We start from the raw sequence: 96,413 nt of genomic DNA on the forward strand, positions 1-96,413 counted from the left end.
ATACGGCGCCACCGCTGGCACGTCCCCGCCATGGTCCGTTTCACACATATGGGGAGAAATCATGAAACGCACCTTAGCCACACTGGGGGTGGTTGGGCTCGGCCTGATCAGCCTCACGGCGCCCGCCATGGCCGCGGGGGAGAAAGTCACCGTTTGCCACAGCGACGGCAGCACCTGGGCACCTTTGGAATTCAGCATCAACGGGCTGGGCGGCCACGACCAGCATCCGCTGGACATCATTCCGCCGACGTCCAATACACCGGGCAAGAACTGGACCAGCGCCGGAAAGGCACTCTACGTCGCCAAGTGCGCGCCGCTGCCGCCCGGCGAGGTGCTCGATCCCGTGGATCCGCCCGTCGTCGTCGACCCTCCCGTAAGCCCTCCCGCCACGCCGCCCGCCGAGGAACCCCCGGTGGTGGCGCCTCCTACGGAGCAGCCGCCCGTGGTGACCCCGCCGGCCCAGGAGACGCCCGTCGTCGTCGACCAGCCCGCGGAACAACCCGTGGTGCAGCCTCCGGCGGAAACCCCTGTAGCGGAAACCCCTGCGGTGGTGCCGCCGGCCGCGGTGGCCCCGGCAGCTGTACCCGCCCAGGCAACGCCTGCCCAGCAGGCCGCGGCTCCGAAGGCAGCCCCCGCCGCAGCGGCCGCCAGTGTGGGGACCAACCAGGGCTACAACGCCCAGACGGCTGTGGGTTCCGTTGACGGCGCGCCCGGCTGGCTTGCAGGTGTGGGAGCGCTGGCCGCCGCGGGAGCAGCAGTGGCAGTACGCCGCCGGCCACGTCCGCTGCACACCGCCGGCTAGCCCGGCATCCGCCACTTCCCGTGGCTTCCCGACAAGGAAGGCGTCCTGCCAGTGCCCGGCAGGGCGCCTTCCTTCCCATCCAGCCCAACCCTTAAGGAATGCCATGCCACAGGGGAACGCCAAGCGACAGGACCGACGCCGGCACGCAGGGCCCGGGCGAAGCATCACCAGGCGGCAGTCGTGGCGGCGGTGGAACCGGGGCGACCTGGCCATCCTTTGTTGCGGCATCCTCGCCTTCCTGTCCTTTACGGTTGGCGCTCCCCTGTTCCACCCGGCTCCGCTGCTGGCCGCCGGCAGCGTCTCCGCTTCGGCCCGCAGCGTTCCCGTTGCCGCCGGGTCCCCTGCCGCCGGACCCCTCGGTGCCGCGGCTCCCATTGCGGAAACCGGCGTGCCACAGCCGCCAGCCGCGGCCGCCCAGGCTCCGGCCCCACCGGCGGCGGACGCACCTGACCTTCCGCCGGCCGCCCCGCCCCTGCACATCCGCTACCCGGCAGCCGCCTTCGACGTAGCCGTCCAACCCCTGGACCTGGACGGCGAAGCCCAGTCCAGCCGCACCATAGAGCCCCCTGCCACCAAGGACGGGTACTGGCTCACGGCCTTCGGCATCCCCGGAAAGGGCTCCGGCAACACCACCTACGTCATCGGCCACAGCTGGGAGGGCGCGGACGCCCCCTTCAACCATTTGAGCTCGGCGGCCGCCGTTGGCGACCTGCTGGATGTCCAGACTCCGGCCGGAACCATCAGCTATCACGTGGACAGCGTCACGACCTACCTGAAGTCCGGCCTCAAGGACAGCCCGGTCTGGGACATGGTGCCCAACCGGCTGGTCCTCATCAGCTGCTACACAGAGGATCCGTGGGGCAAGAACGTCGTGGTCACCGCCTCCCCCGCCGTTCCCTAGCACCGCACCCCGTTTTCCCGGGACGAGCCCGGGCCTAACTTAACTGTTCAGGCGGCCTTGGGCGGGCGGACAATGGGCAGCATGACGTGGGAACATTTCGACGGGGCCCCGCTGCTGGTGGGGATCATGCCCAAACAGCACCCGGAGGTCATCCAGACCGCGGCCGTCCTGGCTGCCCGGCTGGGCGCCCCCCTGGTCTGCGCGTACGTGGATGAAGCCAGCTACCTCGTGGAGTGGGACCCGGCCCGCTCCGCCCACCGCCTTTCCCGCCACCCGGACGCTGATGACAACATGCTGGAACTCGCAACGGAGCTGAAAGCAGTGGTCCAGGCCACCGTGGACAAGCTGCCCGGCGGCAGCCCCCCAGAGTGGTCCTTCCGCACCCTTACGGGAGACGCGGCCCGTGCACTGGGGCAGCTGGCCGCGGAAGTGGATGCCCCCATGATCATCGTGGGAACCTCGGAACGTGGATTGTCCCATCGCCTCTCCGAGGCTTTGGGCGGGTCCGTTGGGTCTTGGCTCAGCCACCATCAAAGCCGGCCGGTGCTGGTGGTTCCCTACCGGATGCCGGCCCATGAGGACCGGCCATGACCGGCGCAGCCGGGGCAAAATGCCTCCGTTCCGGACGTGATTAAAGTAAAGCGAAAGTAGTTATTCGCGGTGCTGGCGCAGCCCCGTACCAGCCAGTAAGCTGATTCAAGCAAGGCCGATCCACCCAGGTGGAAGCCGGAATTGCCCAAAAGCTGCTCCGGAGTGCGTATCCCCCAATAACGCACTCCGGAGCTTTTTTGTGCCCTGACGGACCGGGGACCTGCGCCTGCCCCAGCATCCCTGCGCATACCCCCAGGGGGTACTTGCGCTGATACCCCCAAGGGGTATATGTTGGCTCCATGAACGCTATCGAAAAAGCCGTTGCGGCCGCCGAACAGCCGGCCGGGGAGGATGGCGCTGCCCCGCAGCACGGGTACACGGGAAACAAGGACGCGTACCTGCGGCGCCTGAAGCGCATTGAGGGCCAGGTGCGGGGCATTGCCCGGATGGTGGATGAGGACAAGTACTGCATCGACATCCTCACCCAGGTTGCCGCCGTCACCAAGGCCCTGCACGCCGTCAGCCTTGGGCTGGTCGAGGAACACATCGGCCACTGCGTAGTGGGGGCGGCCTCCGAGCCGGACCCCGACGCACGCGCAGAAGCCATCGATGCCAAGGTAAAGGAAGCTGCCGACGCAATCGGCCGGCTGCTTCGCTGACACAACCTTTCGCTGACACACCCTCACACCAACCCGGCCACCGCCGGCACCACATGAAGGAGCAAGCCATGAGCACCACCTCCCCCACCACCACAACCATCAGCGTCTCGGGCATGACCTGCGGACACTGCGTGTCGGCAGTCAGCGAAGAACTCGAAGCCCTTGAAGGCGTTGAAGCAGTGAGCGTGGACCTGAACGCCGGCGGCATTTCCACCGTCACCGTCACTTCAGCCACGGAACTCTCCCCCGCGGAAATCGGCGAAGCCGTAGCCGAAGCCGGCTACCTGGTGGTTGCCAACGAAGCCTAGAAACCCTTCCACTACCGGAAAGCTGACAATGAGCCACCAGGAACTGCTCCACCCGCCGGGCACCCGCGTCGTCGAACTCGACATCGAAGGGATGACCTGCGCGTCCTGCGTCAACCGCGTGGAAAAGAAGCTTGTCAAGCTCGACGGCGTGGCTGCAACGGTCAACCTGCCACTCGAGTCGGCCTACGTCACGGTCCCGGACGGTGTCACCGACGAACAGCTGGTGGATACGGTTAACGCGGCCGGCTACAAGGCACATGTGCGCCAGCAGCGCCCTACGGGCCCGGAAGCCGGGGCCGCGGCTGAACCCGCCCCAATCCCCGCGTCCCTGCTGCGCCCGCGCCTCATCCTTGCGGCGGTCCTGACCGTCCCGGTGTTCCTGGTCAGCATGGTCCCGGCGTTCCAGTTCGCCAACTGGGGCTGGGTGGCGGCGGTGCTGGCGCTGCCGGTGGTCACGTGGGCTGCGTGGCCCTTCCACCGCGCGGCGGCCATCAACGCGCGGCACTTCGCTTCCACCATGGACACCCTGGTGTCCCTCGGGGTGGCGTCAGCGTACCTGTTCTCGGCCTGGGAGCTGCTGGCCGATCCGCGCATGACTGAGCACCCTGGCATGGAGGGCATGTCCGGCGGCCTGTACTTCGAGGTGGCGGCCGTCGTCACCACCTTCCTGCTCCTGGGCCGGCACCTGGAGGCCAACGCCAAGCAGAAGGCCGGCGACGCCCTCCAGGCCCTGTTGAACCTGGGTGCCAAGGATGCCACGGTCCTGCGCAACGGCAACGAAGAGAAGATCCCCGCCGACCTGCTGCAGGTGGGCGACGTCCTGGTGGTCCGCCCTGGAGAGAAGATCGCCACCGACGGCGTGGTGGTGGACGGCGCCTCGGCCGTTGACGCCTCACTGGTGACGGGTGAATCAGTCCCCGTGGAGGTGGGGCCGGACAGCCGTGTCACCGGCGCCACCATCAACACGTCCGGCCGCCTGCTGGTCCGCGCTACCCGGGTTGGTTCCGAAACCACCCTTGCCCAGATGGCGCGGCTGGTGTCACAGGCCCAGACCGGCAAGGCACCGATTGCACGGCTCGCGGACCGGATCAGTGCGGTCTTCGTACCGGTGGTCCTGGCACTGGCGGTCGTGACGTTCGTGCTCTGGCTCCTCCTCGCCGGCCCGGCCGCTGACGGCGACCACCTTCGGCAGGCGTTTACGGCCGCCGTCGCCGTGCTCGTCATTGCCTGCCCCTGCGCACTCGGCCTGGCCACGCCCGTGGGCCTGCTGACGGGCACCGGCCGCGGCGCGCAGCTGGGCATCCTGATCAAGGGCCCGCAGGTCCTTGAAGACACCCGCACCGTGGACACCATCCTGCTGGACAAGACAGGCACGGTCACCACCGGCGTCCTGGCCGTGGACGCCACGGCAGCATTCGCGGGTTTCCAGGACCAGGACGTCCTCCGGCTGGCCGGAGCCGTAGAGGCAGCCTCCGAGCACCCGGTGGCCCGCGCCATCGCTGCCGCAGCCGCCGCGGCCCCGTCCACGGGCGCCACGGACGACGCCGGCACGTTGCCTTCCGTGCAGGGGTTCAGTTCCGCGCCGGGCGGCGGAGTGTCGGGAACCGTTGAGGGCAGGGCCGTGATGGCCGGGCGGCGCGGCTGGCTGGAGCAGAACGGGATCGTCCTGGACGCCGGCCAGCGGGCCACGCTCGGATCGGCGGAAGCGGGCGGCGCAACGGCGATCTGCGTCGCCGTGGACGGGAAAGCCGCCGGAATCATCAGCCTCAGGGACACCGTCAAGGCGGGGTCCGCGGCCGCCGTCGACCGGTTGAAGGAACTGGGCCTGCGGCCCATCCTGCTGACCGGTGACAACGCCGCCGTGGCCGCCCAGGTGGCCGCCGCCGTCGGCATCGCTCCGGACGATGTCTACGCCGGCATCCTGCCGGAAGGAAAGGTCGAGGCAGTCCGGAAGCTTCAGGCCGGCGGTGCCACGGTGGCCATGGCCGGGGACGGCGTCAATGACGCTGCGGCGCTGGCGCAGGCCGACTTGGGAATTGCGATGGGGTCGGGCACGGATGTGGCCATCGAAGCCGCGGACCTGACAGTGATGGGCAACGACCTCGCCCAGGTGGCGCAGGCCATTGAGCTGTCCCGGAAGACCCTGGGCACCATCAAGACCAACTTGTTCTGGGCGTTCTTCTACAACGCGGTGGGCATCCCGGTGGCCGCCCTGGGGCTGCTCAATCCGATGATTGCCGGCGCCGCCATGGCCGCCAGCTCGGTCCTGGTGGTGACCAACTCGCTGCGGCTGCGGAGCTTCGGCAAGTAACCGCAGCCCCGGCAGGCAGCCGCAGCCTGGGCAATCAGCAGCAGGGGCTTAGGCCGCGCCGTACCGCACCGCGGTACGCGCCTTGGCCTTGGCCGCTTCCGCGTCCCGGTCCTTGGGCGGCGCCTGCGTTACCAGCGCATCCAGCAGGTGCTGCGTGATGTGCGCGATCTCATGCACGGCGTCGTCAAAGGCCTCCTGGTTTACCTTGGACGGCTTGGTGCTGCCGCTGATCTTGCGGACGTACTGCAGCGCGGCCGCGTGCACTTCCTCGGACGTGGCATGTGGCTCGAAGTTATGGAGGGTTCGGATATTCCGGCACATAACGCCATGCTAGGCTCTTCCAACGCCTGGGATCGACCCTTTTTTCATGGTCTTCACCCGGCGTCCATGGGGAGCCCGGCATGGGCAGGGCTGCCCATCGACACTGTTTGGGGGCCGGGATAGGTTTTAGGCAATGGATCTTCCGGATGAGCCGGGGGGCCGCTGGGGATGCCGATCTGGTTCGGATCCACACCTAACAAGGAGAAACTGATGGCTATTTGGGGTGCAGACGTTGAGCAGCTTCGCCAGCTCGGCAGCAAGCTTCAGGCAGGTGCGTCCGAGATCGAGACGCAGAAGTCCACTCTCACGAAGGTTCTGAGCAGCACCAACTGGGAAGGTCCGGACGCCACCAAGTTCCGCAACGAGTGGTCCGGTACCCACACCGCCATGCTGACCAAGGTTGCCGAGGCACTGAAGGAAGCCGGCTCACAGGCCAAGCGCAACGCCGAAGAGCAGAGCCAGGCCTCCCACTAGGCTTTACCGCCAACAGGCGGGGGCAGGGACACCACCAGGTGTCCCTGCCCTTTTGTGTTTGCCCACGACGACGGCGCGCGCGTGCTTAAGGGACGGGCTCGACGTCGTTCGCGTGCTCCAGCGGCGACGCCTGGACATTCATACCCGCTTCGCCTGCGGAGGCGCGAAGCTCGTCAAGCCGGACCAGGATCACACCGCCGACAATCAGGACTCCCCCGAGGAGCTGGATGGCGCCGGGAAGTTCCCCGAGCAGCAGCCACGCCCACAGGACGGCGAACAGGACCTCGGTGAGCGAGACGAAGGATGCCACTTTGGAACCGAGGGCGCGGGCGGCCATGACGCCGGAAACGTAGGCCAAAACGGTGGCCAGCACCACCAGCCCGGCCAGGGACACCCACCACGGCGTGGTCCAGGGTCCAAGCGTGGTGTCCGCGGTGCTGAAGGCCATGGGCAGCAGGCCGGTGGCGGCCGCAAGCCACATCACGGCAGCGCCCGTCATGAGCCCCCCTGACGCCAGCACGATGGGAGGCAGGGTGTCGTTTTCCTTGGCCGTGATGAAGAAGTAGATGGCCAGGCAAACGGCGGCCGCCATCCCCCAAAGGACCCCCACCAGATCCACCTTGACGGCTCCCGTGAGGTCCAGGACCAGCACCAGCCCGGCCAGGGACAGCAGTGTCCCCCCGGAGGTCAGCAGCCGGGGGTGCCGCCGGCTCGCGGCCCAGAGCCACAGGACGATGATCACCGGGGCCAGGTACTCCAGCAGGAGTGCCACGCCCACGGACAGCCGTGCCACGGCATTGAAGTAGAACAACTGGCAGGCCGCCACGCCAATGAGCCCGAACAGCACGATGGTGAGCCAATTGTCCCTCAGCTGATGCCAGCGGCCCTTGAGCGCGACGGCAGCCGGCAGCGCAAGGATCAGGGCTGCACCCGTCAGGCGGGCGGTGACGGCAGCTCCCGGCGACCAGCCGGTCTCCAGCAATGACTTGGCAAAGGAGCCGGACAGGCCGAAGACCGCGGAGGAGAACAGCGCAATCCCCAGCCCGGATGCCAGGAAGCCGGGGCGACCGGCGGGCAGCTCGGTGGTGGGGAGGTGGTTTTTGGCGGCAGGCACCGTCGCCTCCTGTCAGGAGTAAAGTGGGGTAATGCTCATGACATTACGCCCGGGCACTGTAAGGAGTCAACATGGTTTTCGCCCCTGACACCGAAGTGGCGCTGCGGACAGTGGTGAACCTCATCAATACGGCCGCGAATGGCAGGGAGGGGCTGTCCTCGGTTGCGGACCTGGATGCCTTCCTGGCCGCCGAGGGATTTTCCGGGGGGCGGGCCCGGGATGCCGCGGAGCTGGAAAGTGTGCGGCAGCTGCGCCGTGAACTGGCAGCGGTGTGGACAGCGGATGAGGATGCCGCCGTTGACACCGTCAACCGGCTCCTGCGGGACGCGAACGCACTGCCCCAGCTGATGAAGCACGACGGCTGGGACTGGCATCTGCATGCGACGGCACCGGAGGCTCCCCTGGCGGACCGGATGAGTACCGAGGCGGCCATGGCGCTGGCAGACGTGATTCGCGGCAAAGAGATGGAGCGGCTGCGCACCTGCGAATCCGAGGACTGCGATGCCGCCGTGCTGGATCTGAGCCGCAACCGGTCAAAGCGGTATTGCGACACGGGGAACTGCGCCAACCGGGCCCACGTTGCGGCCTACCGGGCCAGGCAGGCGGCCGCGAACTAGCAGGCCGGCGCGGCCCGCGTTCCGTTGTGCGCCGCTTTGGCCCTAGCGCTGGGGCGTGCCGTCGGCGCCGTCGCCGGATGCCGGCGGGTTCTGACTGCCCGGAGCACCGAAGCCGTGGCCGGACCCTCCGTGGGGGGATGCCTTGGGCGCCGAGCTCAGGTTCACGCCCGAACCCTTGCCCAGGTGTTCGGCGTTCTCCTTGTAGCTCATCGAGAGCATGGCCGCGATCACCAGGGTCACGATAAAGGCGATGCCGGCCGCCGTGAAGGCGAGGTCGAAGCGGGGCGCCCGGGCACTTCCCCCGGAGGCGAAGATCAGCACTGCAACGAAGGCGACGACGGCCCAGAAGGCCGAAAACATCAGCGGCCCCTTCACCGAGGTCCGCAGCTTGCGCGGTTTTCCTTGATGCTGGTCAGCCACGGTGGTTCCTCCCTGCAGGCGGCGCACGGCCGGCCTGGTGTACGAATTGCGGTTTCGCACCCGATTTTCTACAGAAAGTAGAAGGGCGCTCCTCCTAGTTTACGGCTTTCCTGCGCCGCCCCGGGCATCGTGCCGCAGCGTCAGGCCGGACAACACCCACAGGACACCGGAAATGATCGCCCCTCCACCGGCCACGCCCAGCAGAGCGTGGGCGCCGAGGTTGATGAAGAACGGCAGCAGCACCGCTGTTCCAATCCCGATGATCCCGGACGCTATCCAGTCGCGCGCCAGGACGTGACGGCCTCTGTGCCGCAAGCCGCAGGCAAGCTCGAGGACACCGGCCACACCGAGGCCCAGGGCGGCAATCACCCCGAACACCAGGTCGCTGTGCAGCAGGAGCACCACCACGCCTGCGCCGGCGGAGGAGGCCCCGGCGAAGGACAACATTTTCCCCGGCGCCGACTTCTGCGCGATCCCTGCCGCGGGGATGGCGCGGAGGGAAACCACGCCGGTGGCCAGGAGATAGAGGCCGCCGGCCCAGCCCATGACCTCCACGGAAGGCGAAGTCCAAAACACCGTCACGGCACCGAATGCCAGGGCAGCAGCCGAGCGCAGCAGGACCGGCTTCCAGAGGTCGTTACGGGGGGCAGTTCCCGCGGCAGCGCCGGCAGGGGTGGATGGTTGCGTCACCGGTCCAGTTTAGTGGGGGCTGCCGGAAGGTCGAACCGGGCACTGCGCCCGGGCACAGCAAAGCTGTTCAGGCGGAGCCCAGGACCATCCAGCGGTCGGACCGGGCGCGCACGCCCAGCGTGAGTGCCCGCGCAGCCATGTACCCCACGCCGAAAGCGGCCCACAGCCAGCCCAGCCCTGCGGCGCCGGTGGCACCAGAGATTGCCACCCAGGCCAGCAGCGGCACGTAGACGGCGATGTTCACCAGCCCGGCAAGGGCGAGGTACCGGGCGTCCCCCGCGCCGATCAGCACCCCGTCCAGGACGAAGACGTAGCCGGCGATGGGCTGCCCGGCAGCCAGGACCCAGAGGGCGACCGTGAGCGCCGACTGCACCTGGGGATCCGGGGTGAACAGGGCCCCCGCCCAAGGGGCAACCACGGCCAGCAGCAGGCCCGTCACCACGCCGAACCCCGCGCCCCATCTGATCATGGTGCCGGTCAGGAGCCTGGCCCTGCCGGCATTCGAAGCGCCCAACTCCTTCCCGATGAGCGCCTGCGCGGCGATGGCCAGGGCATCCAGGGCGAACGCCAGGAAGGAAAAAATGGTCATGGCCAGCTGGTGGGCGGCGAGGTTGACCTCACCCTGGGCCGTCACCACCAGCACCGTGGCCAGGATGGCTGCCCGCAGGCTGAGCGTGCGCAGCATGAGCCAGGATCCGACGCGGGTCATGCTGCGGATCCCCCGCCAGCTGGGCAGCAGGCTTACGCCGTGGCGTACGGCGTTCCGGCGCACCATCACCACATAGACCGCAGCCATGGCCCATTGGGCGACGCTGGTGCCGATCGCCGAGCCGGCCACGGACAAGCCCAGGCCATAGACCAGCCACAAGTTCAGCACAATGTTCACACCGAATCCGGCCGTCGCCACCACCAGCGGGGTCCGGGTGTCCTGCAGCCCGCGCAGCACACCGGTGCCGGCGAAGATCAGCAGCATCGCCACCAGGCCCGGCATGGACCAGCGGAAATAGTCGATGGCAAACGTACGGGCACTGCCTTCCGCGCCCAACAGGTCGATGAGCGGTTCGGCCGCGGCGAACCCGGCCACCGCCAACAGTACGCCGAGGAGGGCTGCCAGCCACACGCCGTCGCGCCCTGCCGCCAGCGCCTTGCCCAGCTGCCCTTCGCCGATGGCACGCGCCACGGCGGGCGTCGTGGAGTAGGCCAGGAAGACCATCAGTCCGACGGCGGTCTGCAGCACGGCTGATGCCAGCCCCACCCCCGCGAGCTGGGCGACGCCGAGATGCCCCACGATGGCGGAGTCAGCCACCAGGAAAAGGGGTTCAGCCACCAGCGCCCCGAACGCAGGGACTGCGAGGCGGAGAATCTCGCGGGCAGGGGCGCGGGTGCCGGCCGCGGCGGCAAGGGCAGGTTGTTGGGGCACGTTGCCAGCTTAACCGCGCCTGCCGGCCGGAACGCGTCCGGCATGACAAACCCCACAATCAGGGCAACTTAGTTGACACTTCAACTATATATGGGGAACAGTGGAAGGCATGAACAAGCAAGCACTGACCACGACCGCCCTTGCCGCCCTCCGCATCATCCTTGGCTTCCTCTTCGCAGCCCACGGCTGGCAGAAGTTCAATGAATGGACCATCGCCGGCACCCAGGCTTCCTTCGCCAAGATGGGCGTTCCGGCCGCCGACGTCATGGCCCCTGCCATTGCGGTCCTGGAACTTGCCGGCGGTATTGCCCTGATCCTGGGGATCCTCACCCGCGTGGTGGCCGCCCTCCTCGTCCTGGACATGCTGGGCGCCCTGTTCCTGGTGCACGCGCCTGCCGGCGTGTTCGCGGCAAACGGAGGCTACGAACTCGTGCTGCTGCTGGCCGCGGCATCCTTCGCCCTGGCCCTCACCGGAGCCGGCCGGCTCTCCCTGGACCGCGCCCTCTTCGGCCGCCGCCCGGAGTCCCGCCTGGCGGTCCTCGCCTAGCAGCTCCCGCATGACCCGAACGACGGCGGCAAGGCACCCACGGTGCCCTGCCGCCGTCGGACTTTTAAGCTGCGCCCTGGCTTTGTTGCAGCGCCAACCGGCCGGTAACCGGGGCCGCCAGTAGGATCGCAGCATGACTGAGACCGGCCGTCCCAACTCCGTAACCCTCCGCTTCCTCGCCGCTCCCACCGACGTTGGGCACAGCGGCTCGGTGGATGCCGGCACGGTGCTCGAGTGGGTGGACAAGGCCGCCTACGCCGCAGCGGTGGGGTGGGCCAAGTCCTACTGCGTAACCGCCTATGTGGGAAACATCCACTTCGCCGATCCCGTCAACAGCGGGGACATGGTGGAGGTGGAAGCGACCATCGTCTATACCGGCCGGTCCTCCATGCACATCCACACCGTGGTCTCTTCCGGGGATCCGAAAGGCGGCCCGGCCACGATGCGCAGCCAGTGCATGGTGATCTTCGTGGCGGTCGGGGCGGACGGCAAGCCCATCCCGGTGCAGCAGTTTGAACCATCCAGCCCTGCCGAGATCGAGCAACGGGACCACGCGCTGGCCCGGATCAAGGTCCGTGAGCAGATTGTGGAAGCTATGAACCGGCAGGAATATACGGACGCGGGCACGGCCGAACGCGTGACGCTGCGGTTCATGGCCGCCCCGACCGACGTGAACTGGGGCGGCAAGGTCCACGGCGGCATCGTCATGAAGTGGATCGACGAAGCCGCGTACGTCTGCGCCTCCCGCTACTGTGGCCGGGACACCGTGGCGGTCTTCTCCGGCGGCGTGCGCTTCTACCGGCCCCTGCTGATTGGCCACGTTGTGGAGGTGGAGGCACGGCTGGTGTACACGGGGACCAAAGGCATGCACATCGCGGTCCACGTCCGTTCCGGCGATCCCAAGGGCCGGGAGTTGAACCTCACCACCTATTGCCTCACCGTGATGGTGGCGCGCGACGACGACGGGAACTCGGTGCCCGTCCCGGCATGGGTGCCGGTCAGCGAGGAAGACAAGCGGCTCCACGCCCATGCCCGCGAACTCCTCGAAATCCGGGGCACGGCACCGGGGAACCGCCTGCCGAACCACCTTCTCGCCCCAGCGGGACCTGCCGGCAGCGCCCCGTCCCGCTCCGGGAGCGAAGGCTCCTAGAAGCCGCCACCGCCGCCGGCGTCGCCCGCCATATTGGCAAAGCGGGAGTAGTGGCCCTGGAATGCCACCACAATGTCCTTGGTGGGGCCGTTACGGTGCTTGGCCACCAGGATGTCCGCCTCCCCGGCGCGGGGCGATTCCTTGTCATATACGTCTTCGCGGTGGAGCAGGATGACCATGTCGGCATCCTGCTCGATGGAACCGGACTCACGGAGGTCCGACACCATGGGGCGCTTGTCCTGGCGCTGTTCCGATCCACGGTTCAGCTGGGACAGGGCGATCACGGGAACCTGGAGTTCCTTGGCGAGGAGCTTCAGCGCACGCGAGAACTCGGAGACTTCCTGCTGGCGGGACTCCACCTTCTTGCCCGAGCTCATGAGCTGCAGGTAGTCGAGGATAACCAGCTTGAGGTCATGCTGCTGCTTGAGCCGGCGGCACTTGGCCCGGATTTCCATCAGGGACATGTTCGGGCTGTCATCGATGAACAGCGGGGCATCGTTCATCCTGCCCATGGTGGTGGCAATCTTGGACCACTGCTCGTCCTTGATGGTTCCCTTGCGGAGGTCCTGGAGCCCAATGGTGGCTTCGGCGGACAGGAGGCGCATGGCGATCTCGTTCCGGCCCATTTCCAGGGAGAACATGACCGTGGAGAGGTTGTTCTTGATGGCCGCGGACCGGGCGAAGTCCAGGGCGAACGTTGACTTACCAACGGCGGGGCGCGCAGCGATGACGATCATCTGTCCGGGGTGGAGCCCGTGGGTCAGCTCATCGAGTTCGTAGAACCCGGTAGGGACACCGGTCATGCCCTCCCCGCGGTGGCCGGACGCCTCTATTTCGTCCACCGTGGACTCCATGACGTCCTTCAACACCACGTAGTCCTCGGCGGTGCGGCGTTCAGCCACGGCGTAAACCTCCGCCTGGGCCTGGTTGACCAGGTCCTCCACCTCGCCGTCGGAGCCATAGCCCAGCTGGACGATCTTGGTGCCGGCGTTCACCAGGCGGCGAAGCACCGCACGTTCGGCCACGATCTCGGCATAGTAGCCGGCGTTGGCTGCAGTGGGCACGGTCTGGATGAGCTCGTGCAGGTAGGCCGGGCCGCCGATCCTGTTGATCTCGGCACGCTTGGTCAGTTCATCGGACACCGTAACGGCGTCCGCAGGCTCCCCGCGGCCGTAGAGGTCGATGATGGCCTCATAGATGGTCTCGTGCGCCGGGCGGTAGAAGTCCTGGCCGCGGAGGATTTCAACAACATCCGCGATGGCGTCCTTGGAGAGCATCATGCCGCCCAGGACCGATTGTTCGGCGGCGATGTCCTGTGGCGGCTTCCGGCTCGCGTCCGATCCACGGGTTGCCTCAACAGGGTCCAGATGCGCGATTGACAAAGCTGCCGTCCTCCATTTGTTCCGGGCGTTCGGCCCGGTGATCCATCCTGTTCACGGCCTCCGACAACCGGATCCGCCACCCATCCAGGTCTACCCGCAGGCCCTGACAATCAAGCTCCGGGGTCCGGAAACCAGCTCCGGGCCGGAGTTATCCCCAATATCCACAGCTTTTCCACAGAGAGACGTGGGAGGCGGCGCGAAGAGCCCCGAAAACCGAACTGGGGGCCCTGTTTCGACTGTGGAGAACAGGTACCCCGCTACGCTAGCCCCCACGGCGCCACCCGCAAAGCCGGCAAGACGCACGTTCTGTGGATAACCTGTGCAGTATGCGGCATAGCTTGTGCACAGCCTGTGGGGAACTCTGTGGATACCAAATTTTTTTGGCCCGCTTTCCGCGTCTGACCTGCGAAAACAGGATTGCCGGCTTGTGGAGTAAATATTTCCTCCAAGGAATTTCATCCACAGGCGCTGAAGGGGATATGCAGCGGCAGGAGGGTTGCAGGGTCCCCGGAGCGTGCCTCTCCGCGGGCTCGTGGTGCTCCTCATATTCCATGCCGAAAGTTTGACTGCCGAGCGCCCGGCCCTGTATGCGCACAGTTGAATATTGCTGTGGATAAACCCAATCTGGATTAAGCTCTACATATGGGCGATCTCCTGCTGGTGCTGTTGCCGGCGATAGCTTTAGTGGCGCTCATCTGGGGCATTGCCACCGCGTTACGGCCCCGTGATGCGGGAACGTCGGAAGCCGACAAATACCAGCGCGAGCTTGCCGAGCGCTCGGCACGCCACTACGCAGCCCAGGTCCAGGCTGCCACCGCCGCCCGGGCCCGCCTGGCGGCGGCCACCCACCCCAGCCAGAACGCCCAGCAGCACAACCAGCAGCAGGAACATATCCGGGCGGGTGGCCAGCAAAGCAACGGCACCTGGCAACGGCCAGGAAGTACAAAGAACGGCTCATGAAAATGGAATCCCTTATGGTCCCCGTCCTAATCCTGCTCGCGGTGGTTGCGGCGGTCCTGGTGGCATACAGCGCCGCCCGCAGGCGCAAAGCAGCACACGGCGCGGCCCCGTCCCAGCCCGGCGCCACACCCCAGGAACTGGCCCGGACAGCTGCCGGGCGCCTGACGGAGGAGCAGCACCGGCGGATCTATGCCCTGATCGCGCAAGGCCAGGCCATGGCCGCCATCAAGCTGTACTACGAAGTCACCGGTGAGGGGCTGCGGGCTTCGCGCGACGCGGTGGGCGCGTTGGCGGCACACCCCCAGCCCTACCTGAGCGAGGAGCCCGCACAGGTCATCGAGGAGGACGACGACGAGCCGCAGCGGTTCCCGTACCGCTACCGGGCGATCGCCAGCAAAGGCGACGTGACCCGGGAAGTCAGCAGCAACATGCTCAATGACGAGATCTACGGGAGGATCCGCACGCTGGCCCGGAGCGGCGACACCGAGGCGGCGGCCACGGCGCTGACGCGGCACTCCGATATCTCGCTGAAGCAGGCGCGGGAATTCATCGCGCTGCTGGACGACTAGCGGGATCCGGAAATACCGGCCAGCAACTGCTCGAATGGGAGGGATTCCAGCGGGGCGGACTTCCGGCCCGGCTGAAGCCCCTCCAGCAGGCGGGTGAACTCGCCGGCGGCACGTTCGATCCGGTCCGCGAGGGATGCCCCGCCTTCCTCGGCGGTTCCCCAGTCCTGGGGCCCGGCGAAGACGCCGGTGGCCGCAATGCGCGTCCGAAGGTAGCTGAACAGAGGCCGCAGAGCGTAGTCCAGCACCATCTGGTGCCGGTCCGTTCCGCCGGTGGCGCCCAGCAGGACTGCCTTGCCGTCCAGCGACTTGGGATCCAGGACGTCGATGAAGGACTTGAAGAGACCACTGTAGGAGGCGCTGAAGACCGGGGTCACGGCTATGATTCCGTCCGATGCCTCCACCCCCGCGATGACGTCCGCCAGCCTCGGAGCGGCGTAGCCGGTGACGAAGTTGTTGGCGATGTCCACGGCCAGGTCGCGGAGCTCGACGACGTCCACCGCCACCTGGTAGCCGCCTGCCTCAAGCTGCCTCGTGGCGGCCGCCGAAAGCTGGTCGGCCAGCAGCCGGCTCGATGAGGGTACGCCAAGTCCTGCGGAGAGGACGGTGATGCGGCGGGTTTCCATGGCATTCTCCTGGTGCTCGTTCAAATCCATCATACATGCGTTTGCATCTATACCGTTGAACTGCCGCAGGCGGCGGAGTATTCCCGGAGGCCCTGCCGCGACCCTGATCAGAGCAGAACGGTTCCCTGGATGCACGTGGTCGATTCGCCACCCACCCAGATGTCCCCGTCCTCAGCGCTCACGTGGATGCGCCCGGCGCGGCCCAGCACGGTCCCCTGCGAGGCCACATACTGCTCCGGCGCCCTGCCGGTTCCCATCAGCCACTGGGCTGCACCGGCATTGAAGCTGCCGGTGACGGGGTCCTCCGCCATCGCATCACCGGGCAGGAACGTGCGCACCTCAAAGTCGGCGCCGGCGCCGGGAGCGTGTGGCCCTATGACGCCGATTTTAAGGTCGCCCATGGCTGCGTGGTCCGGCTCCAGGGCCAGCACCTGCCCGGCAGACTCCAGCAGGACACCGATCCATTCCGGCCCGTTCACCAGCCAGCACGCGTCAAGGATGTCACCTGGGGCCACCCGCAGCGCCGCTGCCAGCTGCCGGCGGACGGGCTCCTCCACGGGGCCGGATCGCGTCAGGGGCGGCGCCGCGAAAGCCAGCCTCCCGCCGTCGCGCTTGATCCGGACCAGCCCCGCAGCGCATTCCTGCACCACGCAGCCGTCGGACTTTGGCACCCCTCCGCTTTCCAGCCACGTATGGGCAGAGCCCAGCGTCGGGTGGCCCGCAAACGGGAACTCCTCGGTCCCGGTAAAAATCCTGACCCGGTAGTCGGCGCGGGAATCCCGGGGAGGCAGCAGGAAGGTGGTTTCCGAGAGGTTGGTCCAGTTGGCGAAGTGCTGCATGGTTGCCGCGTCCAGGCCTTGGGCGTCCAGCACGACGGCGAGCGGATTGCCACGGTAGGCCAGGCCGGCGAAAACATCCACTTGGTGGAAGGGGCGGTGGCGGGGGTTCGGGTTCACCGGAGCAGGCTACCACCGCACAAACGAAAGACCCCCGCCGCCGGAGTCCGGCGACGGGGGTCGTAACGTGGAGTGGGGAAATTACTTTCCTGCCACCACGTCCAGTTCGATCACAGCGGCAACGTCAGCGTGGAGGCGGACGTTGGCCTGGTAGGAACCAACCGACTTGATGTGTGCGGGCAGTTCAACCTTGCGCTTGTCGATCTTGCCAAGGCCAGCGGCCTCAACAGCGTCGGCGACGTCGCCCTGCTTGACGGTGCCGAACAGGCGGCCGGACTCGCCGGCCTTGACGACCAGCTTGACCGGCTTGGCGGACAGTGCAGCGGCCTGCTTCTGAGCATCTTCCAGGGAAGCGTGCTCGCGGGCGGCGCGGGCAGCCTTGATGGACTCAACCTGCTTCTCGCCACCCTTCGACCAGGTCAGGGCGAAGTTGCGGGGCAGCAGGTAGTTACGTGCGTAACCGTCCTTGACCTCGACAACATCGCCGGCAGCACCGAGACCGGTGACTTCGTGGGTCAGAATGAGCTTTGCCATGTTAGTTAATCCCTTCCTTAGCCGCGGCCAGCGCCGGAGTAAGGCAGCAGAGCAACTTCGCGGGCGTTCTTGATTGCCTGGGCGATCTTGCGCTGTTCCTGCACCGTGACGCCAGTGACGCGACGGGCGCGGATCTTGCCGCGGTCGGAGATGAACTTGCGCAGCAATGCTACGTCCTTGTAGTCGATGACAGTGATGTCAGCGGCCTTCAAGGGGTTGGACTTTGGTTTGGGCTTACGGAGTTCAGCCTTAGCCATCGTGGAGCTCCTATTCTAGGGAGCCCGTGGATGTTGATCCACGGGATGGTGGTGGTCCGACGGCGGCAGTGCCTTGGGTGCGTGGCGCACCCGGGCAGTCCCGGAGCCGGGCCGATATTTGGGTTTTAGAAGGGAGGTTCGGAATCGGGGCCGTTGCCCCAGCCGCCTGCGTTGGATACACCGGGCGTAGCCCAGGGATCGTCCTGTGCAGCCTGCTGGTTGCCGCCGCCCCAGCCTCCACCGGAGTTGCCACCCTGGTTTCCACCAGAGTTGCCGCCTCCGAAGCCACCGCCGCTGTTGCCGCCGCCGAAGCCGCCGCCACCCTGTCCGCCGGAGCGCTGGGTGCGGTTGACCTTGGCATTGGCGTAGCGCAGGCTGGGGCCGATTTCATCGACCTCAAGCTCGATAACGGTGCGCTTTTCGCCTTCTTTTGTTTCGTAGGAACGGCTCTTCAGGCGGCCGGTCACGATCACGCGCATGCCCTTGGTCAGGGATTCGGCGACGTTCTCGGCTGCTTCACGCCATACGGCAGCGCGGAGAAACAGGGTTTCCCCGTCCTTCCACTCGTTGGACTGGCGATCAAAGGTGCGGGGGGTGGAAGCGATGGTGAAGTTCGCTACTGCCGAACCTGACGGTGTGAACCGCAATTCCGGGTCATTGGTGAGGTTACCGATGACCGTAATGGTGGTCTCGCCTGCCATCTACTGCCTCCTTGTTCGATCCTGGGTGAAGAGTGCGTTTCCTGCGGGGTAAAGAATGAAGACGGTGCTGAATTACTCAGCAACAACCTTCTGCTCTTCGGGGCGGGTGATCTTGGTGCGCATGATGGTCTCGTTAAGAGACAGCTGGCGGTCAAGTTCCTTGGCGGTCTCCGGCTTGGCGGTGAAGTTCACCACGGCGTAGATACCTTCGGACTTCTTCTTGATGTCGTAAGCCAGACGGCGACGGCCCCAGATGTCAACCTTTTCGATGGTTCCACCATCGTTGGTGATGACGTTCAGGAACTTCTGAAGCGACGGCTCAACGGTACGCTCTTCGACCTCGGGGTCGATGATTACCATCAATTCGTAAGGACGCATATGTGAACCCACCTCCTTTGGGCTAAGCGGTTACGGCATTTCCGTAACAGGAGGTTCATTTGCGATTCCGTGCAATGCCTTGCCGCCGGAACGGAGGCAGGACGCAGCACAGACTTCAATATCCTAGTGCATTTGGACCCGATAGGCGATTCGCGCTTGACCCAAGGCTAGCCCCGCTGGAGGTGGGCAGCAGCCGGAGGTTCAGCCATGTGGAAAACCTGCAGCCAGCGGCGTCCGTTACCAATGCACTTTCGCCGACCGGGCAGCGCCACGCCAACGCAGTGAGGTCCGTTACCTAATTGTGATTCTTGGAGCCCTTTCGTGTACGGTCGTCCGGGGGCCGCCCCCAGCCGGCTCCAGTCCCGGATGCCGCCCAACTCTGCCGCGTCCGTGATTAACACCAGATACCAGGCAGAGGCGGGGGACCCGAGCGTCCCGGGCGAGGCCACGTGCCCGCCCTTGGGGTGAAGCCGCAACCCGCGGCCGGATGCCCTCATCCGAACCCGACAGCTAACTCCGCAGGCGATGAGAGGTAGCTTTTCCATGCCCGCACCCCGCAAAGGCAGCGCCAACCCAGCGCACCGTTATCAAAATGAGATAGATCCTGCCGGGACATCCCCGGCCTCCCGGTCCGGTGCTCCAGCCCAGGCGCGCCGTCGCTGGCCTCTTGCCGCCGGTCTTGCCGCAGCACTCCTCGGCCTAGGTTCCCTGGGCCTGGGCCTGACCCACGGTGACGGAACCGCGGATGTGGCGCGGGTGGCAAGTGCCGAGGATGCCGGCAGCGCCGTACCCAGCCAAACTCCGGACGTTCCGGTTCCCGCTCCAACGCCCGTCCCCGCAGTCGAGGCCGCTCCTGCCGCCGCTCCTTCCCCGGCAGAGGCACCGGCACCTGCCCCCGCGGCAGTGCCGGCACCCGCCGCGCCTGCCCCTCCCTCCGAATCCCCGATCGCAGTGGCGCCGGCAGCGGCACAGCTGGCAAGCAGCGGGACGCCTGCGCCCGCCGGGGTCCCCGGGAACTGGACCATGACCTTCGCCGACGAGTTCAACGGGGCCGGACTGGACGCCGCGAAGTGGTCCGGCTGCTGGTTCTCCCCCGGCTGCGGAACCATGAACAAGGTCTCCACCAGCCCGGCGAACGTCTCCGTGGCCAACGGCAACCTGGCCCTGGGCCTCAGCTCATCCACCTCCGGCGGACTGGTATCCACCAACCCGAGGGGCGGGGCGGGGACCGGCTTCCAGTTCACCACCGGCTACGTCGAGGCCAGGATCAAGTTCCCGGGCAACGCCAACGGCCTCTACAACTGGCCTGCCTTCTGGACCACCGGACAGTCGTGGCCGGCCACCGGCGAGAATGACATCGCCGAGGTGCTGCAGGCCAGGATGACCGTGAACTACCACTCCGGTTCCGGCTCCCACAACCAGGGCGGCGTGGGCGGCAACTGGGCCAACGAGTACCACACCTTTGGCCTGCACCGGATGCCAAACACCTCGGACGTGTACTTCGACGGCGTAAAGGTCAAGTCCTACCCCACCGACGACGGAAATGCCCCGCAGTACATCGTGCTGAATGTTGGCGCCTCCTCCACGAACCCGGCCTACGGCGCACCGTCCCAGATGATGGTGGACTACGTGCGCGCCTGGCAGTAGCAGGCCACGCACCCAGGTAAGAAGGGCGACGGCGGAACCTCCCGCCGTCGCCCTTTTTCGGCTTCCCTCAAGGTTGCCTAAAGCAACCCTCCGGGGACTATGTGATCCAGTACACTCTTGCAATGAAGCTCCTGTACGTGACGGAAAGCGTGCCCAACCGGGATCCGGAACTGGGGGATGGAAGCTCGATGATCCCGTACGAAGTGATCCTGCACCTCCCCCCTGACGTTGCCGTCACGCTGCTGACCTTCTCGGGTCCTGTTCCGGTTCCGGCAGAAATCAGGAACCGCTGCGATACCGTGTACGAACTGGCCCCGCGGGAAGAACTTTCGGCCTTTGCCCGCTCCATGGGCGGCCTTACGGGACTGGGAAAACACCGGCGGTCCACCCCGTCTGCCCGCGCAGCCGCCGCCCGGTTGTCCGCAAGCCGGGACGCAACCCTGATCCATGGCCCCCACGCCCTTTTCCTGTCCCACTGCATCACCGGTCCCTTGGTGCTGCAGACAGTGGACCCCTGGTCCATCCGGGCCGGCATGGATACCGCGATCGCACGCACCTTCCGGCCCGCCTACCGGCTGCGCGAACAATTGGCCGCCCGCGCTGAGCGGCAGCTGCCGCCCCGGGCCAGGCTCCTGACCGTCGGAGCCCAGGACGCAGCGGCCTGGTCCGCCACGCTCGGCAGGGCGGTCACGAGCATCCCCAACGGCACGGCGGTGGCCACCGGTCCCCGCCGGGAGCGGAAGGCCCCCGTGGTGTGCTTCGCGGGCAGCCTGAACTACGCGCCCAACGCGGACAGCGCGACGGTACTGGTCAACAGGATCGCGCCGCTGGTGTGGCGGGAGGTCCCGGACGCCCGCTTCGTCATCGCAGGGCGGCGCCCCACACCGGCGGTGCAGGCGCTGGCCGGACCCCGGGTGGACATCCTGGCCAACGTGCCTTCCATCCTGGACGTGTTCCAGGGGGCGGATGTGGCGGTTTTCCCGGACGAGCACGGCGTAGGAATCCGGAACTCCGTCCTGGAGGCCCTCGCCGCGGGTCTGCCCGTGGTGGCCACCCCGGTGGCCGCGAGGGAACTTCCCGCGCATCCGCTGCTGGCCGTTCGGGACAGCCAGGATGCACTTGTCCGCGAGGTGGTGGAACACCTCACCGCTCCCAAGCATCCGCCCGGGCCTTCCCACGGCGCTGCGGGAACGGCGGCCGCAGGCGCAGTCCGCACCTGGGACACCGTGGCAGGCGAATACCTGGCGGAAGTCCATGCGGCCATGGCTGGTTTATCCCCCGCGGGGGAGCTTACCCGGACGAACAGGCAACCATGACGTACGCGCCGGGGGAACTGGAGCGCAAGGGAGTCCGGGGAGCCCTGTGGCAGGGGCTCGCCTTCGCCTCGGGCAGGGTGATCGTGCTGGTGACCACGGTGGTCCTGGCACGGCTGCTCTCGCCTGAGGAATACGGCCTGGTCGCCCTGGCGCTGGTGCTGATGGCCTACGCCGAAACCATCGCCGATGCCGGGGTGGGACAGGCCTTGGTTTACCTGCCCAAGACACCGGTCATCGCCAGATCGGCGCTGCTGCTTTCCGTTGCCCTGGGCGCAGTGCTGGCCTTGGCCGCCCTGCTTGCTGCTGACGCGGTGGAGGACCTTCTTGGGCTGGACGGCGTGGCCCCGCTGGTGCAGGTCCTTGGCGTTTCGGTGTTTGCCACGGCCTGCGGCGCCGTCCCGGAAGCCATCATGCGCCGGGACCTGAAGTTCAGGCAGCTCACGGCGGCTCCGGTACTGCGCGCCGCAACCATGGGAACGGTGACCCTTTACCTGGCGTTCACCGGCCACGGCGCCTGGTCACTCGCCGTCGGAACGGCTGCCGGGTCCGTGGCCTATGCCGCCACCTGCTGGTTCCTGGTCCGCCGCGAGGCGCCCTGGCAAATCTGGCGTGTGAGCAAAAGCGCCATCGGGGAAAACGTCCGCTTCGGCGCTCCCGTGGCCGGCAGCACCATGCTTGCCAGGGCGATCTTCGACGTCGATTACCTGGTCATCGGCATTGTGCTGGGCGCACACGCCCTGGGTCTCTATACCCTCGCGTTCCGGCTGCCGGAGGCCCTGATCCTGAACGTGTTCTTTGTCCTGTCCACCGTCCTGTTCCCCCTGTACACGCAGGTCCGGGGCGACCGGCAGCGGCTGCGGGACGGCTACCTGAAGAGTGTCACCGTGCAGGCGCTGTACGGCATCACGGCAGGTGTGGGCCTGGCCGTGGTGGCACCCGTCCTGGTCCCGGTCCTTTTCGGGCAGCAATGGGAGGAATCGGTCACGCCCCTGGTATTCCTGGCCCTGTACGCGGCCGCCCGCTCCCTGGGCGCCGGGGCCAATGATGTCTACAAGGCGATGGGCCGCCCCGGTCTGTCCATCTGGATCTCCGTGGTCCGCCTGGTGGTCCTCCTCCCGGCCCTGATCTTCGCCACCCAGTGGGGCATCGTAGGTGTCGCCTGCGCCCAGATGGTGGTGGCCGTGGTCTTCGCCTTCGGCATGCAGGCAGTAGCCGCCAAGGTCATGGGCACAAGGATGCGCCGGATGATGCGGGCCGCCGCTCCGGGCCTGGTGTGCGGCGCCGCGGTGGGCCTGGGGGGCCTGGTCAACCTGGCACGGCATGCCCTGGGACCGGTCCCCACGCTGGTTGTCATGGTGGTGGCCGGAGTGGGCGCGGTATACGCAGTGCTGCGGTTCGGCTACCGGGACCTGCACGACGAGATCCTGGGTCTTTTCCGGCACAACCACGAAAACCCGGGAGCGGCGGACAGCCGGACCTCCTAGCGGGTGGCCGCCCTACGCGGCTTCCACAACATGGCGCCACAACCAGAAGTCCCTGTCCGCCTGGAGGGCGGCCCGGACTTTCCCGTTTCCCTGCGTCGGATCAGCCTCCGCCTCCTGCGCCAGCCGGTCGGCAAGCGTGGCGGTGGAACGCGCCCACGTGGCGATGACCAGCAGCGGGAGGAGTGAGTGGTCCACTCCCCGCATGCCAAGGTGGCTGGACAGCGGCTCCAGCGCCCAGCCGCCCTTCCCGAAGGCCTTGTCAAAGGCCGCCATCTGGGCCTCCCGGGCGAACGCCTGCTCGCTGGATTCGCTCAAGTACTGGAGGTAGAACACCAGGTCGTGCCCGGGGACTCCATCCGTGAGCGAGCGTTCCCAGTCCATGACCTGCAGGGCGCCGCCGGGTTTAACAAGCAGGTTGGGATGGCTCAGGTCGCCGTGTTCGATGACCGCGGGCAGTTGCGAGCTGCGCAGCGGGGCAAGGAGTTCGTGCGTGCGCCCAACGAGCTCATTCGTCCGGGCATCCGGGCCGGCCAATCCTTCCAGGGCCGCCAATGGCGCGGCAACGGCGCGCTGGTACCAGTCCACGTTGCCGGCGGCGGGCTGCGTGCAGGGAAGTGCCCCCACGAATGCGGCTCCGGTGGCGACGGCGGCAGGCAGGTCCGCTGCCACCGTCCTGGGATCCAGCGGCAGGCCGGTCAACGCAGTTTCGACCAGGACCGTGTACGGCCCCACGTCCCGGATTCCCACCAGTCGTGGAACACCGGCGCCTGAGTCGCGGACGGCGGCGGAGAGCTGGGCCAGCATGGCCGCCTCACGGCGGACGCCGCTGTTGTCCCCGGGCTGCCGCGGCACCTTCACCACCAGGGCCGGTTCGCTGTGCCGGAACGGGAAGACCAGGGCCACCACGTGCCGGGAGGTTGCAAACCGCGGGGTCAGCAGCAGAGTCTCCCATCGCTTGCCCAGGCCGTACTGGTCGAGGGCGAACTCGTCGAAGTGGTCCCGCAGGAACTGGTCTATGAAGCTCATCGCTCCGCAATCCTCTCCGGAAGCCGGCCCGTGACGGTGCCCTCGGGGACCAGGAGGTCGAAGACATGCAGTGCCAGGGCCATGTGCACCGCAGCCGCTTTGAGGGCCCCGAAGCGCACATCCTTGCGCAGGGCCAGGGTGTCCCGGATGGACACGCCGGACCGGACCGGAACCAGCCTGGCTGTCCGCTCCCGGTTGGGGGCGTTCCAGTACAAGGCAACGTCCTGGTACCCCCGGCGCTCCAGCGTCCGCTTCCACCCTCTCAGCGTCCGGGGTCCGGAACGCTGGAGCAGGGAGCGGCTGGCCTCCACGCAAATCCAGCCTCCCGGTTCCAGTGCCAAGCCGGCGCTTTCGATCTGGCCGGGGCCCGGCGAGGCCAGCAGCACCACGTCACATGTCCTTCCGCCCGGCCCGGTGTCCGGCTCGTCCAGCCGCACAGCCTGCGGGTCCAGCAGGCGCAGTGCCGATTCTGTTTCCGCACTCACCCTTCCGGCGAAGCCCAGGGTGCGCGGCTGCAGGACCGGAAGCAGGAACCGCCAGTCCAGGAGCCGCCAAAGGTGCAGGGACAGGGCCTCGCCGGCGACGGTTTCCGCCGCGGCGGGGCTCGGGGAAGCGGGGCCGACGGCGGTGGTGCGGTGCAGGGCGCGCCTTGCGGTGGTTGCCCTCCCGGCAGCCGGGGAGCACATGTCCCAGATGATGCCGGTAGCCACCCGCTGCACGGCCTCCACCGGCTGGGCCGCATCAACCACCCGGCTGCCGGGAAGCCGGCCTGCCAGCCGGAGGTAGTCGTTCCGCCACGATTCCAGGAGCTCCGGGCTGTGTTCACCTTTCCGCTCGAACATCACCGCGCCGGGAACATCAAGCACCAGGAGCACGTCCGGGGCAGGGATGACGGCCAGGGCCAGGGCGTTGCTGATCCGTGCCAGGGGACCGCCGCCGGGGCCGGCAAGCAGCGCGTCGTACGCCACGCGGTCCATCAGCACCACCTTGCCCATGCGGCGGTAAAACCTGGCCAGGACTCCGCCACGGACCAGCCGGTACACCTTCTTGGCCGTCCTTCCGCCCGGAATCCGGTTGAGCACCGCATCAAAAGGCCCCGCGCCCCACAGGCCCATGTACACGTATTTGGTGGGCAGCGGCACGTCGGCGTGAAGCCCGTTCAACAGGGTGGTCTTGCCCGCTCCGTCCGGAGCCATGACGCCCAGCAAGGGAGTATGCCCCCGGAGCCGGGCGCCCGAGCGCCTCAGTGTCCGCCTGACCGCTTCCATGAACGCAGGGCTCGCCCCGCCACTCCAGGACGCCCTCATTTGGGAGGCCATGGCGGGAGCATCCCCGAACCGGCCGGCGAGGACCAGGTTCAACATGTCCGTTGCCAGCCCCGCACCCACCCTGCGCCGGACCGACTCCGCAATCCTGCCGCCGTCGGCCGCCACCCTGGCAGCCGCCCGCGCAGCATCCTGCCGCGCCGGCGTAATTCCACCCTTGTCCATGAACAGATGCAGCAGCAGCAGCCAGGCCTGGTCCGCGGGGTCGGGCATCCAGTAGGAGCCGTGCCGGATCCTTCGCCGCAGGCAGCGGGCCGCCCACGGGGTGCGCCACTGCTGGCAGGAGCCGAACTCCAGGTCGGAGACGACGTCAAGCTTGATCCAGGCTCCGTCGCCGGGTGAGTAGCTGAAGTAGAACCTGTGGCTGCCGTGGCCCCAGGCAAGGACCCTGCAGAACCCTGCTGCCGCCATCACGTCGTCAAGCCGGGAAAGGAGGTGCTTGTCCACGAGGATGTCCACGTCCCCCGCGGGCAGGGCCAGATCGTCCTCGCCGCGGAGCAGGAGCCATGGCAACCCGGTCCCGTCGAGGGTGTCGAAGACCGCTGCCACCCGGGGGTGGATCTGTTGCCTCGCGGCGACTTCGGGCTCCGTCAGGGCACCGGGGTGACCCAGCTCTTCGGGAACCGGAAGGTCACTGGTGATATCCATGGTGCAATCCCCCAAATCGTCCTAAACCGCGGTCGCGGCACTTGGTTCGTTCACGGTGTGTAGGCATACTGGGCCACCCAATCAACCTGCAGGTGCCCCGCTGTGCCGGCGGCCGGAAAGGTTGCTTTGGCGTCATCGGCGGTCTCCGCCTGGAGCGTCCAGCGCATGGGCGTGTTCGGCACACCCTTGGGTTTGGTTGTCTGGTCCACCAGCTCGCCGTCCAGGAACCACTGGACCAGGCCGGGGCTCCATTCGATGGTGGCAACATGCCATTGGCCTGCGCGGGAGTCCGAGTACTTCTTGTCGGCGGGATCGAAGTCCATCCCGTCGGTCGTGCGGGTCCCTTTGATGGCGGAGTTCCCGTAGAGGGATCCGTCCAGGGCTCCTTCCGGCCAATCGATCTCTCCCTCGTTCCAGTCGTCGCTGGCCGGCCAGAGGAGGAACGCGATCTTGTAGCCCGGGATGGAGTCGTACCGGAACCTCACCGAGTACCTTCCGTACGTCTGGCCCGTATAGCCGAAGGGAATGACGCTGGCCACCCGCGGCCTGCTGTTCGAGTAGTGCAGGTAGAAGTCGAGGTAGCCGTCGTGGACCGAAAGGACATCGTCCGGCGTGTACGTGCCAAAGCCCGATGAGTCGGAAAAGCCGGAATATCCACGCATGTCCTGCCCGTACACCTGGCCCACGGCCCCCAGCGGGGCCGGGACATCGAAGTCCTGGACCATGGTCTGCCGCCAGGACGGCAGATCCCCTTTCGGGGCCCCGGCAACCTTCGAGGAATCCGCGTGGAGGGCCAGCAGCGCAGCCCCGACGATGGACAACGACGTTACCGTGACGAGCGACAACTGGTACACCCGGCCGCTACCTTCCCCAGTCAGCACGGGAAACCTCGTAGATCCGCACCGACTTGTTCTCAAACACCAGCTCGGTGCCCCTGGCCACGTTCAGGTCATGCTCAAGCGGGACCAGGACATCCTTGGAGAACTGGCGTGGAACGCCGGTGGATGTGCGCTGCTGCAGGTCCGAGACCACCACGAAGACCCGGTCCGAGGGGCGCAGCTTGGCTGCTGCCCTGGTCTTGTCAACGTAGGCCAGCATGTCATCCCCCGTGAACGGCTGGGCAGAGTTGTGCAGCTTCGACGCAACCGAAACAAGCTGCCCGGTGCGGAGGTAGAAGGCGTAGTGCGAGCCGACCAGCAGCGGCAGGTGGTAGTTCGTTTCCACTACTGCGTCGCCCCGCCGTACGTTGGAGTCGAGCCAGCGGCTGGCCGATACGTCTGCAGCCGGTACCCGGACGTTCGCTTCGTTCTGGAAGTACACGGCCGTAAACAGCACGGCCATGACCGAGATGGCCGAGGTTGCGCCCACTACGGCCTTCCTGCCCGGGAGTTTCCCGGACCAGAAGAGCCAGGCTGCGCCGATGGCAAGCCACGGAAGGGCGAACATGAAGACGCGAAGCCTGCCCTCGCCGCCGTAGGACGTGCCGAAGAGTCCAATGATGGGGGTTGCCGCAAGCGTCCCCACGATCAGGGTGGTGCGGACGTTGCCCCGGAGGATGTTGCGGATGAACCCCAACCCTGCAAGCAAGGCGGTGAAAAGGGACAACGCCAGTGCTTCGCGTGCCAGCCACCGTCCGGAGAGGAGGGACGGACCATCCGCGCCGCTGGAGGCTTTATAACCGGCGTTGGCCAGGAAATCGAAACCGCTGAGCAGGCCGTACTTGTCCTTGACGAACTCGGCGTTGGGAAGGAGGTAGAGCAGGGCCATCAGCAGCAGCGCGGGCGCTACCCAGGCCGGCTTGAAGTAGCGGGCCAGGAAGAGGGGGAAGAGCCCCAGGATGGCGAGGTATGGGGTCAGCTGGTGGCTCATCACAATCATTGCCTGCAGGACCAGGACTGCAGCGATGGCCATTGCCTGCTGGCGGCCGCTGTACGTCTTGACCTCCTCCGGCTCGGGCGCCTCTTTTGAGAAGCGGCCGGACAGCCGGCCCTCAAGCCTGAGAACCCAGGGGGCCGGGTTGCCGCGAAGATAGGTGAGGATCAGCAGGCACATGGTCAGGTGCAGCGTGTAGGCGAAGGCCTGCGGCGAGTAGTAGTTTTGGTTCAGCCAGTTGGAGAGGGCGAAAACCAGCGCACTCGTCCAGTAGATCCGCGGGTTCTTTGTCAGGGTCCTGGCGATGGCGAGCACCAGAACCACGTTTATCAGCGCGAATACCGGCTCGGCCCCTCCGGCATAGGCCATGGCGTCCTTGTAGCCGCTGGATTCACCCAGGAACGCGCTGAACAGGAAGAAGCCGGGCCAGCGGTTGTAGATGTCAATATCCGGGTCGAACTGGCCGGTGGTCTGGATCAGGTCCGTGACGGCTATGTGCTTATAGGTCCAGGGCAGCCGCGGGACGTTCGTCAGCAGCCCGGCGGAAGAATAAAGGATGACCACCAGCCCCGTAATGGAGGCGCCGGTGAGCCACCCGGAGTGCTCGCCCTGGCGGACGATGCTCCAGATGCAGAGTGCCACCACGAGGGCCAGCGTAATGTACCAGGTGGCAGGGAAGGCGGCGAGCAGGCCGAGGTCGCCGAGGTGGGGATTTGTGAGCCCCAGTGTGGCGGCCCATGTGACCATGGCGGCCAGGAGAACCAGCCAGGGTGCATAGGTTTTGAGCTCCGGACGGGGCAGCCGGGCTGCGTCGGCCCGGGTGCTGGGGGGCCGCGGCACCAGCAGGGCGGCCGCGGATACCAGCATGATGCCGGCGACGGCGGGCCGGGGATTCCAGAGCTGGAGCCACCCCATGACGGCGGCGGCCAGGGCCAGTGCAGTGGCGCCGGCGACGATGGTGAAGATCAGGCGCGCCACCGGGTCCACATTCCGGACCCACCGCACCAGTGCCCAGCCCGGAATGAGGAGGCACACCAGGAGTTTGGCGCCCGCAATGGACTCTCCCCCGACGTCGAACAGGATCAGGACCGCCGTCACGGCACCGAGCAGAGCCAGGACGTAATCGGAATACCCTGGCCTGCGCCGGCGTGAAGGGCGGGAGTTCATCGGGCCGGACACGTCACCCCTGATGAGAAGCGCCATACTGTTTCAACTCCTGGATTGCTTGCCGCTGGTGGAGCGACCCTCCGCCAACGGCCCCAACTGTGGACTGTTGTCTTAGCTGCCCGCGGCAGCCCTGCGCGATTGCAAATATTTGTAGGGACCCAGGGCCACAGCCAGCAGCTGCAGCCAGACGAGCCGGTCGACCTGGGACTCCAGCGAACTGTGGATCGGCGGCCCCTGGAGCGCCGGCTGGCCGGCCTGTTGCCGCCGGTTCAGGAACTCGAGTCCAACGCCCCAGCTCCTGGCAAGGGCCAGCCTCGCGGTACGGGGGTCCATCATCACCTTTGTCATCCAGGCCCCAAGTCCGTTGCCGTAGCCCCGCGCCTGTACCCGCAGGTCTTCAAGCCCGTCCCGGTGGCGGTGCCAGACAATAGCGGCCGGCTGGACCACCAAAGCGTGCCCCGCCAGGATGACCCGGGTGAACATGTCGATGTCTTCCCCGCCGCCCGTAGGAGTTCCCACCCCCAGGGCGGGATCGAACCCGCCAAGGCGAAGTGCCGGCTGGCGCCTGAGGGCAAAATTGGCCCCCGTTCCGAAAGCTCCGGGGCTGAAGGGGAACTTGGGGAGCGCGGCGGGCGGGTTGGCGAGCGAGTAGACCTGCGGAACCAGGCTCCGTGACCAGCTGACCTTCGAATCGAAGTAGCCCTGGGTGGGCGTGCGGAGCTCTCCCGCGGGAACCAGCCCCGTCACGCAGGCAGCCCCGGGAACGGCTTCGAATGCCGCGGCGATCTCCCGCAGCCAGGACCTGTCCACCACCACGTCATCATCGGTGAAGGCCACGAGGTCTCCCCTGGCGTGCCGAAGGCCGGTGTTCCTGGCATGGGAGAGGCCTGGAACGGGTTCGGTTACCAGCCGCACCCGCTGGTCCCTGAACTCGCGCCGGACCAGTTCTTCAGTGGCCTGCGTGGCGGGGGCGTTGTCCACCACCACCACGTCAAAGTGCGGGTAGTCCAGGGCAAGGATGGTCAGCAGCGCACCCCGTAACTGCAGGGTGCGGTCCCTGGTGCACACCACCACCGTGATGTGCGGGGTGGTCACCGCCGGCGGGAACGATGCGACTGGCGGCAGGGCCGCCAGGGCGTCCTCGAAGACAGTCCGATCCACGATTCCCGCCGGCGACGGCACGTCGACAAATCCCCGCACAGCCCCCGACGCACGCACCAGCAGCCGTGCCCGCTCGTATCCAGCATGGTTCTCCAGTTCAAAGCGCGAACAGTCCGCGAGGTCCTCCAGGTCCACCGACCCGATCCACCGCGCCCCCGGCCAGGCCGGCGGCAACAGCGACTCCATGGCGGGCACCAGGATCAGCGCCTCGCCCTGGAGATCCTCAAGCACTTGGCCGGCACCTTCGCTCATTGCACTTCCCTCCACTGTGCGCCGGCCGGGACCAGGACCACGTCCTCTTCCTCCGGGCCCGTCCAATGCTGAAGCCGGCGCCCCTGGAAGTACCCGGCTGCGGTGCAGGCCAGGACCGCAATGACCGCGCCGGCACGGCCCAGCCCGTCGGGACTGCCATCGCGCCCCCACGACTTCAGGCCGGTGAACACTGCGCGTGGGAGCACGCTGCGGACATAGCGGCGTTCCGGGCCCAGCGCCCGTTTGTGGCCCACCAGCTGGCTGACCTGGGCTTTGGACAATCCCTCAGCCCAGGACCTGGACATCATGTAGCGCCACGTCCCGCGGGATGCGGGAACGTGGTGGTGTACCAGCGCCGCGGGTTCATAGACAATGCGCGAACCCGGCAAGCCCATCCGGGAGCGGATGCAGATTTCGGTCTCCTCACATCCCAGCGGCAGCGTGCCTTTGCGGCCCAGCGACTGGTTGAAGCCGCCCACCTGGCGCAGCACCTCAAGCCGGAAGGACATGTTGGCGCCGATCACATTGCGGACTTCCGAAGCGACGCGGGGCAGGCCGCGGTGGCTGCACCCCACGATCCAGTCCAGTTCCTCCGCGAAGTAGCCCGGCCGGCCGGATTCCCACAGCGGGACCACCTTGCCGCCCACCCCCAGGACATCCGGATCGTCGTACAGCGCAACCAGGCGTTCGAGCCAATCCGGCGCCGCCTCGGCGTCGTCATCAAGGAAGGCGACGATGTCCGATTCGGCGAGCCCGACGCCCGTGTTGCGGGCCCCGGACAATCCGGGAAGGCCGGCGCTCTCAACCACCGTGACGTCATCGACGATCTCGATGAGCCGCTCGTAGAGGTCCTCGTTGTGGTCGATGACCACCAGCACCTGGTCCGGGGCAAGCGTCTGGTTGCGGACCGATTCGATGACGTCGAGCAGCATGCCCCACCGCTCGGAGGTATACGCGCAGATCACCACTGACACGGACAGTGGCTTGATGCGGTCAAGCATGCTGGCTCACCGCCGCAACGAGGGTGTCCTGCTGTTTCACGGCCGGGGTGAGGACGCTGTGCGGATCCACCGGAAGCCGCGGGAAGTGGACGTTGGAGTAGGTGTACTTCACCCGGCGGAGCGCTTCCGGGCGGGCACCTGCCGTGGGTGCCTCCCACAGCGTGCATTCCCGTGCCAGCGTGTGCAGTACGCGCCACCCGTCACGGAACGTTTGCAGGTTTGATGCTCCCGAAATCCGGTCCAGCTCAAGGCTTGGAACTTCGGCAATCCTCAACCCGCCCTTGGCAGCCCGGACAATAAGTTCCGTCTCGATCTCGAAGCCGTCCGACTGCAGCTCCAGCACCTGCAGGCATTCCCGGCGGAAGGCGATGTACCCGTAGCAGAGATCCGAGTAGTTGCTGTGCAGTACAGCATTCGCGAGTCCGGTCAGCGCCCGGTTGCCGGCCTTCCGCAGCCGGGTCAGGTCTTCCGACCCGCCGCCGGTGACGTGCCGGGAGCCCTTCACGAAATCAAAATCGTGCTGGAGGGGTGCAACGAACCACCCAATCTCCTGGGGGTCCATGCTCCCGTCCGCGTCCAGCATCACGATGATGTCACCCTTGGCGGCGTTGAAGCCGGCGCGGAGAGCCACACCCTTCCCCTTGCGTGTTTCATTGACCACCACCACGTCCGGGCGCAGGGCCTTGGCCACTTCAACAGTCTTGTCCTGCGAGCGGCCGTCGACGATGATCACCTCATCGACGTAGGAGGGCATCCGGCGGAGAACCCAGGGGAGGTTCTTTTCCTCGTTCAGGGTGGGAATGACCACGCTGATTGAGGCTTGTGGAAATAAATGTCCCGGCTCGGAAAAGAGAGCTGGAAGTTGGGGGGAAATCGACAATTGCCTCACCACTTCATGACAGTTCGGATTCTTGACAAGGCCGCCGGCCGTTCTGGCGGTGGCACTAACGCTTCATCCGGTCATGGTCTGGTCGCTGACCCCCCAGCAAACCGTCGCCAATCCTCTGGCCGTTCAGGAAGACTACCCCCTACCTAATGCGGGTATCACGAGTAGTAGGTACTCACTTTTTACCTGGGGTTCACCCCCTGTTAGGCAAGTAAAGGGCTCGGGGGAGGCCAAAAAGATTAGGTATAGGGGGAACCGGGTGCCGGGAAAACATTAGGTAGGGGGATGGTAGAAACCCCTATTTAGGTATGGCACTTGCATTGCCCCAGCTCCTGTCCGGGCATACGCTTCTCGGTACTTGGGGGCTGAGAGCTCTTTGTGACTGGGCCAAACGGGCGGACGTTCCCCGAATTCTTCCTATGCCCCAGGAGTTCCCTTATGAAGCTCAGACGCAGACACTTTTTCAGCCGGACAGGTGAGGCCCTTGCCGTTGCAATGGTTCTGGCGGCCTCCATCCTCGGCTTGCCCGGTACGGCCGTAGCGGATCCCGTCTATGGCACCCAGAGCATTGCCTATTCAGGGGTGTCCAATCCGCCGACGTCGGACAAGCCGCAAAGCAAGCTGTGGTGGAATGACGGATCGTGGTGGGCCGACATGTGGAAGTCCGGCACCGGATGGAGCATCTACCGGCTGGACCGGGCCTCCAACAGCTGGGTGGACACCGGGGTGGTCAATGACACCAGGGGAAGCACCCTGGCGGACACAATGTGGGACGGGTCCCACCTCTACATTGCCTCCCACGTGGTGACCATCACCGGCGATGGAACACCCAAGCCGTCACTATCCAAATCCCCGGCCAAGCTCTACCGGTACAGCTACGCCGGCGGCAAGTACACGCTCGACAGCGGTTTCCCCACCACCATCACCAACAATTCCAGTGAATCGATGACGATCGACAAGGACACCACCGGCCGGGTCTGGGCGACCTGGACCCAGGTTGCCGGGAATTCGACGTCGGGATACACCAACACCGTGTACATGAACGCCGCCACCAACAGCGGCGCCTCCTGGGGGACGCCCTTCGTCCTTCCCGTCAGCAACCCGAACCCCGCTCCGGATGACATCTCCGCGGTGGTGGCCTTCGGCAACGGGCAGGTGGGTGTCATGTGGAGTGATCACAAGTCCGACACCGTCTGGTGGGCCACGCACAAGGATTCAGATGCTGCCAACTCCTCCTGGAAACTGCAGCCGGCCCTGCGCGGCAACGGCCAGTCCGATGACCACATGAACCTCAAGACGCTGCAGGCGGACACCAGCGGCCGGGTCTTCGCGGCGGTCAAGACGAGCCTGAATGACATTTCCAGTGACAAGACGCTGCCGCAGCTGATCCTCCTGGTCTTCAAGCCCGGTACCGGAGCATTCACGCAGTCCACGATTGCCAAGACCGGCGACTGCGTCTCGCGGCCGCAAATTATCCTGGATACCCAGAACAACCTGGTGCGGGCGTTCCACACGGCTCCGCCAACCTCAGTTTCCGGCTGTGCCTACTCCGGCGTCGCGGGGAGCATCTATGAGAAGACCGCGTCCATGGACAATCCCGTCTTCGGTTCCGGCCGCGGCACGCCCATCATGCAGGCAGCGTCGTCGTCGAACATCAATGACGTGACCACCAGCAAGCAGAGCGTGAACAACACCACCGGACTGGTGGTCATGGCCAGCGACAATGTGGCGAAGCGCTACTGGTTCTCGGACCGGTCGCTCGGCGGCACCCCGCCGCCCGCGGCCCAGGCTCCCGTGGCGTCGTTCACCGCCAGCCCGACGTCGGGTGCCGCGCCGCTGAATGTGACCTTCACTGATACGTCCACCAACGCACCCACCTCGTGGGCATGGACCTTCGGCGACGGCGGAACGTCCACAGCACAGAACCCCAGCCACTCATTCACGACGGCCGGGACCTACACCGCCAAACTCACGGCGACCAATGCCGCGGGATCATCGTCGGCGACGGCCACTATCACCGTCGGCTCGGCACCACCGCCGGCAACAGGCGGCATTACCGTGGTGAATTCCAGCACCTCCAACTCCGGGACTGCCGTGACCACTGCGTCATTGACGGTTCCTGCCGGTACCGCGGCGGGTGACGTCCTGGTCGCCTCCATCACCACGGATCTCAACCCGAACCTGACCGCCCCTGCCGGCTGGACGGCAATGGTCAATGCGAAATCCATCAACAGCACCTCGACCTCCGGTGCACGGGCGTTCGCGTACTACAAGGTGGTGGGTGCCTCGGATCCGGGAACGTACAGCTGGGCGCTCAGTTCGGCGGCCAAGTGGGGTGGCGGCATCACCTCCTACCGCGGCGTCAACAACGCCACGCCCCTGGACAGCCCGGTGGTGACCGCCGCTGACACCAGCTACTCGGCCACCAGCATCACGGTGGGCAGCATCACCACGGCCAGCAACGGCGCGATGCTGATTGGCGGGGTGGCCTGCGACTGCAGTGCACCCGTGGTCACCGCCCCGTCGGGCTGGACCGAACGCTGGGAGGCAGCCGCCGGGCAGATCGCCGAGCAGGCGGACAAACCGCAGGCGACGGCGGGGGCCAGCGGAACGGCCACGTGGACCCTGAGTGCCGCACGGGCTGTGGCCGCCTGGCGGGCCGCCCTCAAGCCGGCGGCCTAGTGGAACCCACAACTGAATAGACAACTGAATGAATAACTGAACAGGGATTGGCTCCGGGCCGCCGGCGTGGCGGACCGGAGCCGATTCCTATTCAATTTCAATGTCATCAGGCAAAAGTCCTTTTCGTCGCTTGGCTTTTAGGAGAAGTCGCCCAAGGCCACAGCGAAGTCGAGTCGAGGCCGGCCACGACGTCCAGCACCCAGCGCTGCCCCTGCCCCATCCTCGGGTAGCCGCTGCCGTGAAGTGCACAACGCGGAATCTGGGCCGGGCTGCCCCCTGGCAGGCGGTAAGGCCCGCGCGGGCCCAGCCGCGTCGAAACAGAGCATAGTCGGCGGAGTTTTGTAATGACGAGGGACCTTTGACCTCAATCACGGCGGTGAACCTCGGAATTGAAATCTTGAGCAAGTGCAGGGTCCAATCTTGATGAAATCCAGCGGTAACCCGGTGGTGCCGTTGTTTAGATGGGCGCTATATTCGCTGTGTATAAGCTGAGGCCCGCGCTGGGGAGCGGGGCGCCGGGATGTGCAATCGGTATGCGGGAAGCGGTCTCCTTCTTCAATGAATGGGGAACGTCATGACGCTTATGGGCCGCACTAAAGAACTTGATCGAATTCATTCCGTAATCCGTGGGCCCAAAGAAGCAGCCCTGACAGTAATTGGGCGCAAGGGGGCAGGGAAGACCGCCCTGCTGTCGGTGATACCCACACTCTCCGATTACCGCACTGTGTATTTGGCGGCCAGTGCTGCCGAATCGGACTGGCCATTATCGGGTTTGACCGCGCTTCTAAACGACATGGATGATCCCGTCCTGAACCGCATCGCGGACGAGCTAATGCGGGACGCCACCGGCGCCATGAGCGTGCCGGCAGTGGCCAGCACCCTGCTCAACGGCCTGCACCAGCGCTCCTCATCACGCACCGTTATCGTGCTCGACGACGCCGACCAGCTCGATCCCAGCAGCCAGGCTGTCATTGGCTTCATTGCCAGACGTTTATCGGGCACCGACATCGTCCTGTTTGTCGGCGTGCGGGAGGACCTCACGGAAAGCGCCTTTAGCGGCCTTTCTGCCTTGCGCCTTGAGCCCCTGAGCTACAGCGACACTGTACGGATGCTGGAGAGCACGCCGACAAAGAGGACCACGACGGCGGCTGCGCACGCGGTTGCCGCAGCCACCGGTGGAAACCCGCTTGCCGCCGTCGACGTTTACAACCGGTTGCTGGAGAGGCATGCAGAGGGCAAGTACGCACTGCCCGTCCCGCTGCCCTCCGGCGGCAGCTTTGATGCGGAGTACGCGTCGGCCGTGGGCGCACTGACCCCTGGCGCCCGCAACGTCCTGGGTCTACTGGCACTTTCCTACCGGAGTGACATCACTACGATCGAGAAGATCGACCGCGAAGTGTGGACGAGCGTCGACGAGCTGCTGGCTGCCGGCTTGGTGAACCGAACGGGCCCCCATCTGGGGATTGGAGACCAGCTGCTACGGGGACATGTTTTCACGGCAATGACGCCGGCCGTACGGACAGCCAACCACCGGGCCCTTGCGGAAGCAGCCAGCGACACGGACCCTTACGCCCGCAGGTGGCACCTAAGCTTTACCGCCCTGGAACGGCAAACCCCGTTCCAGCTGCTGCGGCACGCCGTTGACCTGGTCCGCGGTGGTGAAGTGAGTTTTGCGATCGAGTACATTGAGCGCGCACTGACCATCAACCCTTGGGAAGCGGAAACGGCGGCGCGCCTGACCACCGCGGCTGAACTGCTGTTCAACCGGGGTGAGTTCGTGTATGCACGCCGCTACCTGGAGTGGGCACAGCGGGTTACCCGCAATCCTGCCTTGATCCTGCGGTTGACTGGCCTGTCTTTCGAAATCCAATTCGCCCAGGGAGCTGCCGTGCGTGCCAGCATGGTGCTCCGGCTTGTGAAGGAATTCGGTCAGCATGACCCGGCATACGCCGCAAGCCTGCTGGCCATTGGCGCCCTCTACTACGCAGAGCGGTGGGAATTGCAGGACGCCTCCGAACTCCTGCGCCACAGCAACGCATTCCGCGGGTCAGCATCCGCGCAGTGCCTGGGTATCGCCGAACGCGCCAAGCTGCTGATTGAGTCCATCGGCGGTGACACGGCCAATCTTGGCCGCAAGCAGGAACACACGGGCACCGCCCGGATAGCCGGCCTTTTGATGCACGGCCGGGCCCTCACTTATGCCGAACACTATGAAGGCGCCCACGAAACCTTTGCCTTGCTCAACAGCGCGGACGAACCAGGCCATGTTAACTGGCAGAAAACCGCATCATTCATGGCTGTGGACAACGCGATCCGCGCCGGTAACGTGCGCGCTGCCGTTCGGCTGATCGACGAACTTGAGGTTTCCGAACCCGAACTCAAGTACCACCGTGGAATGCGGCACCTCTTCCGGGTGTGGCGGGCGCATTCTCTTGGCGACGATGCACAGGCCCGTTCCTATGCAATCGAGGCGCTCCGCTATGTAGGCGCGGACAGCCACCCTGCCATTACGGCACAGCTTGCGGCTTGCCAAGGCCACTTCGCACTGTTGCGCGGCGACCTGGCCGAGTCTGTTGCCCAGTTGTCCCGGGCCGCGGAAATCGGCACGCGGTTTAGCAACCCCACCCTCCTGCGCTGCGAAGCGGACCTGGTGGAGGTACTGATCCGCCTGGGCCGGCACCACGAGGCCACGCAGGCGCTGCTGCGCCTCGAGAGCCGTTCGGTCGGGCTGCGGTCCCCGTGGCTAATGATGGCTGTTGCCCGGAGCCGTGCCCTGCTTGCGGACGGCGAACAGTCGCTGCAGCTTTTCAACCAGGCACTCGAAGGCAGGAACGGGCATACGCTCGAAAGGGCAAGGACCCTTATGTGCTACGCGGAGCGACTGCACGCGTTTGGCAGGCTCCGCGACGCGAGGGATACATTCCTCCGCGCCAAGGTGATGTTCGACGAGGCGGGTGCGGATGCATGGACGCAGCATGTGGATGCCCTTCTGCTGGATGAACGCATGGAGCCTGTCCGCATGCAGGGCAACCCAGCCATGCTGTTACTCGCTGACCATGAGCGGGCACTGGCCAAGATGGTGGCGCGGGGCATGCGCAACAAGGAAATCGCCGCTACCTTGTACGTATCCGTGCGCACGGTCGAAGTGCGCCTCACTGCCATTTACCGCAAGCTTGGCGTTGAGTCCCGGGCGCAGCTGACCGCCCTCGCCGCGGGCAAGGGATCCACCACGGCCGCCGAGCCTTACGTCCTGCCCGTCCTATAGGCCAAAAGTCCTGCAATCTGCAGGTCCCCGCAGTATCCACATCCTTCCTCCGCGGGAGCCACAAACGCCTTGGCGATCCCGCTCAAAGGCGCCAGTCCGAGGCTAGTTTTGCTTCATCCCAAAGGATAGGCGGCCAAGCCGGAAAGGGGCACCCATGGCAGAAGCACCAGTGGCTAAATCCCGGCCTGCGTTTGACTGGCGCACCACCCCCGCGGTTGCGCCCCGGGCTTCAGCACAGCAAGTGGTGGCGGCGGAGACTGCAGGGACCCCGCTGCCGCTTCCGCAGGTGCCCGCTTTCCACGGCGCGAAAGCCCGGACCCGGAAGGCGACGGCAGCCTGGATCTCCAAGCATGTCAACCTTCTCCGGGGTGCAGACGCCCTTATGGTGACGGTAGCCGTTTACACCGGTTTCACCCTCTCGGAAGCCGGGTTCGCACCGGTTGGGCCCCGAGACGGCGGGGCAGCAGTTGCGGCGGCAGCACTGACCGTCATCTGGCTGGGCGCCCTGGAGGCCTACCACACCAGGGACCCCAAGGTGCTTGGCATCGGCGCCGACGAATACAAGCGGGTGGCATCGGCCACCCTGCGCATCTTTGGCCTGATGGCCCTCGCCGCGGTGGTTTTCTCCGTCCACGGAGCCACCGCGTTCGTCACGGTTTCACTGCCCCTCGGTTTGGCGGCCCTGACGGCCAACCGCTGGGCTTTCCGCAGGCGGCTGGCCGGGGAGAAATTGCGGGGCAGGCACCTCTCACGGACTGTTGTGGTCGGCGAACCGGAGGACGTCAGGTACGTCATACAGCAGGTATCGCGGAAGTCGGGAGCGGTGTATGAAATCCTGGGCGCCTGCCTCCCGGGGGCACGCCGGGGAGCCGGCCTTCGGGTGGACGGCCGCACCGTTCCTGTGCTGTCGTCAACGGATGACATCGCCCGGACCGTACGCCTGGTTGACGCGGACTCTGTCATTATTGCCGGGCCCATGCCGGGCGGAAACAAGTTCATCCGGGAGCTGGGGTGGAAACTCGAGGAGTCCTCCACCGAGCTGATCCTGGCGGCCACATTGACCAACGTTGCCGGCCCCCGGATCCACTGGCGGCCGGTGGAGGGCCTGCCCCTCATGCACGTGGACATTCCGCAGTACGGCGGCGCAAAGCATGCCTTGAAGCGCGTCATGGATGTCATTGCCGCGCTGGCCGCCCTCCTGGTCCTCTCCCCGGTGCTCCTGGCACTCGCGGCGATCGTCCGGCTGGACAGCCCGGGCCCCATCTTCTTCCGGCAGGACCGGATCGGCAAGGACGGCCAGGTCTTCGGAATGTTCAAGTTCCGTTCCATGGTGGTCGACGCCGAGGCGAGGCTGGCTGCGCTGAACCAGCAGAACCAGGGGGCCGGGGTGCTCTTCAAGGTGAAAGACGATCCCAGGGTCACCCGCTGCGGACGCTGGATGCGCAAGTATTCGCTGGACGAGCTTCCCCAGCTTTGGAACGTGGTGCTGGGCGATATGAGCATGGTGGGGCCGCGGCCCCCGCTGGACCGCGAAGTCAGTGGCTATGAACGCCACACCCACCGCCGGCTCTTGATCAAGCCTGGCATCACCGGACTCTGGCAGATCAACGGCCGCTCGGACCTCCCTTGGGAGGAAGCGGTCCGGCTGGATCTCTACTACGTCGAAAACTGGTCCCTTGCAGGTGACCTTCTGATTCTCTGGAGGACGCTCCGGGCCGTCATCAGGCCATCCGGCGCTTACTAGCTCATCCACAAAACGGGAAGAAAATCACATGAGATCATTCGCCAACCAAACTCACGCCCCTGCCCAGCCGCGGCCAGCGCGAAAACTCCGTATCGCCGTCGTCGGTGCCGGCTACTGGGGACCAAACCTGGCCCGCAACCTCCAGAGCAGCCCCGACTGGGACTTGGTGGCCATTTGCGACCTGGACCTCGAACGGGCGCGGAAACTCGCAGCCACGCTCGGGGATATCCCCTGTGTGGAGTCCATGGACGAGCTGCTGGACTTTTGCGATGTGGATGCGGTGGCCATTGCCACCCCCGCGCGCACCCACCACGGGGCGGTCATGACGGCGCTGCGGGCCGGGAAGCACGTCCTCGTGGAAAAGCCGCTGGCGGACAACAGGGAACACGGGCTCGAGATGGTGGCCGAGGCCCAGGCGAACGGTCTGGTGCTGATGGCGGACCACACCTATTGCTACACGCCAGCCGTCCTGAAGATGCAGGAACTGGTGCAATCTGGATCCCTCGGGGAGATCCTGTTCGTGGATTCCACCCGGATCAACCTGGGGCTCGTCCAACCTGACGTGGACGTCTTTTGGGACCTTGCTCCGCATGATCTTGCCATCCTGGACTTTGTCCTCCCGGGTGGACTGAATCCGGCCGAAGTGTCCGCCTTCGGAGCAGATCCACTGGGAACAGGGCGGGACTGCGTGGGACACCTGAACTTCCGGCTTCCCAACGATGCCACGGCCCACGTACATGTGAACTGGCTGAGCCCGACGAAAATCCGCCAAATGGTGATTGGTGGTTCCCTGCGGACCCTGGTGTGGGACGACCTGAACCCCCAGCAGCGGCTTAGCGTCTACGACCGCGGCGTAAGCCTGGACCGGCAGCCGAAATCCGTCGGCGAGAAGGCATCAACAGCAGTTTCCTACCGCCTGGGTGATACCTGGTCCCCCGCGCTTCCGGAACGGGAGGCCCTCAGCCTGGTGGTACAGGAACTGGCATCCTGCATCCGCAGCGGCCAGGAAGCGAGAACAGGCGGCACATCCGGGCTCCGGGTTCTGTCGGTCCTTGAGGCCGTCACCCGCAGCCTGGCGATGGACGGCCAGGCTGCCCCAGTGGCGGGATCCGCTATGGCCGGAACCGGCACCGAAATGGAGGGAGCACGGTGAGGGCCTTGGAGGGGGCCAGCGTCCTGGTCACCGGCGGGGCGGGCACCATCGGATCCACTCTGGTGGACGCCCTCCTGGATGCCGGTGTGGGCCGCATCGATGTGCTTGACAACCTGGTTCGCGGCAGGCTGGACAACCTGGTCGGCGCCCTGGCATCCGGGCAGGTTGAGCTGGTACAGGGCAACATCCAGGACCGGGACCTGGTGCATGACCTTACCCGCGGCAAGGACCTGGTGTTCCACCAGGCGGCCATCCGCATCACCCAGTGTGCCGAGGAGCCCCGGCTGGCCCTGGAGGTCCTGGTGGACGGAAGCTTCAATGTCCTGGAAGCGGCCGCGGAGCACAAGGTAGCCAAGATCGTGGCGGCGTCCAGCGCCTCCGTGTACGGGATGGCTGAAGAGTTCCCCACCACGGAACGGCACCATCATGCGAACAATGACACCTTCTACGGGGCAGCCAAGTCCTTCAACGAAGGCATGGCCAGGAGCTTCCGGGCCATGACCGGCCTCGACTATGTGATGCTCCGCTACTTCAACGTGTACGGGCCCCGGATGGACGTCCACGGCCTGTACACCGAGGTCCTGGTGCGCTGGATGGAGCGGATCATGGACGGGGAGCCGCCGCTGATCTTTGGTGACGGCCTCCAGACCATGGACTTCATCCACACCGCTGACGTCGCCCGCGCAAACGTGCTGGCTGCCGGCAGTGACGTCGTTGAAGGGACCTACAACGTGGCCAGCGGTACGGAAACCAGCCTGCTGGAGATGGCGCAGGCACTCCTGCGGGTTATGGGCTCCAGCCTCACCGTGGAGCATGGGCCCGCGCGCCAAGTGAACGGCGTGGTGCGTCGCCTGGCTGACACCTCCGCGGCCGCCCACGACCTTGGCTTCAAGGCCGAGGTGGAACTCGAAGAGGGACTGCGGCAACTCGTCAACTGGTGGCTGCCACTGCGCGATGAGATTGCCGCAGCACGGAAGGTTGGTGCGTGATGACTGCTGAACCCGTTCTTGCCCGGATCAACGTCATGAAGCCCTGGCTCGGTGAGGAGGAAGCCCGGGCTTTGGCTGAGGTAGTGGCGTCCGGCTGGGTGGCGCAGGGACCCAAGGTCAAGGAATTTGAGTCGCGCTTCGCCGAATTCCAGGGAGTCCGCCACGCGGTTGCCACGTCCAGCTGCACCACGGCCTTGCACCTGGCGTTGGTCGTTGCGGGAATCGGGCCCGGGGACGACGTGGTTGTGCCGTCTCTGTCGTTCATCGCTACCGCGAACGCCGTGACATACGTTGGGGCGCGCCCGGTGTTCTGCGATGTGGACGCGGCCACCGGAAACGTGACCGCGGAAACCATCCACGCTGCGCTCACTTTGGACACCCGTGCCGTGATCGTGGTTGACCAGGGCGGTGTGCCGCTGGACATCGACCCCATCCGCGAGCTGTGCGACCGGCACGAAATCACCGTGATTGAAGATGCAGCATGTGCCGTCGGATCCACCTACAAGGGACGGCCGGTGGGTGCGGGCGCGGATGTTGCCGTATGGTCCTTCCACCCGCGCAAGATCCTGACCACCGGTGAAGGCGGCATGCTCACCACCAACCGGGCTGACTGGGCGGCCAGGGCCAGGACATTGCGCGAGCATTCAATGAGCGTATCCGCGACGGACCGGCACGGTTCACTGCTCGCCCCGGCGGAGTCCTACCTCGAGGTCGGGTTCAATTACCGGATGACGGACCTGCAGGCCGCCGTCGGACTGGTCCAGCTGGGCCGGCTGCCGGAAGTGCTGGCACGGCGGCGGGACATCGCCGCGCAGTATGTTGCCGGCCTCTCGAGGGTGCCGGGCCTGCGGCTGGTGTCGGATCCTCCTTACGGCACCACCAACTTCCAGTCGTTCTGGGTGGAAGTCCTGCCCAGCTTTGGAACCAGCCGGGACGGGCTCCTGCAAAAGCTGGCGGAAGCAGGGATCTCGGCGCGCAGGGGCATCATGGCGGCGCACCGCCAGCCCGCCTACCGGTGGCGTGACTCCGGTGGAACCCTGCTCCAGCACACGGAACGGCTCAACGACAGGACTTTGATCCTGCCGGTGTACCACGAGCTGGACGACGACGGCCTGGTCAGGATCATCAGTACCATCCGGGCTTCGGCCGCAGGGACGCGCACATGAGTGAGCTGATCCTGATAGCTGCCAGCGGCCTGGCCCGCGAAGTCCTGGCGATGGTGCGCAGCAGCGGCCAGTACGACGTCGTCGGCCTGCTTGATGACGACAAGGAAATGGCGGGCGTGACCGTGGACGGGGCGCCCGTACTGGGGACCATCGATGACGCTGCCAAGTACACCCACGCGTTCGTGCTGGTGTGCATCGGGTCTGGCAGGGCGCGCGAGTCCGTGGTGGAGCGCTTGACGTCACTGGGCCTTACAGAGGCCCGCTACGCCACCGCCGTCGACCCTTCGGTCCAGTACCCGGAGGGATGCCGGGTGGGCAGGGGCAGTATTTTGCTCCGGAACGTTACGCTCACCGCCTCGGTGACGCTGGGTTCGCACGTGGTGGCGATGCCTTCAGTGACGTTTACGCACGACGACGACGTGGCGGACTTCGCGACGTTCGCTGCGGGTGTGTCGCTGGGCGGCGGTGTCCGGATTGGCCGGGCGGCCTACCTGGGCATGAACGCCAGCGTTCGCGAGCGAACATCGGTGGGGGCTTACGCCACGGTGGGAATGGGGGCGGCAGTTTTGAGCAACGTCCCAGACGGGCAGACGTGGGTTGGGGTGCCGGCCCACGAGATTGATGGGGAAAGCTTCCGGATTGGGGGGATGTCATGAGGATCGTCCGGGCGCGGGAAGCTGCAGATGCAGCAGCTGTCACTGTCGTCATTCCCTGCTACAACTACGGAGCTTATCTCCCACAGGTTGTGCAAAGCGTATTGGCGCAGAAGCGTGTTTCACCAAGGGTCATCATTGTCGACGATGCCTCACCCGATGGGTCCGTGGCGGTGGCCCACGCCCTCGCCAAGGGGGACTCAAGGATCGCAGTGGTGGCCCACGAGAAGAACATTGGCCACATCGCCACTTACAACGATGGTCTCGCGAGGGTGGAAACGGAATTTGTAACGCTCGTTTCAGCAGACGACATCGTTGCTCCTGGCGCTTTGTCCAGGGCCACCGACCTTATGAGGGCCTATCCCCGAGTAGGCCTGGTTTATGGCCTGCCATCCGAATTTCGGGGGGACCCCAAGCCCTCCTGGGAGCAAGACGGCGCGCAGCCCAACTACTGGACTGTCTGGCCGGGCAAAGAGTGGCTCCTGTGGTCCTGTCTGCGGGGGAGGAACTTCATCTTTTCGCCGGAAGTAGTGATGCGAACCTCGGCTATGCGGCAAGTGGGCTTCTACAACAAGGATCTTCCGCACTCGGCCGATCTTGAGTACTGGCTCAGAACTGCGGCCGGGTGGGATGTGGGAAGAATCAACGGTCCATCCCAGGCGTACTACCGAATCCACGAAAAGAACATGCACCTCACCAGCTACAGCACCCTTCAGATCGATCTGGAGCACAGGCTTGCTGCGTTCCGTGTGCTGGCCACAGCGGAGGTGGCCCCTCAATTGCCGAACGGAGGCAACTTGTTTGAGCTCGCCAGGCGGGGAATCTGCAGGGAAGCTCTCCTGCTGGCCGAGCGGAATCTGGACAGCGGCGGATCAACTGGTGCATCCCTCGAGCTCTTGGAGGTGGCCAAGGCTGCTTACCCTGGCGCAGCCGGCACCCTCCGCGGCCGTGCACTCAGCCACCGCCTCCGGCGGGCCGTTAGTGGAGCAGCGCCCACAAACTTCCAGACCTTCATGGAAAGCTACCGGCACCAACTGAACCGCGCACGTTGGGTCGCCTGGCGCAAAGTCGGAATCTCATGACTCGGGAAGAGGCTAAGGCGGCTCCGGTCCAAGCGGTCAAGGCAAAATTGAAGGGAGGGCTTGCCTGGGGCGCAGCCGGGGTGGTGGCCGGCAGGGCACTGCAATTCCTTACAATGCTTATCCTGGCCCGGATATTGGCCCCCGAGCACTTTGGCGCCCTGGCTGTGGCACAGGTTATCCAGACCATTGCAGTCAATGTGACCGAACTGGGGGCCACGGCAGCACTGGCACGCGCCGATCGTGATCCGCGTGAAATCGCACCCACAATCCTTACTTTGGGAGTGGCAACAAGCGCGGTGATCACGGGATCCGTGATGCTCTTTGCGCCGCCCCTGGCCGCGGTCCTTGGAGATCCTGACGCTTCAGGCGTCATTCAAATCCTCTCAGTCACCATTCTTCTGTCAGGGTGCTCAGGTGTGCCCGCGGCCTTGGTCTGGCGCGACTACCTTCAGCGACCGAGGGCGTTCGTGGAACTCGCGGGGGCTGTATTGACTCTTGCAGTGGCGGTCCCTTTGGCGAAGGACGGTCTAGGAGCCTACGCCCTTGTCTGGTCACGTGTAGCCGGGCAGTTACTGACCACGGCCGGATATTGGATAATTACGCCGGTCCGTTTCCGTCCGGGCTTTGACCGGCGTGCTGCAGGCTATGTCCTCCGGCTCGGGATGCCGTTGGCGCTGGCGAACCTCGTTGTCTTCGCCACCTTGAATTTGGACTACGTCATCGTGGGCCGGCAGTTGGGTCCTGCCCAGCTGGGTGTCTACCTTCTGGCATTCAGCCTGGCCAACCTGCCGAGCAGCTTAATTACTGCCATGATCCGCACGGTCGCATTACCTACTTTCGGCCGCTTGCATAAAGCCGGACTTCTCGATCGGGCGGCACCGGATGTCCTCGGGTTGGCCGCATACCTGGCCATGCCGATATCCGCGCTGCTGGTGGGACTGGCAAGTCCACTTGTACAGGTGCTTTACGGCAGTACCTGGCAAGGTGCTGCGGCCGCCATGGTCGGACTCGGCATCTTTGGAGCGGGCCGCATCGTATCGGAGATCCTGGCCGATCTGTGTGTCGGGGGTGGCCGCACAACAGGACTGTTCTGGGTACAGATGCTTTGGCTGGCCTGCCTCTTCCCAGCCCTTCTGCTGGGCGTGTCTCTTGCAGGGGTCAGCGGTGCAGGAGCAGCCCACGCCATCGTGATCTGGGCAGCAGTCCTCCCTGTCTATTTCTTCCTCGTAGCCCGAATTATCAAAACGTCGGTCAAGCGGATGCTTGTGCCATCCATCATCCCGATTTTCGCGGCTATCGGGGCCGGTACCCTGGGCTGGCTCGCTTCGCAGTGGACTACCCCGCCGGTCCTCGCGCTTGCCTCCGGCTGCCTCGCCGGCGCTGGGTTGTACCTGGCTCTGACCGCCAGGGCCGCCAAGCGGACGTACCTGCGACTAAGTCAGTTGAGTACGGCAGGCGCGGAACAGGAAGGCTGGCCTGAAGTCGATGCGATCACAGCACCGGAGACCACCAACACCTCCCAGACAACCCCGAGGAGCTCGAATTGATCCATTCTGCACAAATCCGTGTGCCTCTGGTTGATCTCCCGGCACAGCAGGAGGAGATCCGGGAGGAACTAGAACCCCAACTGATGGATATCATGGCGCGGGCTGCGTTCGTCGGCGGAAAAGAGGTGGAGCTGTTCGAGCAGCAGTACGCTGAGTTTCTCGGCGCGCGGCACTGCATCGGCTCTGCAAATGGCACTGACGCGTTGGAAATGGCGCTCAGCGCGGCTGGTGTTAGACCAGGCCAGGAAGTGATCCTTCCGGCCAATACTTTCATAGCGACCGCGGAGGCGGTTCTCAGAACCGGTGCGCAGCCCGTGCTGGCTGACGTAGACGAGGAGCACCTGCTGCTGGACCCGGAGTCGGTGCGGAAGTTGATAACTGACAAGACAGCTGCCATCATCCCGGTGCACCTCTTCGGGCAGGTAGCCCCGGTTGAGCGGCTGAAACCAATAGCGGAAGAATGCGGCGCTGTCATCATCGAAGATGCGGCGCAAGCGCAAGGTGCCACCAGGTTCGATAGGGCCGCGGGCACGCTCGGGCACTTGGCGGCCACCAGCTTTTATCCGGGCAAGAACCTGGGAGCCGCCGGAGACGCCGGGGCTGTCACCACCGACGACGACGCGGCGGCCCGGCATATACGGCTACTTGGTGCTCATGGAAGTGAACACAAGTACAAGCACGAGATCATGGGCCGCAATTCCCGCCTGGATACCCTTCAGGCCGCAGTACTCTCCTGCAAGTTGCGGCGTCTGGCGGCATGGAACGACTTGCGCCGCGAAGCAGCCAGGAACTACCGGCAACTCCTGGCGGACATCGAGGAGCTCCGACTGCCAAAATCAGCTCCAGGAAACTCGGACGTTTGGCATCTTTACGTCGTCCGGCTGGGGAATCGGGACGCCGTAGCAGATCACCTGCGCCAGGCAGGCGTGGCAACCGCGGTCCATTATCCGGTTCCGGTTCATCGAACGAACGCCTGGAAACGTGCCGGCCTTCCCTGCCCGGGTCTCCCTGTGGCCGAGGCTGCCGCCCAACAGATTCTCTCCATCCCGATCTACCCCCACATCACACGGCAGCAGCAACAGCATGTGGCGAAGGCATTGAAGGACGCGATGGCAAGGAGGCCAAAGTGACCAGGGTCAGTGTGAACGAGGTTATTGCCCGGGCCAAAGCCAGGGGAATTGCAGATACATCGCGCCGCGCAATACGCCGCCTTTACGGCGAATTGGATGCCCGTCTGGGACTCCAGCCCCTCAATTTCCCGCTGGATGCAGGGGATGTTTCCAGTTCAACCGGCATGGGCATGCGAGAGCCCCGGTCTTTTAGCGGTCCCATGCATATTGGTTGGCTCATAACACCGCCCATTCCCGGTGCCGGAGGCCATACGACCTTCTTCCGAATGGTGCGGGGGATGGAAGAGCGGGGCCACCGCTGCACGATTCTGGTATACAACCGGAACGACGGGGCAATGGAAAGGCACCGGTCCATCATTAGGAAGTACTGGCCCAGCGTGTTGGCGGATGTCCACCCTGTCCCCGGACGATTGGATGGCCTTGACGCATGCGTGGCCAGTTCATGGGAGACGGCCCATGTGCTCGCCGCCCGTATCCCCCGCCGCGGAGGCCCTTCACCCCATTACTTCATCCAGGATTACGAGCCCTACTTCCATCCTCGCGGTTCGCTTTACTCACTTGCCGAGGACAGCTATCGCTTCGGCTTCAACTTAATGGCCCTTGGACCGATGGTGGCGGAGGTACTGAAGCGGGAGGTCGGCGTCCAGTCAACCGTCCTGCCCTTTGGAAGTGATGTTGGCACCTATCGGATAACCAACACGGCTGGGCGTTCCGGCGTCGTATTTTTCGCCAAACCCGAGGCTGAACGCAGGGGCTACGATATGGGCCGTCTGGCGCTGCAGGAATTTCATCGCATGCAGCCAAGGCAGGAAATCAATGTCTACGGTGCGCGCGCGACTGGTTGGGGTATTCCCGTGCAGCAGCATGGAAGGGTTTCCCCTCAAGAGTTGAACGAACTCTATAACCGGACAATTTCCGGGCTGGCGCTGAGCTTTACGAACATTACCCTGGTGGCAGCGGAAATGCTTGCGGCCGGAAACGTCCCCGTACTCAACGATGATTCTTCTGCCCGCTCGGTTCTGACCAACCCGGAAGCAGTCTGGGCCGCACCCAACCCGACTGATCTGGCCAAGGCATTAAGTGACGTTGTGGCAGCCGCCGGAACAGCCGAACGCTCGGCCAGGGCCGCAAGGGCCGCCGCTCACCGCGAATACACCTGGGCTGAAACCCAGGCCAGCTTTGCCCAAGCCATAACCGGCCGCAAGTTCAGCCCGTCGCGCTCCCGCTAACGCCGGGTACCGCCATTACACGCAGTCAACATGCCAAAGGAGACTACGGATGCGAATGCCTACAGCCCTTTCGTGGTTTTCGGCTGCCCTTCTTGTTGATTCGCCAGCGAAGGGTGCCACCACACCATCCAAGCAACTGCCGGATCCGAAGGGACTGCAGTATGTCCCCGCCCTCGATGGCCTGCGTGCTGTTGCCATTCTGCTCGTCCTCATACATCACGGCCTTCAGCCCCAGACGTTCGCGGGATTCCTCGGTGTGGACATTTTTTTCGCTTTATCCGGTTTCCTCATCACGACGATATTGCTCACCGAATTGAAACGGAATCACCGGATCCGATTAGGCCTCTTCTATTGGCGCAGGGCGGTCCGACTTTATCCCGCACTGCTCATAGCCATCGTAGCAATCCTTCCTTTCGGGTTGCTCGTGAGGGGCAGCAAGCACCTCATCGAAGTCGCCTTGGCCGCCACGTACCTGACGCCCGTTGCTGGCCAATTCTTCGGTAAAGCCGGCCTCACCTGGCTCCAAACATGGAGCCTTGGAATTGAGGAAATCTTCTACCTCATGTGGCCCTTCGCATTGATACTCCTCTTTTCGCGACGCGTTGCAGGCAAATGGATCGTGGCCCTGACTTTGGGAATTCTCCTGGACGGTGCACAACTCATGATGGGCTGGACCGGACAGGACGCGAGTTATTTCCTTCGAGCAGGAGGCCTGTTCCTTGGATGCAGCTTTGCTTTGTGGCTGGCTGAGCACACAGATGTCCGTTTCACCCCGTCGTGGGGTTATTCCGGTGCGCTGGTAATCGCCATTGCCGTGGTTGCCGCCGGATTCCGGCCTTCCCTAAATTCGCTGGCCTACATAGCAGCTGCCGCCGGGACAGTGGCCATCATTGCTTCCATCGTGGCGGGTGACCGGAGCAGATTTGGCTTGAAGACCGTCCTCTCGGTTCCCCCCGTCGTGTACGTCGGAAAGATCAGTTACGAGCTGTACATCTGGCACTACCCGATGGCGATCCTGATCATGCTCGCCGCCGGAACGGACCAACTCATCAACGTCGGTTGGTACGCCATACCGGCAAGTTCGGTCCTTGCAGTCCTCACCCACCAAGCCCTCATTAAGCCCGCTGCCAAATGGAAAACGAAATTCTCCTGACGGTCTCGCCTGAAAAACCCGGCGCGGGGGCCCGCAGTTTCCACACTGTTGTTCCAGCCAGTCCACAAAGCACCAACAGGTTCATCCCGGCAGCAAGCAGTGCCGCGTTAGTTTTGCACCCAGGCCGATGGGTTCACCCGCCTTCAGGCGCTCCGAAAGAGGAAAGGAACGAACATCGTGACAGGCAAGCATGAGGTCAACAGCGATGACTCCGGTACCGGAATGGGGGTCCGTGGCTACGTCCGGGTGGCAAGGCTCTACTGGCGTTCCATTGCGGTGATCGCAATTGTGGTCACAGCCGTGGTCACCCTATGGGGCGCCCTCCAGCCGCGCATATACGCAGCAGAGTCCAGTGCGCTGGTCCTCACCGTCGGTTCAGAGAATGTGAATACACTCCTGACGGGGGATGCGCTGGCAAAGTCCAAGATCAAGAACTACGAGTCCATAGCTGAATCACGCCTGATCGCAGATCAGGTCATCGCATCGGTGGGGCTGAACACCACCGCAGACGCCCTGCTCCCTACGATTGCAGTCAACGTCCCCGTTGAAACGGCGGAAATCCGCATTACCGCCACTTCTCCGGATCCGGTCGTGGCCCAGCGGACAGCCGACGCGTGGGTCAGCGAATTGGCCAAGCAAGTCCAATTACTCGAAAGTTCCGTCACTGCCGGCCAGGCACCCGCCCCGGCCCTCCCGGTGGGCTTGGTTCCGCTGGATAAGGCGGCCCGTCCCGTTGCGCCAATTTCTCCAAACATCCAGCTGGCGCTCCTGTTGGGTGCTGCTGCAGGTCTGCTCCTCGCGTACGCCACAGCGCTCCTCCGGCACCACCTTGACCGCAGGCTGCGGAGTTCCAGCGAAATCGAGCGCCTCTTCGAAGTTCCGGTGATCGGGACGCTCCCCTATGATCCGGACATCAGCGATACCCTCAAGGTACTTGGCACGGAGCGCCACGAACTCCAGCGAACAGAAGTACAGAACCGCGCCTTTATTGAGGCTCTTCGGTCACTCAGGACGAACCTGAGGTTCCTCGACATCGACCACCGTCCCCGCATCATCCTAGTAACAAGCCCAATGACCTCCGAGGGCAAGTCCACCGTTGCTGGGAACCTGGCCGTGACAATGGCCGCTACCGGCGAACCGGTCGTCGTCGTGGATGGAGACCTCCGCCGTCCCCGCATTGCCGGAGCCTTCAACCTTGTCCCAGGAGTCGGGGTGACCAATGTCCTGAGCGGCCAGGCCAAACTGGTGGACGTCATCCAGGCGCCCACCGTCCTGTCGAATCTCTCGATCCTGGGCTCAGGACCAATCCCGCCCAACCCAAGCGAACTGCTCGGCACGAATGCCATGAAGCAACTGCTTACCACCCTTGCCGCCGGGGCCACGGTGCTCATCGACGCGCCCCCTCTTCTTCCAGTCACGGATGCGGCTGTCCTGTCACGCGCCGCCGACGGAGTCGTCGTGGTGGCCCGGGCCGGACAAACCACGCGCGACGAACTGGAAAGGTCGCTGAAAACACTTCACACGGTCAAGGCCTCCGTCCTCGGCGTGATATTCAACTGCGTTCCCACTAAGGGCGTGGATTCCTACGCCTATTACGGTTCCTACCTGGCAGCCCCGCACACGTCATCCTCCGGAAGCCCGGACAGCACCGACGTTCATGAAAGCGCCCCCAAGGAAATCCGAAAAGCGTCGTAGCTGCCGGCAGCGGAAAGATGCCTGGAGTGGCTTGCACGGGATACAGGAGAATGAAAATGCCCAAAACTGTGGCAGTCATTGGTACGCGCGGTTATCCGAGCTACTACGGCGGATTCGAAACTGCAGTCAGGAAGATCGCACCCTTTCTCGCCGGCAGAGGCTGGGATGTCAATGTGTATTGCCGGCCAGGTTCCACCAAGGATGATGATGCTGCCCGCGACCCCCGGGTCCGGACCACCACCACCCCGGGCCTGGAAAGCAAGTCACTGAGCACCCTGTCATTCGGCCTCACCTCCGTTCTGCACTGCCTTCGAGAGAAGCCGGATGTCGCGCTGGTGATGAATGTGGCGAACGGGTTCTGGCTTCCGCTGTTGAAACTGCGGGGCATACCTACCGTTGTGAACGTTGACGGAATCGAATGGGAACGTGCCAAATGGAACGGCTTCGCAAAACTCGTGTTCAAGCTCGGAGCCCGTCTTACCGCCCGCTTCGGAACGCTTTTGGTGAGCGACGCCGTCGAAATTCAACGGCGCTGGAAAGTGGACTTTGGCCGGGAATCCGTGTTCATTCCATATGGGGGCGACGTTCCGGTTCCCTTGGAGGTTGTCCCGGGCCTCACACGGGACTCCTACGTACTCATGGTGGCCCGCTTCGTCCCTGAGAACACGGTGTCGGAGTTCTTCCAGGCAGTGGAGAAGATAGCCGGCGAACATCCTGTAGTCATTGTGGGCTCCAGCGGGTACGGCGGTTCCTTCGACGAAGACGCGAAAACGTTGAGCGCCCGGCATCCGAATGTCACGTGGCTTGGCCACCTCAGCGACGACAATAAACTGCTGTCGCTGTGGCAACATGCCGGGGTCTACTTCCACGGCCACAGTGTAGGAGGGACAAATCCGGCCCTGGTGCAGGCCATGGCGTGTGGAGCACCGGTGGTAGCGCGCCGCACCGCTTACAACAGCGAGGTCCTCGGCGCCCCGGAGCATCTCGTCCCTGCCGATCCGGCGGCCATCGCCGACGCGCTGCGCCACATGTTGTCGGACGCCGGCCTCCGCGTGAAGGCAAGGCAGGCAAACAGGGAGCGCGCCATCCTCCACTACAACTGGGAGGATGTCTGCAGCAGTTATGAACGAGCGCTTGTGGCGGCGGTGGGGCCGTCGCGAAAACCAGCAAGCCGGCTCACGGTTGGGAATGCCGCATGATCATCCCGGACCTGGCGGCCGTGGTGGTGCACCACCGCAGCTACGGGACGCTGGGAGCCACCCTCGACGCCCTTGTTGCAGGTGGCGTCGCCCCGGACCGGATCCTCGTCGTGGACAATAGTGAGGAGACCCTGCGACAGGCCGAGGTGGAGAACCTCATGCCACCGGGTGCACATTCGATTTACATTGCGAACGCCGGTTACGGTGCAGCCGTCAACCGTGGAGCGGCCTGGCATGAGAAAAACAGCCACGGATGGCAATACCTTCTGGTCGCCACCCATGAGTCACGGCCCGAAGTAGACTGCCTGGCCCTCCTCCGTGCCGCCCTCGCGGAAGATCGGGGAACAGCCGTGGTTGGACCCGTACTGGTTACGGGAGACGAAGGGAACACCATTTGGTCGGAAGGGGGACGCTTCACCAAAGTCCTGGGCCTACCCCGCCACCGCGGACATCTGACGGCACGGCCCGGGCCGTCCGCAGCTCCCCCACAACCGGTGTCGTGGCTTGACGGCGCCCTCCTGATGTTCCGGCGCGGCATACTGGCCCGTTACCCGATTGATGAAACCTATTTCCTGTACATGGAGGAAACGGACCATCATCAAACCCTCCGTCGCCACGGGTGGAAGGTGCAGGTGTGTCCGCAGGCTTTTGCTTGGCAGCATTCAGACGGTGTTCCACCGTTCTACCTGACACGGAACATCCAACTCTTCCATGCTAAGCATGGGTCACGATTACAGGCCCAGGCGTCCGCACCGTACCTTTTGGTGCGCTCCGTGGCCCGGGACCTCATCAAAAACCAGCACATAGGCACGATCCGTCCCCTGCTGTCCGGGCTTCGCGCCGGCCGGACGCTGGCTGCCGGAGCCCGTCCCATGCAAACGGGGGGCGTCATCATCGTGAACCCCCTGGGAGGCGCCCTGAGGCACTACACCGACGCGCTTCACCAGCACTTGGTGGATGCGGGTGTCCCGGCCCAGGTCCGGTCCCTTGATGAACCCTCCGTCTCCGGCAAGCACCGGCTCTCGTGGCTGCTGGAATACGTTGAACTGCTGGGACGTGCGGGTTGGCACACACGGCTTAGCAGCGCCCCACTTCGGGTTTTGGTCACCTGGCCTGTTTTGGGTTTTTGGGACCTACTCCTGGTCAAGGTGATGTGCGGGAGTTCCTCGTGGGTTGTCTATCACGACCCCAACCCGTTGGTCAGGTCAACCGGAAGCGGCCGCGTGGTATCCGCCCTCATGCGGACGCTGAAAAGACGGCCTGGAGCGCTGGTTCACAGCGAAGAGGCTGCCAAGGCAATGCGTTCAAGGGGAGTTGACGCCTCAGCGTTAGTACGCCACCCGGTACTTCCACCCTCAAAGGAGACGCCCGCAACCAGTATGGTCGGTCACAGGCCGGCCCACCGGCCCAGGATACGCGTACTGGGGCAGTACAAGCGGGACCGGGATCTGGACCTCCTGGAATCGCTGGCCGATCACGTTGGATCCGGCTACGACTGCGAGATCATCGGGCGTGGATGGCCGGCAGTCAATGGATGGACGGTGGATGCACGGTTTGTCCCGGAAGACGAACTGGACCAGCTGATTGCTGGCAGCACCGTCATACTCATTCCCTACAAGCGGTTCTTTCAGAGCGGGATAGCCATCCGGGCGCTTGAGCACGCCGTGCCGGTGGTCGGGCGTTCCGAAACGAGCCTGGGCGATCTCTTTGGGCCGGAGTCACGGCTATTGGTGAGCGGACAGAACGGCTCGGCGGGCGACGTGGAGGGTTGGCTCAAGGCGATTGAATTCGCTGTCTCGGACGGACGGGCAGAAGCTTCCAGGGCTGCCGAATCCTTCCACCGTCAGGCAGCGCGCGATTGGGCCCGGCTGGCAGCTCCACGCAATCCACTGGATTAGCCCCCTCCCCCGCTGCGCCGGGCTCCTAGGCTATGCCGGCAAAGGCGCGCCTTCCAGGCGGTGGCGGGGACGGGTCAACGCTTTCCTGGTACCTGGGGCCGCGATCATTGCCAACCCAACAAAAAGCCACGTCACGGGGAAGAACACGGCGTTGGAAAACAAACTGCACACGAGCGTGAAGAGCAGAAGCTGGCCTGGGAGACTGCGCACCCGCACCAGCGCAAGACCTATCAGGAAGATAATCAGGGGCACCGCGAACAACGCGCCGTCCACCCACATGCCCAGGACCCAGTTGCTGGCCACGTTGTTCTGGGACTCTCCCACGGTATTTATTTGGCCCCACACCCCTACCCGTCCCGCAGCGCTCAGGCCATGCCCGTATACCGGAATGGACCTGGCCAGTTCGAAGAGGGAATCATTCTGCCTGATCCGTGCCTGACCGGAGATATCGTCCTCCTGGACCGTTCCCAGCATCGTGGACGCCCGGGCGGCCACATCCTCCTGCAACTGTGGAATGGCTGCCACGGCCACGATGGCAGCGACGGCGGCAATGACCACAGCGGCCCACCGCCCGCGCCGAGGTCCCGTCCCGACGGTAATGGTCGATCCCCGGTACCTGTGGACTACCGATGCCACTGATGCTGCAACCACGCAAACCAGGAGTGCAATCCACGATGCCCGGGCCATGGCCAGGATAAAGACGGTGATATTTGGCAGGAAAAGTGCCACCTTTGCCGGCCGGGACATAGAGAGGCGCCAGCTCAGCAGCACGCCCACGCCGGAAAACATTCCCAGCCAGTCAGGTTCAGGATAGATCCCGGTGGGGCGGCCGATTGAGCTGATATGCAGGTGCCAGAGATCCATGGGGATGACCTGGAACACCTGGAGGACACCCACTGCGCTGCCAACGGTGGAGACGGCCAGGAGGCCCCACAGCATGGCAGCTATATCCTGCCGGTTCGACGTCAGTGCCACCAGCGATGCTGAGGCCGCCAGCCCCAGAAGCTGAAGGCCAAGTGTCGGACTGTTGACCAGGTCGCCGAGAAGTGTGGTTGACGCCAGCAGCATTGAGGCCGCCAGAAGCACCGCAATGGGCTTGAGGGCTCCCCTGTTCCTCACCCGGCCCGGCAGGAAGACCCAGGCGACGGCCAGGACCGTAAAGATATGGACCCTGAAGATCTGCACCGCGACAAGCCCCGCGGAAACGCCGAGAAGGAATGCGAGGATATTCCGCCGGCCAGGGTGCGTGAGAGCTGCCACCAGCCCCAGCACGACGGCGGCGAATCCCACTCCAAGGTAGAGAGCCTCGGTGAACAGCCCCATGAGTTCCAGCCTTTCCCTTGCAGCCAAGGCGCAGCTGCGGCAAAGCGGGGTCCGCCCTACAGGCATCTGCACTTTCACCGTAGATGGGGCTCTGTGCAGGAACTAGGGGCCTCAAGCCGGGCATGTGGGTACCCGCACGGACCTTTGTGGAGCCACAAAGGAAAGGAACTACGCAGCGGTCCGGAAGAACAGCTCCGGTCGCTACGGGGTGGCAAAAACAACATCCACCCAGTAGTTGGTGTCGTTGTAGCTGTCTGCTGGAAAACCGAACGATGCGCCGTACCGGTAAATGCCGTTTAACCCATCAACACCGCTCGCAAGGCCGTGGAGGGGCGGATTGTCTGCCCCTCCACCGGTGAAGTAGCCCCCGCTGGCGGAGTAGAACCCCCGGGGCGCGTAGTAGGAGACGATGTAGGTCGTGTTGGCTGCGATCGCCACGGGGGTGGTGAAGCTCGCTTCCTGCCAGCCCGAGGCAGATTCCGCCGAGAAGGTCAGCGAGGCCAGGAGCGTGCCGGAGGAGGACCACAAATGGCCGGTGTGGGTGCCGGTGTTGGATGTCCCCTTATAGAACCGGATTCCCGTCACGTTACCCGATACGTCTGAGCGGAACTTCATACCCAGTTCCACTCCGGCGCTGTCATTCACCGTTATGGTCGCTGGAGTGGCTGCCGGGCTGAAGACAGTGCATGGACAGGTGGCGGGTGCCGCCGCCGTGCTGAAGGACCACGTGTAGGGCGAACCCATGCTTTGACCAGACACATTCGTGGTTCCGCTGACGGTGGCCTTAAAGGTGGCTCCGTAGGCCAGCGCGGAGGACGGAGCAAACGTGGCCGTATAAGTGGTGGCATCGTAGCTGACCGATCCGGGAACGATTGTCCCCGAAGTATCCTGCAACGCAAAATTAATCGAACTCGAAACGACATCCTGGTTGAACGTCGCGGTGGGCTTTGTCGCCACGGGCTGTCCGGCAGCGGCGTCTGCAGGCGTACTGGCCGTTACGGCCGGCGCGACAGGTGCAGTAGAGGTGGAAAACACGACGTCCACCCAGTAGTTGGTGTTGTTAAAACTGTCGGTGGGGAAACCCGGTGAGGTCCCATAGCGGTACACACCGTTGGGCCCATCCACCCCGCTGGCCAACCCATGGAGCGGAGACCGGTCCGCCGAAGCGCTGAAGAAGCCGGAATCTGCTGAATAGCCGCCTCTGGGTGCGTAGTACGAGACGATGTACGTGGTGTTTGCCGCGATGGACACCGGTGAAGAGAAGGTTGCCTGTTGCCATCCCGATGACGTCTCGGTGGAGAAAGTCAGGGAGGCGAGCAGCGCTCCGCTGGAGGACCAGAGGTGGCCGGTGTGCGAGCCTGTGTTGGCCGTCCCCTTGTAGAACCGGACCCCCGTTACGGTACCGGCTGCATCGGAGCGGAACTTCATTCCCAATTCGACGCCGCCGGTGTCTGAATCTGACGCGACCAGCGGCACTGCAGATGGATCAAAAACGGTGCATGGACAGGTGGCAGGTGGAGCTGCGGTAGCGAAGGACCATGTGTATGGAGCCGTCATGGTCTGGCCTGTTGAGTTGGTTGCTCCGCTAACGGTGGCCGTGTATGTCATGCCATAGGACAGGGCAGGGGAAGGGGTGAAGCTGACTGTATTCGAAACCGCGTCGTATGAAGTTGCTCCTCCGACGCCTGCACCCACAGCATTCTTCAGCGTGAACTGGATGGAGCCAGGAGTGACGGCTTGGTCAAATGTCGCACTGGGCTTCACATCCACTGTCACATTTGTCGCGTTGTTCGAGGGGTTGGCCGATGCCACAACAGGTGCAGCCGGAGCGGAAGCCGTCGTGAATTGCCACGTGTAAGGGGAGGCCATCGCCTGTCCTGCCGAGTTCGTAGCTCCACTGACGGTTGCGGTGTATGTCGTAGCGTAAGCCAATGGGCTGTTGGGATGGAATGACGACGTATTGCTGATGGCGTCGTAGGTTACGGTTCCGGGCACAGCACCCGCCGCACTCGTCAAAGTAAATACAACTGACGTGCCGGCAACGGCCTGGTTGAAGGTGGCCGCCGGAACAACGGCGGGGTCCACACCGTTGGCGCCGTTGATTGGGGAAACTGACGACACTGCGGGAGCAACCGTGCCCGTCTCCGTGAAGATCGGATCTACCCAGTAGTTTTCGGCATCGTAGACCTGGTCCGGGAAAGCGGAGGTGGTTCCGTACTTATAGAAGCCATTGGGTCTGTTGGGCACGCTCCTGGTGAAGTGCAGCGGAGCACTGTCAACCGGACTTGTTCCGCCGGAAGGCGAAGGATTGTTGTAGAAATATCCGGGGTCTTCCGCATAGTGTCCGGCCGGCGCAAAGTAGGACACCACATATTGGGTGCCCGCCGTGATTGCCAGGGGCGGCGAATAGAGGGCCGTTTGCCAGCCACTGGCAGATTCGCCGGAGAAAGTGACGGTGGCCAGTCGTTGGCCGCTAACGCTCCAGACGTTGCCGACATGGGTTCCGGTGTTCTTGGCCGACTTGTAAAACCTGATGCCGCTGATGGTTCCGGCTACGTCGGAGTAGAACTTGGCGCCGATTTCCAGCGAATTGGGGTCCCCCGCGTCAGGGGACGAGGGGGAAATATTCCGGCCCAGAACTGAACAAGGGCAAGTAACAGACGTCGACACCCCGGGCGATCCGGACTCGAGGTTGCCGCTGTCATCGACAGCACGGGAGCGCAGGACGGATGTCGGGCTGCCATGTGCATTCCAGCTGAAGGTCCAGTTGGTGGTTCCATTTGCGCGCTGCCAAGTCGCGCCACCGTCCGTTGACACTTCAACCCCTGCAACGACCCCGCCCACATCTGATGCGGTCCCGCTTACCGTGACAACTGTGCCGTCGGCTACTGAGGTACCTGCGGCTGGAGTGGACACGGCCGATGTCGGAGCCGTTGTGTCTGTGGAGGGCTGTGCCGTGCTGAGCCCTGATATCAACGTGGCTGGCTGCGCCGACATGTCCGCGAAGAGGTTGACGGTGGCCTGCTGCATGTTCCGGTCCACCGTCTTGCCTGTGGTGAAGGGGTCCAAACCCCACGACCATTGGACGGTACCAGCGCCGAAAACCATGGCCCCGCTGGCTGCTTTATACATAGTGAGATTGTGTACGGCCGTCGCGCCCTGTTTGGTGGTGGAGCCGTAATCCGTAAAGACTTCCGCAGCCGTGTTTGTTGTCTGGGATAACCGGAAGGATCCCGCTGGCCGGAAGCCATTGACCGCATCGCTGTCCCATTCATAGCCGAGCGTTCCCAAACCGCTTCCCAGTGTTACTGAAGCCCCGCTTGCCATGGCGGGGATCGATGTTCCACGCCACAGCCTTAGCTGCTTGTAGGCGGCAGGCACAACAATGTCAGTCGTCCCTGAGTTCACCATGAAGTACTGGCCGGTCAGGGAATTCTCGGGGTTTCCGCCACCGTTGGCTGTACCAAACCGGGGGTCCCGCCACGTGCCCGTCCAGGTCACGGGGTCCGTGGGAGCGTTGAAGTGTGTGTCCTTGTACGACACAAGGGTCCGCCCGGCCGTGTTGGTGCCGTCGGCGCTGGGTTCCCATCTGGTCTTCCAGAACATCTCATTACCGCTGAAGAAGGCAAGGTTGACGCCAGCATCGCGGGCAGCAGTGACGTTGGTCCGCTGGTCGGCCGACCAGTACTCGTCATGTCCAGCCGAGAGGAAGGACTTGTGGTTCAGGATCAGGGATCCCTTGGTGGCCACATCCAACCCACTCATGTAACTGATGTCATAACCGTTCGATTCCAAAAACCGGATCATGGGGTATTCCGCGTACATCAGCCAACTGCGGCCCGAGTCGTCGGCAGCCGAGTGAAACGGCCTGTTATAGGACACCTTGAACGCTGCTTTATATGCCTGTGGGTTTCCCGCCGGGCAGGATACGGAACAAGTGTAGAGACTGTTGCCACCGTACGAGTTGTAGGCCTGCCAGGTAGTGTCAGACGTCTGGAACAGCACCGCCGACTTAGCCGCGTCGTCGCGGACAACGAATGGGACGACGCTCGCTCCGCCTGTATCCGTCCGGACCAGGCGGGCGATGTAAACCCCGGACACCGCGGTTGCCGGGACGGCCCAGGACGCAGAGACGGCCCAGTTGCCACAATCAATCAAACCCGTGGCGGAAAACGTCAGGCAGCTGGGCTGGGTCTGGGGAAGTGCGGCTGAGGGGAGGATGTTTGCTGCAACTTTGCGGGCGCCTGATCCTTGGTAGTAACCAAACCGGTAGACGTCGATTCGGTACGCCTTGGCGTTCGTTTTCACCTTGAATGTGACGGTTTGGCCGACGTTCACACTCATGGACGTCGCATAGCCCTGGATGCTGCTGTCGCCCGCACCGCTGACCTGCCACTCGCTGGCCGGATTGCCCGCCAGCGTGTTCTCGCACGCTACTTTGCTCACCACGGGCGGGTCACAAGGTGTGGCAGCCCGTGCCGGAAGCACCCAGCCCGGTCCGGCAACCACGGGCAACGCGGAACAAATCAGCGCAAGAACCAGCGCCAGAATCCAGTGACGCGGGACCGGTCGGAAGGGGATTCCAGATGCAGACGTCATAATTGGCTCCGTGGTTCAGCGCAGGAGCCGTTCGGCTGAGCAGGGAGAATCCACACCTCCCCAGCACCGGTTACCCGGTACCTCCCCTGTCGCATCAGTCAGTTGTCGACGGAGGCCATTTGTTGGCAGGACGGCAAGGTCCTGGTATCCAGCCATAACTACGGGCTGGGTACCTAACGGCATCCGTGATCCATACCGTAGGCGTGAGCTGGCCCCTAATCAGGGTTTAGGGGGTACCTATGCGGGAATCCGCACCAAGCTTGCGGGATACCTACTGGAGTAACGGGATACCTACTGGATACCTAAAGACCTACGCCGCGGTCCGGAAGAACAGCTCCGTGACGGCGGCCAGGCGAAGGGGATCCTCCACGCCGCACAGCTCTCGGGCCGAGTGCATGGACAGCAGCGGCACACCCACGTCCACGGTGCGGATGCCCAGGCGGGTGGCGGTGAGCGGGCCGATCGTGGAGCCGCAGGGCATCACGTTGTTGGAGACGAACTCCTGGTACGGCACCCCGGTTTCGCCACAGAGCCGCGCCCAGAAGGCCGCACCGAAGGCATCCGTGGCGTAGCGCTGGTTGGCATTGATCTTCAGCAGCGGGCCGCCGTTCAGCACGGGGTGGTTGGCGGGATCATGCCGCTCGGGGTAGTTGGGATGCACTGCGTGGCCGGCGTCGGCAGAGAGGCAGAACGACGCCGCCAGGGCCTGCCGCCGCTGGCTCACCGTTGCACCCAGGCCGTCGGAGATGCGCACCAGGATGTCTTCCAGGATGGGCCCGCAGGCACCGGAGCGGGAGTTGGACCCGATTTCCTCGTGGTCGAAGGCAGCGAGCACCGCAATGGGGCCGCCGGTGCCGGCGGAGCCGGCATGGGCAATGAGTGCCGCCAGGCCGGCGTGCGTGGCCGAAAGGTTGTCCAGCCGCCCGGATGCGAAGAACTCCCCCTTGCCCCCGAAAACTGCCGGTGCCTGCGTGTCCGCAATGACGACGTCGTACCCGCCGATCTGCCCCGGATCGACGGATGTGCCGGCAACCGAAGCTGCCAGCACACCCAGCAGGTCCGAATCCGTGGGATTCCCCAGGCCCCAGACGGGGTTCATGTGCCGCTGCTTATCCAGGGTGAGACCCTCGTTCACCGCCCGGTCCAGGTGGATGGCCAGCTGCGGGAAGCGCAGCAGCGGTCCGGTGGCCGCGAGGTGCTCCGTGCCATCGAGCATCACCAGCCGGCCCGCGAGCCTGAGCTCGCGGTCCAGCCAGGAATTCAGCAGCGGTCCACCGTAAATCTCCACCCCGGCCTGCAGCCAGCCGTGGGCGCCGGTGGTGGGTTTGGGCTTGAGTTTGAACGACGGCGAATCGGTGTGCGCGCCGAGGATGTTGAACCCCGTGGCCGGTCCCGCACCGTCCGGGACCACCCACGCGATCAGGGCACCGTCGCGGATCACGAAGAATGATCCGGCGCCACCCTCCCACGGCTGCCGTTCATCCAGGCGGACGAATCCGGCTTCCTCCAGCCGCCGGCCCCCCTCATGCGCAGCGTGGAAGCTCGACGGCGATGCGCTCACATACGCGCCAAGGTCCTGGATGTGGTCTGCGGCAGAGGAAGACAAAGGCATGGTCCCGAGTCTAGCGCCGCGCCTACTCCGCGGAAGCCGGGGCTGCCTCGGCTGCTACTGCGGGCTGTCCGGCGGCCGCTGCGCCCTTCCGCCGGTAGCGGAGCACGCCCACTGCCACCACTACGGCGGCCAATGCCAGCGAAAGCAGCAGGGATTCACGGGTGGATTCCACGATCACCATGCCGATGAGCAGAGCCACAATGCTGATGATCGCCGCCCAGGTGAGGTAGGGGAACAGCCACATCTTCAGCTGCAGGTCCTTGGCTGCGGCACCCATCCGACGGCGGAGGACCAGCTGCGAGGCCGAGATGACCAGCCACACGAACAGGGCAATGGCGCCGGAGGTGTTGACCAGGAAGAGGAAAACGGTGTCCGGGGCAATGTAGTTCAGGCCCACCGTCACGAAGCCCACCACGGTGGAGGCCAGCACGGCGGCGGCGGGGACACCGCGGCGGGAGATGCGGGTCCAGGCGCGGGGCGCGTCACCGCGGGTGGAGAGTGAGAACAGCATGCGGCTGGCCGTGTAGAGGCCGGAGTTCAGGCATGACAGCACGGAGGTGAGGACCACGACGTCCATGATGGTTCCGGCGCCGGGGATACCGAACAGTTCGATGACGGCAACGTAGGGGCTCTTGGCCACGGAGGCGGAGTTCCACGGAAGCAGCGTGACCACGATGGCGATGGAGCCGATGTAGAAGACCAGGATGCGCCAGACGGTGGATTTCACGGCCTTCTTCACGGCGTCCACGGGGTTTTCGGATTCACCGGCCGCGATGGTGGCGATTTCTGCGCCGAAGAAGGAGAAGACCACCACGAGGATGCCGGCCAGGACGGCTCCCGGGCCATTGGGCATGAACCCACCGTTGTTGACCAGGTTACTCAGGCCGGGTGCGGGGACGCCGGGGATGAGGCCGAGGATGGCGGCGACGCCAAAGATGAGGAAGAGGACGATGGCCGCGACCTTGATGGACGCGAACCAGAACTCGAACTCCCCGTAGGACTTCACGGAACCGAGGTTGGTGAGCGTCAGCAGCACCATGAGGACAAGGGCCCACACCCACTGGTCGATGCCCGGCACCCAACGGTGCATGATCGCAGCGCCTGCGGTGGCCTCGATGCCCAGGACGATGATCCAGAACCAGGCGTAGAGCCAGCCGATGCTGAACCCTGCCCAGCGGCCCAGCGCCTTGTCCGCGTAGGTGGAGAAGGAGCCTGTCTCAGGGTTGGCTGCGGCCATCTCACCCAGCATGCGCATCACCAGGATGACCACCAGGCCGGCGGCCGCGTACGCCACGAGGATGCCCGGGCCGGCCTGCTGGATGGCCGCCCCCGAGCCGACGAAAAGGCCTGCACCAATGACGCCCGCGATGGCGATCATGGACAGGTGCCTGGGTTTCAGGGACTTTGAAAGTTGCTGGTCAGCATGCATGGAAGCGCCGTCCTGTTGGGAAATAGCATGGGTTGAGCGACGTACCTTGGTGGACCCCGGCGGACCGTGTGATGCACCACATCGTCGTTTCACCCTAGATCCGCCATTATGCGCCTTGCTTTGTGCAGTCCGACAGATCTGATTCCCGCCAACAGGACAGCAATCCAAGCGGAAACACCAAGGAGCAATAAAAGTTGCCTTGCAGGCATATTTGTAATGTGCCCGAAACCACGCGCCCGGCGCGGGCGCGTGGCGAAGGATGGGAGGCTACACGTCCCGGCGTTTCAGCAGGACGGCTGCGAGCAGGACCGGGATGACCACCCAGGCGCCCAGGACCAGCCCTGCCTGCCAAGCCTCCAGGGTATCCGGAACGTGCTGGGCCGCTGTCAGCGGCTCCACGGTATTGCCGGGCAGGAACTTGCGGGCCTCCTTGAAGAAGTCCCCGGGAATCAGCTGGAACGCAATGGGTGCCACGAAGAAAATGCCCACCAGGCTCATGATGCCGCCGGCCGAATTCCTGATCAGCGTGCCCAGTGCCATACCGATGGCAGCCACGGCAGCCACATAGACGCTGTTGACCAGGAGGAGCTTCACCGACTGCGAACTGGCCACGTCCAGCTTGAGCCCATAGTTGTCCAGGATGGGCACCGCCGCCAGGCCCGCCACCCACGTGGAGACGGCAGTGACTGCGAACGACGTCACCATTACCACCACCAGCTTGGCGGCGAAGGCGGGAAGGCGTCGGGGCACCGCAGCAAAGGTGGACCGTGCCATGCCGGTGGTGAACTCGGAGCTCATCAGGAGCACGCCAAGGGACCCCAGGATCAGCTGGGCAAAGGCGATGCCCGACGTGGGCACGCTGACGGCAAGGTCTCCACCCTGGGCCGCCATCCTGGCCGCGGCCTGCGGATCCCGGGTGGCCGCATCGGCGAACTGGCCCGTCCCCCATGCTGAGAGGGCGCCGAAGCCAACCATGACCACAGCGGTGGAAGCGAGCAGGATCAGCGTGGAGAGCAGGCTGCGGAACTTAATAACTTCAGAGTTGAGGACCCGGACAAAGGTGGGGCCGGGAAGGGACCGTCCGGCGTTGCGGGCGGCGTGCCCGGCAGCGGAGGGCGCCGGCTCGCGCGGGGGCATTGATTCAGTGGTCGTGGAGCTCATGGGTGGCTTACCTCCGCAGCGGGCAGGGAGTGGTATTCGACGTCGTCCTTGGTCAGTTCCATATACGCCTCCTCCAGGCTTGCAACAAGCGGCGTGAGTTCATACACCATCACCTGGTTTTCCAGGGCCGCGGCCGCAATGGTTTTCGGGTCAAGGCCCGTTACCTCGAGCAGTTCACGTTCCGGAACGGCAATGGAAGCACCCCGTCCGGTGAGCAGCTGGTGGAGGCGCTCTGGCTGGTCGGTGCGGACGCGGACGCGGGACTGGCCCTTACCGGTGATGATGTCCTGGATCGGGGCGTCAGCAATGACCCGGCCGCGGCCAATGACGATCAGGTGGTCGGCTGTTTGAGCCATTTCGCTCATCAGGTGGCTGGAGAGGAACACTGTGCGCCCCTGCCCGGCTAGATACCGAACCAGGTTGCGGACCCACACCACTCCCTCAGGGTCCAGCCCGTTAACGGGTTCGTCGAGGATGAGAGTCTGCGGGTCACCCAGCAGGGCAGCCGCGATTCCAAGGCGCTGGCCCATGCCCAGCGAGAACCCGCCGGCCTTCTTGCGCGCCACCGCTTCCAGTCCGGTCATCTCGATTACCTCGTGCACCCGGGCTTTGGGGATGCTGTGGGTGGCTGCCATGGCCAGCAGGTGGTTGTAGGCGCTGCGGCTGGTGTGTACCGCCTTGGCATCAAGCAGGGCGCCCACCTCCCGCAGGGGAGCCTTGTGCTGGACGTAGGGCAGGCCGTTCACCGTGGCAGACCCCGACGTCGGCCGGTCCAGCCCCATGATCATGCGCATGGTGGTGGACTTTCCTGCCCCGTTAGGGCCAAGGAAGCCGGTGACTTGCCCGGCCCGGACGGTGAAACTGACACCGGCCACGGCGGTTTTGGCGCCGTAGACCTTGGTCAGCCCGTTTACCTCGATCATGGATCATCCTTTGAACGGCAGCGGACGGCTGCAGACGTTGTGGGGTGCGGGTACCTTCCCCACGGTACCGAGGCCGCCACCGCTTTTCGCCGCTTCTCAGGGATGATTCAGGGGCGAATCAGGGTAGTTCTCCACCCCGGCCCCGCTACGGACGGGGCGAGTAGTAGGTCAGCGCCCGGGGACGTACTCCATAGGCCACTTTGCGGACTCCCGCCAGCGCTTCTCCGTCCACAGCCAGTGCCATGGGGGCGCCGCCGGCGTCGATCCGCACTTCCGTTGCCTCCCGGAGGTGCGTGATCCCGGAGCTTGCCACCGTGCCCGTCAGCACGGACCAGAGCAGGCGGAGCCGGGCAAAGCGTTCATCAGCGGTGATCAGGCGGACGTCCAGAACCCCGTCATCCATCACGGGCCTGATCAACGGAGCGTGGTCACGCGGGTAGAAGCGGCCCCGGCCCAGGTAGGCGATCCACACTTTGTGCCGGACGCCGTCCACAGTCAGTGTGATGGGGGTGCCGGCCGCGAACGTCCGGAACATGGCCACGACGCCGGCCAGCGGCTTCCCCAGTGCCGGCTGCAGGTGCTCCCGCCGGCGCACAAAATTCGGGTAGAGGCCCACGCTGGAGGTGTTGAGCATGATCAGCTCCGACACCTCAGGGTTTCCGGCCAGCCCGCGTTCCACAGTGACCACGCCGACGTCCGCCAGGGCAGCCTCGCCCTTGCCCGCAGCCTCGACCGCATCCTTCAGGCTTCCTGTTCCCGCGTCGCGCGCAAAGTGGTTGAGCGTTCCGCCGGGCAGGACCAGCAGAGGAATGTTGCGTTCGACGGCGGCGGCAGCCGCCGCGCCCACAGTCCCGTCCCCGCCCCACACACCCAGGGCCCGGGTCCCGGGAAAGTCGGCAGTGGCAGCGATGCGCTCCACCAAGTCCTCGTCAGGCTGAACAGTATTTATATGCGCCTTTGGAAATACTTCCTGGAGGGCGGATGCAGTCTCCTCCTTAAAGGAGCCGCCGAGGGTGTTCACCACGATGCTGAGCCCCTCGCCGTTCGGGAGGGCGGGGGCAGTGGTCCACATACGCCTGGTCTGCGGAATGGGCGGCCGGACCGGCCACCAGTGGCGCGTTACCAGGGCAGCACCAGCACCCAGAGCCGAACCGAAAAGGACATCCGAAGGCCAGTGCGCCCCGGTGTGGACCCTCGAGTACGCCACCCCTAGGGCTGCCGGCGCGAGTGCGGCCCCCAGCGCCGGACGCACCAGTCCGGCTCCCACCGCGAACGCCACAGCTGACGCCGAATGTCCGGACGGCATAGAGGAACTCGTGGGTTGCGGGTGCACAAAGCGGAAGACGGGCAGGTGCTCGGGCAGTGGACGCGTCCGGGGGAGCAGTGTCTTGAAGACCACGTTGGTGACGGCGGAGGCCACGCCCTGGGCGATCAGGCCATGCACCGCCGCCCTCCGCGTCTTGCCGGGGAAGAGCACCAGGACCGCTGCCGTTCCTATCCAAAGCTTGCCCTGGTTTGCTGAAGCGGAAAGGCGGCGGAAGAAGACGTCGTGGTTTCCTCCGGGCAAGCGGGAAACATGCCCTAGAAGGTATCTATCGAGGCGGCTGATCCACGTCCGGCCCCTGCGCCTGGTGCTCTGCATGTGATCACCCTAACCCCAACGGCTACTCCCCTTCAGCCGACTCCCGTTCAACTGGCAGGGGCCTTGCAGCTCCCGCAAGGAGCAGCGCTAAAAGGATGGGCGCCATGATTGCCAGCAGCGCAGTATGGATGCCGATCAGGTCGCCGAGATAGCCGAGCAGGGGCGGTCCCGCGAGGAACGATATATACCCCAAAGTGGATACTACGGAGACACGCGCTGCTGAGTGCTTCGGGTCGTCGGACGCGGCGGACATGCCCATGGGGAAGGCCAGGGCGGCACCTACTCCCCACAGTGCGGCACCGACACCGGCCAGCCAGATGTTGGTTGCCAGCACGAAGAGACCCAACCCTGCGGCCGCCGCGGCCATGCTGGCGCGCAGTACCGCTACCCGTCCATATTTGTCGATGACCCGGCCGCCGAGGAACCGCATGGCCGTCATGGCCAGGACGAACAAAGCGAACATGAGGGCGCCGGTGGATTCGGAGGTTGCGAGCCCGTCCACCGAGGCCTTGGCGATCCAGTCGTTGCCGGCCCCTTCGGTAAGCGTGGCGCCGAGGACCACCACACCAATAAGCAGGGTCCTGCTGTCCCGCCAGGCGGACGGTCCCTTGGCTTGTTTTGGCTCCCCGTCCACAGGGGCCGTTGATATGTGGGGGAGGAAGTAGCGCGGCACGGTCAGCGCCACCAGCACCACCACGGCTGCGATCACCATGAGGTGCAATGGCAGGTCCACGCCGAGGGTTGACAGCCCCGCTCCCACCAGGGCGCCTACGAAGGCGCCGCCACTGAAGGCTGCGTGGAACTGGGGCATGACGGTGCGCCTGAGCTTGTGCTCCACGTCAGCACCTTCGATGTTTTGCGCCACATCCCAGAGGCCAATTCCAATGCCGAAGAAGAACAGTGACACGGCCGTTCCGGGAATGGATGTTGCCAGGAGTGACATGGCGATGCCCACGCCCGCGGCCGCCGCCAGGAGTCCGGCAAAGCGGACCGTGTTGGCCGTTCCTATCCTGCCCACCACCAGGCCGGCGGTGGGCAGCGCGAGCAGGGAGCCCACGGCTGTGCACAGCAGCAGTGTGCCCATTTGGCCGGAGGTGATCTGCAGCGTCTGGGTGACGGCAGGGATCCTGGCGGCCCAGCTGGCAAAAACAAGCCCGTTGATGCCGAAGACCACGAACGTTGCCACAGCGGCAGCCTTCAGGCCTGCCTGCTGTTCCGTACCGGTGCTGGTGCTCATACGCTCACTACTTCCACTGAGTATTTTTCGAGTTCGGCTTTGTCCTGCGCGCTGAGTGTCCGGTCTGTCACGATGACGTCCACGCGGTCCAGGGCGGCCACGAGCACCCTGGCATGCGCCTGCCACTTTGCAGCCGTGGCGGCCACCACCACCCGTGCTGCTGATTCCAGGCCGGCTGTCTTGACCGCAGCATCGTCAAGGTCGTGGGCCAGGAGTCCCTTGAAGTCCACGGAACAGGGCGTGAGCACGGCGGTGTCAAAGCGAAGCGACCTGATATTGGACTCGGCCAGGGGTCCGCGGAAGCAGAGTTCACCGGGCACCACGCTGCCCCCGGGCAACAGCAGTGCCGGGCGTAAACCATCGGCGCCACCGCTCCCGGCCGCCGCGTTAAGGGCCTGCAGGGACATGGGCATCAGCGTCAGTTCCCTGCCGGCCACGGCCCGGGCCACCGCGGTGGCTGTGCTTCCGCTGTCCAGCCAGACGTGTTCGCCGTCAGCCAGGAGGCCGGCGACGGCAGCCGCGACACGGCTCTTGCCGTCCTGCTCCTCCAGCTCGCGCTGGCCGTAGCCAGGGTTTTGCCCCTGCCCGATGAGGCTCTTGGCGCCGCCGTGGACCCTTCTCAGCACGCCGTGGCCGGCGAGTACTTCGAGGTCGCGGCGGATGGTCGCGCCGGAAGCGCCGCACGTTTGCATCAGCTCTTCCACGCTTGCCTCTGACTGCCGCCGGAGGACCTCGGCTATGGCACGGTGCCGCTCATCCGTCTTCATGATCAAATGCTATCAATTTGTGATCAATTGATCATGGAGATGGAGGGTCTAGCGGGCGCGCTCTACGCGCTGCTCGTCCCACACCGGTTCCGGAGACTCGTAAACTTTCCCGTCCGAGCCAAACACCAGGAACCGGTCGAATGTCCGCGCAAACCAGCGGTCGTGAGTGACCGCCAGGACGGTGCCTTCGAAATGGTCGATGGCCCGTTCCAGCGCCTCGGCCGAATGCAGGTCCAGGTTGTCCGTGGGCTCGTCCAGCAGGAGCAGCGTGGCCCCGCTGAGCTGGAGGAGCAGAATTTGGAACCGCGCCTGCTGGCCGCCGGAGAGGGACTCATACTTCTGTTCCGACTGCCCCGCCAGGCCGTAGCCGTCCAGCGCGCCGGCGGCCGCCTCACGGCCCAGCCCGGACCGGTGTTCATCCCCGCGGTGCAGGATTTCCAGCAGCGTCTTGCCCAACAGGTCCGGACGGACATGGGTCTGGGCGAAGAATCCGGGCCGGATCCGGGCACCAAGCTTCACGGTTCCCTCATGCGGCACCTCGGCGATCTCCACGTCGGAGACTGGCAGGTGCTCGCGTTCGGGGTCGGTGCCGCCGGTGGCCAGCAGCCGCAGGAAGTGCGACTTGCCGGAGCCGTTGGAGCCCAGCACGCCCACGCGGTCACCAAACCACACTTCGGTGGAGAACGGCTTCATCAGGCCCGTCAGCTCCAGCCGCTCGGCCACGATGGCCCGCTTGGCCGTCCGGCCGCCCTTGAGCCGCATCTGGACGTTCTGCTCGATGGGGAGCGCCTCGGGCGGCCCCACCTCCAGGAACTTGGCCAGCCGGGTCTGCGCCGCGTGGTACCGGTTGGCCATGTCAGAGCGGAAGGCAGCCTTGTTCTTGTACATGTTGACGAGTTCCTTGAGCTTGATGTGCTCCTCGTCCCAGCGCTTGCGGAGCTCCTCGAAACGTGCGTTCCGGTCCGCGCGGGCCTCCACGTAGGACCCAAAGCCACCGCCGTGGATCCAGGCCGCAGCGCCGTTGATTCCGGGCTCCAGGGTGACAATGCGGCCAGCAGCGTTGTTCAGCAGTTCCCGGTCGTGGCTGATGAAGAAGACCGTCTTCTTCGACTCATTCAGCTTTTCCTCGAGCCAGCGCTTGCCTGGGACATCCAGGTAGTTGTCCGGCTCGTCCAGGAGCAGGAGGTCATCCGGGCCGGCGAAAAGTGCCTCCAGCACCAGGCGCTTCTGCTCACCGCCGGAAAGGGTCGACGCCGGGCGGTGCTGCGCGCGGTCAAACGGTAGCCCCAGCGCGGCCATGCACACCTCGTCCCAGACGGTTTCGACGTCGTAGCCGCCGGCATCGCCCCAGTCCACGATCGCCTGGGCGTACCGCATCTGGGTGGGTTCGTCGTCGTGCTCCAGCATGGCCAGTTCGGCCTCGTCCACCTCGCGGGCAGCGGCCGCCAGGGCCGGGGGAGCGGCAGAGACCAGGAGGTCCCGGACGCTGGAGCCGTCCCGCACCTGGCCCACGAACTGGCGCATGATGCCCATGTTGCCGGAGCGGCCGATGACCCCTTCGTCCGGAACCAGGTCCCCCGCGATGATCCGGAACAAGGTTGTCTTGCCTGTCCCGTTGGGACCGATCAGGGCAGTCTTGGTCCCGTCCGGAACCTTGAAGGTCACCCCGTTCAGGAGCTGGGTACCGTCGGAGAGGAAGTAGTCAATGCCGGAAACGTCAATATGGGCCACGCCGTCAATCTTCCCATGCCGTACCTAGCCGGCCGCGGTGAGGAACTGCTTCAGGAGCGGGCCGGAGGTGGTGGCGCCCAGGCCGCCGTCCTCGACGAAGACGGCCACGGAGAGGTCGCCGTGGACGGCCACGATCCAGGCGTGGGTCTTGGGCGGGTTCTCCGTGCCGAACTCGGCCGTTCCGGTCTTGGCTCCCACCGGAGCACCGGGGACGCTGGAAAGGAAGCCTGCGTGCCCGGACGTGACCACGGCGCGCATCATGTCGGCCAGCAAGGCCGCCTCCGCTGCGGTGATGGGCTTGTCCGACGCCGTGGAGGGCGCCTCGGCCGTGGCCGTCGCCGTCGCTTCGGCTGCTGGAGCAGTGGATCCCGCCGTTGTCCCGGCGGCGGGAGCTCCGGCGTCGGGATTCAGGACAAGCTGGGCAGAGACCGGAGCACCCTTGGCGACAGATCCGGCCATGATCGCTGCTGCCAAAGGAGAGAGCAGCACCTTGCCCTGGCCGATCATGGAGGCTGCGTGCTCCGTGCCTTGGGCCTCGCCGGGAACGGACCCCAGGAACGCCTCCGCACCAAGTTTGGGCGCCTCAACGGCCACACCCATGGACGTGGCGGCCGCTTCAAGCTGGCCCTGTGAAACCGCGTCGCGCTGCGAGATGAAGGCGGTGTTGCAGGAGTGCGCAAAGGCGTCCCGCAGCGTGACGGCGCCCAGGGAGGTCTCGGGATAGCCTTCGGAGTTCTTGAAGGTCCGTCCGTCGACAGCGAGCGTTGGGGTGCACTGTACGGTGGAATCCGGCGTCATTCCGTTGCGGAACATGGCGAGGGAATCCACCATCTTGAAAATGGAGCCCGGGGCGTACTGCCCCAGCATCGCGGTGTTGTAACCGTTGCTGCCAGGCCCCGAGGCCGCTGCCAAAACTGCGCCCGTGGAGGGGCGGAGGGCCACTATCGCGGAGGCCGGCCCCACCTTTTCCAGGGTGGTTTCAGCCAGCGACTGCAGACGGGGATCGAGCGTGGTCTTCAACGGCGTCCCGGGCTTGGGCGCCACCTGGAAAAGGACCCGCCGGGGATCCGTTCCCGCAGACTGGATTTGTTCCCGGGTCAGGTCTGCCCGCTGCGCGCGGATCACGACGGCGTCTGATCCGCGAAGCTGTTCATCATACTGCCGCTGGAGCCCGCCGATGCCCGTCACGTCGCCGGCGGTCAGGGCACCTTTCGACGCGTCGATCTGTTCTGCGGTGGCTTCGCCGACCGAGCCAAGGACTGCGCGGGCAAACGTCCTGCTCGGGGCCAGGGGGATCGATGCCGGAATGCCGCGGGCGCCGGGAATGGCCTGGATCTGCTCATCGGAAATGGTCCGGCCTTCTTCACGCAGCGTGATCGCGGGAACGAAGGCCTGCGCCCCGGCCGCCTTTACCTGCTGCACGTACGCGGCCGGGTCCACCCCTACCAGTGCTGCCAGCTTTCCGGCGGAATCGGCAGGATCTGCGGCGCCCAGCTGGGGCTTGTCGATGCCCACATTCACCACGGGACGGTAGGTCACCAGCGGGACGTCTCCGGCGCCAAGGATGTCGGCGCGCTGGGGGGACTGGGATCCCTTGGTCACAATCTCGCTGTCCGCGAGGCCTGGTGCCAGGATGGCCGGGTCCCAGACGGTGAGCCATTTGTCACCGGACTTCTTGAAGTTGGCCGCGATGGTGTACTTCCACTCGGCATCGCCGAATTTCCAGGTGTAGTTCAAGGGCGCGGACGCCTTGTCTCCGTCCAGCGTCAGGGCACCGGCCTGGACCTCGGGCTTTTGCGGGTCCAGGCCGGCAAAGACCTGGTGCAGCTGGTCGTTGGCCGCGGCGGCATCCTTGCCTTCGAAAGCCACAGACCCTACGTCCAGCGCCGAAACCGCGCCGGCAAGCTGTTGTGCCGCGGCTTCCGCCCCGGATTTTCCGTCGTCGCAGGCCACCAGCGAGGTACCAAGGATGAGTCCAGCTATGGCAAGCGAAAGTTTTGTTGATTTCCCCATCGCGCCATTATCCCCCGGCCCGGGCGCTGGAAATGCCATTCCCGGCGCCTGCACCGGCCGTCACCGGTACCTCTAGGAAAGCCCCAGATCCGGGACCGGCAGTTTGAAGATGTCCTTGAGGGCGTACTTTGCCGCGTGCATCCCGGGCATTCCCGTGACCCCGGGGCCGGGAGGTGTGGACGACGAGCAGAGGTAGACACCCAGCAGCGGGGTCCGCCACGGGACGGGGGACACCACCGGCTTCTGGACAAGCCCGCGGACGTCCATCACACCGGCGCTGAAATCGCCCCCGATGTAGTTGCGGTTGTACTCAGCCAACTCCGCCGCGGTGATGACGTGCGATTCCACCACCAGGTCACGGAAGCCGGGCGCGAACCGTTCGAGTTGGGCCACCACCTGGCTGGTCATGTCCTGTGTTGAGCCGGAGGGCACGTGGCAGTAGGTCCACAGCGTGTGCCGGCCCGCCGGGGCGCGGCTGGAGTCGAAGCGGGAAGGCTGGGCCACCAGCACGTAGGGCCGTTCGGGATGGCGTCCGGAGCTGACCTCGTTCTCCGAGCGGGCCAGTTCTGCACGCGTGCCGCCCACGTGCACCGTGCCGGCGTCCGAAAGCCCGGCGGCCTGCCACGGCACCGGCCCGGACAGGATGAAGTCCACCTTGCAGGAGCCGTTGCCGTAGCGGAAGCGCTCCAGGGCCCGCCGGTAGTGGGCGGGAAGGGCGCTGCCTGCCATGCCGAGCAGCCCCGCGGGGGCCACGTCCAGGAGGGTGGCGCGGGTGGCGGGAAGCTGTTCCAGCCGGTCGATCGGGGTTTCGGTGTGGATGACACCGCCGTGGGCCCGGATGTCATCGGCAAGTGCTGCCGCGATTGACGCCGAGCCGCCGCGGGGGATGGGCCATCCGCCGGCGTGCCCCAGGGCGCCGAGCATGAGTCCGGCTCCGGAGGCTGCGAGGGAGGGCAAATGGGAGATGGCGTGCGCGGCCACACCGCTGAGGAGGGCCGGGGCAAGGTCGTCCCGGAATCTGGCGTTCCACAATCCGGTCCCCTGTTCCAGGGTCCGCAGTCCATAGATCCCCGCGACCAGGGGGTTCCGGGGGATCCGGAGGAGCTGGTTCTGGGTGAAGTCCATGACATCGTCGATATGCCGGACCAGGGGTTCCATGAGCCGCCGGTAGGCGGGGCCGTCCTGCCCCAGTTCCATCGCTGTCCTGTCCAGCGACTTGTAGGCCAGCGCTGCGCGGCCGCCGTCCAGCGGCGAACCGAAGGAAATGTCCGGAGTGACAAGGTCCACCCGCCGGGGCAGCTCGAAGGCACGGAAGAAAGGGGATGCAACGGCCATGGGATGCACCGCGGAGCAGACGTCATGGAAGTGCTCCGGCTGCATCAGCTCCGTGGTCCGGGTTCCACCACCGATTTTGGCTGCAGCCTCGAAGACCTCCACTGAGAGCCCGGCCCGCGCCATGACCGCTGCTGCCGAAAGTCCGTTGGGACCGGAGCCTACTACCGCGACATCAGGCATGCGACCTTGCTTTCGGAGGAAGGAGCGGGGCGCCCGGCCGGAATGGCTTCAACCGGAACCGGTCCGGCGCATTCGCGAAAGGGCCGCCGTGCGGATCATCAAGGTGGTGCCGGCGGATGGGGTCGTACGCGGGGTCGTAGATATCCCAGACGACCCGTGCCATGAGGTAGCCCACCGCGGCCATGTGCGCAGCTACGGCGAGGACGTAGTACGGCATGTCCAGGTTGTGCTGGGAGGAACCTGCGCTGGTCACCTGACCAAGGTACATCCAGATCGCCGCCCAGTGCAGGGCTTCGATGCCCTGCCACACCAGGAAGTCGCGCCAGCGTGGCCGGGCCAGGGCCAGCAGCGGAATGAGCCACACGACGTACTGCGGCGAATAGACCTTGCTGGTCAGGATGAAGGCAGCCACAACCAGGAACGCGAGTTGCGCAAGCCGTGGGCGGCGGCGTGCCGTCAGGGCAACAGCGGCAATCCCGGCGCAGGCCAGCACAAAGAGTCCCGTGGACAGAACGCTGACGCCTTCGGCACCAAGCCCGGACCAGCCCAGCCGGTCAGCCACAAGGTTGTAGGCGAACCAGGCTGAGCTGTAACCGGCACCCCGGTCGGCGCTGTACTGGAAGAAATAGGCCCAGCCGGAGGGGTTGGCGACAGCGAAGGGCAGATTGACCACCAGCCACGTGGCAGCAGCACTGCCGGCGGTTACCAGCAGCGGGCGCCACCTTCCGGTACGCACCGCAAGCAGCAGGATGGCCCCCAGCACCAGGAGCGGATACACCTTGGTGGCTGTTGCCAGGCCGATCATCACTCCGGCGGAAACGAGGCGCTGCCGGGCAAAGAAGTACATCCCCAACGCAAGCAGGCACGCAGCCCAAAGGTCCCAGTTGATGGTTCCGGCCAGTACGATTCCCGGCGCCACCGCCACCATGGCGGCGTCCCAGGGACGCCGGCCGGGCATGCGGGCCGTCACCAGCACGGTGAGGATGGCAACCGCCGCCAGCAGGACTGCGTTGATGTCGAAGTAGGCCAGAGCCTGGGCGTTGATATCCCCACCTGGCACCAGCCATGCCGTCAGCCCCGCGATCAAACCGATGAGCACCGGGTATTCAAACTGGCTCCCGCTGCCCAGGATGGGAAAGAGCCCCGCCGCCATGCCGCGGTTCCTGAACAGCTCCGGGAAGTCCGAATAGCAGGTGGCATAGAACTGTGTGGGCGTCGACCACCCGTTGACCCTGCAGTAACCCTTCAACAGGATCCCCAGCAGGGCCGCCAGCGCCGTGAGGCCAATGAGCACCCGCTCCACAGTGAAAATACCCGGTGTGACCACGCCGGGATCAGCCCTGGTCCCCAGCGGGCCGCCGATCACCTCGGTGAAATTCCTCAGAAGGGAATCACTGCGGCTGGGCACCACGATGCGGGGCCGTCGTGCATCCTCCGGCGGCTGGGTCTCGTGCATGGAATCGAGCTTACAGCCGGCCCCTTCCCCCAGGTTCGGGGCCGGCTGTCAGCGCAGTCCGCCCAACTGCTGGTGCATCAGCACGAACACGTCGTTCCGGTGCTGCTCCAGCAGGGCACTGTTCAGGGAACTGCGGCGCTGCAGGGGCCGGGACAGGATTCCCAGGATTCGTCGTATCAAGGGAGCCACCTCCTTTCTTTGATAATCAGGAATGAAAAAGGGCACCACAAATAAGCACCGTTTTAGGGCATAGAAGAGCATGCAAAAACGGTGCGGGAATTCCACAAAAGGAATCAGGGAAAATTGCACACATCAGCGCAATCAGACAGGCCGCGGCGAAAGAGTCTTATGCGGAACTGCAAAAGCCTGCTGCCAGGTTCTCCGGGCAAGGACCGTTCGAAGGCAGGGCACGTGGCTACGCCAGGAACTGCTTCAGGGAATCAGCGGAGAGCCGCAGCAGTCCGTTGCCGGCAGGAACTGGCCGGATACCGCAGCGGCAGTCCCGACGGAGAAGGCTGGTGCCGGTTAGCGGCGCCGCAGCAGGCCCGGGAGGGCGACAGGCCCACCCATGCCGGCATTGACCGGGGCAACGCGCGCGGAATCAGCAAAGGCCGGGAACGCATTGATGGGGGCATTCCATTCGCCAGTCAAAGTCATCATTATCCCAACCTCCTTTTCTGCTGTCCGCTGCGTGGATTGCGATGCGGTCTGGAGCCCAGGTGGGTCACCGTGGGGTCAGGAATAAAGGTACCGCAGGCTTCCGTGAATTGCCAGCAATTTACCGGGAAAGAGTAAAACTTCCCGAAAAATAAGTTTTAGAGGCCCCAGCGGACAATAGCGGGTGTCTTCTTATCCCATCCCAGGGTGCAGACCTTGGCAGTCCCCAGGACAAAGTGCCGTCCCTCCGTGGGAGGCAATTCCAGCCAGCGGGCAGTCAGGATCCGGGAGAAATGCCCATGCGCCACGATCAGCACGTTATCCATCCCGGATTCCAGGATCCGGCCGATGATCTTGTCCGCCCTCGCGGCCACCTCGTCCAGGGTCTCGCCGTTGGGCACGCCGTGGGTCCAGATCAAGTAATCGGGGTTGTCCTTGCGGATCAGGTCGGAGCTGATGCCTTCGTAGTCGCCGTAGTTCCATTCCACGGCCAGCGGCTCGTGCCGGGCATCGGGGAATCCAGCCAGCTCGGCGGTTCGCCGTGCGCGCCGCAGCGGGGAAGTGAGCACCAGGTCGAAATCGACGCCGTCCAGCACCTTGCGGGCCTCCACGGCCTGCTGCTCACCTTCCACGGTCAGCGGGAGGTCGGTGAGGCCGGTGTACTGTCCGCTCTTGGACCATTCAGTCTCACCGTGGCGGAGGATCCAGAGTTGGGGGCGCGGGGCTAGGGCGGGACTGGTCACTTGGACTCCTCAACGGGTGAAGGTTCGACGACGGCGGGAGAGGCTTCGGCCCCGGGTCCTGCAGGTGCTGATTCAGGCTGTTCGGCCCACCAGCGGAGCAGGCGCGCCTCCGCTTCCTCGGTGGGCAGCGGACCGTGCTCCATCCGTTCATTCAGAAGGAACTTGTAGGCCCGCCCCACCACGGGGCCCGGCTTGAGGCCCAGCAGCTCCATGATCCGGGCACCGTCCAGGTCCGGACGCACCGCGTCCAGGGACTCCTGTTCACGCAGGGCTGCGATCCGTGACTCGAGGTCGTCGTAGGCGAAGGCCAGGCGTTCGGCCTTCCGCTGGTTCCTGGTGGTGACGTCGGAACGGGTAAGCCGGTGCAGCCGCTCCAGCAGCGGCCCGGCGTCCGTGACGTAGCGGCGGACGGCGGAGTCGCTCCAGCCGGCGTCGCCGTACCCATAGAAGCGCATATGGAGCTCCACCAGCCGAGCTACGGCCTTGGTAGTGTCATTATCGAACCGCAACGCCTTCATGCGCTTGCTGGTGAGCTTGGCACCCACCATGTCGTGGTGGCGGAAGCTCACCGCGCCGCCCGGCTCGAAGCGGCGCGTAGCCGGCTTTCCGACGTCGTGCATCAACGCAGCGAAGCGGAGCACGAAGTCCGGCCCGGGTACGGGGCCCTGCGCGTCCGTTTCAAGCTCGGCCGCCTGTTCCAGGACCTGCAGGGAGTGCTGGTAGACGTCCTTGTGCCGGTGGTGTTCGTCGGATTCGAGGCGGAGGGCGGACACCTCGGGCAGCACATGCTCGGCCAGCCCCGTGTCCACCAGGAGGTCGATACCTGTCCGCGGCCGGGCCCCGCACACCAGTTTGACCAGTTCGTCCCGCACGCGCTCCGCGGAAATGATCTTGATCCGGTCCGCCATTCCCGTCATGGCATCGCGGACGTCGTCGGAGACCGAGACCCCCAGTTGGGCGGCGAACCGTGCGGCGCGCATCATCCGCAAGGGGTCGTCGGAGAAGGACGCTTCCGGCGCTCCCGGCGTGGCCAGCACGGAGGCGTGCAGGTCGCGGACACCGCCGAAGGGGTCCACCAGCTCCATGGAGGGCAGCTTCAGCGCCATGGCGTTGATGGTGAAGTCCCGGCGCAGCAGGTCATCCGTCAGGGAGGAACCGAACGCCACCACAGGCTTGCGGGAATCAGGATCGTAGGCCTCTGCCCGGTAGGTGGTGATCTCGATCTGGAAACCGGCCTTGCGCATGCCGATGGTGCCGAAAGCCCGGCCTATCTCCCAAAAGTTGTCCGCCCATTTCTTGACCAGGGCCACGGTCTGGTCCGGGGTGGCGTCCGTGGTGAAGTCGAGGTCGGGGGATGTCCGGCCCAGGAACAGGTCGCGCACGGGACCGCCCACCAGGGACAATTCGTGGCCGGCGTCCACGAAGCGCTGCCCGAGCTCCCGGACCACCGGGGGCACCTTGAAGTCGACAGTGTGGGAATCAATCTTGTGATGTGCGTGCGCCATAGTTCCTTAAGCTTGGCAGAAACCAGCGCCTTGGCAGTCCAAAAAAGCGTCACGATCCGCGCTGATTCGTCTTCCCCTCCGGAAAGTGCGTCATATCCCGTCCATGTTGGTGTCATGTTCCGGTCATCACGGGAGGGCAACAGTCGTTAGAGTGGACTCCATGGCCCATCCAGTACCGAGCGCTCCAGGCAGGAGGACAAACGCACCATTGCCGTCGGCAATCGGTGCGCACGTTGCCCCTGCCCAGCAGTCGGCACCGGCATCGCTGCCAACGGTGGAGGAAGTGTCGGCGGGCGGCGTTGTGGTGGACACGTCCGACGCCGAATTGAGGGTGGCGATTATCGCCCGCCTTAACAGGGGTGGACGCCTCGAGTGGTGCCTGCCCAAGGGCCATCCGGAGGGCAAGGAAAACAACGAAGAGGCTGCGGTCCGGGAAATCGCCGAGGAAACCGGCATCGAGGGCATCATCCTGGCACCGCTGGGCAGCATCGACTACTGGTTCACCGTCAGCGGCCACCGGGTCCATAAGACCGTGCACCATTACCTGCTGCGTGCCACGGGCGGCGAGCTGACCATCGAGAACGATCCCGACCAGGAAGCCGTGGATGTGGCCTGGGTGCCGATCCAGGAGTTGGCCCGGAAGCTGTCCTTCCCCAACGAACGCCGCATCGCCGACCTCGCCCGTGAGGTCCTGCCCGGACACCTTTAAGCCCGGACGCCGCCGTCGCCGTTGCGGTGTTAAGTGCGCGCGGGTGAGACGATGAAGTCGATGTCAGCTACCAACTTCCCTTCCGACCGGTCCGGCCGGCCCGATGACGCCGCGCCCGATGGCGTACCCCCTGAGCCGGCGGCACCGGACCTTGCGGAGCCTGCAGCAGCAGGCGTCAGCGAGACCCGTTCCAGCGCCATCATGGCTGCCGGGACGCTCGTGTCACGTTTCCTGGGCTTCGCCAAGACCTGGATGCTCGGCACCGCCCTTGGCCTCGGTTCAACGGTCAATGACACGTTCATCAATGCCAACAACCTGCCCAACCTGATCTTCCTCCTGGTGGCCGGCGGAGTGTTCAATGCCGTGCTGGTCCCGCAGATCATTAAGGCCAGCAAGGCTCCGGACAGGGGAGCGGACTACATCAGCCGGTTGCTGACGCTGGCTGTCCTGCTCCTCTTCGGCCTGACAGCACTGGTTACCTTGGCGGCGCCTGGGGTCATCGAACTGACCACGCAGGGGTACTCGCCACAGCAGAAGGCCCTCGCTGTCACCTTTGCGTTCTGGTGCCTGCCGCAGATCTTCTTCTACGGCCTCTACGCGCTGCTCACCCAGGTCCTGAACGCCAACGGCGCATTCGGCCCTGCCATGTGGGCGCCCATCCTGAACAACGTGGTGGCCATCGCCGGCCTGGGGATGTTCATTTGGATCTTTGGCACCAATGACGTCAATACCCACACCCTGGACAACTGGGGTTCCACGCAGACACTGTTGGTGGCGGGGTTCTCCACCATTGGCGTGCTGTCCCAGACGGCCATCCTGCTGGTGCCGGTCTTCCGGTTGAAACTCGGACTCCGACCCCGGTTCGGCTGGCGGGGCGTGGGACTTGGCCACGCTGCCAAGCTGAGCGTGTGGACGCTCCTGACGGCCGCCGTCGGGCAGCTGGCCTTCCTGTATGTCATGCGCATCGCCACCATCCCCGGCGCTGAACGCATCCGGCTGCAGGAGGCAGGGGACCCGGCCGCGTCCACCCTGCCCGGCAACGCCGTCCTCGAGGTGGCCAGCCAGCTGTACCTGCTGCCGCACTCGATCATCGCGCTGTCCCTGGCCACCGTGCTGTTCAACCGCATGACCCGCGCCTCCCAGGAGGGCAACCGGGCCGAACTGCGGGATGCGCTCTCGCACGGTCTGCGGACCATGGCCGTGGCCACCGTCTTTGGTGCCCTGGCGCTGTTTGCCCTGGCAGGTCCGCTGGGCATGTTCTTCTCAGGCGGCAAGGTGCAGGACGGCGTCATGCTGGCCCAGACGCTGACCATCCTGGCCCTCAGCACCCCGTTCATGAGTGCCAACTTCATGATGTCCCGCGTGTTCTACGCCAACGAGGACGCCCGCACCCCGTTCTACGTGCAGCTGCTCCTGGCAGTGGTCTACATGGCCGGTGCGTTTGCAATCCAGTTCCTGCCGGTGGGCCAGATCATCTATGCCATCGCCGTCCTCTACATGGTGGGCAACATCCTCTCTGTAGTCATCAGCGCATTCTTCCTGCGCCGCATGCTGGGGCACCTCGATGGTCCGCGGATCGCCAACTCGTACATCCGCATGGGGTACGCGGCCCTGGGCTCGGCCATTGCCGGCGCAGGCGCCCTGTGGCTCATGGGCAGCTACAACCCGGACGGCTTCGCGTGGAGCGGCCGCCTCCAGGCACTCGTGACGCTCGCCGTCGTCGGGCCCGTCATGCTGGCCGTCTACTTTATGCTCCTCCGGGTGTTCCGCGTCTCTGAGCTCAGCGACATGCTGCGGCCCCTGCTGGGACGGTTTGGCCGGGGCGGCCAGGCCCCTGCTCCGGAAGCCGGGGACGCGCCGTCGCCCTCTCCTTCTGAAGGGTCCCCCACTGGCCGCGGAAACCATCCCGAGCGGGCCACCACCTCCGTGGACACTGGCCTCATTCCCCGAATTTCCGGCGAATTCGACGCCGTCTCGTTCCGCGCGGGCCCGGACCCCCAGCGTGGGGCCCGCCGCCCGGAACCGTACGACGCCGGCCCGCCGCAGGGTGCCGAAGGCGCCTACCTGCCGGGTGAGGACCAGCCCAGCACGGCCCGTGGAGGACTGCTCAGCGAACAGATTCCCCTTCCCGGCCGGCGGACCTACCAGGGGAAGGCCGGCGAGAACCCGTTTTTCAGCAGCCGGCGCAAGCGTAAAAAGTAAATCCCGTGCGCTGCGGCGCCCGTCTTCTCCGCAGCCGCCGGGAGCGGATCGGCTAGGATCGAACAGGTACAGGGGTAGTTGCATTCAGGGCAGGCCGTGCGACGCGGGCACCTGAAGGGCGGTTGCGTCATCGAGGCCGGCAATCCCGGACAGTCTAGGAGGAACACGTGTCCAACCCGATCGATGTCGGATCAGTACTGGGCGGCCGCTACAAGGTCACCGCCACAGTGTTGGCCTCGCACGACCACGATCTGGTGCTGGATGGTGTGGACCAGGTCCTCAACCGCCCGGTCAGCATCCTGGTTGCCGGACCGGAGAACACGGAGCAGGTTGCACAGAGCGCCCGCGAAGTGGCCACCGGCGAACGTCCCGGAACGGTGCAGGTCCTGGACCTTGGCGTAACCGAGGACGCCACCTACCTCATCACCAACCACACTTCGGCCGCCGACCTCCTGGACCTGGTTGTGGCCCCCAATCCGCCCTACGTGGAGCCGTTCTTCACGGACACGCTGGGCAGTGAAATCTTCGGACAGGCGAGGTCGCACGAACCCGAACCGTACGACGAGGAAGACCACGTCGAGGCAGGCTACATCAGCTACGCCGATTCGCACCCCAACCAGGTTGATCCCTACCGTTCTGCTCCCGACCGGCCGGCTCCTGCCCGGTCGGCTCCTGCCGTCCCGCCCAGGCCTCCGGTCCGGCCCGCAGCCCAGCAGCCGGCTTCAACGGGCCGCACTGGCGCGGCTGCCGCCGGTGCGGGCGCTGCCGCGGCAGCTGCTGGTGCCGCGGCTGCTGGTGCCGCGGCCCCCGCGACGAAGACGGGGACGGGCTCCTCACGGACCGATCCCGATGCCACCGCCGCGCAGCCTGTGGCCCACAATGCTGCAACCACGTCCGAGCGTTCAGCCTCCGCAGACGCGGACACCGGCCCGAACGATACCGCTGCTGTGGCCCACACTGCGGCAGGTGTCCAGCCCGCCGCCGGGGAACGCAAGCCCAAGGTGTCCCTCTGGTCCAATGACGACTACGCCCAGGCGGCCGACCAGGACCACTACGAAGACACAGACGAGGCACCGGAGGAACCCCGCCCGGTCAAGAGCAAGTCAGCGCTCTTCGCCCGCGCCGCAGCACCCGCTGCCGCCGGTGTGTCGTTTGCTGACCGCGACGACTACGACGATGACCGTGATGAGTCCGAAAACCAGCCCCGGTCGATGCGCTGGCTGGTTGGGGGACTGCTGGCTGTAGTACTGATCGCCGGCCTGATCTTTGCCGTGACCAATCTGGGAAGCCTCTTCACGTCGGAACCACAGGCCAAGCCGACGGCTGCCCCTGTTACCAGTAGCGCCCAGCAGAACTCTGCACCGGCAACGCAGGCAGCCCCGTCCGCGCCCCCGGTCGTCCCGCCGGCCATCGAAAGTGTCACCCGCCAGGGGAACTTTGATTTCGCCGCGACCTTTGACGGTGACCTGGTCAAGGCATATGACGGCAATGCCGCCAGCTACTGGTCGGACATGGAGTTCGCAACGGAGAACTGGGGGGGCCTGGCTCCCCAGGGTGTCCCGCTGGTTGTGAAGTTGAAGGGCACTGCCACCATCTCTTCCATCACGCTCTCCCAGCTCGGAGGATCGGGCGGCAACATCACCGTTTACACCAACGACCGGCCTTCCATGGACGGAGCCAAGGCAGTGGGGACAAACAGCTTCACGTCCACAGACTTGAACATGCCCCTTTCGGAACCCGTCCAGGCGCAGTACGTCATCGTCTCGATCAATGCGCTGCCCAAGCTTGCGGCCCCCAAGACCCGGTACGGCTACGGTCTCCGGCTCGCCGAAATCAAGGTTCAGTAGCGCTCAGTCGCAATAGTGCAGACCTGCTGCTGGAATCCAGTCCACAGCAGCAGGGAATGTAGTCTACAAAGAGCGCCCTGCGACGGCTGGACCTCTGCCTCCTGCGATGGCCCACGGTGTCCGGGCGCTGGAATATTCAGCACCCGGACACAGTTGTGCCATGTGGCCGGCCTCCACGGGGAGGCGAGTCGAACAAGGAAGAGGTTCACGGTCCAGTGACCATCGAAGAGAAGACGGCGTCGGACGTTCGCGACGTCATTATTGTGGGCTCAGGTCCGGCGGGCTACACGGCCGCCGTCTACACAGCCAGGGCAAACCTCAAGCCTTTGCTGCTGGCTGGTTCGGTAACCGCCGGCGGCGAACTGATGAACACCACGGACGTGGAAAACTATCCCGGGTTCCCGGAAGGCATCATGGGCCCGGACCTGATGGAAAACTTCGAGAAGCAGGCGGCACGGTTCGGCACGGAGATCCAGTTCGAGGATGTAACTGCCCTTGAGCTCGACGGCCCCGTCAAGACGGTCACCATCGCTACGGGGGAGACCTTCAAGGCAAAGGCTGTCATTCTCTCCACGGGCTCTGCGTACCGGGAATTGGGTCTGCCCAATGAGAAGCGGCTCTCGGGCCACGGTGTGAGCTGGTGCGCAACCTGCGATGGTTTCTTCTTCAAGGACCAGGACATCGCTGTCATCGGCGGCGGCGACTCCGCCATGGAAGAGGCGCTGTTCCTTACCAAGTTCGCGAAATCGGTAACGGTTGTCCACCGACGTGACTCGTTGAAGGCATCAAAGATCATGGCCGACCGCGCACTCGCCCACGAAAAGATCAACTTCGTCTGGAACAGCACCGTCGATGACGTCCTGGGAACGGACAAGGTGACCGGTCTGCGGCTGAAGAACCTCTTGGACGGTTCCCTGTCCGACCTTCCCGTGACGGGCGTATTTGTCGCCATCGGCAATGACCCCCGCACCGACCTCGTCAAGGACGTCCTGGATCTGACACCGGAAGGAACCATTGCCGTAGAGGGAAGGAGCTCCCGGACCAGTCTCCCGGGTGTCTTCGCGGCGGGTGACGTTGTGGATCCCACCTACCGCCAGGCGATTACCGCCTCGGGTTCGGGATGTGTTGCAGCCATCGATGTTGAACACTACCTGGCAGACCTGCCCGCATAATCTGCGCCACTGTTATTCGAAGAGAAAGAAAAGGTTATGAGCAACGCAAAAGATGTAACTGACGCAAGTTTCGGCACCGATGTCCTGTCCGCCGATAAGCCGGTAATCGTTGACTTCTGGGCCGAATGGTGCGGCCCCTGCCGCAAGCTCGGTCCCATCCTGGATGAAATTGCGGTTGAGTACGGCGAGAAGGTTGACGTGGTCAAAGTCAACGTCGACGACAACCCTGCCATTGCTGCCCAGTACGGAATCACTTCCATTCCTGCTGTCTACCTCTTCCAGGGTGGTGAAGTGAAGAACACCGTTATCGGTGCCAAGCCGAAGCAGTTCTTCGAAAAGGAATTCTCTGACGTTCTGTCCTGATCTTGGACGGGCCCTGCAGGGTTCGATGTAGGAGTTTTCGGAAAGTGGCCATTGCCTTCGGGCGGTGGCCACTTTTTGCATGTCAGCTCCTGAATTTCTGGTAATCATGTCACTAAATGTGGGACGTGGATCTATCGGGGCGGATGCTCCGACGCCGGCGCTGTCGTGGCCTTTGCCGTTGCGTTTCACGTGAAACACGACCAGCGCGGAACTTGTCTCCTGCAACCGCACCGATTCGTTACCACCCAGCTTTTGGCCTGTGGCGACAGTGATTTCGCGGCCCGTAACTGAGGCCAGCCACCCCTGCGGGTGAGTGCGACTGTCCGCAGCGCCGGCAGAGTGCCCCGGCGATTGATGAACGGGAAAAATCATCAAGTACGCTTGCTTGGCGTTATGCCCGCAACGCCGGGGATGCCCCTGCTTGGAGCACTCACCACCATTGAAGGCGGCGGGTACCTCTCCCACCGATGAACCCGGGATGGTCAGCCGGCGACTGTTTCACGTGAAACATGCTGCGCCTCATGCCTCACTATCTGTCCGCTAAGCATCGGGCATGCTCACCACTTCGCACCCCGGAGCAAGTCACCTTCAAGCAGGAATAGCACGAGAAGACTCCACACATATCGCGGGTGTATCGAGCGGAACTGAGTTGGCTCCGACTTCAACAGGTAAATGGCTCTTCGTCCAGGCACATAGATCCAGTGCCCAGCCTGTTTCCTGCGCCATTACGGAAGGGGGTTATTCGCATCAGTGACGTATGTGCCAGAGTCGAAGGTAAAGGGACCTGGATAAGAACCTTGTGCATCGGCAGGGCTTGACGAGTGCCGAACACCAGATTTTTAGATGCGCGGATCCGGATTGGATGCGGCTGGACAAAACGCGTGCCGATGTAGATCAGGTAGCCTTGGGGGAGCGCACTTAAGGGCCAGGTACAGAGGACGGCGAGTCACGGCGCCAGTCGACGATAGGTCCCCCTAGTTTGGCCATCATCTTGCGTACAAAGGGGCCCCCGGAGGTCGTCTGCCAGATACACAGGCGCTTACCCGCACAGATCCGTAGCGGGCGATCCGGCACCCGCCACAAATGGTGGCGGCTCGGCATCGCAAGTGACAATCAGGGCCGCGGTTGTGAGGACCGGGCCCGAAGGAAGTGTGCCCAATAGATTTGATCGTCCGCCTGCCTTTTGGCGGATGCCCGATGTCCATTCGCAGGTTCACAAGTAGTTCCATCACGCGGTTGGGAACTCGGACCAGACCGCGCCTGCGCTCCACCTAATCCTGTACTGCTTCACGTGAAACACGCCATTGGCGATCACCGGAATGTTTCACGTGAAACGGCGGCCCTGAACACTCGGGGCACAGCTCTCTGAGAGGTCGAATAGGGTCTCGGCCACGGCTTTATCGTACTAAGAGAGAGCGGGACCACGCCGACTCGTGGCAGTGGCAAGCGATTGGCATCACCGCCGGCTGGCGGTGCGACCGCCGCCCCCGGCTAACAGGGGGACCGGCCGCGATCCAACCGGCAACCCGACCTGGATGGGGCAGCCCGAATGCGGCGCGTGCGGGGCAATGGTGGACCGCCGGCAGCCCCTGTAGGCCCCCGCCCCAGGAACCAAGTATCGTGTGGGCTCTTCAGCGTCGCCTTCTCCCGCTCGAGTATTCGCTGGTAGAATATACCCGTTCTATGCACGGTGGCTTCGCGTAGCGATGACCACCTGCCCCCGCCCTGAGCATGCATCCCCTGCAGGCAAATAGGAGTCCGATCGAAGCACCCTCAGTACATACCGAAAACGCCCCTCTATCCCACGCCGAGGCCCAGGCGGCGGCTTGGAATATGCACGGAGGAACAGGGCTGAATACGGCGACCCCTCCGGTGGTCCTGTCGCTGGACCACACCCCTAGGCGGCTGGGGACTGTGATCTTATCCACACTGTTATCCACAACATAGCATCATGGTATTCCACAGACTTATCCACAGCCCTGCGGCTGCGCTGAATCTGAGCCAGTTGGATTCAATGCGGGGCCCGTAGCTGGACTGACTCATACTAGACTCTTGTCCTGTGATCTCTCTGACGCAGCACGGGTTCATCTGGTCTACCAGGCCTGCTGTGTTGGTTCTTAGGTAACCAATTTGCATCGATTTTTCACGATTTGCGCTCTAGTGCGGTGAGCACGAGCTGTTTCACGTGAAACATCCCCGTGCACACCCCGCGCTACCTGCTCCACGTCCCTAGGCGTCCGGCCGTGCCCAGCGGCTTGCCGCTGCCACTGAGGCTAATCCCAGTCAACTGTGGGCGGACAATATCCCCAAGGTTATCCACAGGGATATCCACTGGGAATCTGCCCTTCTCATCACGGTAAGAACGGGTCCTGCAGCATCTGGGCCCGGGCGACCAGAAATGCGGGGGGCCTCCTGGAAGGTTGCTCGCCAGCAGGTGACCCGACTAGAAGACAGCCTTTACCAGGGAACAGCCGGAAACTCCTGCGCCGACAAGAAGACTGCACGTCCGCAGGGTCAGCCCCTTACCCGTGCGCTGGCAGGACTGCTGCAGGCTCACTACCGGCAACCAGCTATGCAGCATCCCTGAGTCAGCAAGAGGCCTAGGGGGAGGACTAGCCCGAGACATGAGCTGGAACCGTCCGTATGGGCCGGTAATAGGAGTGGCGGCTCTCCTCGGATGTCATATACGGAGGCCTCCTGCAGCACGCGGCCGGTTGCTCGAGGAGGTCGCCATGCCCCCAGGTAGCGGGCTACGTCCCTGAGCATAGCCCTCAAGTGCCAACGGTACTGGCCTCGCGCACCAGTTTGTGGGACTGATGTCGCCCGCTACAGAGGAACACCATGGAGGGCATGGTCAAAGGGCCCGAGTCCGAAGCATAAACTTCCTATTCACCTGCGGGCGGCGTTCCGGCTTTGGATCTGCCTCCTGACCGGGACAGAACGATCTCCAAGGGGAGACGAGCCCTAACGCGTAAACACTTCAAGGCAGGCCACCCTACATCCCCGCGGCTTGTATTCCAGGCTGTCACCCGGACCACCGCGTATAGAGGCATAGCTACTGTCGCTCCCGGTCGGTACCAGGTGTCGAGCGACTGAGACCAACTAAGTAGCACGTTAGTTTTACCGAGGACTCGGGCGTGCTGAGGCCCATTGAGGGTTGATGGGCCCTTGTGGACGGGGGTATCCGCCTGCAATGCCCTCTCTCTGCCGTGACTACAGCTAGCTAGTTAGTTCTCCTACATGACGCAGCGTATCGCTTGTTTCACGCGAAACGCGTTGGCATGGCAAAGAAAGTAGCTTTACCTATGAAGACGAGCCTCCGTACGATAGCGATCCACTTGGATTCGTGCTTCAAATGGAGACCTCTGAGTGCGGTCCTCGGCGGTGGACGCCAGAGGAGGGGTGCAGAACCTTATGGGACGATCCCGTGCTCGGCCGACAAGTGCCGGCCCGCATCCACGGAGGGTAGTCGAGGTGCAGTGGAATGTTTCACGTGAAACGCTGCAGTCGCCACCATGGGCCACTGTATGTTTCACGTGAAACCGGTACTCGTCCCCACCAGCCTAGGCTCTTCCCTCAGACAACCACTCGTCGACGAGCCGAAGTCTCACAAAGTCAGAGTCATCTTCTCGCCGGCTAACCAGCACCAACGGATGCTCCTAGTAGTCCGTCCCGTAACTATGAAAGCGGCTTTCGGCGCAGCACACGTTGCCTCACCGGGGGGTGAGCCGCGTCAGGGGCAGGCGGCTGGCAGTGGCAGTGAGGCATCGGATTCTTGCGTCACTGAATGCGGGGGACCCCATCAGTCTGGTGGCCGTATCAGCGCACGGCTCATGTGCAGCCAGGGCGGTCATCCACGCATCTAGTACAGATCGCCGAGAGATGACAAGTGAAGCACACCAGGAGATACCTTGAACCGGCGGTAGGCGCTAGCTGCCGGATGAGTGACTCATAGACCGTGTCCTGCCCTGGGAGTGGCGTGCGCTTGGGAGCTCACGGCCTGCGCCTCCACCCGCTCAAGTCAGTGCCAGCTTCACCGTTCCTTCTGAGCAGCGAGAAATGCCCGTTGTCCAACGCCATTTGCCCGTAACGGGCGGAAAAGGGCGGACGCTGCTGGCTTCTACGATGCAGACGCCTCATATCAGGGGAGCTCCAGCACCCGAACGAATGCATCAGACGACCTCGGAAGATCTGGACGGTCAGGGTTTCACGTGAAACGTAGCCGCGGGACGTCAACGCAGTGAAACGCGATCCGGGCAAGGATCATGAACGCTTGGTGGAATCCCAGAAGTGCGGATCGGAAACCTCTTCAACCGCTCACTAGACGCGCGAATCGTGGCGAAATACTCCTGGACCAGGAAAAACCCTTCAGACGTCCATTTCGGTACGCTCGAGACGGGGAGGGCGCGGGCTGCTCCTCGCCTGCCAAGCGACCAAAACCTGCACGCTGACGACAGTGCCTGGCGTCTCCCTTTCCGACGCGGACAAGGGGCAGCGAAATGACAAGATGCCGGTAGGGGCGGTTACAGGGATGAGAACCTCCCCCTAACAGCATGCCGTCGGGCGGTCTGGATACGCCTCTAGGCCCCCAAGACATGAGAAAGGCCCGATCCACAAGGAATCGGGCCTTTCTCAGAGACTAGTTGCTGGAACCCGGAGCCAGAACGTCCATGATCCGGTTCAAGTCCTCAACGCTGGCAAACTCGATACTGACCTTGCCTTTCCTGACACCCAGCGAGATCTTGACGTTGGTGTCAAGACGGTCAGAGAGCGAGGATGCAAGATAGTCAAGCCGTTCGTGCCTGGCACCGGGGCGCGGAATGTTGTTCTTGGCAGACTTGGCAGGATCCTGGTAGAGGGTCACTGCTTCCTCTGTTGCCCTAACGGACATTCCTTCCGCCACGATCTTCTGGGCCAGCCGCTCCATGGCTGCTGCATCCGGAAGCGACAGAAGGGCCCTGGCATGGCCTGCGGACAGCACACCGGCGGCCACGCGGCGCTGCACCAGCGGGGGCAGCTTGAGGAGACGAAGTGTGTTGGACACCTGGGGTCGGGAACGGCCGATACGGTCCGCCAGCTGCTCGTGGGTGGTGCCGAAGTCCTCCAGGAGCTGCTGGTAAGCCGCCGCCTCTTCCAGGGGGTTCAGCTGGCTGCGGTGAAGGTTCTCGAGCAGGGCATCCCGCAAGAGGTCGTCATCCGTTGTGTCACGGATGATGGCGGGGATGGTTTCCAGCCCTGCTGCCTGCACAGCACGCCAGCGGCGCTCACCCATGACGAGCTCATAGGGCTCGCTACCGTGTTCGGTTGAAGTACGGACAACAATTGGCTGAAGGACGCCGATTTCCCGCACGGAATGAACAAGCTCGGCCATGTCGTCTTCATCAAAGACGCTTCGGGGCTGTTTCCGGTTGGGATGGATATCGGCAACGGGGATTTCCGCGAAACGGGCGCCCGGAACCTCCACGAGCTCGACACCGGAGTCCACAGGACTCGTTACCTCGGCGGCAGCAGGTTCGGCAACAGGATCGGCGTTGCGCTCTGCCACAGCAGCAGATGCTTCCACTGAAGGGTCAGTTTCAGCTGCTGCCTTGGCCTCAGGAGTGGGCGCCTTTTTGGCGGGAGCCTTTTTCGTTGGAGCGGCAGCTGCAGCAGAAGCTGCATCCTTCTTCCCGTCCTCACTGACCTTGTCCCCAGAGGAACTGGCGGCTGCCGGCTTGGCTGAGGACCGGCTGTTCGAACCCGCAGAATCCTTTGCCTGGGTCTTGGCAGCGGCAGGCGCCGCAGGGGTCGCAGGTTGCTCCAACGGTTCGGTCTTCTTCCGGCCCTCGGGGAAGAAGAGATCCACGGGCCGGGACACCGCCCCACCGTTACCGGAGGACCCATTGGCTGCGGCGGAACTAGGAATCAGCGCGCCAAGACCGCGGCCTAGGCCCCGTCGCTTCTCGCTCATGGGTAAATCCCTCCAGTGGTAGACCCAGGACCAGCCTGGCTCCGTGCGTTGCGGTATTGAAGATTCTAGCGTTCCGCTATTTCAGCAGCGGCTTCCAAGTAGGACAGTGCACCACTTGAGGAAGGGTCGTACGTCATGACGGTCTGCTGGTAGCTGGGGGCCTCGGAGATCCGCACAGACCGCGGCACGACGGCCGAGAGCACCTGGTCGGGGAAGTGCTGGCGCACCTCAGCGGCCACCTGTGCAGCGAGGTTTGTGCGGCCGTCGTACATGGTCAGCAGGATGGTGGAGACAACAAGATCTGCATTGAGGTGCTTTTGGATCATCTCAATGTTCTTGAGGAGCTGGCTGAGGCCTTCCAACGCGTAGTATTCGCACTGGATGGGGATCAGGACCTCGTTGGCCGCACAAAAAGCGTTGACGGTCAGGAGGCCCAGGCTCGGCGGGCAGTCGATGAAGACGTAGTCCAGGCGCTCTTCACCGTTCTTCTCGCGCACCTTGGCATAGACGTCGATGGCTCGCCGCAAACGCTGTTCGCGGGCCACGAGCGATACCAGTTCAATTTCCGCACCGGCGAGGTGGATCGTGGCCGGCGCACAGATGAGCTTTCCGATGTCCGGGCACGGGGCAACAACATCAGCCAGCGGGACGTCATTGATCAGCACGTCGTAGATGCTGTCTACGTCTGCGTGGTGTTCAATTCCCAATGCAGTGGAAGCATTGCCCTGCGGATCGATATCGATGACCAGGACGTTGAGTCCGGCAGCAGCCAGCGCAGCGGCGATGTTCACGGTGGTGGTGGTTTTACCCACTCCGCCCTTTTGGTTGGACACCGTGAAGATCCGGGTCTTTTCCGGGCGCGGAAGCTTTCGCCCCATCAAGCGCTCACGGCGCTTCGTCTCGTGGGCAAGCTCACGGGCGATGGGGCTCGAGTCGTCGATGGCGTCAATGACGTTGGAGCGACCGCTGGAGGTTGTTTCACGTGAAACCACGCTTCCGGAAGAGGGAGAGGAAACCGTTTTAGGGTGATTACCGCCCCGACCCGGAGCCGTGGCGGTACCCGACAGTCCTGACCCAGCGACAGAACGTGCCGACCCCAAGGACACAAACGGCGGGATCCGTTGTGCGGAGGCTTCACTACTGGTCACTGGGGCACACTCACTCTCGTTCAGCCAATTTTGCTGCCGTTGTCTAGCCTAACTGCTCGCACCTGCTGACAGCCGTCAGCGGGCCCGCGTTAGGACTTCTTTTGGGACTTGTTCACCACGATGCGGACCACCGTGGTGGGTTCTTCCAGCAGGTTGTCACCCACCGTCAGCACCGAGGTCTCCACACCACCCAGCTTGCGGATGGTCTTTGCCGCCTTCTCGATCTCTTCGCCGGCGCTGCGGCCCTTGATCGCCACCACTTCACCGTGCCCTCCCAACAGCGGGATGGTAAGGCCGGCAAGGTTGGTCAACGCCGAAACGGCGCGGGCCGTCACCACATCGGCCTCCACGTGTCCCACGGCCAGCTCGGCCCGCGTACGCATCACCGTGACATTGTCCAGGCCGAGGTCATCAACCACTTCCTGGAGCCAGATCACCCTGCGCTCCAGCGGTTCGATGAGGGTCAGCTCAAGGTCGGGACGCGCGATGGCAAGGCAAAGACCAGGCAGTCCTGCGCCGCTTCCGACGTCGACCACATGGCTCCCCTGGGCGATCTCGCTTTCAATGACCGCGCAATTGAGCACGTGGCGGCTCCACAGCCTGGGAACCTCGCGCGGGCCAATCAGGCCCCGTTCCGTCCCGGACGTGGCGAGGTGCTCAACATACCGCTTGGCCAGCTCGAGGCGGTGGCCGAAGATCTTCTCAGCAGCGCGAAGCTCTGCTGCCGTGATGTCAACCATAACTATTGGGTCAGCATTCTCTAGTCTGCGGAAACAACAATGTGGCGTCCGGCGCCTTCGCCCTCGGACTCGCTGACAAGGCCGAGATCGGCCACGGCGTCGTGCACGATCTTGCGTTCGTAGGCACTCATCGGCTCAAGGGCCACCGGCTTGCCGGTTTCCTTCACGGAAGCCGCGGCGTCCTCGGCGACCTTCTGCAAATGCCCGGTACGTTCCTGCCGGTAGCCGTTGATGTCCAGGACAAGCCGCGAACGGTTCTCCGTTGCGGACAGCACTGCCAGGCGGGTGAGCTCCTGCAAAGCTTCCAGGACTTCACCGTCTTCGCCAACCAGGCCCTCCAGCCCCTCGGCCTCATCCTCGGCGACGATGGAGATGTAGGTCCGTCCGTTGCGGACCTCGATGTCGATGTCACCGTCGATGTCGGCGATGTCCAGCAGCTCTTCCAGGTAATCGGCAGCCACGTCCCCCTCTTCTTCGAGGCGACTGGCGGCGGAACCCTTGGGGGACGAATCGTCCTGGCCCACGGACGCGTCCTGATCTTCGATTTCTTCAGAAAAGGCGTGTTCGGTGCTCTCAGCTGACATTACTTCTTCTTCCTGTTCTTGCGCTGGGGCTGGACGCGCTGTGCCTTGATCTCAACTGCGGCCGCCGCTGCGGCGTCCGCTGCTTCATCCCGTTTCCCGCTGAGGACGGACAGGGCCGGCAGGCCCTTGGCGGCACGGCGTTCGGCGAGGGCCTTGGCTGCGGGGGATCCCGGCGTCGGCATGCGGCGGATGACGAAGAACTGCTGGCCCATCGTCCAAAGGTTGGTGGTGGTCCAGTAGATCAGCACGCCGATGGGGAAGTTAATGCCACCGACGCCGAAGACGATGGGCAGGATGTACAGCATCATCTTCTGCTGGCGCATGAACGGGCTGGCCATGGCTTCTTCAGACATGTTCTTCGCCATGATCTGCTTCTGGGTGATGAACTGCGAGGCAGTCATGGCCAGAATCATCACGATGGAAAGGATCCACACGGCGACCTGGTTGCCGCCACCCCCGCCATGCAGCAGGGAGGCGGACAGCGGAGCCCCGAAAATGCTTGAGGCGTCGAATTCCACTACCTGCTCGTGGCTCATGGCTCCGATGCCGGCGCCCTGGTCCTTTGCGGCGGAAATACCGGAGAGCACCTGGAACAGGGCGAAGAAGAACGGCATCTGGATCAGCATGGGCAGGCACGCCGAGAACGGGTTGGTCCCGTGCTTCTTGTACATGGCCATCTGTTCCTGGGCCATCGCCTGGCGGGACAGCTGGTCAGTCTTGCCCTTGTACTTGTCCTGGAGCTTCTTCAGGTCCGGCTGCAGCAGCTGCATGCCGCGCTGGGCCTTGATCTGCTTGACGAATACCGGGATCAGTGCGGCACGGATCACCAGCACCAGTCCGATGATGGACAGTGTCCACGTCCAGCCGTTCGCAGCGGGCATCCCGATGGCGCTCAGGCCATCGTGGAATCCAATCATGATGATTGAAACCAGCCACTTGAACGGGGCCATGATTGTTCCAAAGAAGTCCATACTTATCCCTATTCGTCAGGCCGCACTGCGGCCTTCTTCATCAGTCCGAGCAACCAGGTACCTGTCCGGATTGTTCAGCACAACAATTGTGGGGGTCTGGCCTGCAGGCCATTCCCGGCCGCCGGCGGGGACGTGGTCCACTCCACCGGCGTTCCATGGGTGGCAGTGGCCAAGCCGCCGGGCGGCAAGCCAGCTTCCCTTGACGGCGCCGTGGACGGTGACCGCTTCCAGGGCATAGGCCGAGCATGAAGGGAAGAATCGGCAGACTGGACCGTACAAGGGAGAAACCACCTTGCGGTAGGCCATCAGCAGAAGGATGAGGATGTTCCGGGGCAGGTTCCAGAGGAACTTCCCGACGGCGGCAATCACGTTGCGGAGATGGGCGACGACGGCGGTGGCGTTAGGCACGCGGTGTCCCCTCCTGTGTTGTACCGGCTGAACCCTTGGCGGCAGCCCGTGGAGGGCGGCCGGCCAGCCGGTTCAGCGTCGATTCCAGTGCAGCGTTGTAGTCCGACAGCAGCTGGTCCCAGCTGGCCGAGGCGGACGCAGGAAGCGCCCGCACCACGATAGCGAGTCCTGTACCGTGCTCGCGCAACGATGCAGCACCCGCTTCTCTCAGTCTCCTCTTAACGAGGTTCCTGACCACAGCGTTCCCTACACTCTTGGAAACAATGAACCCGATCCGGCTGGGTTCGTCGGCAGCAATGGCTGCCGCATATAACACTACGTTCCGGCGCCCATTGCGGACACCGGAACGTACAGTTGTTGAAAAATCAGTTGAGGTCCTCAGGCGGTTGCGGGTGGCCAGCACCTTAAACTCGCAAAGGAATGTCTACCGATAAGCCAGTTATTTAGGCCGACAGTTCGGTGCGGCCCTTGCCACGACGGGCTGCCAGGATGGCACGGCCGGCACGGGTACGCATACGAAGGCGGAAGCCGTGCTTCTTGGCTCGACGGCGGTTATTCGGCTGAAAAGTCCGCTTGCTCACGTTAGTTACTCCAGTGGATCAAAGGTGCGCCCACCCGATCAGTAATGGGGAAGAACTGGCCGACGCTAAGTTTTGTATATGCACGCTTCCCCCGGCTGCTCCAGGCGCATTGCGCTTGGATGTTCAGATGGGGCCAAAAAGCGGACACAAAGGACTTCACAACGTTAGGGCAATCTGAAAGCCCGAGTCAAACCGGGGCGCCCCGTAACGGCTGTCCCCAGCTGTTCCTAAGTATCCCCAACAGCCTGTGGATGAAGTGGCTCACAGGGGTGCTTCGGGAACCACAACCGTGTAATTATCCACAGCCGGATAGCCAGCTATCTTCTAGGCTTTTCATCCCCTAGAGTGTCCCAGTAGCCGATTATCCACG

The 96,413-nt window shown here is 64.6% G+C and carries 79 protein-coding genes and 1 riboswitch; of the genes, 35 read left to right on the forward strand and 44 right to left on the reverse strand.

Translation table 11 applies throughout. The annotated features are described in order from the left end of the window. The first annotated feature begins 61 nt into the window (after window positions 1–61). From VIK36_RS21350 to VIK36_RS21375, 6 genes are all read left to right on the forward strand, one after another. On the forward strand, window positions 62–802 hold the full coding sequence (locus VIK36_RS21350) for a hypothetical protein (RefSeq protein ID WP_324643569.1): 741 nt from the start codon (window positions 62–64) through the stop codon (window positions 800–802). Between the two features lie 103 nt (window positions 803–905). Further along, a complete protein-coding gene (locus VIK36_RS21355; protein WP_324643570.1) occupies window positions 906–1,703 on the forward strand; it encodes a class F sortase in 798 nt (265 codons plus the stop codon). Between the two features lie 81 nt (window positions 1,704–1,784). Further along, the gene (locus VIK36_RS21360; protein ID WP_324643571.1) at window positions 1,785–2,294 is read left to right on the forward strand and encodes a universal stress protein; all 510 of its coding nucleotides are present in this window, start codon (window positions 1,785–1,787) and stop codon (window positions 2,292–2,294) included. Between the two features lie 299 nt (window positions 2,295–2,593). Further along, window positions 2,594–2,953, forward strand: a complete 360-nt coding sequence (locus VIK36_RS21365) for a metal-sensitive transcriptional regulator (RefSeq protein WP_324643572.1) — start codon at window positions 2,594–2,596, stop codon at window positions 2,951–2,953. Window positions 2,954–3,021: 68 nt separating this feature from the next. After that, window positions 3,022–3,261 carry a heavy-metal-associated domain-containing protein gene (locus VIK36_RS21370; RefSeq protein WP_324643573.1) on the forward strand — a complete coding sequence of 80 codons (240 nt, stop codon included), beginning with the start codon at window positions 3,022–3,024 and terminating at the stop codon, window positions 3,259–3,261. Window positions 3,262–3,289: 28 nt separating this feature from the next. Beyond that, complete coding sequence (locus VIK36_RS21375; protein ID WP_324643575.1) at window positions 3,290–5,572, forward strand: heavy metal translocating P-type ATPase; 2,283 nt, start codon at window positions 3,290–3,292, stop codon at window positions 5,570–5,572. Window positions 5,573–5,620: 48 nt separating this feature from the next. Here the strand turns inward: VIK36_RS21375 and VIK36_RS21380 are convergent, their stop codons facing one another. Next, window positions 5,621–5,893, reverse strand: a complete 273-nt coding sequence (locus tag VIK36_RS21380; protein WP_324643576.1) for a DUF2277 domain-containing protein — start codon at window positions 5,891–5,893, stop codon at window positions 5,621–5,623. Window positions 5,894–6,103: 210 nt separating this feature from the next. On the opposite strand from VIK36_RS21380, the gene VIK36_RS21385 reads away from it, so the two are divergent. Beyond that, on the forward strand, window positions 6,104–6,367 hold the full coding sequence (locus VIK36_RS21385) for a WXG100 family type VII secretion target (protein ID WP_110545130.1): 264 nt from the start codon (window positions 6,104–6,106) through the stop codon (window positions 6,365–6,367). An 85-nt stretch (window positions 6,368–6,452) separates the two neighbouring features. On the opposite strand, the gene VIK36_RS21390 is transcribed toward VIK36_RS21385, so the two are convergent. Continuing rightward, window positions 6,453–7,481: a DMT family transporter gene (locus VIK36_RS21390; RefSeq protein ID WP_324643578.1), complete on the reverse strand. Its 1,029-nt coding sequence runs from the start codon at window positions 7,479–7,481 to the stop codon at window positions 6,453–6,455. Between the two features lie 71 nt (window positions 7,482–7,552). Here VIK36_RS21390 and VIK36_RS21395 point away from each other — a divergent pair, with 71 nt between their 5' ends. Further along, complete coding sequence (locus VIK36_RS21395; RefSeq protein ID WP_324643579.1) at window positions 7,553–8,098, forward strand: CGNR zinc finger domain-containing protein; 546 nt, start codon at window positions 7,553–7,555, stop codon at window positions 8,096–8,098. Between the two features lie 42 nt (window positions 8,099–8,140). Here the strand turns inward: VIK36_RS21395 and VIK36_RS21400 are convergent, their stop codons facing one another. The 3 genes from VIK36_RS21400 to VIK36_RS21410 all read right to left on the reverse strand — a co-directional run bounded on the left by VIK36_RS21400 (window position 8,141) and on the right by VIK36_RS21410 (window position 10,628). Further along, window positions 8,141–8,518 carry a hypothetical protein gene (locus tag VIK36_RS21400; RefSeq protein ID WP_224023856.1) on the reverse strand — a complete coding sequence of 126 codons (378 nt, stop codon included), beginning with the start codon at window positions 8,516–8,518 and terminating at the stop codon, window positions 8,141–8,143. Window positions 8,519–8,617: 99 nt separating this feature from the next. After that, window positions 8,618–9,208: a hypothetical protein gene (locus VIK36_RS21405; RefSeq protein WP_324643580.1), complete on the reverse strand. Its 591-nt coding sequence runs from the start codon at window positions 9,206–9,208 to the stop codon at window positions 8,618–8,620. Window positions 9,209–9,275: 67 nt separating this feature from the next. Continuing rightward, entirely contained in the window at window positions 9,276–10,628 is a 1,353-nt protein-coding gene (locus tag VIK36_RS21410) for an MATE family efflux transporter (protein ID WP_324643582.1), read from the reverse strand. A gap of 109 nt (window positions 10,629–10,737) precedes the next feature. Between VIK36_RS21410 and VIK36_RS21415 the strand changes: the two genes are divergently transcribed. Together VIK36_RS21415 and VIK36_RS21420 are read left to right on the forward strand one after the other, a co-directional pair. Further along, window positions 10,738–11,175 carry a DoxX family protein gene (locus tag VIK36_RS21415; protein WP_224023859.1) on the forward strand — a complete coding sequence of 146 codons (438 nt, stop codon included), beginning with the start codon at window positions 10,738–10,740 and terminating at the stop codon, window positions 11,173–11,175. Between the two features lie 133 nt (window positions 11,176–11,308). Then, the gene (locus VIK36_RS21420) at window positions 11,309–12,325 is read left to right on the forward strand and encodes an acyl-CoA thioesterase (protein ID WP_324643583.1); all 1,017 of its coding nucleotides are present in this window, start codon (window positions 11,309–11,311) and stop codon (window positions 12,323–12,325) included. On the opposite strand, the gene dnaB is transcribed toward VIK36_RS21420, so the two are convergent. Continuing rightward, on the reverse strand, window positions 12,322–13,707 hold the full coding sequence (dnaB, locus tag VIK36_RS21425; RefSeq protein WP_159629496.1) for a replicative DNA helicase: 1,386 nt from the start codon (window positions 13,705–13,707) through the stop codon (window positions 12,322–12,324). The two genes, VIK36_RS21420 and dnaB, sit on opposite strands and share 4 nt — an antisense overlap. Before the next feature lie 642 nt (window positions 13,708–14,349). Here dnaB and VIK36_RS21430 point away from each other — a divergent pair. Both VIK36_RS21430 and VIK36_RS21435 read left to right on the forward strand, forming a co-directional pair. After that, complete coding sequence (locus tag VIK36_RS21430; protein ID WP_324643584.1) at window positions 14,350–14,667, forward strand: hypothetical protein; 318 nt, start codon at window positions 14,350–14,352, stop codon at window positions 14,665–14,667. Window positions 14,668–14,669: 2 nt separating this feature from the next. Next, entirely contained in the window at window positions 14,670–15,236 is a 567-nt protein-coding gene (locus VIK36_RS21435; RefSeq protein ID WP_324645331.1) for a hypothetical protein, read from the forward strand. Here the strand turns inward: VIK36_RS21435 and VIK36_RS21440 are convergent. From VIK36_RS21440 to rpsF, 6 genes are all read right to left on the reverse strand, one after another. Beyond that, window positions 15,233–15,859, reverse strand: a complete 627-nt coding sequence (locus tag VIK36_RS21440) for an FMN reductase (RefSeq protein WP_324645332.1) — start codon at window positions 15,857–15,859, stop codon at window positions 15,233–15,235. The genes VIK36_RS21435 and VIK36_RS21440 overlap by 4 nt on opposite strands. Window positions 15,860–15,966: 107 nt before the next feature. Next, window positions 15,967–16,815: a PhzF family phenazine biosynthesis protein gene (locus tag VIK36_RS21445; RefSeq protein WP_324643586.1), complete on the reverse strand. Its 849-nt coding sequence runs from the start codon at window positions 16,813–16,815 to the stop codon at window positions 15,967–15,969. A gap of 81 nt (window positions 16,816–16,896) precedes the next feature. Continuing rightward, window positions 16,897–17,349 carry a 50S ribosomal protein L9 gene (gene rplI / locus VIK36_RS21450; protein ID WP_018769834.1) on the reverse strand — a complete coding sequence of 151 codons (453 nt, stop codon included), beginning with the start codon at window positions 17,347–17,349 and terminating at the stop codon, window positions 16,897–16,899. A gap of 17 nt (window positions 17,350–17,366) precedes the next feature. Further along, window positions 17,367–17,606 (reverse strand): 30S ribosomal protein S18, encoded by a 240-nt coding sequence (rpsR, locus tag VIK36_RS21455; protein ID WP_003800144.1) that lies wholly within the window; start codon window positions 17,604–17,606, stop codon window positions 17,367–17,369. Window positions 17,607–17,731: 125 nt separating this feature from the next. Continuing rightward, the gene (locus VIK36_RS21460; protein WP_141158852.1) at window positions 17,732–18,307 is read right to left on the reverse strand and encodes a single-stranded DNA-binding protein; all 576 of its coding nucleotides are present in this window, start codon (window positions 18,305–18,307) and stop codon (window positions 17,732–17,734) included. A 72-nt stretch (window positions 18,308–18,379) separates the two neighbouring features. Continuing rightward, window positions 18,380–18,685 carry a 30S ribosomal protein S6 gene (gene rpsF / locus VIK36_RS21465; RefSeq protein ID WP_015939036.1) on the reverse strand — a complete coding sequence of 102 codons (306 nt, stop codon included), beginning with the start codon at window positions 18,683–18,685 and terminating at the stop codon, window positions 18,380–18,382. A gap of 388 nt (window positions 18,686–19,073) precedes the next feature. Continuing rightward, window positions 19,074–19,225: riboswitch (cyclic di-AMP (ydaO/yuaA leader) on the forward strand. A gap of 3 nt (window positions 19,226–19,228) precedes the next feature. Between rpsF and VIK36_RS21470 the strand changes: the two genes are divergently transcribed. The 3 genes from VIK36_RS21470 to VIK36_RS21480 all read left to right on the forward strand — a co-directional run bounded on the left by VIK36_RS21470 (window position 19,229) and on the right by VIK36_RS21480 (window position 23,132). Continuing rightward, window positions 19,229–20,332, forward strand: coding sequence for a glycoside hydrolase family 16 protein (locus tag VIK36_RS21470; RefSeq protein WP_324643591.1), 1,104 nt, complete (start codon window positions 19,229–19,231; stop codon window positions 20,330–20,332). A 122-nt stretch (window positions 20,333–20,454) separates the two neighbouring features. Then, window positions 20,455–21,648 carry a glycosyltransferase family 4 protein gene (locus VIK36_RS21475; protein WP_324643592.1) on the forward strand — a complete coding sequence of 398 codons (1,194 nt, stop codon included), beginning with the start codon at window positions 20,455–20,457 and terminating at the stop codon, window positions 21,646–21,648. Beyond that, entirely contained in the window at window positions 21,645–23,132 is a 1,488-nt protein-coding gene (locus tag VIK36_RS21480; RefSeq protein WP_324643593.1) for an oligosaccharide flippase family protein, read from the forward strand. The genes VIK36_RS21475 and VIK36_RS21480 overlap by 4 nt, the downstream gene beginning before the upstream one ends. Window positions 23,133–23,144: 12 nt before the next feature. On the opposite strand, the gene VIK36_RS21485 is transcribed toward VIK36_RS21480, so the two are convergent. The 7 genes from VIK36_RS21485 to VIK36_RS21515 all read right to left on the reverse strand — a co-directional run bounded on the left by VIK36_RS21485 (window position 23,145) and on the right by VIK36_RS21515 (window position 32,392). After that, complete coding sequence (locus VIK36_RS21485) at window positions 23,145–24,158, reverse strand: aminoglycoside phosphotransferase family protein (protein ID WP_324643594.1); 1,014 nt, start codon at window positions 24,156–24,158, stop codon at window positions 23,145–23,147. Next, complete coding sequence (locus tag VIK36_RS21490) at window positions 24,155–26,131, reverse strand: hypothetical protein (RefSeq protein ID WP_255173788.1); 1,977 nt, start codon at window positions 26,129–26,131, stop codon at window positions 24,155–24,157. Before VIK36_RS21490 ends, VIK36_RS21485 begins: the two co-directional genes overlap by 4 nt. Window positions 26,132–26,181: 50 nt before the next feature. Next, complete coding sequence (locus VIK36_RS21495) at window positions 26,182–26,985, reverse strand: glycoside hydrolase family 16 protein (protein ID WP_324643596.1); 804 nt, start codon at window positions 26,983–26,985, stop codon at window positions 26,182–26,184. Between the two features lie 7 nt (window positions 26,986–26,992). Then, entirely contained in the window at window positions 26,993–29,206 is a 2,214-nt protein-coding gene (locus VIK36_RS21500) for a hypothetical protein (protein ID WP_324643597.1), read from the reverse strand. A 75-nt stretch (window positions 29,207–29,281) separates the two neighbouring features. Next, complete coding sequence (locus VIK36_RS21505; RefSeq protein ID WP_324643598.1) at window positions 29,282–30,583, reverse strand: glycosyltransferase; 1,302 nt, start codon at window positions 30,581–30,583, stop codon at window positions 29,282–29,284. Continuing rightward, window positions 30,580–31,584: a glycosyltransferase family 2 protein gene (locus VIK36_RS21510; RefSeq protein WP_324643599.1), complete on the reverse strand. Its 1,005-nt coding sequence runs from the start codon at window positions 31,582–31,584 to the stop codon at window positions 30,580–30,582. Before VIK36_RS21510 ends, VIK36_RS21505 begins: the two co-directional genes overlap by 4 nt. Further along, window positions 31,577–32,392, reverse strand: coding sequence for a glycosyltransferase family 2 protein (locus VIK36_RS21515; protein WP_255173793.1), 816 nt, complete (start codon window positions 32,390–32,392; stop codon window positions 31,577–31,579). Before VIK36_RS21515 ends, VIK36_RS21510 begins: the two co-directional genes overlap by 8 nt. Window positions 32,393–32,908: 516 nt before the next feature. Between VIK36_RS21515 and VIK36_RS21520 the strand changes: the two genes are divergently transcribed. From VIK36_RS21520 to VIK36_RS21590, 15 genes are all read left to right on the forward strand, one after another. After that, complete coding sequence (locus VIK36_RS21520) at window positions 32,909–35,152, forward strand: PKD domain-containing protein (protein ID WP_324643602.1); 2,244 nt, start codon at window positions 32,909–32,911, stop codon at window positions 35,150–35,152. A 583-nt stretch (window positions 35,153–35,735) separates the two neighbouring features. Further along, window positions 35,736–38,417 (forward strand): helix-turn-helix transcriptional regulator, encoded by a 2,682-nt coding sequence (locus VIK36_RS21525; protein ID WP_324645333.1) that lies wholly within the window; start codon window positions 35,736–35,738, stop codon window positions 38,415–38,417. 154 nt (window positions 38,418–38,571) lie between these two features. Beyond that, window positions 38,572–40,161: a sugar transferase gene (locus VIK36_RS21530; protein WP_255173794.1), complete on the forward strand. Its 1,590-nt coding sequence runs from the start codon at window positions 38,572–38,574 to the stop codon at window positions 40,159–40,161. A gap of 28 nt (window positions 40,162–40,189) precedes the next feature. After that, window positions 40,190–41,314, forward strand: coding sequence for a Gfo/Idh/MocA family protein (locus VIK36_RS21535; RefSeq protein WP_255173795.1), 1,125 nt, complete (start codon window positions 40,190–40,192; stop codon window positions 41,312–41,314). Then, window positions 41,311–42,303, forward strand: a complete 993-nt coding sequence (locus tag VIK36_RS21540; protein WP_255173796.1) for an NAD-dependent epimerase/dehydratase family protein — start codon at window positions 41,311–41,313, stop codon at window positions 42,301–42,303. Before VIK36_RS21535 ends, VIK36_RS21540 begins: the two co-directional genes overlap by 4 nt. Continuing rightward, window positions 42,303–43,469: a DegT/DnrJ/EryC1/StrS family aminotransferase gene (locus VIK36_RS21545; protein WP_255173797.1), complete on the forward strand. Its 1,167-nt coding sequence runs from the start codon at window positions 42,303–42,305 to the stop codon at window positions 43,467–43,469. Before VIK36_RS21540 ends, VIK36_RS21545 begins: the two co-directional genes overlap by 1 nt. Then, complete coding sequence (locus VIK36_RS21550; protein ID WP_255173798.1) at window positions 43,466–44,125, forward strand: acetyltransferase; 660 nt, start codon at window positions 43,466–43,468, stop codon at window positions 44,123–44,125. Before VIK36_RS21545 ends, VIK36_RS21550 begins: the two co-directional genes overlap by 4 nt. Then, window positions 44,122–45,204, forward strand: a complete 1,083-nt coding sequence (locus tag VIK36_RS21555) for a glycosyltransferase family 2 protein (RefSeq protein WP_255173799.1) — start codon at window positions 44,122–44,124, stop codon at window positions 45,202–45,204. Before VIK36_RS21550 ends, VIK36_RS21555 begins: the two co-directional genes overlap by 4 nt. Beyond that, window positions 45,201–46,751: a lipopolysaccharide biosynthesis protein gene (locus VIK36_RS21560; protein ID WP_324643603.1), complete on the forward strand. Its 1,551-nt coding sequence runs from the start codon at window positions 45,201–45,203 to the stop codon at window positions 46,749–46,751. The genes VIK36_RS21555 and VIK36_RS21560 overlap by 4 nt, the downstream gene beginning before the upstream one ends. Then, the gene (locus VIK36_RS21565) at window positions 46,748–47,881 is read left to right on the forward strand and encodes a DegT/DnrJ/EryC1/StrS family aminotransferase (RefSeq protein WP_255173801.1); all 1,134 of its coding nucleotides are present in this window, start codon (window positions 46,748–46,750) and stop codon (window positions 47,879–47,881) included. Before VIK36_RS21560 ends, VIK36_RS21565 begins: the two co-directional genes overlap by 4 nt. Continuing rightward, entirely contained in the window at window positions 47,878–49,110 is a 1,233-nt protein-coding gene (locus VIK36_RS21570) for a glycosyltransferase family protein (protein ID WP_255173802.1), read from the forward strand. The genes VIK36_RS21565 and VIK36_RS21570 overlap by 4 nt, the downstream gene beginning before the upstream one ends. 55 nt (window positions 49,111–49,165) lie before the next feature. Then, on the forward strand, window positions 49,166–50,263 hold the full coding sequence (locus tag VIK36_RS21575; RefSeq protein ID WP_324643604.1) for an acyltransferase: 1,098 nt from the start codon (window positions 49,166–49,168) through the stop codon (window positions 50,261–50,263). Window positions 50,264–50,440: 177 nt separating this feature from the next. Next, window positions 50,441–51,958 (forward strand): polysaccharide biosynthesis tyrosine autokinase, encoded by a 1,518-nt coding sequence (locus VIK36_RS21580; protein ID WP_324643606.1) that lies wholly within the window; start codon window positions 50,441–50,443, stop codon window positions 51,956–51,958. A gap of 56 nt (window positions 51,959–52,014) precedes the next feature. Next, window positions 52,015–53,157: a glycosyltransferase gene (locus tag VIK36_RS21585; protein WP_324643608.1), complete on the forward strand. Its 1,143-nt coding sequence runs from the start codon at window positions 52,015–52,017 to the stop codon at window positions 53,155–53,157. Further along, window positions 53,154–55,055: a hypothetical protein gene (locus tag VIK36_RS21590; protein ID WP_324643609.1), complete on the forward strand. Its 1,902-nt coding sequence runs from the start codon at window positions 53,154–53,156 to the stop codon at window positions 55,053–55,055. Before VIK36_RS21585 ends, VIK36_RS21590 begins: the two co-directional genes overlap by 4 nt. A 30-nt stretch (window positions 55,056–55,085) precedes the next feature. Here VIK36_RS21590 and VIK36_RS21595 read toward each other — a convergent pair whose 3' ends face one another. From VIK36_RS21595 to VIK36_RS21675, 17 genes are all read right to left on the reverse strand, one after another. Continuing rightward, window positions 55,086–56,378: an O-antigen ligase family protein gene (locus tag VIK36_RS21595; RefSeq protein WP_324643610.1), complete on the reverse strand. Its 1,293-nt coding sequence runs from the start codon at window positions 56,376–56,378 to the stop codon at window positions 55,086–55,088. A 201-nt stretch (window positions 56,379–56,579) separates the two neighbouring features. Continuing rightward, a complete protein-coding gene (locus tag VIK36_RS21600) occupies window positions 56,580–60,824 on the reverse strand; it encodes a DUF4082 domain-containing protein (protein ID WP_324643611.1) in 4,245 nt (1,414 codons plus the stop codon). Window positions 60,825–61,287: 463 nt separating this feature from the next. Next, on the reverse strand, window positions 61,288–62,589 hold the full coding sequence (locus VIK36_RS21605; protein ID WP_255173810.1) for a M18 family aminopeptidase: 1,302 nt from the start codon (window positions 62,587–62,589) through the stop codon (window positions 61,288–61,290). 22 nt (window positions 62,590–62,611) lie between these two features. Continuing rightward, on the reverse strand, window positions 62,612–64,018 hold the full coding sequence (locus tag VIK36_RS21610; protein ID WP_324643612.1) for an amino acid permease: 1,407 nt from the start codon (window positions 64,016–64,018) through the stop codon (window positions 62,612–62,614). Between the two features lie 267 nt (window positions 64,019–64,285). After that, window positions 64,286–65,179: an ABC transporter permease gene (locus VIK36_RS21615; RefSeq protein WP_324643613.1), complete on the reverse strand. Its 894-nt coding sequence runs from the start codon at window positions 65,177–65,179 to the stop codon at window positions 64,286–64,288. Then, window positions 65,176–66,102, reverse strand: a complete 927-nt coding sequence (locus tag VIK36_RS21620; RefSeq protein WP_255173813.1) for an ABC transporter ATP-binding protein — start codon at window positions 66,100–66,102, stop codon at window positions 65,176–65,178. Before VIK36_RS21620 ends, VIK36_RS21615 begins: the two co-directional genes overlap by 4 nt. A gap of 145 nt (window positions 66,103–66,247) precedes the next feature. After that, window positions 66,248–67,744: a bifunctional phosphatase PAP2/diacylglycerol kinase family protein gene (locus VIK36_RS21625; protein ID WP_324643614.1), complete on the reverse strand. Its 1,497-nt coding sequence runs from the start codon at window positions 67,742–67,744 to the stop codon at window positions 66,248–66,250. A 22-nt stretch (window positions 67,745–67,766) separates the two neighbouring features. Continuing rightward, window positions 67,767–68,981 (reverse strand): MFS transporter, encoded by a 1,215-nt coding sequence (locus VIK36_RS21630; RefSeq protein WP_255173815.1) that lies wholly within the window; start codon window positions 68,979–68,981, stop codon window positions 67,767–67,769. Continuing rightward, window positions 68,978–69,748: a DeoR/GlpR family DNA-binding transcription regulator gene (locus VIK36_RS21635; RefSeq protein ID WP_324643615.1), complete on the reverse strand. Its 771-nt coding sequence runs from the start codon at window positions 69,746–69,748 to the stop codon at window positions 68,978–68,980. Before VIK36_RS21635 ends, VIK36_RS21630 begins: the two co-directional genes overlap by 4 nt. 48 nt (window positions 69,749–69,796) lie before the next feature. Then, window positions 69,797–71,479, reverse strand: coding sequence for an ATP-binding cassette domain-containing protein (locus VIK36_RS21640; protein WP_255173817.1), 1,683 nt, complete (start codon window positions 71,477–71,479; stop codon window positions 69,797–69,799). 24 nt (window positions 71,480–71,503) lie between these two features. Then, window positions 71,504–73,492: a penicillin-binding transpeptidase domain-containing protein gene (locus VIK36_RS21645; protein ID WP_324643616.1), complete on the reverse strand. Its 1,989-nt coding sequence runs from the start codon at window positions 73,490–73,492 to the stop codon at window positions 71,504–71,506. A 72-nt stretch (window positions 73,493–73,564) separates the two neighbouring features. Next, window positions 73,565–75,007: a phytoene desaturase family protein gene (locus VIK36_RS21650; protein ID WP_255173819.1), complete on the reverse strand. Its 1,443-nt coding sequence runs from the start codon at window positions 75,005–75,007 to the stop codon at window positions 73,565–73,567. Beyond that, window positions 75,000–76,463, reverse strand: a complete 1,464-nt coding sequence (locus tag VIK36_RS21655) for a glycosyltransferase family 87 protein (RefSeq protein ID WP_255173820.1) — start codon at window positions 76,461–76,463, stop codon at window positions 75,000–75,002. Before VIK36_RS21655 ends, VIK36_RS21650 begins: the two co-directional genes overlap by 8 nt. Before the next feature lie 48 nt (window positions 76,464–76,511). Next, on the reverse strand, window positions 76,512–76,643 hold the full coding sequence (locus VIK36_RS21660; protein ID WP_255173821.1) for a hypothetical protein: 132 nt from the start codon (window positions 76,641–76,643) through the stop codon (window positions 76,512–76,514). Window positions 76,644–76,988: 345 nt separating this feature from the next. Then, the gene (locus VIK36_RS21665) at window positions 76,989–77,123 is read right to left on the reverse strand and encodes a hypothetical protein (protein WP_255173822.1); all 135 of its coding nucleotides are present in this window, start codon (window positions 77,121–77,123) and stop codon (window positions 76,989–76,991) included. A gap of 155 nt (window positions 77,124–77,278) precedes the next feature. Next, a complete protein-coding gene (locus tag VIK36_RS21670) occupies window positions 77,279–77,863 on the reverse strand; it encodes a histidine phosphatase family protein (protein ID WP_159629414.1) in 585 nt (194 codons plus the stop codon). After that, on the reverse strand, window positions 77,860–79,368 hold the full coding sequence (locus VIK36_RS21675) for a CCA tRNA nucleotidyltransferase (RefSeq protein WP_255173823.1): 1,509 nt from the start codon (window positions 79,366–79,368) through the stop codon (window positions 77,860–77,862). Before VIK36_RS21675 ends, VIK36_RS21670 begins: the two co-directional genes overlap by 4 nt. Window positions 79,369–79,576: 208 nt before the next feature. On the opposite strand from VIK36_RS21675, the gene VIK36_RS21680 reads away from it, so the two are divergent. The 5 genes from VIK36_RS21680 (at window position 79,577) to trxA (ending at window position 85,661) form a co-directional block, all read left to right on the forward strand. Continuing rightward, window positions 79,577–80,077: an NUDIX hydrolase gene (locus VIK36_RS21680; RefSeq protein WP_159629410.1), complete on the forward strand. Its 501-nt coding sequence runs from the start codon at window positions 79,577–79,579 to the stop codon at window positions 80,075–80,077. 60 nt (window positions 80,078–80,137) lie between these two features. After that, window positions 80,138–82,279 (forward strand): murein biosynthesis integral membrane protein MurJ, encoded by a 2,142-nt coding sequence (murJ, locus tag VIK36_RS21685; RefSeq protein WP_324643618.1) that lies wholly within the window; start codon window positions 80,138–80,140, stop codon window positions 82,277–82,279. Between the two features lie 167 nt (window positions 82,280–82,446). Next, a complete protein-coding gene (locus VIK36_RS21690) occupies window positions 82,447–84,126 on the forward strand; it encodes a discoidin domain-containing protein (protein ID WP_324643619.1) in 1,680 nt (559 codons plus the stop codon). A gap of 215 nt (window positions 84,127–84,341) precedes the next feature. Further along, window positions 84,342–85,298 (forward strand): thioredoxin-disulfide reductase, encoded by a 957-nt coding sequence (gene trxB / locus VIK36_RS21695; protein WP_255173826.1) that lies wholly within the window; start codon window positions 84,342–84,344, stop codon window positions 85,296–85,298. Between the two features lie 36 nt (window positions 85,299–85,334). Next, a complete protein-coding gene (gene trxA, locus VIK36_RS21700) occupies window positions 85,335–85,661 on the forward strand; it encodes a thioredoxin (RefSeq protein WP_159629398.1) in 327 nt (108 codons plus the stop codon). Window positions 85,662–90,300: 4,639 nt separating this feature from the next. On the opposite strand, the gene VIK36_RS21705 is transcribed toward trxA, so the two are convergent. From VIK36_RS21705 to rpmH, 8 genes are all read right to left on the reverse strand, one after another. Continuing rightward, window positions 90,301–91,611 carry a ParB/RepB/Spo0J family partition protein gene (locus VIK36_RS21705; RefSeq protein WP_255173828.1) on the reverse strand — a complete coding sequence of 437 codons (1,311 nt, stop codon included), beginning with the start codon at window positions 91,609–91,611 and terminating at the stop codon, window positions 90,301–90,303. A gap of 65 nt (window positions 91,612–91,676) precedes the next feature. Beyond that, on the reverse strand, window positions 91,677–92,759 hold the full coding sequence (locus tag VIK36_RS21710; protein WP_324643620.1) for a ParA family protein: 1,083 nt from the start codon (window positions 92,757–92,759) through the stop codon (window positions 91,677–91,679). 89 nt (window positions 92,760–92,848) lie between these two features. Beyond that, window positions 92,849–93,499 carry a 16S rRNA (guanine(527)-N(7))-methyltransferase RsmG gene (rsmG, locus tag VIK36_RS21715; RefSeq protein WP_324643621.1) on the reverse strand — a complete coding sequence of 217 codons (651 nt, stop codon included), beginning with the start codon at window positions 93,497–93,499 and terminating at the stop codon, window positions 92,849–92,851. Window positions 93,500–93,519: 20 nt separating this feature from the next. Next, window positions 93,520–94,083 carry a protein jag gene (locus VIK36_RS21720; RefSeq protein WP_255173831.1) on the reverse strand — a complete coding sequence of 188 codons (564 nt, stop codon included), beginning with the start codon at window positions 94,081–94,083 and terminating at the stop codon, window positions 93,520–93,522. Next, entirely contained in the window at window positions 94,083–95,054 is a 972-nt protein-coding gene (yidC, locus tag VIK36_RS21725; RefSeq protein ID WP_255173832.1) for a membrane protein insertase YidC, read from the reverse strand. Before yidC ends, VIK36_RS21720 begins: the two co-directional genes overlap by 1 nt. 15 nt (window positions 95,055–95,069) lie before the next feature. Continuing rightward, window positions 95,070–95,462 (reverse strand): membrane protein insertion efficiency factor YidD, encoded by a 393-nt coding sequence (gene yidD / locus VIK36_RS21730; RefSeq protein ID WP_255173833.1) that lies wholly within the window; start codon window positions 95,460–95,462, stop codon window positions 95,070–95,072. After that, a complete protein-coding gene (gene rnpA, locus VIK36_RS21735) occupies window positions 95,455–95,865 on the reverse strand; it encodes a ribonuclease P protein component (protein WP_255173834.1) in 411 nt (136 codons plus the stop codon). The genes yidD and rnpA overlap by 8 nt, the downstream gene beginning before the upstream one ends. A gap of 40 nt (window positions 95,866–95,905) precedes the next feature. Further along, on the reverse strand, window positions 95,906–96,043 hold the full coding sequence (gene rpmH / locus VIK36_RS21740) for a 50S ribosomal protein L34 (RefSeq protein WP_003800212.1): 138 nt from the start codon (window positions 96,041–96,043) through the stop codon (window positions 95,906–95,908). Between the last annotated feature and the right edge of the window lie 370 nt (window positions 96,044–96,413).

It is taken from the genome of Pseudarthrobacter sp. LT1 (genome assembly GCF_035621795.1).
Taxonomy (GTDB): domain Bacteria; phylum Actinomycetota; class Actinomycetes; order Actinomycetales; family Micrococcaceae; genus Arthrobacter.

Excerpts from the sequence above, each read along its gene's own strand:
- VIK36_RS21560 (WP_324643603.1), top strand. The coding sequence starts at position 45,201 with ATGACTCGGGAAGAGGCTAAGGCGGCTCCGGTCCAAGCGGTCAAGGCA.
- VIK36_RS21630 (WP_255173815.1), bottom strand. The coding sequence starts at position 68,981 with ATGAGCACCAGCACCGGTACGGAACAGCAGGCAGGCCTGAAGGCTGCC.
- VIK36_RS21520 (WP_324643602.1), top strand. The coding sequence starts at position 32,909 with ATGAAGCTCAGACGCAGACACTTTTTCAGCCGGACAGGTGAGGCCCTT.
- VIK36_RS21650 (WP_255173819.1), bottom strand. The coding sequence starts at position 75,007 with ATGCCTGATGTCGCGGTAGTAGGCTCCGGTCCCAACGGACTTTCGGCA.
- VIK36_RS21605 (WP_255173810.1), bottom strand. The coding sequence starts at position 62,589 with ATGCCTTTGTCTTCCTCTGCCGCAGACCACATCCAGGACCTTGGCGCG.
- VIK36_RS21415 (WP_224023859.1), top strand. The coding sequence starts at position 10,738 with ATGAACAAGCAAGCACTGACCACGACCGCCCTTGCCGCCCTCCGCATC.
- VIK36_RS21545 (WP_255173797.1), top strand. The coding sequence starts at position 42,303 with ATGACTGCTGAACCCGTTCTTGCCCGGATCAACGTCATGAAGCCCTGG.
- yidC (WP_255173832.1), bottom strand. The coding sequence starts at position 95,054 with ATGGACTTCTTTGGAACAATCATGGCCCCGTTCAAGTGGCTGGTTTCA.
- rpsF (WP_015939036.1), bottom strand. The coding sequence starts at position 18,685 with ATGCGTCCTTACGAATTGATGGTAATCATCGACCCCGAGGTCGAAGAG.
- VIK36_RS21375 (WP_324643575.1), top strand. The coding sequence starts at position 3,290 with ATGAGCCACCAGGAACTGCTCCACCCGCCGGGCACCCGCGTCGTCGAA.
- VIK36_RS21720 (WP_255173831.1), bottom strand. The coding sequence starts at position 94,083 with ATGTCAGCTGAGAGCACCGAACACGCCTTTTCTGAAGAAATCGAAGAT.
- rpsR (WP_003800144.1), bottom strand. The coding sequence starts at position 17,606 with ATGGCTAAGGCTGAACTCCGTAAGCCCAAACCAAAGTCCAACCCCTTG.
- VIK36_RS21525 (WP_324645333.1), top strand. The coding sequence starts at position 35,736 with ATGGGCCGCACTAAAGAACTTGATCGAATTCATTCCGTAATCCGTGGG.
- VIK36_RS21595 (WP_324643610.1), bottom strand. The coding sequence starts at position 56,378 with ATGGGGCTGTTCACCGAGGCTCTCTACCTTGGAGTGGGATTCGCCGCC.
- VIK36_RS21490 (WP_255173788.1), bottom strand. The coding sequence starts at position 26,131 with ATGGATATCACCAGTGACCTTCCGGTTCCCGAAGAGCTGGGTCACCCC.
- VIK36_RS21475 (WP_324643592.1), top strand. The coding sequence starts at position 20,455 with ATGAAGCTCCTGTACGTGACGGAAAGCGTGCCCAACCGGGATCCGGAA.
- VIK36_RS21610 (WP_324643612.1), bottom strand. The coding sequence starts at position 64,018 with ATGCATGCTGACCAGCAACTTTCAAAGTCCCTGAAACCCAGGCACCTG.
- VIK36_RS21705 (WP_255173828.1), bottom strand. The coding sequence starts at position 91,611 with ATGAGCGAGAAGCGACGGGGCCTAGGCCGCGGTCTTGGCGCGCTGATT.
- VIK36_RS21365 (WP_324643572.1), top strand. The coding sequence starts at position 2,594 with ATGAACGCTATCGAAAAAGCCGTTGCGGCCGCCGAACAGCCGGCCGGG.
- VIK36_RS21430 (WP_324643584.1), top strand. The coding sequence starts at position 14,350 with ATGGGCGATCTCCTGCTGGTGCTGTTGCCGGCGATAGCTTTAGTGGCG.
- VIK36_RS21395 (WP_324643579.1), top strand. The coding sequence starts at position 7,553 with ATGGTTTTCGCCCCTGACACCGAAGTGGCGCTGCGGACAGTGGTGAAC.
- VIK36_RS21620 (WP_255173813.1), bottom strand. The coding sequence starts at position 66,102 with ATGATCGAGGTAAACGGGCTGACCAAGGTCTACGGCGCCAAAACCGCC.
- VIK36_RS21575 (WP_324643604.1), top strand. The coding sequence starts at position 49,166 with ATGCCTACAGCCCTTTCGTGGTTTTCGGCTGCCCTTCTTGTTGATTCG.
- VIK36_RS21635 (WP_324643615.1), bottom strand. The coding sequence starts at position 69,748 with ATGAAGACGGATGAGCGGCACCGTGCCATAGCCGAGGTCCTCCGGCGG.
- VIK36_RS21550 (WP_255173798.1), top strand. The coding sequence starts at position 43,466 with ATGAGTGAGCTGATCCTGATAGCTGCCAGCGGCCTGGCCCGCGAAGTC.
- VIK36_RS21435 (WP_324645331.1), top strand. The coding sequence starts at position 14,670 with ATGGAATCCCTTATGGTCCCCGTCCTAATCCTGCTCGCGGTGGTTGCG.
- VIK36_RS21360 (WP_324643571.1), top strand. The coding sequence starts at position 1,785 with ATGACGTGGGAACATTTCGACGGGGCCCCGCTGCTGGTGGGGATCATG.
- murJ (WP_324643618.1), top strand. The coding sequence starts at position 80,138 with ATGTCAGCTACCAACTTCCCTTCCGACCGGTCCGGCCGGCCCGATGAC.
- VIK36_RS21470 (WP_324643591.1), top strand. The coding sequence starts at position 19,229 with ATGCCCGCACCCCGCAAAGGCAGCGCCAACCCAGCGCACCGTTATCAA.
- rplI (WP_018769834.1), bottom strand. The coding sequence starts at position 17,349 with ATGGCAAAGCTCATTCTGACCCACGAAGTCACCGGTCTCGGTGCTGCC.
- VIK36_RS21615 (WP_324643613.1), bottom strand. The coding sequence starts at position 65,179 with ATGAGCTCCACGACCACTGAATCAATGCCCCCGCGCGAGCCGGCGCCC.
- VIK36_RS21370 (WP_324643573.1), top strand. The coding sequence starts at position 3,022 with ATGAGCACCACCTCCCCCACCACCACAACCATCAGCGTCTCGGGCATG.
- VIK36_RS21625 (WP_324643614.1), bottom strand. The coding sequence starts at position 67,744 with ATGCAGAGCACCAGGCGCAGGGGCCGGACGTGGATCAGCCGCCTCGAT.
- VIK36_RS21675 (WP_255173823.1), bottom strand. The coding sequence starts at position 79,368 with ATGGCGCACGCACATCACAAGATTGATTCCCACACTGTCGACTTCAAG.
- VIK36_RS21585 (WP_324643608.1), top strand. The coding sequence starts at position 52,015 with ATGCCCAAAACTGTGGCAGTCATTGGTACGCGCGGTTATCCGAGCTAC.
- VIK36_RS21530 (WP_255173794.1), top strand. The coding sequence starts at position 38,572 with ATGGCAGAAGCACCAGTGGCTAAATCCCGGCCTGCGTTTGACTGGCGC.
- rsmG (WP_324643621.1), bottom strand. The coding sequence starts at position 93,499 with ATGGTTGACATCACGGCAGCAGAGCTTCGCGCTGCTGAGAAGATCTTC.
- VIK36_RS21355 (WP_324643570.1), top strand. The coding sequence starts at position 906 with ATGCCACAGGGGAACGCCAAGCGACAGGACCGACGCCGGCACGCAGGG.
- VIK36_RS21385 (WP_110545130.1), top strand. The coding sequence starts at position 6,104 with ATGGCTATTTGGGGTGCAGACGTTGAGCAGCTTCGCCAGCTCGGCAGC.
- VIK36_RS21645 (WP_324643616.1), bottom strand. The coding sequence starts at position 73,492 with ATGGGGAAATCAACAAAACTTTCGCTTGCCATAGCTGGACTCATCCTT.
- VIK36_RS21485 (WP_324643594.1), bottom strand. The coding sequence starts at position 24,158 with ATGAGCTTCATAGACCAGTTCCTGCGGGACCACTTCGACGAGTTCGCC.
- VIK36_RS21480 (WP_324643593.1), top strand. The coding sequence starts at position 21,645 with ATGACGTACGCGCCGGGGGAACTGGAGCGCAAGGGAGTCCGGGGAGCC.
- VIK36_RS21655 (WP_255173820.1), bottom strand. The coding sequence starts at position 76,463 with ATGCACGAGACCCAGCCGCCGGAGGATGCACGACGGCCCCGCATCGTG.
- trxA (WP_159629398.1), top strand. The coding sequence starts at position 85,335 with ATGAGCAACGCAAAAGATGTAACTGACGCAAGTTTCGGCACCGATGTC.
- VIK36_RS21350 (WP_324643569.1), top strand. The coding sequence starts at position 62 with ATGAAACGCACCTTAGCCACACTGGGGGTGGTTGGGCTCGGCCTGATC.
- VIK36_RS21590 (WP_324643609.1), top strand. The coding sequence starts at position 53,154 with ATGATCATCCCGGACCTGGCGGCCGTGGTGGTGCACCACCGCAGCTAC.
- VIK36_RS21665 (WP_255173822.1), bottom strand. The coding sequence starts at position 77,123 with ATGATGACTTTGACTGGCGAATGGAATGCCCCCATCAATGCGTTCCCG.
- VIK36_RS21555 (WP_255173799.1), top strand. The coding sequence starts at position 44,122 with ATGAGGATCGTCCGGGCGCGGGAAGCTGCAGATGCAGCAGCTGTCACT.
- VIK36_RS21500 (WP_324643597.1), bottom strand. The coding sequence starts at position 29,206 with ATGGCGCTTCTCATCAGGGGTGACGTGTCCGGCCCGATGAACTCCCGC.
- VIK36_RS21380 (WP_324643576.1), bottom strand. The coding sequence starts at position 5,893 with ATGTGCCGGAATATCCGAACCCTCCATAACTTCGAGCCACATGCCACG.
- VIK36_RS21460 (WP_141158852.1), bottom strand. The coding sequence starts at position 18,307 with ATGGCAGGCGAGACCACCATTACGGTCATCGGTAACCTCACCAATGAC.
- VIK36_RS21510 (WP_324643599.1), bottom strand. The coding sequence starts at position 31,584 with ATGCTTGACCGCATCAAGCCACTGTCCGTGTCAGTGGTGATCTGCGCG.
- VIK36_RS21505 (WP_324643598.1), bottom strand. The coding sequence starts at position 30,583 with ATGAGCGAAGGTGCCGGCCAAGTGCTTGAGGATCTCCAGGGCGAGGCG.
- VIK36_RS21440 (WP_324645332.1), bottom strand. The coding sequence starts at position 15,859 with ATGGAAACCCGCCGCATCACCGTCCTCTCCGCAGGACTTGGCGTACCC.
- VIK36_RS21535 (WP_255173795.1), top strand. The coding sequence starts at position 40,190 with ATGAGATCATTCGCCAACCAAACTCACGCCCCTGCCCAGCCGCGGCCA.
- VIK36_RS21420 (WP_324643583.1), top strand. The coding sequence starts at position 11,309 with ATGACTGAGACCGGCCGTCCCAACTCCGTAACCCTCCGCTTCCTCGCC.